At 69.8% G+C, this 106632-nt stretch carries 131 protein-coding genes and 34 tRNA genes (1 of these 165 only partly in view); 113 read left to right on the top strand and 52 right to left on the bottom strand.

The window, feature by feature from the left end; translation table 11 throughout:
* The 10 genes from dcm to ACQVFL_RS02895 form a co-directional block, all read left to right on the top strand.
* Window positions 1–28 carry the 3' end of a DNA (cytosine-5-)-methyltransferase gene (dcm, locus tag ACQVFL_RS02940; protein ID WP_431728596.1) on the top strand. The gene continues 1505 nt to the left of window position 1, outside the view, so 28 of the gene's 1533 nt are visible here — the last part of the coding sequence; its start codon lies off the left edge, out of view; the stop codon is at window positions 26–28.
* Window positions 25–771, top strand: coding sequence for a methyltransferase domain-containing protein (locus ACQVFL_RS02935; RefSeq protein WP_431728595.1), 747 nt, complete (start codon window positions 25–27; stop codon window positions 769–771). Before dcm ends, ACQVFL_RS02935 begins: the two co-directional genes overlap by 4 nt.
* Window positions 772–786: 15 nt before the next feature.
* Window positions 787–1242, top strand: a complete 456-nt coding sequence (locus tag ACQVFL_RS02930; protein WP_431728594.1) for a hypothetical protein — start codon at window positions 787–789, stop codon at window positions 1240–1242.
* On the top strand, window positions 1193–2863 hold the full coding sequence (gene terL, locus ACQVFL_RS02925; protein ID WP_431728593.1) for a phage terminase large subunit: 1671 nt from the start codon (window positions 1193–1195) through the stop codon (window positions 2861–2863). The genes ACQVFL_RS02930 and terL overlap by 50 nt, the downstream gene beginning before the upstream one ends.
* Window positions 2864–2885: 22 nt before the next feature.
* Entirely contained in the window at window positions 2886–5006 is a 2121-nt protein-coding gene (locus tag ACQVFL_RS02920; protein ID WP_431728592.1) for a phage portal protein family protein, read from the top strand.
* Window positions 5007–5036: 30 nt separating this feature from the next.
* A complete protein-coding gene (locus ACQVFL_RS02915) occupies window positions 5037–5282 on the top strand; it encodes a hypothetical protein (protein ID WP_431728591.1) in 246 nt (81 codons plus the stop codon).
* Entirely contained in the window at window positions 5272–7545 is a 2274-nt protein-coding gene (locus tag ACQVFL_RS02910; protein WP_431729765.1) for a 2'-5' RNA ligase family protein, read from the top strand. The genes ACQVFL_RS02915 and ACQVFL_RS02910 overlap by 11 nt, the downstream gene beginning before the upstream one ends.
* Window positions 7546–7547: 2 nt before the next feature.
* A complete protein-coding gene (locus tag ACQVFL_RS02905; protein ID WP_431728590.1) occupies window positions 7548–7907 on the top strand; it encodes a capsid cement protein in 360 nt (119 codons plus the stop codon).
* A gap of 159 nt (window positions 7908–8066) precedes the next feature.
* Window positions 8067–9005, top strand: coding sequence for a hypothetical protein (locus ACQVFL_RS02900; protein ID WP_431728589.1), 939 nt, complete (start codon window positions 8067–8069; stop codon window positions 9003–9005).
* A 40-nt stretch (window positions 9006–9045) separates the two neighbouring features.
* Window positions 9046–9558 (top strand): hypothetical protein, encoded by a 513-nt coding sequence (locus ACQVFL_RS02895; protein ID WP_431728588.1) that lies wholly within the window; start codon window positions 9046–9048, stop codon window positions 9556–9558.
* On the opposite strand, the gene ACQVFL_RS02890 is transcribed toward ACQVFL_RS02895, so the two are convergent.
* Window positions 9492–10958, bottom strand: a complete 1467-nt coding sequence (locus ACQVFL_RS02890; RefSeq protein ID WP_431728587.1) for a hypothetical protein — start codon at window positions 10956–10958, stop codon at window positions 9492–9494. The two genes, ACQVFL_RS02895 and ACQVFL_RS02890, sit on opposite strands and share 67 nt — an antisense overlap.
* A gap of 106 nt (window positions 10959–11064) precedes the next feature.
* Between ACQVFL_RS02890 and ACQVFL_RS02885 the strand changes: the two genes are divergently transcribed.
* The 19 genes from ACQVFL_RS02885 to ACQVFL_RS02795 all read left to right on the top strand — a co-directional run bounded on the left by ACQVFL_RS02885 (window position 11065) and on the right by ACQVFL_RS02795 (window position 27986).
* Window positions 11065–11343: a hypothetical protein gene (locus ACQVFL_RS02885; protein WP_431728586.1), complete on the top strand. Its 279-nt coding sequence runs from the start codon at window positions 11065–11067 to the stop codon at window positions 11341–11343.
* Between the two features lie 2 nt (window positions 11344–11345).
* Window positions 11346–11897, top strand: coding sequence for a hypothetical protein (locus ACQVFL_RS02880; protein ID WP_431728585.1), 552 nt, complete (start codon window positions 11346–11348; stop codon window positions 11895–11897).
* 125 nt (window positions 11898–12022) lie between these two features.
* Window positions 12023–14479: a glycosyl hydrolase family 28-related protein gene (locus ACQVFL_RS02875; RefSeq protein ID WP_431728584.1), complete on the top strand. Its 2457-nt coding sequence runs from the start codon at window positions 12023–12025 to the stop codon at window positions 14477–14479.
* A gap of 15 nt (window positions 14480–14494) precedes the next feature.
* A complete protein-coding gene (locus tag ACQVFL_RS02870) occupies window positions 14495–14983 on the top strand; it encodes a hypothetical protein (protein ID WP_431728583.1) in 489 nt (162 codons plus the stop codon).
* A gap of 21 nt (window positions 14984–15004) precedes the next feature.
* Window positions 15005–15391, top strand: coding sequence for a hypothetical protein (locus ACQVFL_RS02865; RefSeq protein WP_431728582.1), 387 nt, complete (start codon window positions 15005–15007; stop codon window positions 15389–15391).
* Window positions 15388–15783 (top strand): hypothetical protein, encoded by a 396-nt coding sequence (locus ACQVFL_RS02860; protein WP_431728581.1) that lies wholly within the window; start codon window positions 15388–15390, stop codon window positions 15781–15783. The genes ACQVFL_RS02865 and ACQVFL_RS02860 overlap by 4 nt, the downstream gene beginning before the upstream one ends.
* A gap of 70 nt (window positions 15784–15853) precedes the next feature.
* Window positions 15854–16180, top strand: coding sequence for a hypothetical protein (locus tag ACQVFL_RS02855; RefSeq protein WP_431728580.1), 327 nt, complete (start codon window positions 15854–15856; stop codon window positions 16178–16180).
* Between the two features lie 102 nt (window positions 16181–16282).
* Window positions 16283–17272, top strand: coding sequence for an HNH endonuclease (locus tag ACQVFL_RS02850; protein ID WP_431728579.1), 990 nt, complete (start codon window positions 16283–16285; stop codon window positions 17270–17272).
* Window positions 17273–17387: 115 nt separating this feature from the next.
* Entirely contained in the window at window positions 17388–17954 is a 567-nt protein-coding gene (locus tag ACQVFL_RS02845; RefSeq protein ID WP_431728578.1) for a hypothetical protein, read from the top strand.
* 101 nt (window positions 17955–18055) lie between these two features.
* Window positions 18056–18466 (top strand): hypothetical protein, encoded by a 411-nt coding sequence (locus ACQVFL_RS02840; protein ID WP_431728577.1) that lies wholly within the window; start codon window positions 18056–18058, stop codon window positions 18464–18466.
* Window positions 18459–18923 (top strand): hypothetical protein, encoded by a 465-nt coding sequence (locus ACQVFL_RS02835; RefSeq protein ID WP_431728576.1) that lies wholly within the window; start codon window positions 18459–18461, stop codon window positions 18921–18923. Before ACQVFL_RS02840 ends, ACQVFL_RS02835 begins: the two co-directional genes overlap by 8 nt.
* A 53-nt stretch (window positions 18924–18976) precedes the next feature.
* Complete coding sequence (locus tag ACQVFL_RS02830; RefSeq protein WP_431728575.1) at window positions 18977–19216, top strand: hypothetical protein; 240 nt, start codon at window positions 18977–18979, stop codon at window positions 19214–19216.
* A gap of 15 nt (window positions 19217–19231) precedes the next feature.
* Complete coding sequence (locus ACQVFL_RS02825) at window positions 19232–22630, top strand: phage tail protein (protein ID WP_431728574.1); 3399 nt, start codon at window positions 19232–19234, stop codon at window positions 22628–22630.
* Window positions 22631–22633: 3 nt separating this feature from the next.
* Window positions 22634–25393 carry a hypothetical protein gene (locus ACQVFL_RS02820; protein WP_431728573.1) on the top strand — a complete coding sequence of 920 codons (2760 nt, stop codon included), beginning with the start codon at window positions 22634–22636 and terminating at the stop codon, window positions 25391–25393.
* Between the two features lie 13 nt (window positions 25394–25406).
* A complete protein-coding gene (locus tag ACQVFL_RS02815) occupies window positions 25407–25862 on the top strand; it encodes a hypothetical protein (RefSeq protein WP_431728572.1) in 456 nt (151 codons plus the stop codon).
* Between the two features lie 12 nt (window positions 25863–25874).
* Window positions 25875–26138 (top strand): hypothetical protein, encoded by a 264-nt coding sequence (locus ACQVFL_RS02810; protein WP_431728571.1) that lies wholly within the window; start codon window positions 25875–25877, stop codon window positions 26136–26138.
* Entirely contained in the window at window positions 26135–27052 is a 918-nt protein-coding gene (locus tag ACQVFL_RS02805) for a hypothetical protein (protein WP_431728570.1), read from the top strand. The genes ACQVFL_RS02810 and ACQVFL_RS02805 overlap by 4 nt, the downstream gene beginning before the upstream one ends.
* 44 nt (window positions 27053–27096) lie before the next feature.
* On the top strand, window positions 27097–27525 hold the full coding sequence (locus tag ACQVFL_RS02800; RefSeq protein ID WP_431728569.1) for a hypothetical protein: 429 nt from the start codon (window positions 27097–27099) through the stop codon (window positions 27523–27525).
* The gene (locus tag ACQVFL_RS02795; protein ID WP_431728568.1) at window positions 27522–27986 is read left to right on the top strand and encodes a hypothetical protein; all 465 of its coding nucleotides are present in this window, start codon (window positions 27522–27524) and stop codon (window positions 27984–27986) included. The genes ACQVFL_RS02800 and ACQVFL_RS02795 overlap by 4 nt, the downstream gene beginning before the upstream one ends.
* Here the strand turns inward: ACQVFL_RS02795 and ACQVFL_RS02790 are convergent.
* On the bottom strand, window positions 27983–28249 hold the full coding sequence (locus ACQVFL_RS02790) for a hypothetical protein (RefSeq protein ID WP_431728567.1): 267 nt from the start codon (window positions 28247–28249) through the stop codon (window positions 27983–27985). The two genes, ACQVFL_RS02795 and ACQVFL_RS02790, sit on opposite strands and share 4 nt — an antisense overlap.
* A gap of 100 nt (window positions 28250–28349) precedes the next feature.
* Between ACQVFL_RS02790 and ACQVFL_RS02785 the strand changes: the two genes are divergently transcribed.
* The 3 genes from ACQVFL_RS02785 to ACQVFL_RS02775 all read left to right on the top strand — a co-directional run bounded on the left by ACQVFL_RS02785 (window position 28350) and on the right by ACQVFL_RS02775 (window position 29580).
* On the top strand, window positions 28350–28571 hold the full coding sequence (locus ACQVFL_RS02785) for a hypothetical protein (RefSeq protein WP_431728566.1): 222 nt from the start codon (window positions 28350–28352) through the stop codon (window positions 28569–28571).
* Window positions 28571–28933 (top strand): hypothetical protein, encoded by a 363-nt coding sequence (locus ACQVFL_RS02780; protein WP_431728565.1) that lies wholly within the window; start codon window positions 28571–28573, stop codon window positions 28931–28933. The genes ACQVFL_RS02785 and ACQVFL_RS02780 overlap by 1 nt, the downstream gene beginning before the upstream one ends.
* Before the next feature lie 143 nt (window positions 28934–29076).
* A complete protein-coding gene (locus ACQVFL_RS02775) occupies window positions 29077–29580 on the top strand; it encodes a hypothetical protein (protein WP_431728564.1) in 504 nt (167 codons plus the stop codon).
* Window positions 29581–29724: 144 nt separating this feature from the next.
* Here the strand turns inward: ACQVFL_RS02775 and ACQVFL_RS02770 are convergent, their stop codons facing one another.
* The 21 genes from ACQVFL_RS02770 to ACQVFL_RS02670 all read right to left on the bottom strand — a co-directional run bounded on the left by ACQVFL_RS02770 (window position 29725) and on the right by ACQVFL_RS02670 (window position 45003).
* On the bottom strand, window positions 29725–30144 hold the full coding sequence (locus ACQVFL_RS02770; protein ID WP_431728563.1) for a helix-turn-helix domain-containing protein: 420 nt from the start codon (window positions 30142–30144) through the stop codon (window positions 29725–29727).
* A complete protein-coding gene (locus ACQVFL_RS02765; RefSeq protein ID WP_431728562.1) occupies window positions 30137–30631 on the bottom strand; it encodes a hypothetical protein in 495 nt (164 codons plus the stop codon). Before ACQVFL_RS02765 ends, ACQVFL_RS02770 begins: the two co-directional genes overlap by 8 nt.
* A complete protein-coding gene (locus ACQVFL_RS02760; protein ID WP_431728561.1) occupies window positions 30628–30909 on the bottom strand; it encodes a hypothetical protein in 282 nt (93 codons plus the stop codon). Before ACQVFL_RS02760 ends, ACQVFL_RS02765 begins: the two co-directional genes overlap by 4 nt.
* 357 nt (window positions 30910–31266) lie before the next feature.
* Window positions 31267–32451 (bottom strand): helix-turn-helix transcriptional regulator, encoded by a 1185-nt coding sequence (locus tag ACQVFL_RS02755; RefSeq protein ID WP_431728560.1) that lies wholly within the window; start codon window positions 32449–32451, stop codon window positions 31267–31269.
* A 173-nt stretch (window positions 32452–32624) separates the two neighbouring features.
* The gene (gene cas7c, locus ACQVFL_RS02750) at window positions 32625–33473 is read right to left on the bottom strand and encodes a type I-C CRISPR-associated protein Cas7/Csd2 (RefSeq protein ID WP_431728559.1); all 849 of its coding nucleotides are present in this window, start codon (window positions 33471–33473) and stop codon (window positions 32625–32627) included.
* The gene (locus ACQVFL_RS02745) at window positions 33470–33805 is read right to left on the bottom strand and encodes a hypothetical protein (protein ID WP_431728558.1); all 336 of its coding nucleotides are present in this window, start codon (window positions 33803–33805) and stop codon (window positions 33470–33472) included. Before ACQVFL_RS02745 ends, cas7c begins: the two co-directional genes overlap by 4 nt.
* Window positions 33802–34209 (bottom strand): hypothetical protein, encoded by a 408-nt coding sequence (locus ACQVFL_RS02740; protein WP_431728557.1) that lies wholly within the window; start codon window positions 34207–34209, stop codon window positions 33802–33804. The genes ACQVFL_RS02745 and ACQVFL_RS02740 overlap by 4 nt, the downstream gene beginning before the upstream one ends.
* Entirely contained in the window at window positions 34209–34640 is a 432-nt protein-coding gene (locus tag ACQVFL_RS02735; RefSeq protein ID WP_431728556.1) for a hypothetical protein, read from the bottom strand. Before ACQVFL_RS02735 ends, ACQVFL_RS02740 begins: the two co-directional genes overlap by 1 nt.
* Before the next feature lie 58 nt (window positions 34641–34698).
* Entirely contained in the window at window positions 34699–35178 is a 480-nt protein-coding gene (locus tag ACQVFL_RS02730; protein ID WP_431728555.1) for a hypothetical protein, read from the bottom strand.
* Window positions 35178–35882 carry a hypothetical protein gene (locus ACQVFL_RS02725; protein WP_431728554.1) on the bottom strand — a complete coding sequence of 235 codons (705 nt, stop codon included), beginning with the start codon at window positions 35880–35882 and terminating at the stop codon, window positions 35178–35180. The genes ACQVFL_RS02730 and ACQVFL_RS02725 overlap by 1 nt, the downstream gene beginning before the upstream one ends.
* A 5-nt stretch (window positions 35883–35887) precedes the next feature.
* A complete protein-coding gene (locus ACQVFL_RS02720; protein WP_431728553.1) occupies window positions 35888–36265 on the bottom strand; it encodes a hypothetical protein in 378 nt (125 codons plus the stop codon).
* A gap of 9 nt (window positions 36266–36274) precedes the next feature.
* Window positions 36275–36535: a hypothetical protein gene (locus ACQVFL_RS02715; protein ID WP_431728552.1), complete on the bottom strand. Its 261-nt coding sequence runs from the start codon at window positions 36533–36535 to the stop codon at window positions 36275–36277.
* Window positions 36536–36648: 113 nt separating this feature from the next.
* Window positions 36649–37380: a metal-dependent hydrolase gene (locus ACQVFL_RS02710; protein WP_431728551.1), complete on the bottom strand. Its 732-nt coding sequence runs from the start codon at window positions 37378–37380 to the stop codon at window positions 36649–36651.
* The gene (locus ACQVFL_RS02705; RefSeq protein ID WP_431728550.1) at window positions 37380–39776 is read right to left on the bottom strand and encodes a hypothetical protein; all 2397 of its coding nucleotides are present in this window, start codon (window positions 39774–39776) and stop codon (window positions 37380–37382) included. The genes ACQVFL_RS02710 and ACQVFL_RS02705 overlap by 1 nt, the downstream gene beginning before the upstream one ends.
* A gap of 148 nt (window positions 39777–39924) precedes the next feature.
* Entirely contained in the window at window positions 39925–41724 is a 1800-nt protein-coding gene (locus tag ACQVFL_RS02700; RefSeq protein WP_431728549.1) for a hypothetical protein, read from the bottom strand.
* 3 nt (window positions 41725–41727) lie between these two features.
* Window positions 41728–42105 carry a hypothetical protein gene (locus ACQVFL_RS02695; protein ID WP_431728548.1) on the bottom strand — a complete coding sequence of 126 codons (378 nt, stop codon included), beginning with the start codon at window positions 42103–42105 and terminating at the stop codon, window positions 41728–41730.
* A gap of 15 nt (window positions 42106–42120) precedes the next feature.
* Window positions 42121–42573 carry a hypothetical protein gene (locus tag ACQVFL_RS02690; protein WP_431728547.1) on the bottom strand — a complete coding sequence of 151 codons (453 nt, stop codon included), beginning with the start codon at window positions 42571–42573 and terminating at the stop codon, window positions 42121–42123.
* Window positions 42570–42782 (bottom strand): hypothetical protein, encoded by a 213-nt coding sequence (locus ACQVFL_RS02685; RefSeq protein ID WP_431728546.1) that lies wholly within the window; start codon window positions 42780–42782, stop codon window positions 42570–42572. Before ACQVFL_RS02685 ends, ACQVFL_RS02690 begins: the two co-directional genes overlap by 4 nt.
* A gap of 1 nt (window position 42783) precedes the next feature.
* The gene (locus tag ACQVFL_RS02680; protein ID WP_431728545.1) at window positions 42784–43041 is read right to left on the bottom strand and encodes a hypothetical protein; all 258 of its coding nucleotides are present in this window, start codon (window positions 43039–43041) and stop codon (window positions 42784–42786) included.
* Between the two features lie 29 nt (window positions 43042–43070).
* On the bottom strand, window positions 43071–43256 hold the full coding sequence (locus ACQVFL_RS02675) for a hypothetical protein (protein ID WP_431728544.1): 186 nt from the start codon (window positions 43254–43256) through the stop codon (window positions 43071–43073).
* Between the two features lie 13 nt (window positions 43257–43269).
* Window positions 43270–45003 carry a hypothetical protein gene (locus ACQVFL_RS02670; RefSeq protein WP_431728543.1) on the bottom strand — a complete coding sequence of 578 codons (1734 nt, stop codon included), beginning with the start codon at window positions 45001–45003 and terminating at the stop codon, window positions 43270–43272.
* Window positions 45004–45201: 198 nt separating this feature from the next.
* Here ACQVFL_RS02670 and ACQVFL_RS02665 point away from each other — a divergent pair, with 198 nt between their 5' ends.
* Together ACQVFL_RS02665 and ACQVFL_RS02660 are read left to right on the top strand one after the other, a co-directional pair.
* The gene (locus tag ACQVFL_RS02665) at window positions 45202–45450 is read left to right on the top strand and encodes a hypothetical protein (RefSeq protein ID WP_431728542.1); all 249 of its coding nucleotides are present in this window, start codon (window positions 45202–45204) and stop codon (window positions 45448–45450) included.
* Between the two features lie 62 nt (window positions 45451–45512).
* Window positions 45513–45962 (top strand): hypothetical protein, encoded by a 450-nt coding sequence (locus ACQVFL_RS02660; RefSeq protein ID WP_431728541.1) that lies wholly within the window; start codon window positions 45513–45515, stop codon window positions 45960–45962.
* 62 nt (window positions 45963–46024) lie between these two features.
* Here ACQVFL_RS02660 and ACQVFL_RS02655 read toward each other — a convergent pair whose 3' ends face one another.
* The 13 genes from ACQVFL_RS02655 to ACQVFL_RS02595 form a co-directional block, all read right to left on the bottom strand.
* The gene (locus ACQVFL_RS02655; RefSeq protein WP_431728540.1) at window positions 46025–46633 is read right to left on the bottom strand and encodes a hypothetical protein; all 609 of its coding nucleotides are present in this window, start codon (window positions 46631–46633) and stop codon (window positions 46025–46027) included.
* On the bottom strand, window positions 46630–47046 hold the full coding sequence (locus ACQVFL_RS02650; RefSeq protein WP_431728539.1) for a hypothetical protein: 417 nt from the start codon (window positions 47044–47046) through the stop codon (window positions 46630–46632). Before ACQVFL_RS02650 ends, ACQVFL_RS02655 begins: the two co-directional genes overlap by 4 nt.
* 37 nt (window positions 47047–47083) lie before the next feature.
* Window positions 47084–47551, bottom strand: coding sequence for a RapZ C-terminal domain-containing protein (locus tag ACQVFL_RS02645; protein ID WP_431729764.1), 468 nt, complete (start codon window positions 47549–47551; stop codon window positions 47084–47086).
* Between the two features lie 5 nt (window positions 47552–47556).
* Window positions 47557–47757 carry a hypothetical protein gene (locus ACQVFL_RS02640; protein ID WP_431728538.1) on the bottom strand — a complete coding sequence of 67 codons (201 nt, stop codon included), beginning with the start codon at window positions 47755–47757 and terminating at the stop codon, window positions 47557–47559.
* A gap of 10 nt (window positions 47758–47767) precedes the next feature.
* A complete protein-coding gene (locus ACQVFL_RS02635) occupies window positions 47768–47932 on the bottom strand; it encodes a hypothetical protein (RefSeq protein WP_431728537.1) in 165 nt (54 codons plus the stop codon).
* A 114-nt stretch (window positions 47933–48046) separates the two neighbouring features.
* A complete protein-coding gene (locus ACQVFL_RS02630) occupies window positions 48047–48412 on the bottom strand; it encodes a hypothetical protein (RefSeq protein ID WP_431728536.1) in 366 nt (121 codons plus the stop codon).
* Window positions 48413–48517: 105 nt separating this feature from the next.
* Entirely contained in the window at window positions 48518–49057 is a 540-nt protein-coding gene (locus ACQVFL_RS02625; RefSeq protein ID WP_431728535.1) for a hypothetical protein, read from the bottom strand.
* A gap of 220 nt (window positions 49058–49277) precedes the next feature.
* A complete protein-coding gene (locus tag ACQVFL_RS02620) occupies window positions 49278–50030 on the bottom strand; it encodes a hypothetical protein (RefSeq protein WP_431728534.1) in 753 nt (250 codons plus the stop codon).
* A 36-nt stretch (window positions 50031–50066) separates the two neighbouring features.
* Window positions 50067–51896 (bottom strand): UvrD-helicase domain-containing protein, encoded by a 1830-nt coding sequence (locus ACQVFL_RS02615; protein WP_431728533.1) that lies wholly within the window; start codon window positions 51894–51896, stop codon window positions 50067–50069.
* A 91-nt stretch (window positions 51897–51987) separates the two neighbouring features.
* Window positions 51988–52371, bottom strand: coding sequence for a hypothetical protein (locus ACQVFL_RS02610; protein ID WP_431728532.1), 384 nt, complete (start codon window positions 52369–52371; stop codon window positions 51988–51990).
* Between the two features lie 17 nt (window positions 52372–52388).
* Window positions 52389–53030 (bottom strand): hypothetical protein, encoded by a 642-nt coding sequence (locus tag ACQVFL_RS02605; RefSeq protein ID WP_431728531.1) that lies wholly within the window; start codon window positions 53028–53030, stop codon window positions 52389–52391.
* Between the two features lie 134 nt (window positions 53031–53164).
* The gene (locus ACQVFL_RS02600; protein ID WP_431728530.1) at window positions 53165–53452 is read right to left on the bottom strand and encodes a hypothetical protein; all 288 of its coding nucleotides are present in this window, start codon (window positions 53450–53452) and stop codon (window positions 53165–53167) included.
* Window positions 53452–54192 (bottom strand): hypothetical protein, encoded by a 741-nt coding sequence (locus ACQVFL_RS02595; RefSeq protein WP_431728529.1) that lies wholly within the window; start codon window positions 54190–54192, stop codon window positions 53452–53454. Before ACQVFL_RS02595 ends, ACQVFL_RS02600 begins: the two co-directional genes overlap by 1 nt.
* 317 nt (window positions 54193–54509) lie before the next feature.
* On the opposite strand from ACQVFL_RS02595, the gene ACQVFL_RS02590 reads away from it, so the two are divergent.
* The 52 genes from ACQVFL_RS02590 to ACQVFL_RS02335 all read left to right on the top strand — a co-directional run bounded on the left by ACQVFL_RS02590 (window position 54510) and on the right by ACQVFL_RS02335 (window position 70334).
* The gene (locus ACQVFL_RS02590) at window positions 54510–54944 is read left to right on the top strand and encodes a hypothetical protein (RefSeq protein WP_431728528.1); all 435 of its coding nucleotides are present in this window, start codon (window positions 54510–54512) and stop codon (window positions 54942–54944) included.
* Window positions 54945–55053: 109 nt separating this feature from the next.
* A complete protein-coding gene (locus ACQVFL_RS02585; RefSeq protein WP_431728527.1) occupies window positions 55054–55251 on the top strand; it encodes a hypothetical protein in 198 nt (65 codons plus the stop codon).
* Window positions 55242–55733, top strand: a complete 492-nt coding sequence (locus ACQVFL_RS02580; protein ID WP_431728526.1) for a hypothetical protein — start codon at window positions 55242–55244, stop codon at window positions 55731–55733. The genes ACQVFL_RS02585 and ACQVFL_RS02580 overlap by 10 nt, the downstream gene beginning before the upstream one ends.
* 496 nt (window positions 55734–56229) lie before the next feature.
* A complete protein-coding gene (locus tag ACQVFL_RS02575) occupies window positions 56230–56526 on the top strand; it encodes a hypothetical protein (protein WP_431728525.1) in 297 nt (98 codons plus the stop codon).
* A gap of 169 nt (window positions 56527–56695) precedes the next feature.
* A complete protein-coding gene (locus ACQVFL_RS02570) occupies window positions 56696–56905 on the top strand; it encodes a hypothetical protein (RefSeq protein WP_431728524.1) in 210 nt (69 codons plus the stop codon).
* A 35-nt stretch (window positions 56906–56940) separates the two neighbouring features.
* Window positions 56941–57153: a hypothetical protein gene (locus tag ACQVFL_RS02565; protein WP_431728523.1), complete on the top strand. Its 213-nt coding sequence runs from the start codon at window positions 56941–56943 to the stop codon at window positions 57151–57153.
* Between the two features lie 92 nt (window positions 57154–57245).
* Complete coding sequence (locus tag ACQVFL_RS02560; RefSeq protein WP_431728522.1) at window positions 57246–57539, top strand: hypothetical protein; 294 nt, start codon at window positions 57246–57248, stop codon at window positions 57537–57539.
* Window positions 57540–57564: 25 nt separating this feature from the next.
* The gene (locus tag ACQVFL_RS02555; RefSeq protein ID WP_431728521.1) at window positions 57565–58050 is read left to right on the top strand and encodes a hypothetical protein; all 486 of its coding nucleotides are present in this window, start codon (window positions 57565–57567) and stop codon (window positions 58048–58050) included.
* Window positions 58051–58175: 125 nt separating this feature from the next.
* Window positions 58176–58676: a hypothetical protein gene (locus ACQVFL_RS02550; protein WP_431728520.1), complete on the top strand. Its 501-nt coding sequence runs from the start codon at window positions 58176–58178 to the stop codon at window positions 58674–58676.
* 32 nt (window positions 58677–58708) lie between these two features.
* Window positions 58709–59029 (top strand): hypothetical protein, encoded by a 321-nt coding sequence (locus ACQVFL_RS02545; protein WP_431728519.1) that lies wholly within the window; start codon window positions 58709–58711, stop codon window positions 59027–59029.
* Window positions 59030–59053: 24 nt separating this feature from the next.
* The gene (locus ACQVFL_RS02540) at window positions 59054–59542 is read left to right on the top strand and encodes an SAV_6107 family HEPN domain-containing protein (protein WP_431728518.1); all 489 of its coding nucleotides are present in this window, start codon (window positions 59054–59056) and stop codon (window positions 59540–59542) included.
* Window positions 59539–59994 carry an HD domain-containing protein gene (locus ACQVFL_RS02535; RefSeq protein ID WP_431728517.1) on the top strand — a complete coding sequence of 152 codons (456 nt, stop codon included), beginning with the start codon at window positions 59539–59541 and terminating at the stop codon, window positions 59992–59994. The genes ACQVFL_RS02540 and ACQVFL_RS02535 overlap by 4 nt, the downstream gene beginning before the upstream one ends.
* Window positions 59991–60185 (top strand): hypothetical protein, encoded by a 195-nt coding sequence (locus ACQVFL_RS02530; RefSeq protein ID WP_431728516.1) that lies wholly within the window; start codon window positions 59991–59993, stop codon window positions 60183–60185. The genes ACQVFL_RS02535 and ACQVFL_RS02530 overlap by 4 nt, the downstream gene beginning before the upstream one ends.
* 13 nt (window positions 60186–60198) lie before the next feature.
* Entirely contained in the window at window positions 60199–60438 is a 240-nt protein-coding gene (locus ACQVFL_RS02525; RefSeq protein WP_431728515.1) for a hypothetical protein, read from the top strand.
* Between the two features lie 119 nt (window positions 60439–60557).
* Entirely contained in the window at window positions 60558–61016 is a 459-nt protein-coding gene (locus tag ACQVFL_RS02520; RefSeq protein WP_431728514.1) for a hypothetical protein, read from the top strand.
* 124 nt (window positions 61017–61140) lie between these two features.
* Window positions 61141–61779, top strand: coding sequence for a helix-turn-helix transcriptional regulator (locus ACQVFL_RS02515; RefSeq protein WP_431728513.1), 639 nt, complete (start codon window positions 61141–61143; stop codon window positions 61777–61779).
* Between the two features lie 339 nt (window positions 61780–62118).
* A tRNA-Trp gene (locus tag ACQVFL_RS02510) sits at window positions 62119–62191 on the top strand.
* A 124-nt stretch (window positions 62192–62315) separates the two neighbouring features.
* Window positions 62316–62388 (top strand) — tRNA-Ala (locus ACQVFL_RS02505).
* Window positions 62389–62397: 9 nt separating this feature from the next.
* Window positions 62398–62470, top strand: a tRNA-Phe gene (locus ACQVFL_RS02500).
* Window positions 62471–62522: 52 nt separating this feature from the next.
* Window positions 62523–62597, top strand: a tRNA-Glu gene (locus tag ACQVFL_RS02495).
* Window positions 62598–62608: 11 nt separating this feature from the next.
* Window positions 62609–62682: transfer RNA gene (locus ACQVFL_RS02490), tRNA-Gly, on the top strand.
* Between the two features lie 6 nt (window positions 62683–62688).
* Window positions 62689–62764: transfer RNA gene (locus ACQVFL_RS02485), tRNA-Gln, on the top strand.
* A 192-nt stretch (window positions 62765–62956) separates the two neighbouring features.
* A tRNA-Thr gene (locus tag ACQVFL_RS02480) sits at window positions 62957–63029 on the top strand.
* Between the two features lie 85 nt (window positions 63030–63114).
* Window positions 63115–63188 (top strand) — tRNA-Gly (locus tag ACQVFL_RS02475).
* Window positions 63189–63243: 55 nt separating this feature from the next.
* On the top strand, window positions 63244–63687 hold the full coding sequence (locus ACQVFL_RS02470; RefSeq protein ID WP_431728512.1) for an HNH endonuclease: 444 nt from the start codon (window positions 63244–63246) through the stop codon (window positions 63685–63687).
* Window positions 63688–63725: 38 nt separating this feature from the next.
* Window positions 63726–63798, top strand: a tRNA-Gln gene (locus ACQVFL_RS02465).
* A gap of 351 nt (window positions 63799–64149) precedes the next feature.
* Window positions 64150–64224 (top strand) — tRNA-Thr (locus ACQVFL_RS02460).
* 7 nt (window positions 64225–64231) lie between these two features.
* Window positions 64232–64304 (top strand) — tRNA-Thr (locus ACQVFL_RS02455).
* A 5-nt stretch (window positions 64305–64309) separates the two neighbouring features.
* Window positions 64310–64383: transfer RNA gene (locus tag ACQVFL_RS02450), tRNA-Met, on the top strand.
* Between the two features lie 13 nt (window positions 64384–64396).
* Window positions 64397–64471: transfer RNA gene (locus ACQVFL_RS02445), tRNA-Leu, on the top strand.
* 5 nt (window positions 64472–64476) lie between these two features.
* Window positions 64477–64552 (top strand) — tRNA-Ala (locus tag ACQVFL_RS02440).
* Between the two features lies 1 nt (window position 64553).
* Window positions 64554–64625 (top strand) — tRNA-Asp (locus ACQVFL_RS02435).
* A 39-nt stretch (window positions 64626–64664) separates the two neighbouring features.
* Complete coding sequence (locus tag ACQVFL_RS02430; protein ID WP_431728511.1) at window positions 64665–65864, top strand: RtcB family protein; 1200 nt, start codon at window positions 64665–64667, stop codon at window positions 65862–65864.
* A gap of 32 nt (window positions 65865–65896) precedes the next feature.
* A tRNA-Ser gene (locus ACQVFL_RS02425) sits at window positions 65897–65986 on the top strand.
* Between the two features lies 1 nt (window position 65987).
* Window positions 65988–66062: transfer RNA gene (locus ACQVFL_RS02420), tRNA-Ile, on the top strand.
* Between the two features lie 15 nt (window positions 66063–66077).
* Window positions 66078–66150 (top strand) — tRNA-Arg (locus ACQVFL_RS02415).
* A gap of 164 nt (window positions 66151–66314) precedes the next feature.
* Window positions 66315–66386, top strand: a tRNA-Pro gene (locus ACQVFL_RS02410).
* A gap of 5 nt (window positions 66387–66391) precedes the next feature.
* Window positions 66392–66465 (top strand) — tRNA-Pro (locus ACQVFL_RS02405).
* A gap of 5 nt (window positions 66466–66470) precedes the next feature.
* Window positions 66471–66558: transfer RNA gene (locus tag ACQVFL_RS02400), tRNA-OTHER, on the top strand.
* A gap of 1 nt (window position 66559) precedes the next feature.
* A tRNA-Lys gene (locus ACQVFL_RS02395) sits at window positions 66560–66635 on the top strand.
* A 4-nt stretch (window positions 66636–66639) separates the two neighbouring features.
* Window positions 66640–66713 (top strand) — tRNA-Arg (locus tag ACQVFL_RS02390).
* Window positions 66714–66718: 5 nt separating this feature from the next.
* Window positions 66719–66792: transfer RNA gene (locus tag ACQVFL_RS02385), tRNA-Lys, on the top strand.
* 2 nt (window positions 66793–66794) lie between these two features.
* A tRNA-Met gene (locus ACQVFL_RS02380) sits at window positions 66795–66873 on the top strand.
* A 1-nt stretch (window position 66874) separates the two neighbouring features.
* Window positions 66875–66949 (top strand) — tRNA-Val (locus ACQVFL_RS02375).
* A gap of 1 nt (window position 66950) precedes the next feature.
* A tRNA-Glu gene (locus ACQVFL_RS02370) sits at window positions 66951–67023 on the top strand.
* 5 nt (window positions 67024–67028) lie between these two features.
* Window positions 67029–67118, top strand: a tRNA-Asn gene (locus tag ACQVFL_RS02365).
* Between the two features lies 1 nt (window position 67119).
* A tRNA-Val gene (locus tag ACQVFL_RS02360) sits at window positions 67120–67191 on the top strand.
* Window positions 67192–67211: 20 nt separating this feature from the next.
* Window positions 67212–67283, top strand: a tRNA-His gene (locus ACQVFL_RS02355).
* Between the two features lie 4 nt (window positions 67284–67287).
* Window positions 67288–67374 (top strand) — tRNA-Tyr (locus ACQVFL_RS02350).
* A gap of 1 nt (window position 67375) precedes the next feature.
* A tRNA-Arg gene (locus ACQVFL_RS02345) sits at window positions 67376–67448 on the top strand.
* 6 nt (window positions 67449–67454) lie between these two features.
* Window positions 67455–67528, top strand: a tRNA-Cys gene (locus ACQVFL_RS02340).
* 205 nt (window positions 67529–67733) lie between these two features.
* A complete protein-coding gene (locus ACQVFL_RS02335; RefSeq protein WP_431728510.1) occupies window positions 67734–70334 on the top strand; it encodes an MXAN_6230/SCO0854 family RING domain-containing protein in 2601 nt (866 codons plus the stop codon).
* 480 nt (window positions 70335–70814) lie between these two features.
* Here the strand turns inward: ACQVFL_RS02335 and ACQVFL_RS02330 are convergent, their stop codons facing one another.
* A complete protein-coding gene (locus tag ACQVFL_RS02330; protein WP_431728509.1) occupies window positions 70815–71060 on the bottom strand; it encodes a hypothetical protein in 246 nt (81 codons plus the stop codon).
* Between the two features lie 149 nt (window positions 71061–71209).
* Between ACQVFL_RS02330 and ACQVFL_RS02325 the strand changes: the two genes are divergently transcribed.
* The 10 genes from ACQVFL_RS02325 to ACQVFL_RS02280 all read left to right on the top strand — a co-directional run bounded on the left by ACQVFL_RS02325 (window position 71210) and on the right by ACQVFL_RS02280 (window position 76600).
* A complete protein-coding gene (locus tag ACQVFL_RS02325) occupies window positions 71210–71383 on the top strand; it encodes a hypothetical protein (RefSeq protein ID WP_431728508.1) in 174 nt (57 codons plus the stop codon).
* Window positions 71383–71724: a hypothetical protein gene (locus ACQVFL_RS02320; RefSeq protein WP_431728507.1), complete on the top strand. Its 342-nt coding sequence runs from the start codon at window positions 71383–71385 to the stop codon at window positions 71722–71724. Before ACQVFL_RS02325 ends, ACQVFL_RS02320 begins: the two co-directional genes overlap by 1 nt.
* A 38-nt stretch (window positions 71725–71762) precedes the next feature.
* Window positions 71763–72848, top strand: coding sequence for a DUF6884 domain-containing protein (locus ACQVFL_RS02315; RefSeq protein ID WP_431728506.1), 1086 nt, complete (start codon window positions 71763–71765; stop codon window positions 72846–72848).
* An 11-nt stretch (window positions 72849–72859) separates the two neighbouring features.
* Window positions 72860–73243, top strand: a complete 384-nt coding sequence (locus ACQVFL_RS02310; RefSeq protein ID WP_431728505.1) for a hypothetical protein — start codon at window positions 72860–72862, stop codon at window positions 73241–73243.
* Window positions 73240–73755 (top strand): AAA family ATPase, encoded by a 516-nt coding sequence (locus ACQVFL_RS02305; protein WP_431728504.1) that lies wholly within the window; start codon window positions 73240–73242, stop codon window positions 73753–73755. Before ACQVFL_RS02310 ends, ACQVFL_RS02305 begins: the two co-directional genes overlap by 4 nt.
* Window positions 73755–74162, top strand: a complete 408-nt coding sequence (locus ACQVFL_RS02300) for a DUF6283 family protein (RefSeq protein ID WP_431728503.1) — start codon at window positions 73755–73757, stop codon at window positions 74160–74162. Before ACQVFL_RS02305 ends, ACQVFL_RS02300 begins: the two co-directional genes overlap by 1 nt.
* Window positions 74159–74575, top strand: coding sequence for a hypothetical protein (locus ACQVFL_RS02295; RefSeq protein ID WP_431728502.1), 417 nt, complete (start codon window positions 74159–74161; stop codon window positions 74573–74575). Before ACQVFL_RS02300 ends, ACQVFL_RS02295 begins: the two co-directional genes overlap by 4 nt.
* A complete protein-coding gene (locus ACQVFL_RS02290) occupies window positions 74572–74937 on the top strand; it encodes a hypothetical protein (protein ID WP_431728501.1) in 366 nt (121 codons plus the stop codon). The genes ACQVFL_RS02295 and ACQVFL_RS02290 overlap by 4 nt, the downstream gene beginning before the upstream one ends.
* A gap of 67 nt (window positions 74938–75004) precedes the next feature.
* The gene (locus ACQVFL_RS02285) at window positions 75005–75415 is read left to right on the top strand and encodes a winged helix-turn-helix domain-containing protein (RefSeq protein WP_431728500.1); all 411 of its coding nucleotides are present in this window, start codon (window positions 75005–75007) and stop codon (window positions 75413–75415) included.
* Between the two features lie 243 nt (window positions 75416–75658).
* Entirely contained in the window at window positions 75659–76600 is a 942-nt protein-coding gene (locus tag ACQVFL_RS02280; RefSeq protein WP_431728499.1) for a hypothetical protein, read from the top strand.
* Between the two features lie 59 nt (window positions 76601–76659).
* Here ACQVFL_RS02280 and ACQVFL_RS02275 read toward each other — a convergent pair.
* The 9 genes from ACQVFL_RS02275 to ACQVFL_RS02235 all read right to left on the bottom strand — a co-directional run bounded on the left by ACQVFL_RS02275 (window position 76660) and on the right by ACQVFL_RS02235 (window position 83488).
* Window positions 76660–76732 (bottom strand) — tRNA-Arg (locus ACQVFL_RS02275).
* A 348-nt stretch (window positions 76733–77080) separates the two neighbouring features.
* A complete protein-coding gene (locus ACQVFL_RS02270; protein ID WP_431729763.1) occupies window positions 77081–78064 on the bottom strand; it encodes an FAD-dependent oxidoreductase in 984 nt (327 codons plus the stop codon).
* Window positions 78045–78710, bottom strand: a complete 666-nt coding sequence (locus tag ACQVFL_RS02265) for a hypothetical protein (RefSeq protein ID WP_431728498.1) — start codon at window positions 78708–78710, stop codon at window positions 78045–78047. Before ACQVFL_RS02265 ends, ACQVFL_RS02270 begins: the two co-directional genes overlap by 20 nt.
* Window positions 78707–79903, bottom strand: a complete 1197-nt coding sequence (locus ACQVFL_RS02260) for an NUDIX domain-containing protein (RefSeq protein ID WP_431728497.1) — start codon at window positions 79901–79903, stop codon at window positions 78707–78709. The genes ACQVFL_RS02265 and ACQVFL_RS02260 overlap by 4 nt, the downstream gene beginning before the upstream one ends.
* Window positions 79904–80038: 135 nt before the next feature.
* Window positions 80039–80482 carry a SitI3 family protein gene (locus ACQVFL_RS02255; RefSeq protein WP_431728496.1) on the bottom strand — a complete coding sequence of 148 codons (444 nt, stop codon included), beginning with the start codon at window positions 80480–80482 and terminating at the stop codon, window positions 80039–80041.
* A 15-nt stretch (window positions 80483–80497) separates the two neighbouring features.
* Window positions 80498–80896 carry a hypothetical protein gene (locus tag ACQVFL_RS02250; RefSeq protein WP_431728495.1) on the bottom strand — a complete coding sequence of 133 codons (399 nt, stop codon included), beginning with the start codon at window positions 80894–80896 and terminating at the stop codon, window positions 80498–80500.
* Window positions 80897–81087: 191 nt separating this feature from the next.
* The gene (locus ACQVFL_RS02245; protein WP_431728494.1) at window positions 81088–81615 is read right to left on the bottom strand and encodes a DUF6244 family protein; all 528 of its coding nucleotides are present in this window, start codon (window positions 81613–81615) and stop codon (window positions 81088–81090) included.
* A 279-nt stretch (window positions 81616–81894) separates the two neighbouring features.
* On the bottom strand, window positions 81895–82590 hold the full coding sequence (locus ACQVFL_RS02240) for a RibD family protein (protein ID WP_431728493.1): 696 nt from the start codon (window positions 82588–82590) through the stop codon (window positions 81895–81897).
* Entirely contained in the window at window positions 82583–83488 is a 906-nt protein-coding gene (locus ACQVFL_RS02235) for a hypothetical protein (protein WP_431728492.1), read from the bottom strand. Before ACQVFL_RS02235 ends, ACQVFL_RS02240 begins: the two co-directional genes overlap by 8 nt.
* A 227-nt stretch (window positions 83489–83715) precedes the next feature.
* Between ACQVFL_RS02235 and ACQVFL_RS02230 the strand changes: the two genes are divergently transcribed.
* From ACQVFL_RS02230 to ACQVFL_RS02200, 7 genes are read left to right on the top strand one after another with little or no spacing between them, the layout of a single operon-like run.
* The gene (locus ACQVFL_RS02230) at window positions 83716–84720 is read left to right on the top strand and encodes an NAD-dependent epimerase/dehydratase family protein (protein ID WP_431728491.1); all 1005 of its coding nucleotides are present in this window, start codon (window positions 83716–83718) and stop codon (window positions 84718–84720) included.
* On the top strand, window positions 84717–85715 hold the full coding sequence (locus ACQVFL_RS02225; protein WP_431728490.1) for a hypothetical protein: 999 nt from the start codon (window positions 84717–84719) through the stop codon (window positions 85713–85715). The genes ACQVFL_RS02230 and ACQVFL_RS02225 overlap by 4 nt, the downstream gene beginning before the upstream one ends.
* The gene (locus ACQVFL_RS02220) at window positions 85712–86653 is read left to right on the top strand and encodes a glycosyltransferase family 2 protein (protein WP_431728489.1); all 942 of its coding nucleotides are present in this window, start codon (window positions 85712–85714) and stop codon (window positions 86651–86653) included. The genes ACQVFL_RS02225 and ACQVFL_RS02220 overlap by 4 nt, the downstream gene beginning before the upstream one ends.
* Entirely contained in the window at window positions 86634–87536 is a 903-nt protein-coding gene (locus ACQVFL_RS02215) for a phosphotransferase family protein (RefSeq protein WP_431728488.1), read from the top strand. Before ACQVFL_RS02220 ends, ACQVFL_RS02215 begins: the two co-directional genes overlap by 20 nt.
* Window positions 87533–88660, top strand: a complete 1128-nt coding sequence (locus tag ACQVFL_RS02210; protein WP_431728487.1) for a glycosyltransferase family 4 protein — start codon at window positions 87533–87535, stop codon at window positions 88658–88660. The genes ACQVFL_RS02215 and ACQVFL_RS02210 overlap by 4 nt, the downstream gene beginning before the upstream one ends.
* Before the next feature lie 3 nt (window positions 88661–88663).
* The gene (locus ACQVFL_RS02205) at window positions 88664–89776 is read left to right on the top strand and encodes a glycosyltransferase family 4 protein (RefSeq protein ID WP_431728486.1); all 1113 of its coding nucleotides are present in this window, start codon (window positions 88664–88666) and stop codon (window positions 89774–89776) included.
* Between the two features lie 16 nt (window positions 89777–89792).
* The gene (locus ACQVFL_RS02200; protein ID WP_431728485.1) at window positions 89793–90461 is read left to right on the top strand and encodes a histidine phosphatase family protein; all 669 of its coding nucleotides are present in this window, start codon (window positions 89793–89795) and stop codon (window positions 90459–90461) included.
* A 119-nt stretch (window positions 90462–90580) separates the two neighbouring features.
* Here ACQVFL_RS02200 and ACQVFL_RS02195 read toward each other — a convergent pair whose 3' ends face one another.
* The gene (locus ACQVFL_RS02195; protein ID WP_431728484.1) at window positions 90581–90790 is read right to left on the bottom strand and encodes a DUF397 domain-containing protein; all 210 of its coding nucleotides are present in this window, start codon (window positions 90788–90790) and stop codon (window positions 90581–90583) included.
* On the bottom strand, window positions 90783–91685 hold the full coding sequence (locus ACQVFL_RS02190; RefSeq protein WP_117231286.1) for a helix-turn-helix domain-containing protein: 903 nt from the start codon (window positions 91683–91685) through the stop codon (window positions 90783–90785). Before ACQVFL_RS02190 ends, ACQVFL_RS02195 begins: the two co-directional genes overlap by 8 nt.
* A 681-nt stretch (window positions 91686–92366) precedes the next feature.
* Here ACQVFL_RS02190 and ACQVFL_RS02185 point away from each other — a divergent pair.
* On the top strand, window positions 92367–92642 hold the full coding sequence (locus ACQVFL_RS02185; RefSeq protein WP_117229474.1) for a hypothetical protein: 276 nt from the start codon (window positions 92367–92369) through the stop codon (window positions 92640–92642).
* A gap of 31 nt (window positions 92643–92673) precedes the next feature.
* Here the strand turns inward: ACQVFL_RS02185 and ACQVFL_RS02180 are convergent, their stop codons facing one another.
* Window positions 92674–92886 (bottom strand): hypothetical protein, encoded by a 213-nt coding sequence (locus tag ACQVFL_RS02180; RefSeq protein ID WP_431728483.1) that lies wholly within the window; start codon window positions 92884–92886, stop codon window positions 92674–92676.
* 104 nt (window positions 92887–92990) lie between these two features.
* On the opposite strand from ACQVFL_RS02180, the gene ACQVFL_RS02175 reads away from it, so the two are divergent.
* The 5 genes from ACQVFL_RS02175 to ACQVFL_RS02155 all read left to right on the top strand — a co-directional run bounded on the left by ACQVFL_RS02175 (window position 92991) and on the right by ACQVFL_RS02155 (window position 97546).
* Window positions 92991–93620 carry a GOLPH3/VPS74 family protein gene (locus ACQVFL_RS02175; protein ID WP_431728482.1) on the top strand — a complete coding sequence of 210 codons (630 nt, stop codon included), beginning with the start codon at window positions 92991–92993 and terminating at the stop codon, window positions 93618–93620.
* Window positions 93621–93719: 99 nt separating this feature from the next.
* Window positions 93720–95213: an APC family permease gene (locus tag ACQVFL_RS02170; protein WP_431728481.1), complete on the top strand. Its 1494-nt coding sequence runs from the start codon at window positions 93720–93722 to the stop codon at window positions 95211–95213.
* Between the two features lie 14 nt (window positions 95214–95227).
* Window positions 95228–95881, top strand: coding sequence for a GNAT family N-acetyltransferase (locus tag ACQVFL_RS02165; RefSeq protein ID WP_431728480.1), 654 nt, complete (start codon window positions 95228–95230; stop codon window positions 95879–95881).
* Window positions 95878–96639 carry a class I SAM-dependent methyltransferase gene (locus ACQVFL_RS02160; protein WP_431728479.1) on the top strand — a complete coding sequence of 254 codons (762 nt, stop codon included), beginning with the start codon at window positions 95878–95880 and terminating at the stop codon, window positions 96637–96639. The genes ACQVFL_RS02165 and ACQVFL_RS02160 overlap by 4 nt, the downstream gene beginning before the upstream one ends.
* Window positions 96640–96652: 13 nt before the next feature.
* Window positions 96653–97546, top strand: a complete 894-nt coding sequence (locus ACQVFL_RS02155; RefSeq protein ID WP_431728478.1) for a hypothetical protein — start codon at window positions 96653–96655, stop codon at window positions 97544–97546.
* A gap of 441 nt (window positions 97547–97987) precedes the next feature.
* On the opposite strand, the gene ACQVFL_RS02150 is transcribed toward ACQVFL_RS02155, so the two are convergent.
* The 3 genes from ACQVFL_RS02150 to ACQVFL_RS02140 are packed head-to-tail and all read right to left on the bottom strand — an operon-like array spanning window position 97988 to window position 100289.
* Window positions 97988–99100, bottom strand: coding sequence for a helix-turn-helix domain-containing protein (locus tag ACQVFL_RS02150; RefSeq protein WP_431728477.1), 1113 nt, complete (start codon window positions 99098–99100; stop codon window positions 97988–97990).
* A complete protein-coding gene (locus ACQVFL_RS02145) occupies window positions 99097–99798 on the bottom strand; it encodes a hypothetical protein (protein WP_431728476.1) in 702 nt (233 codons plus the stop codon). The genes ACQVFL_RS02150 and ACQVFL_RS02145 overlap by 4 nt, the downstream gene beginning before the upstream one ends.
* Before the next feature lie 41 nt (window positions 99799–99839).
* Entirely contained in the window at window positions 99840–100289 is a 450-nt protein-coding gene (locus ACQVFL_RS02140) for a hypothetical protein (protein ID WP_431728475.1), read from the bottom strand.
* Window positions 100290–101916: 1627 nt separating this feature from the next.
* Between ACQVFL_RS02140 and ACQVFL_RS02135 the strand changes: the two genes are divergently transcribed.
* The 4 genes from ACQVFL_RS02135 (at window position 101917) to ACQVFL_RS02120 (ending at window position 106550) form a co-directional block, all read left to right on the top strand.
* On the top strand, window positions 101917–102825 hold the full coding sequence (locus ACQVFL_RS02135; protein WP_431728474.1) for a replication-relaxation family protein: 909 nt from the start codon (window positions 101917–101919) through the stop codon (window positions 102823–102825).
* An 86-nt stretch (window positions 102826–102911) separates the two neighbouring features.
* Window positions 102912–103292: a helix-turn-helix transcriptional regulator gene (locus ACQVFL_RS02130; protein ID WP_431728473.1), complete on the top strand. Its 381-nt coding sequence runs from the start codon at window positions 102912–102914 to the stop codon at window positions 103290–103292.
* Between the two features lie 642 nt (window positions 103293–103934).
* Window positions 103935–105476 (top strand): tyrosine-type recombinase/integrase, encoded by a 1542-nt coding sequence (locus tag ACQVFL_RS02125; RefSeq protein ID WP_431728472.1) that lies wholly within the window; start codon window positions 103935–103937, stop codon window positions 105474–105476.
* Window positions 105477–105818: 342 nt separating this feature from the next.
* Window positions 105819–106550, top strand: a complete 732-nt coding sequence (locus ACQVFL_RS02120; protein ID WP_431728471.1) for a hypothetical protein — start codon at window positions 105819–105821, stop codon at window positions 106548–106550.
* The last annotated feature ends 82 nt before the right edge of the window (window positions 106551–106632 follow it).

Genomic DNA, 106632 nt, shown 5'->3' with positions numbered 1-106632 from the left:
CATCCGGAAGGGAGCAGCGACGGCATGACCAGCGACGTCGCCGAGCAGTTCGACGCCGGCAAGTGGGAGTTCACCCCCGAGGTGACAGAGGTGTTCGACGAGCACGTCCGCGCGTCGGTGCCGTTCTACGACGCGATCCAGGATCTCGTCGCCGAGGCTGCGGACTGGCTGTGCCCTGCCGGGTCGCTCATCGCTGACCTGGGCGCGTCGACCGGCACCACCGTGGGGCGAATCCTCGACCGCCACCCCGACCGGCAGATCCGCGCCGTCTTGTACGACGAGCAGCCAGCGATGCTCGGCAAGGCCACAGCCCGACTGGTTGACCCGGTCGCGGCCGGGCGGGTCAACGTCCACGCCCGCCGGTTGCAGGACGGCCCGTTCGTGCACGACGAAGCGGACCTCACCCTGAGCCTGTTCACGCTGCAGTTCCTGCCCTGGCGGGACCGCAGCACAGTCCTGGCCGCCGCCCACAAGGCATCGGCCTCGACAGGTGCTCTGCTCGTCGCGGAGAAGGTCCGCCCGGTTGACCCCCGCTGGGCTGAGATCGCAGCCGAGGTGTCGCACGACTGGAAGGCCACGCACGGCATCACCGCTGACGCGATCCGCGCCAAGGCTCGCGCACTGCGCGGGGTTCTGGCTCCCGCGCCGCTGGATGCCCTCACCGCGGCGGTGCGTGACGCTGGCTGGCACCAGCCGGAGGTGCTGTTCCGCTGGCATCAGTGGGTGCTGATCGGCGCGTACGCGACGCCGCCTGACGGCATCAGCCGGTAGGCGGAGTCGCGGACCATGCCCGCATCCCGCGCCCAACGCGCCGCCACCGCCGACCGCCGATCCAAGGCCATCGCCATGCGGCTGGCCGGCCTCGACTACCCGACCATCGCTGACCGCCTCGGCTACGCCGACCGCGCCGCCGCCCACAAGGACATCACCCGGGCGATGGAGGCCGCAGTACAGGAGATGAGCCGCAACGCGGACGTCCTGCTCCAACTTGAGCTGACCCGCCTCGACCGCCTCCAAGCCGGCGTCTGGGCCGCAGCCGCTGCCGGTGACATCAGGGCAGGTCACCTGGCCCTCGCCATCATCGACAGGCGGTGCAAGCTGCTCAAGCTCGACCCGGCGATCCGCCACGAGGTGGTGACCCTCGGTGCCATCGAGCAGGAAATCGAGCGCCTCAGCCAAGAACTCGCCGAGCTTGACAGCGGTCAAGCTGACGAGGCTGCTGGAGCTGCGTCGTCTACGTGAGCTGAAGGTCGCCCGCGAAGCCGAGTTGCAGGCACGCCGTGACGCCGAGGCCCGAGAGCGCCGGGAAGCCGAGGCGCGGGAGCGTCGGAAGGCACTGCGGGAGCGGTGGCCGTCACCGCTGGACATGGGCGAGGAACTGGACCCGCCGCGCGTCGACGAGAACGACGAGCGCATCGGGGTGTGGCGCACGCCCGCCCTGGAACTGATCAACGCGTCGCTGGTCGACCTGGCCGAAGGGCACGAACGGAAGATCGCGACGTTCATGCCCCCGCAAGAGGGCAAGTCCACCATCACCTCGTACTGGTTCGTCCTGTGGCTGCTGGTGTGCGTCAACCCTGACCTACGAATCCTGATCGTGTCCTACAACGACTCGATGGCTCGCCGGTGGGGATCGGACCTCAAGAACGCGCTGGAGCGCTGGTCCGGCGCGGACGGCTACGTGGACCTCGGCCTGCGGCTCCGCAAGGACTCAAGGGCTGCGGGTCGCTGGAACATCGCCGGGTACCGAGGGCAGGTCTACTGCGCCGGCCTCTCCGGCGGCGGCATCACCGGCAAACCGGGTGACGTCATCATCGTCGATGACCCGCTGAAGAACATGAAGGAAGCCCAGTCGGAGAAGATCCGCGAGACGGCGTTGAGCGCCTACCAGTCGGTGATCGTGCCCCGCATGGGCAGCCCGAACGCCAAGCTCGCCTGGATCCAAACCCTCTGGCACGAAGCCGAACCCATCCAAAAGATCATCGCCAACGAAGGCGACCAGACCACCGGCGGCCGGTGGAAGGTCACCCGCATTCCCGCCGTAGCCGAAGAGGACAACGACATCCTCGGCCGGCGGCGCGGCGAAGGCATGATCTCCGCCCGTGGCGACAAGGACTGGGCGCAGGTCCGCAAGGACGTCGGCGAGTACGTGTTCGGCGCCCTCTACCAGCAGAGGCCGAGCCCCGCCGAAGGCAACCTGTTCAAGCGCATCTGGTGGCGGTACTGGTCGCCCGGAGCTGGCACCCGCATCAACCTCGGACCCCGCACCTACGACCTGCGGGACTGCTGGCGGTTCGCCACCGTCGACCTCGCGGCGTCCACGAAAACCTCGGCCGACTGGACGGTCATCTCCGCTTGGGCGCGCACCATCAACGGCGACCTGGTCCTACTCGACCGGGTCCGTGCGCGCATCGGCGAAGCCGAGCACTTCACCCACGCCCGTTCACTCGTGGAGCGGTGGAAGCTCGACACCGTCTTTGTGGAGGCCACCCAGCACGGCCTGACGCTGGTCCGGGAGGCCACGAACGCCGGCATCCCCATCACCCCACTGGAAGCCGAAACCGACAAGGTCACCCGAGCGCTACCCGCCTCGGCGTGGTGCTCGAACGGCCGCATCTGGCTTCCCGCAGGCGCGTGGTGGACCAGGCTGTGGGTCGACGAGCACGCCGCCTTCCCAACCGGCCGTAACGACGACCAGGTGGACACCCTGTCCTATGCCGTCCGCGTCTCGGTCACACGCCCAGCCCCTGCGCTGACGCCCACCGCCACCGTCACGGACGTCCGCCAACCCGGAACCGGTATAGGCGGCCGCCCAGACGACGGTGAGGAATGGATCGACTGGGAGACCTCCAACCCGCTGTGACCCGGTGAGGAGGTGGCAGTAGATGACCGCCCCCGCCTCCCTGGTCGGCATGGTGTCCGACACTCAGTACGGGACGCTCGTCACAGACGCATACGAGCACCTGCCGGAGCTGCTGTACCCGCAGTCGGTGCAGGTGTACGCGCGGATGCGCCGCGACGCCCGACTCACCGCGATCCTCGACGGCTACGGGTTGCAGCTCCGGCGGGCACAGTGGCAGTTGGACGGCACCGGCTGCCGACCCGAGGTCGTGCAGCTCGTCTCCGACAGCCTCGGCCTCAACGTGGCCGGCCAGGACGCCGGAACCGGCGCGAAGCTGCGCGGGGTCAGTTGGAACGATCACCTGCGGGCGGCACTGCTGTCCCAGGTGTGGGGCCACTACGGCTTCGAGATGGCCGTCGACATCGGGGACGACGGGAAGGCCCGCCTGTCGGTGCTCGCCGAGCGGCCCCCCGTCACCGTCACCGCGATCCATGCCGACCCGAAGTCGGGTGCGCTGCTCGGCGTCGACCAGTTCCTCACGGATGCCCGGCAGCAGGGGCCGCAGCTCAAGGCGAACCGGCTCGTCTGGTACTCGCGGAATCGTGAGGGCGCGGCGTGGCAGGGCAACAGCCTGCTGCGGGCGGCGTTCGGACCGTGGCTCATCAAACGCGAGATGATCACCGTGTCGGGGATCTCGAACCGCCGTTGGGCCGCAGGTGTGCCGGTGGCCGAAGCGGTCGCCGGCACGAATCCGTCGCCGGAGCAGATGACGGCGGCGCAGCGCGTCGCGTCGGCCGCGCGGGCAGGCGACCGGGCCGGGCTGGCGATGCCACCCAACTTCGTCTTGAAGATCATCGGCCTGTCGGGTTCCGTTCCCGACACCCTCGGGTTCATCCGGTTCCTCAACCAGGAAATGGCCGGCAGCGTGCTGATGCCCCACCTGGACCTCGGCACCGGCGAATCCGGCAGCAGGGCGCTCGGCACCGCGTTCATCGATAGCTGGACTCTGGCCCTTGAGTCTGAGGGCGAGTTCATCGCCGACACCATCACCCGCCAGTGCGTCGCCCGCCTGGTCGACTGGAACTGGGGACCAGACGAGCTGTGCCCCAAGGTCGTCGTGTCCGGCGTCGGCTCCCGACGCGAGGTCACCGCCGAGAGCTTGCAGCAGCTCATCTCCTCCGGCGCGCTCGACGCCGACCCCGTCCTCAAGGCGTGGATCCGCCGCGAGTACCGGCTACCCGCGCCCGGCCCGGACGAGCCGCAGCCACTACCGGCCGGACCACCGGCCCGCCTTCCCAAGCAGCCCGGCACCGAGGAAGACACCGGCACCACCGAGGAAGAAGCCCCGGGGGGCGGCGACGGCGTGCGGGTCGCCGCCGCCGCCCCACCGGCCAACGTCGACGTACAGGCCATGGACGACGCCTACCAGCAGGCCGTCACCGGCATGACGCAGGCGTGGCAGCAGCAGTCCGGTCCGCTCATCGCCGCGCTCGCCACCGCCGTGGCGGCGGCTGCGGCCGGTGGCGCGCTCGGCAACCTCACCAGCGTTGCCATCCCCGGCACCGCCACGGCACCGCTCGTGCGGCTGGTCGCCGACGGGATGCTCAGCCTCGCCCGGCAGGCCGCCGAGCAGGCCGCCGCCGAGGTCGTGTCCATCCGCCGTGTCCGCACAACCCTCCCGACCGCGCTCCAGGCACGTATCCGGGCGACAGCCGCCGCGGTGACGGACCTGATCGTCGCCGGCTACCGGTCGGCGGCGGCCCGGGTCGCGCTCACGCAGTCCGCCGCCGTCACGTCGGCCGAGCAGGTGCGTCAGGCGGTCTCGGCCGCGCTCGCTGACCTGTCGATGGCGAAGGAGTCCGGGCTGGTCGCCGGGAACCTCGCTGGTGCGGCCAACGTGGCGCAGGGCCTCGGCCGGGAGCGGGTGTTCCGGGAGCTGCCGGACGGTGTGACGTGGGTGGCGAACGAAACGCTCGACCGCAACACCTGCGGCGCCTGCCGCCGTGCGGACGGGACACGCTACCGGTCGCTGGACGACGCCCTGGCCGACTATCCGACGGTGCTCGGGTATCGGGCGTGCGATGGCCGCTGGCGCTGCCGGGGCTTCATCTACGCCGACCTGGACGACATCGACCCGGCGGTCGCGGAGCCCACGCTGTCCTGACCCGGCCCCCGGCCCGAAAGGGGGGTCGGGTTGGCGCGCGTCGAGATCACCACCGCCGGTCACAGCGTCGTCGTGGACTGCGACGGCCTGCTGGACGAGGTCTCCGGGAAGGCCCTCTACCTGTGGGAGCGGACCCGCGATCCCCGCCTGGACCACGCCTACCCGCCCGGCTTCACGCCGGTCCTTGACCGCGCTGACGGGCCGACCTACACCACGCCGTTCGGCGTCGACCTGCACCACCCGACCAGGAAGGCGGGTGGTGACGATGCCCGTTGAGCTGGCCCGCCGTCCCGGCGTCGAACTCGTCCGGACCGGCACGTGGGACATCTCCACCGGCCGGTGGAAGGCCGCCCGCGAGGATCTGGCCGCCGCCGTGGCCGCCCTGTCGTGCCCGGCCATCGGCAAACCCATCATCAAGATCGGCCACCGTGACACGCGGTTCACCCCGGGCGACGGCGAGCCGGCGATCGGCTGGTACGACAACCTGCGGCTCACCGACGGCGGCCACACCCTCGTCGGCGATCAGGTGGCCCCGGCCTGGCTGACCAGCGTGCAGGCCGCCGCCTGGCCGAACCGTTCGGTGGAGGGCGAGTACCGGTACCGGTGCGGGCTGGGGCACACCCACCCGTTTGTGTTGACCGCTGTGGCGCTGCTCGGCGTCACCCCGCCTGGGGTGGCGACCCTGTCCAGCCTCAACGACGTGCAGCAACTCTTCGGCGTCGCCGCAGGGTTGCATGGCCCGGTCGGTGGCGGGGTCAAGATCGCCGCATCGGTGTCGACGCCGATGGTCGAGGCCGCCGCCGAGGTGCACACCGGGGCGATGGTCGCGCTCATCCCCACCGCCGACGACGCCGCCCGCCTCGCCGTGGACGGTGGTGAGCCGGCCGAGGAGCTGCACGTCACCCTGGCCTACCTCGGTGCCGCCGCCGACCTGTCGGCCGAGGCGCGGCAGGACATCATCGACGCCGTCTCCGCCGCCATCAACGGCGCCCCGGAGGTCCAGGCCGAGGCGTTCGCCCTGTCCGTCTTCAATCCACCCGGGGTCAGCAAGACGGACGGCCGGGACCGGGACGCCTGCATCGTCCTCGGCCTCTCCGGCGACCTCCTCGACGCCATCCACACCCTCGTCAATGACGCCCTCAACTACGCCGACGTACCGATGCCGCAGCAGCACGCACCGTGGCACGCCCACCTGACGCTCACCTACACCGACGACCTCGATCGGCTCCGCGAGCTGGTGGACCGCATCGGCCCGGTGCGCTTCGACCGGCTCCGGATCGCGTTGGGCGGCCAGCACATCGACATCCCGCTCATCGGCGAGCCGGAGCCCGACGAGCCCGACGACGCCGAGCAAGTCGCCGCAGCAGCCCGCGACGAGAACAGCCTCCGCACGTACTTCACGCGCGACCCGGAAGGGCTCAAGCGGTGGGCGAAGAAACGCCACCCCTGGACATCCCTCTACCGCATCGTCCGCAAGCACGTCGGATCAGAACGCGCCAAGCGCATCGCCACGTCCTGGTTCTTCCGGGTCTTCGGCTACTACCCGGGCGACCGCCGCCACCGCAACCGAAAGGTGGCAGCCACCGGCGCGGCCACCCCAACTCATGGAGGTGAAACCACCGTGCCCAACCCTGACCCGAGCCTGGCGGAGCGCATCCACCAGGCGTGGAACGCATCGTCCCCGCCCGAGCAGCAGTGGATCGTGGAGGCCGGCGACGACGAGGTCATCGTCATCGACAACAGCGACCGCAGCCTCAGCCGCATCGCGGTGACGGTCGACGGCGACGCGATCAGCTTCGGACAGCCGACCAAGGTTCGGCCCGCCTACGTGCCGGTCGCCGATCCCGCCCCCGCCGACCGGCTGGTGTTCGCCTCCGCCGACGAGTCCCGTCCACTCGCCCCGCCCGCCGACCCGGCCGCACCCGAGCCCACGCAGCAGCCGGGCGGCCCGGCGACCGAGGACAAGCCCGCACCCACCGACCCCGGAGGCCCCACCCCCACGGGTGCGCCGCCGGCCCCCAAGACCCCGGCCGCCGAGCCGGAGCCCAACACCGAGAAGGGAGAGGACCCCGTGTCCACTCTGAGCACTGAACTGCTCACCCGGCTCGGCCTCGCCGAAGGCGCCGACGAGAAGGCGGCCCTGGCCGCGATCGACGTCCTCAAGACGCAGGCCGAGCAGGCACCCGTGCAGGTCGCCGCCGCAGCGGCAGCCACCGACGAGATGAAGGGCGAGATCGGGCGGCTGTCCGGCGAGCTGGCCGAGATCCGCGCCAGCGCCGCCGCCAGCGCCAAGACCGCCCTGTTCGAGCGGGTCACCCGTGAGGGCCGGATCAAGCCCGCCGACCGCAAGTCGTGGGAGAACCGGTACGACAAGCACCCCGAGGTCATCACCGAGATCCTGGCCTCCATCGCCCCGCAGGCCGCCGTCCCGACCGCCCTCACCGGCCAGGCCGGCAGCGGCGACGAGATCGGCGACGTGGACTCCGAGTACGAGGCCATGTGCGCCGCGATCGACGGCCCGACCGGCAAGGGGGTCTGACCATGGGCGCATACGAGCCGGAGTACCTGTACTCCGACGTGGTCACCGCCACGTTCTCGGCGAACACGACCGGCAAGCAGCTCCTCGTGGTGACCGGCAACGGCACCGTCGGCCCGTCGTCCGCGTCGTCCGCCGCAGTGGTCGGCGTCGCCGCGCACGACGTCGCCGCGAACGCGGACGGCAGCTACTACCCGCGCGGCAAGGTCCACCGCTCGACAGCCGCTGGCGCCATCACCGCCGGAGCCCGCGTCGAGTCCGCCGCAGCGGGTGCCGTCGCCTCCGCGTCCGCCGGAGTCAACAACGTCGGAATCGCCCTGACCACGGCGGCGGACACCGCCGAGGTTCTGTGGATGGAGATCTGACCCCTCACCTGCTCGTGATGCCCGCCGGCACTGGATGACCGGCGGGCATCACCGCATCCGCTTCCTCTAACCCGCACCCCACAGGCCCCACGCGACCGCGTGCCGGGCCTCTTCGTCGTGCCCGCCAGCAGGCCGGGCCGCCTTTTGGAAGGAGCCGGAATGCCCGGCGCTTACCCTCCGGCCAACCCCACGCTGGCCAACGAACTCCTGACCATCCACCGGCTGCTCAAGACGCCGACGTACCTGCGTCGCCGGCTGCGCGGCATCCCCGATCTGCGGTTCGTCGCGGACAAGATCCTCGTCGGCCGGTACCGCTCCAGCGGCGGCGCGGTGATGTTCGAGCAGGGCGAACCGATCATGAACCCCCGGCCCGTCAAGGCCGTGTCGCCCGGCGCCGAGTACCCGCGCGACGTCACCCCCGAAGGCGTCGCCGCGCTCGCGGCCGTCTCGAAGTGGGGCCAGGCCGTCAGCCTCACCGACGAGAAGCTCAAGCGGTCCGTCTACATGGGCGAGGAGCTGAACCGCGCCCTCATCAAGACCGCCAACACCGTCATCAACAAGGTCGACAAGCTCACCACCGCCACCGTGGGCGCGGCCGTGACGCAGAAGGTCGACGCCGCAGCGGCGTGGACCGCCGCCTCGCCGATGCTGTACCGCGACGTGGAGCGGGCCGCCGCGAAGATCGTGGACCGCAACGAGGGCTTCAACCCGGACAGCGTGCTCATGTCGACGGCCAAGTACGCGCTCATGATCTCGGACCCGGCAATCGCGACCCTGCGCAGGCGCGAGACGAGCGACAACCCGATCTACGGCGGGGACATCGAGCGCATCGGCAAGTACAAGGTCCACTACACGTCGCTGTCGAACCTGCCCGCCGACCACGTCTGGGTGTACGACTCCACCCAGCTCGGCGGCATGGCCGACGAGACCGAGGTGGACCCCGGCTACGCCACCATGGACAACGGGCTCCAGTACCAGACCAAGCGGATCGCCGAGCGCGACGCCTGGGACATCTGGGCCCGCCGCATCACCGTCCCGATCGTCCGGGAGCCGTTCGCCGCCTGCTACATCGACGGCACCGGATCGAGCGCGCTGTGACCACGCCGTCCCACATCACCGCCAGCGGCGAGGAGTGACCATGACCTACCAGCTCACAGGCGAAGCCGCCTACATCACCACCACCACGGCCTTCGGCAAGGCCAAGATCTTCACCCACCGGGGCGCACTCATCGCCGACGACGCACCGGAACTGCCGCACCTGCTCAAGATGGGCATGGCCGCGAAGGTCGACGACGAGGTCACCGGCGGTCTCAACGCCGACGGTGACCCGGACGCGGTCGCCGACGGCACGGTGGTCCCGGACCCGTCCGGCACCCAAGCCTTCGTGCCGGCCGAGCAGGCGGAGACGAGCACCGGCCACGGCCAGTCCGTCAGCCTCACCAACGGTGAGGAGTCGGGCGACGGCGACACCGCAGCACGCCGGGAGGCGGCCCGCGAGAAGCTGGCCAAGCTCGGCGGCAAGGCTCCCGACGGCAGGCACAGCGAGGACGTCCTGATCGAGTACCTGGTGGGCCAGGGCTCCAGCTACGACGACCTGGTGAACACCGGCAAGTCGGATCTGCTGGAGCTGGTCAAGTCCCGCCAGCCCTGATCGGCCCGGTGGCCCGGTCGCTGTCGAACAGTGACCGGGCCACCGGTGGCGTGTGCCTCCGCGCGGGCCGCTCTGCGCTGGTGGAGCCACGCCAGGACCGCCAGGGCGACGGTGAGCGCCAAGGCCACACGCAACGCGGTCATGATCGATTGTGGGCCTGCCCCGTACAGCAACGCGCACTGCGCGAGGCCCACGGCGAACACGGCGCGGGCCGTGCCGCGCGACCGCAGCGCCCACCGTTCGGCGGCACCCAAGGCCGCGCCGAGCAGCAACGCGATGAGCAGCATCCCCGCCGGGCCGTAGTAGGCGATGACCGTGCCGAGGATCGTGGGCAGCCAGTCGACGCGCTGACTGAGGCCGTGATCGCGGGCCAGGTACGCCTCCTCCGAACGCTCCTCCAAGCTGCGGCCTGCGACCTTGCCGGGCGCGATGATGCTCGGCACCATCATCGCGAGGTTGTTGCGGACCGTCACCGTCCCGGAGGTCGGTCCGGATCCGCGCAGGCTGGACAGGAGCTGGGCGCCCCACGTGTTGCCGTCGAAGCGGTACACGACATCGTCGAGCAGCACGTCGCGGGTGTCGGGCTTGTGTAGGGCGGCGGCCCCGTCGATCAGCGCCTCCACCCGGGCCCCGCTGCCCTGGTCGGCGTGGAACACCTCCCTGCCCGCGACGGCCCGGGTGGACGAGATCACGGCGATCGTGACGGCGACGAGCGCGGTCAACGCGGCCACCTGCCGCCTGCTCGGCCGTAGGCCGTGCACGGCCGCGCCGACGAGCGTCAGGATCGCCGCGAACACGATCATCGAGCGGGTGCCGGCGAGTACCAGCACCAGCGCCTGGACCGCCAGCGCCGGCAACAGCCACCGCATCCCCCACCGCACCAGCACCACCACCGCAGTGATCGCGATGAGCGGCACCACGAAGCCGCCGGCCAAGCCCACCATGAGGCCCTGCGCCTCGGGTGCCTCTTCGGCGGCGAGCGGCGACAGCGGCTGCAACGCGCCTTTGCCCTGCCAGGTTGCGACCAGCAGCGGCAGCAGCAGCGCGAGCAGCCACGGTAGCGGCACCCCCGCCAGCCCGAGACCTGGGGCGGCGTGCGCGGGCGTCCTGCGGCGCTGCGGCTGCATCACGACGAAGACGTAACTGATCGCGTAACAGGCGATACCGCCGGAGACGAGCAGCACCCAGTCGTCCAGCGCTGCGGCGTCGGCGAAGTAGCCGCGAAAGAAGTTCCGGCCTGGCCAGATCGTCTGCACGACCTCGGTGACGCCGTGGAACGCGACCGCCGCCACCAGCATGAGCGCTGCCGGCCGACGTAGCCACTCGCCTCGGATGGCCCAGTGGACTCCGGCGAGGGCCGCGGCCTGGATCAGCAGTCCCGTGATCACGGACACCGTCATCGGGTGCGCTCCGTCCAGGGCTGCCCAGCGGCAAGCGAGCGGGCAGATCAGCCCCCACGCGCTGCCCACTCCCCTGCCCAACGCCTCACACGCGAGGAGGTCACCCGTGGCCGCGAGCCCGCAGCACGTCACCCTGGTCGCCAATGTGGAACGAATCCTGACATTCGATATCAATGCGGGCAGGGTGGAGATCACCAACCTGGACGGTGTTGGCGAGGTCTACTTCACTGTCGACAACACCCCCGTGACCGTCGGCGCTGACGGCTGTCACGTGCTACCCGCGGCCATCTGCTCCCTGGAGCTGGCCGACGGCACCTCCGGGGCCAACAGCATCGTGCGGCTGCGTTCGGCCGGCACCCCCCGCGTGTCCGTGAGGGTGTGGTGACCGTGGGCCGCAGCTTCTGGGCCCCCGGCCAGCCGACCGTCCGGCCGCTCGCGTCCGGGCAGTGGCGGTCCGTACACGGGGCACCCGTCACGGCGTCCGCCGCCGTCAACGTGGAGCGGTGCCTGCTGCTGTGGCTGCCTCCCCGGCTCCAGCTCCAGGCCATGGCCTGCTACGTGGGCACCTCCGCAGCGTCAACAGACCTGCGTATGGGTGTCCGCGCCGACAGCAACGGTTTGCCGGGCAGCCTGCTCGTGGACGCGGGCACCACGGCCGCCACCGGCGGCACCCGCTCCCTCCCGATCAACATCATCGTCCCCGACGGGCCAGCCTCCGGCGTGCCGATCTGGCTGACGGTCACCGCACAGGGCACCAATGCCGTCACCATGATCGGCACCCACCCGACGACCGAATACCGCGACTGGGCGACAGTCGGCCAAGCCGCACTCAACGCCGGTGTCGCCACCCAGAACGGCGTCACCGGCGCCTTGCCGGCCGGATTCACGATGGCCAGCGTCACCGGCCCTCAGCCCGCGCTCGCCGTTCAAGCCGCCTGACCGCGCACCCTCTCCTTCCGCCTCCCCCGGCGGCCCCGTGACTTCCTCCGAGGCCGCCGCACCGGCGTGCCGCGACCCTGAAAAGGTAGGTGACAACCATGCCGGTTCCCGCAGGCGCTGGCTCGATGTCCGACACCCGTCTCCTCGGCCCCGACGAGGCGTACCGCACGGTCTACCTGCCCGACGGGCGGGCCAAGGCGCGCGGCTACCCGTGCCCGATCTTCGCCGACGTGCAGGGGTCGATCCCGGCCGACATCCAAACCCCGTCCGGTGACGACATCGCCGAGTCCACGCTGATCGTGGACGTCCACAGCAGGATCCCCCTGTTCCTGTTCCCGGCCGGTGCGGACACGGTCTACACGTCCGTCAACGGCGGACCGATCGTGCCCCTCTACGCCCGGGTCGATTCCCGCCTGGACGACCTGGACACGCGGCTGCAAGCCGTGGAGACCAACGTCGGCGAGGGTATGCAGGAGGCGATCGATCAGCTCGAAGAGGCAGTCGCCGGCAAGCAGGCTGCGCTGCCGACCGGCGGCGCGCAGGAGTTCCTGCGGGGCTCGGACAAGACGTTCGTGGCCATCACCTCCGGTGACGTCGGACTGGGCAGTGTCGATGACACGTCCGACGCCGACAAGCCGCTGTCGACGGCAGCCGTCGCCGCGCTCGCCGCGAAGGCGCCGCTGAGCAGCCCGTCGTTCACCGGCACCGTCTCCGGCGTCACCAAGGCGATGGTGGGCCTGGGCAGCGTCGACAACACGTCCGACCTGGCCAAGCCGCTGTCTACCGCCGCGACGATTGCTCTGGCCGGGAAGGTCAATGCGGGCGACCTCACGGTGAACGTGAAGGACTTCGGGGCGCTGGGGAACAACACTGGCGACGACGGCCCCGCCATCCAGGCCGCGATCAACTCTCTGCCGACCTCCGGCAACAACATCGGTGGCTGCGTCTACTTCCCCATCGGCACGTATCGAATCGCCACGCCGATCACGCTCAGGTCCGCGATCCGGCTGGTCGGCGCGGGCCGCAGGTCGTCCCGACTGAACGTGCCGACCGCCGGCAACGGGCTGTTCGTGTGGACGGCGAACCTGTCGCACCTCGTGATCCAGCACCTCTACTTGAGCGGCTCGAAGGGGCACCTGTTCACGCCGTCCGGCGGCGACTACGGCTTCCACACGAGCGTGATCGAGGACTGCGTCATCGTCCAGCAGGACCCGGCCAGCTCGATCCTGCGGCACGTGTCGACCAGCGACTACGACAACGTCACCTGGCGGCAGTGCGACATGACCCGCATCGCGGGCTCCACCGTGCCTGGCTTCCACGTCGTCAACGACGGCGGGGCGGCCAACCAGAACCGTTGGGAGGACTGCTGGGCGCACAGCCAGAACAGCAACGCAGCGCCGTTTTTCTGGCTGGAGTCGACGTCCGGCGTGAACTACGCCTACGACAACGTGTTCCGCAACATCACCGGCGAGCAGAACGCCGGTGGTCTGATCCGGGCGCTGAGCACGTACAACCTTGTGGTCGACAACGTCACCGACTACGACACCACCGTGCCGTACACGGCGTCGGTCATCCACGTCGGCCGGTCGTCGGCCGTGGGCGGGCTACCGAGCGTTTACCCGCTGATCCGCTCGTCGGGGCGGCGGGACAACTCCAGCCTGCCGACCGGCATGTTCGACGTGAACCTGCCGTCGGGCGAGGTGCAGCGGGCACTCATCCAGTCGCCCAACCACTCCTCGTCCACCTTGAAGGTCAACTTCGGTACGGGCAACGTCGTCACCGTCCACAACGCCTACCCCGGGTCCTGGCCGACCGCCCCCGACGGCGCGATGCACTACTACTCCCACCCCCCGCACATGGCTCGCGGCCTGTTCGTCGGCAGCAGCCGGATCTCCTCCGGCACCGGCTCACCGGAGGGAGTCGTCACCGGCGCGGTCGGTGACCAGTACATCCGGTCCGACGGCGGGCGGGGACTCTGCCTGTACGTCAAGGAAACCGGGCCCGGCAACACCGGCTGGGCACCGTACGGATGGGCGAGCCCACGGGCGTCCGTCGTCGGCGGCCGGCGACTGCTCAGCGGCTGGCCGTCCCCGATGGTCGTCGGCACGGTGACCCTGGCGAAGGACACCTGGCGGTACATGCCGCTGAGCCTCACCCGGCCCCTGACGCTGACTCACCTCGGGGTGCTGGCGTCGACCGCGGCGACCGGCGGCACCGCCGCGATGATTTTCGGTCTGTTCGCGGTCGACGCCGCTGGCAAACCCGCCTCCCGGGTCGCCGACTACTCGACGTACGGGTCGATCGACCTGTCCATCGGGGCCGGAGCCGAAGCGATGCTCGCCACCTCCGGTCTGACCATCCCCGCCGGGGACTGGATGATCGGGTGCGCGTGGACCGGCACAGCCAGCGCATCGCCCGTGCTCTACTCCACATCCGGTGCACACCCGGCCGTGGCCGGAACCTCGATCTCACAGCAGGCCAACGCCTACCAGCAGGCAGCCACCGGGGCCGCCGTCCCGGATCCGGCCACTCCGGCGGGCGGAGCCACCTCCGGCATCGCCATCTACGGCGCCACCGCGTGATGGGCAGGTGAGTCGATGCCGGTACCCGCCGGTGGACCGGCACTGCCGATCCCCGACGACCCGCCGTACTGGACACCCGCACGGCATCGGGTCGCCGACTACGTCCCGCACCGCACGCTGGTCCGGAAGCCGTCCGCCACCACGGACAGCGCCGACCAGTACGCCATGACGTTCGGCCCGGCCACGAGACCCAACGGGGACACCGTGGACCGGCTCATCGCCGACGGCGTCTCCTACGTCCTGAGCCGCGTACCCGACGTCGACCTGTCGCTACAGGGCATGGCCGCGCTGGTGGCCACCCTGTACGCGGCGGTCGCCGTCGAACGATCTTGGCCGCACGACGACCAGTCGTTGCAGCGGGCCACCGACATGGAGCGGCGCATGGACACGCTGCTCGCCGAGCTGGTGGCGGCCAGCGACAAGCTCGGCGGTACCCAAGAGCAGCCGCTGATGCCGATCGGCTGTTTCCCGCCGCCGGTGCCGTGGGGCGACTCGTACCTGTAGCAGCCGGAGGGGAGGCCCCTCGTGACGGTCCGCGCCCGGGTCCGACCGGACCACGCCGGTATCGCCCGCATGGTCCATCAGGAGTACATCTACGACCACCTGGAGGCCCGCGCGGACCGGGTCATCATCCGGGCGAAGGTCACCGCGCCGGCCCGCTCGTACGAGTACAGGTCGCGGATCGGGCGGGAGCGGTTCGCCACGGCACGCCGCGCCGGGGTGCGCGTCGTGGCCCGAGCCCCGCACTCGCTCATCGTCGAGCGCGGCAGCCGGCCGCACGTCATCGAGCCCAGGCGCAAGCAGGCGCTGGCGTGGCCGGGCGCGGCGTACCCGGTGGCCAGGGTGCATCACCCCGGTACGCCGGCCATGCACATCCTCCGCAACGCCCTGCGTGCGGCAGGTGACCGGTGAGCGGCTACGGCGACCCGGAGTTGCTGATCGCCGAGTGGCTGCACGAGCGCCTTGACCTCACGGTGTGGGCCGATCCGCGTCTGCCGTCGGACTGGCCTTTTGATGCGGCGTTGGGGCATCTGCAACGCGCGCCGGGTGAGGGTGAGATCGCGCTGAGTCTGGACGCGGCGCTCCTCGACCTCGACTGGTTCGCGAAGCGCGCCGACCACGCCCGCGCTGCCGCCCAACGTGCCCGCACCGCCCTGCTGAGGGATCTGCCGGGCTACACGTGGCCGTCCGGCCTCACCGTCTCCGGCGTCACCAACCCCACGCCGCCGTTCTGGGCACCCGACCCGGAGTTCAAACGGTCGGCCACCTACCGGGTCGTCCTGCACGGCGTCACCGCCGACTGACCCACCCATCGTTTCCAGGCCGCACCCGCACGGGGTTCGGCCTCCTCGCCATGCCCGAAGGAGCCCACCGATGGCCCGTGTCACCGTCCCCGTCACCACGATCACCCGGGCCGGTGTCGCACCGGCCGCCGAGGTGACCGGCAACGCCACCGACAACCACCAGATGGCCAACGGGGGTCAAACGGTGCTGCTCGTCCGCAACAACGGCGCGTCGACCCGCACCCTCACCGTGATCATCAAGGGTGCCATCGACGGGTTCGCTCCGGCACCGCGCACCTACTCCATCGCGGCCAGCCAGTCCCGCTACATCGGCCCGTTCGACGTGGTGGCCTACGGCCAGCTCATGGACATCAACGTCGACCACGCGGACTTGCGGCTGTCGGCGTACACGTTCTGACCTGGGCAAACGCGATAGAATCGGACGCAGAGACAGAGACGCCCCGGACGGTGCTGTAACACCGCCGGGGCCGCCGATCACCCGACTAGACCGGGAACCGACATGGCTGAACGTACCATCAGCGTTACCTGCCGCGACTGCGGCACAACCTTCGATCACACCACGCGCAGCAACAGGCCCCGGCTGCTGTGCGTGGACTGCGCACTAGAAGCCCGACGTCGAGCAACCCGCGAGCACAAGCGCCGCATCCGTGCAGCAGCGAAGGTTCGGCATGCGAACTGTCCGCACTGCGGAGTCGCGTACAGCATCCCGCGCGCCCGCCTGGGCCGCTGCGACGACTGCCGCAAGGCCTATATGCGTGACTACCTGCGGCGGTACCACGCAGCCAACGCCGGTCCTGCCCGCAGGTTCTTCTGCGTCACCTGCGATGCAGAGATCGAGCGAGTAGGCAAGAGCGGCAGGCCCTCGTACTGCCCGCCGTGCGCTGCGGCAGCAAGACGGGCGACGGCTACACGGGCCGAGGCTAAGCGCACGGAGAAGCGCGGCGCGGTCAAGTCGACGCACTGTCACTACTGCGCCGACGAACTGGCCGTCCCCTACTACTCGGGCAAGCACCCAGCCCGGTGCGGGAAGTGCAAGCGAGCCCGGCACTACGCCTACACCAAGGCGCGGACGGATCGGTCGATTGCAAACGCAAGGTGCGTTGACTGCGGACAGTCAGTGGCACTCAAGCGCAAGGGTCCTCGACGTATCCGGTGCAGGCACTGCGTGGTACTGCGCCAGCGGCAGCGTTGGCGGACGTACGCCGGGACCCACGGTCACATGCGCCGAGCCCGGCTGCGTGGCAGTCAGGCGGAGAAATTCACCAAGGCGTCGATCTTCGTCCGTGACGGCTGGCGCTGCGGCATCTGCGGCCGGAAGATCCGCCGCAGCCTTGAACATCCACATCCGCTGAGCGCGTCGCTCGACCACATCGTGCCGCTGTCGCGCGGTGGCAGGCATTCCAGAGACAACGTCCGCGCGACGCATCTGCGCTGCAACTTGAAGAAGAACGCTCGGATCGAGAACGAGCAACTACTGCTGTTCGGCTGAGGACAGCAGCGACAGAAGGGCCCGGCTTCGGCCGGGCCCTTTGCGTTTCCGGACCCGCACAGTCCGCACCCGGCGACCGCCGGGCCCTCACCATGCCTACGACAAGGAGTGACCCATGGCGGTCAATGTTGCGGCCATCCGGGCATACCAAAATGGACTGGTCGCCGTCAGTGGATACGGCGTCAGTTCGCCGACGTTGCCGACCAACGGCACATCCCCGCTCAACGCCGAGATCTACAACGAAATCGGTGCGATCACCTCGGACGGCATCACCGAGGCCACCAGCCAGGACACCAACGACATCTTCATGTGGCAGGGCAACGCCCTCGCTGCATCGCTGCCGGGCGATTTCACCAAGACGTTCAGTTTTGCGGCCATGGAGACGACCATCACCACGCTCGGGTTGCAGTTCCCGGGTTCCACGATTACTCAGACCGCCGAAGGGGTCACGGTCGCCGAGAAGCCGCCCGTGCGTGACCTGCGGACCTGGATCCTCCACGGCGTTGACGGCACCAAGGGGCAGCGAATCGTCGTGCCCTTGGGGCAGATCTCCGAACGCGGTGAAGTTGTCTGGTCCAGCCAGGACGTGACTGTGTACCAGTGGGTAGTCAAGGCGTTCCTTGACCCGAGCGGCAATATCGCTTACCGCCATTTTGTCGACAGCGCCCTGGCTCTGCCCTGATCGGGCACCTGATCTGGTGCTGGCGGGTCCATCGTGCGGGTCGCCCGCCAGCACCACCCCACCGTCCGAGACCCGCACACGGCCCGCACAGGAGGACCCGCATGTCCGCAACACCCGCAGGGGTCGTCGTCTCCATCGTCGAGCGACGCGCCCCCGCACCACCGACCGGCGACAAGGCGGAGGCGGTCGACAAGCTCACCGGCCTCGGCTTCATCGACGGCCCGCCGACCTTCGGTGAGGTGGTCGGCTACGACGTGGTCGTGGCCGGCAGCCCGGTCGCCGTTCCCTGCATGCACTACGAGGTGACGCCGGCCGAGACGGGCGGGCAGCTCGTCACGATCACCCTGCCCGCCGACTCGGTCGCCGTGTCCGTCGACCAGCCCAGCCCGACCGGCGCGAAGCTCGCGACGGTCCCGGCGGTGGGCCGGCGCACGCCGTGGGAGCCGTCGCGGGTCGACCCGCGTGCCGCCATCCCCGGCTGGGAGCCGGAGGAGGTGCCCGACCGTGGCTGAGCAGACCACGCCCGCGCCGGTGGTCGACGAGTTCGACACCGCCGACGGGTTCGACCTGGACGCCGCGTACGCCGCCGAGCAGCGCGACCTGTTCCGGTTCCGCTGGCGGGGCGAGTGGTGGACGGTGCCGCACCTCGGCGACATCACCGACTGGCGTCTCATCGCCAAGGCCGACAGCATGGACATGGAGGCCATGCGGACGCTGCTGACCAAGGGCCTGGGTGACCAGGCTGAGCGGTTCGGTGCGGTCGACCAGTACGCGCCCGCCATGATGAAGCTGTTCGACCGGTGGCTGCTGCACTCCGGTATGGCACCGGGGGAAGCGCCGGGCTCCGACGACTCCTCGCCGGAGCCCACGGAGGAGCCATCGCCGCCGACCTCCACGCCATCCACGACATCAGCCTCCGCAAAGCCCTCTTCGGGCCGCCGGAAGACCGCATCCCGGTCCGGGAGCTGATCTGCTACATCGAGCACCTGGCTCACCGGCCCGGCTCGGCGTACCGGCGGGCGGTGCTGGGCCCGACCGCTGACCTGGCCGTCTCTGACTACCTGCTGCGCAGGATCGAGCTGCGGTTGGCGGGGGCGAACTGGCAGCGGGGCGGCGGCAAGGGCAAACGGCCCGAGCCGGTGCCGCTGCCGGGCGAGCAGCCCAAGGGTGCGTCGCGTCCGCAGCCGGTCGACGGCGACGACGTGGCGCAGCGGCTCCGCAACCTCGGTCTGATTCCTCCCGGCGGCGACGCCAAGCAGTAGCGGGGGAGGTCGACCATGACCTCCCCCGTTACCGTCGGCCACGTCGCCGTCGAGATCACGGCGTCTGCGAAAGGGTTCGCGCAGCGGCTCCGTCGTGCCGTCATCGCCGAGTTCAAGTCGTCCGGGCTCGACAAGGCGCTGGCGCAGGCCATCGGCGACAAGCCCATCAAGGTGCGGGTGCAGGCGGAGTTCGACCGCCGGTCCCTGCCCCGCACCCTGCCCGGCACCATCCCGGCCCCGCGTACCACCCGCGAGGACCGCACCGCCCCGGACACCGACCTGCTGATGCGGGCGTTCCGCGACGACGTGCAGCGGCAGATCCGTGCCCTGTCCCGCCTCGCCATCAAGATCCCCGTCACGGCGGAGACCGACGAGCTGCGCTCCGACATCGGCCGCCGCATCGGCGAGGTGCAGCGCAAGCTCACCATCACCATCCCCACCCAGCCGGCACCGCGCCGCGAGTACGAGCGGAACCTGCGGGACCAGCTCGCCGACGTGACCGCCCGGGTGCAGGGCGCGGTGCCGCCGGTGAAGGTGCCCGTGAAGCCGGACCCGGTCACGCGGGCGTTCCAGGCCGACATCCAGCGGCAGATCAACGCGCTGGCGAAGACCACCGCCGTCAAGATCCCGGTCAACGCCGACACCTCCACCGTGCACGCGGAGATCGCCGCGCAGATCGCCGCGGTGGAGCGGACGTTGAAGGCCGAAATCCCGACCGAGCCCGGCTCGTGGCTGCTCTACCAGGCTCGGGTACGGGCGATGCTCGCCGCCACCGAGCGGACGGTCAAGCTCAACATCCCCGTCGACATCGACCGCAACCGGTTCCAGCAGGCCGTCGCGGGCCTGTCGGCGCGGCTCCCCACGGCGCTCGGTGCTGCTCTCCAGCGCATCGGCGACCAGGCGTCGGCGGCCGGTACCGCCATCGGCAACGCCATGAGCGCGGCAGCGAACTCGCTGCTCGCGGTCGTGCAGCCGGCGACCCTGGTCGCGGGTGCGGTCGGTGTGGCGCTGATCGCGTTCCTGACGATCGGTCCGGTAGCGGCTGCGGCAGCTACCACCATCGGTGTTCTCGCGGGCGCTCTGGCTGCTCTACCTGCCCTGACGGTCGGTGTCGGTGCCAGCATCGCCGCGATCGTGATGGGTGTCCGTGGGCTCGGCGAGGCGTTCAAGTCCAGCGGTCGGGCCATGGGCGGTGGGGGTGCGTCGGCGGCGTCGTCGGCACGGCAGATCGCCGCCGCCGAGCGGTCCATCAGTGCTGCTCACCGCAACCTGGCGGCGGCCGAGCGTACCTACCGGTCGGCTCTGGCGGAGTCGCTGCGGGCCACCCGGGCGATCGACGATGCCCGCAAGGCCGCCACCCGCCGCATCGAGGATCTCGGCCGGGCTGCCCGTGGTGCCGCCCTGGACGAGCGCGACGCCGCGCTGCGGATCAAGGAAGCCGAGAAGGCGCTGTCGGAGGCGTTCCGCTCCCGGAACCCGCTGGAGATCGAGCGGGCTGTCCTGGAGCTGGAGCAGGCCCAGTTCGCCTACGAGGGCGCCATTCAGGCGGGCCGGGACGCGGCCGACGCGAAGGTGGAGGCCGACCGGAAGGGTGTCGAGAGCAGCGACGAGGTAGTGGCTGCCCTGGAGCGGCAGCAGGCCGCGAATGATCGGCTGCTGTCGGCGGCTGACGGGCTCCAATCCGCCCAAGATTCATTGACGGCGGCTAATGAACAGTTGGCGGCTGCTCAGGAGAAGTCAGGCGGCAGCGCGGGCGGCCTCGCCAAGCAGATGACCAAACTCGCCCCCTCGGCGGAACGCTTCGTCGCGGCCGTGAAGGCGCTCGGTCCCGCCTTCGGCGACCTGCGCCTTGAGGTGCAGCAGCGACTGTTCGAGGGGCTGGACCGCACCGTCACCCGGGTCGGCACCGCGTGGCTGCCGCAGCTCCGCAAGACCCTCGGCGACTACGCCGGCACCTTGAACGGCTTCTTCCGCGACCTGGGCAACAACATCTCGAAGCCCGACTTCATCAAGAACATCGCCGCCGGGGCGGAGTCCGTCCGGGGCATGATCGAGAAGATCGGCAAGGCCGTGTCGGGGCCACTGGTCGACGCATTCGGTCGCCTCGCCGAGAAGGCACAGCCGTTCATCGACACGCTCGGCGACAAGCTCGCCGGACTGGTCGATCGGTTCTCCGAGTGGATCATCTCGGCCGACAAGTCCGGCAAGCTGGAGGAGTTCTTCCACACCGCCAGCGGCTTCCTGCAAGACGTGTCGCGGTTCGGCAAGGACACCGCTCGGATCCTCAAGGGCATCACCGCGATCCTGTTCGGCGCCGACAACGACGGCAAGGGGACCGGCTTCCTCGACGCCATGGATCGGCTGGCGGACTGGCTCAACGACCCGGAGAACCAGCGCCAGGCCAAGGACTGGCTGAACACGATGAAGGAGATCGGCCGCGTCCTATGGGACTACGTCGTCGTCCCCCTCACCACGCTCGCTGGCTGGGCGTCCACCACCTCCGGCATCTACAACTGGTTCGCCCTCGACATGCCCGGCGCGTTCGGTGCCGCCAAGGGGGCGGTGGGCGACTGGTACGACACAACCGCAGAGAAGCTGGGCCTCTTCGTCGACGACGTCAGTGACGGAATATCGACGTTCGCCGAGTCCTTTGGTCCCGGGATCGACGAGGCGCTGCGGCGGGCCGCAGAGTTCACCGACGAGCGGCTGACGGTGATGACGCGCCGTTGGCGGCAGCTCAAATCGGATGTCGTCACCGCGCTCGCCGACTTCGGTGAGCGCGTCAGCAGGCCGATCCGAGAAGGCATCAACCGCGCTATCGAGTGGCTGCGGGACCTACCCGAACGGGGGGCACGGGCAGTGTCCGGGTTGCCCGGACGGATCCGCTCCGCCCTGTCCGGGCTGCGCGCCGACATGCACCGAATCGGGCGCGACGTCGTGTTCGGGTTGATCGACGGCATCACCAGCCTGGGGAGCTGGCTTAGTGGCCGGATCCGCAGCTTCGCGTGGGGCGTGATCCGGGACTTCCAGAGCGGTTTCCAAATCGGCTCGCCGTCGAAGCTCATGTCGAAGGAAGTCGGCCGGTGGTTGCCGCCGGGCCTCGCCGCAGGCATGGACGGTGCGATCGGCGTGGTCCGGGAAGCACGGGACCGGCTCATCGCCGCGGCGATCCCCGAGGTCGACGACGCGTACCGGTTCGACATCACACCGGTCGCTGACACCGCGTCTCTCACCTCGACGGTCGCCCTGGCAGCACCCGCCGGCCAGGTCGTCGACGTGGCGCTGCGGTTCGAGGGCGACGCGCCGGACAGCTTCTTCGGCTGGGTCGCGGACAACGTGCGGATCCGTTACGGCGGCGACGCGAATCGCGCGTTCGGGCGCGCGTCAACGCCGGAGCTTGCGGGAGCGAGGTGACGTATGCCGTGGCCTGATGACGGGCAACTTCCGGTCGAGGTGTGGGCGGCGTTCGGCGCCGACCTGTCCGCCGACCCGGACGGCTGGTCGTGGACGGACCTCACGGGACGGCTGCTGGCCACACCGATCAGCAGCCAGACCGGACAGAACGGGTCGGGTGGCCTGTCGCCGGGCACCTGCGCGGTGACGCTCCTCAACGACGACGGCCACCTCACCCCGCTGCACCCGATGTCGCCGTGGTGGCCGCACGTCGACCTGGGGACACCATTCCGGGTCCGGCTACGCCGGGCCTGGGACGCCTTCGACCGGACGGTGACCGGCGGGTGGGGGCCGTCGCCGTCCGGGCAGGCGTGGTCGGTCACGCAAGGGCCTGCCGGTGACGCATCGGTGGCGGCCGGGATCGCCAGGCACTCCCACAGCAGCATCGGCTCGTCCCGGCGGACCACCCTGGCGTCGGCGCTGCGCCGCTGCGAGCAGGTCATGGACGTGTCGGTGCCTGCCGCCGTCACCGGTGCCGCAGTGGCGGCCGGGCCGGTGTTCCGGCACAGCAACGGCGGCCAGGACTACTACTGGGCGCGAGTGGAGTTCTCGCCCAGTGGTGGCGTCAGCGTCCGCATTACCCGGTCGGTCGGTGGTGTCGTCACCCATCCGGGGGCCCTCACTGCCGTTCCCGGCCTCACCTACACGCCGGGCGGCTGGCTGCGGGTCCGTGCCGTCGTGGACGGCCCCAACGTACGTGTGAGGGTGTGGCCTGCGGCCGGTGTGGAACCTGCGGTGTGGCACCTGACCGTCACCGACACCGCCATCACGGCGGCCGGCGCGGCGGGTGTGCAGTCGCTGGTGATGGCCGGCAACACCAACGCGTTGCCGTTCGCGGTGGCGTTCCGCGACTACGCGCTGCGGGTGGACCGGGCGAGCGGGTACGCCGACCAGTGGGAGTTGACGTACGCGCCGGCCACCGGTGGGCAGATGCACTCAGCGGTCCGCGTGACGTTCAGTGGGATCACGCGACGGCTCCAGCAGGGCAAACAGCCGGTGTCGTCGCCGGTACGCCGGACCATCGCCGCGTCCCGGCCGGTGGCGTACTGGACCGCCGAGGACGGCGCGGCAGCGAGCCAACTCGGTTCGCCGGTGCCGGACGTGCCGCCAGCCCGGATCGTCGGCCCGTACGAGTTCGTGGATGTCGAGCCGGATGTCTCGCCGTCGTGGACGCGCCACTATGGCGTGGCCACCATGGTGGACCTGGCGCGCGGCGCCACCGTCACCGGCCAGGTGCCCGCCCACACCGCCGGCCCCGGGTGGGCAGTGTGGTGCATGGTCGACGTGGACCCGACCACCATGCAGGATGACGTGGTCGTCGCACGGTGGACCACCCCCGGCGGCACGCACAGCCACTGGGAGATCCGGGCCGTCAAGACAGGGCTCCGGACGCAACTCCTGGCGTACCCGGCATCCGGCGGTGCCGCAATCACCGTCGTGAACGAGGCCGGAGTCACGTCGGGGCTCACGAACTGGTGTGCCACGGCCGAGCAGGTCGGTACGAGCATCCGACTCACCTTCGGAAATTTCTTGGGCCCCTTCTCGATCCCGGGCACCCTCGGCAAGGTCGCCCAAGCCAGCCTCAACGCCCTCGGCACCACGCAGCTCGTGGCGATGCCCGCAGGGCACCTCGCCGTGTGGGCCACCCCGACCTACCCGGACGGCATCAAAGTTCCCCTCACCGGCAACATCCTCAGCGCCACCTACGGCTACCGGCGCGAGGACCCGGAGGTGCGGCTGGCGCGGCTGCTGCGGGAGGACGCCATCCCGTTCGTCTCCGCTGACCCGTCTGCGCTTACCGGGTTCGCGATGGGCCGGCAACTGCCGGCCGACCGCGACACCTTGTACCGGGAGTGCGTCGAGGTCGGCGGCGGGCTGCTGTACGAGCACGGCTTCGGGTACGGGTACGTACCGCTGCGAACCCGCTATCGGCCGCAGGTGGCCATGACCATCGACATGGCCACCTATCAGGTGCGCAAGGGCGCCGGGTCGCGTGTGCTGCGGCCCGCGCTCGACGATCGCAGCATCCGCAACGAGTGGACCGCGTCCCGCCCGGACGGCAGTTCGGCGGTGGCCGCCGACAAGGTGTCGACCGCCACGCACGGCGTCTACAGCGACGAAATCGAACTCAACCTCGCTGAGGATGACCGGCTGGGTGACCACGCGTCGTGGCGGGAGCACCTCCACTCGACGCGCCGTCTCGAAGAGGCCACCATCCCGATCGACCTGGCCGCCAACCCGTCACTGATCGACGCCTGGCTGTCGTGTGACATCGGCGCGTTGATCCGCCGCAACAACCTGCCCGCCCAACATCACCCCCGGGCCGTCGATGTCCTCGCCATGGGCTGGCAGGAGCAGATGGGCCCGAACGGGTGGGAGGTGCAGGTCACTCCGGCCGCCGCCGAGCCGTGGGATGTGGCCGTGGCCGGTGGCCCGTACAAGGCGGTCGCCGAAGCCACGACCCTCGCCGGAGGTGGCCTGAACGCCACGGCGCTGACGTTCGCGCTGACCACCGCGACCGGTTTCTGGCGGTGGACGACCAACCCGGCGGACTTCCCGCTCGACGTGTTCGTGGGCGGCGAGCAGATGACGTTGTCCGGCATCACCGGCACCAGCAACAACCAGACCGCCACCGTCGCGGCTCGGGGCGTCAACGGCATCCAGCGGGCGTGGCCCGCCGGTACGCCGTTGACGGTCGCCCGGCGTGCCGTGGCAGCACTGTGAGAGGAGGCAAGTCGTGCCGATCTACGCCGGGCAGGATCTGGGCCCCGGCAACCTGAACACGCTGGCGGCCAGGGCGTCCCGCAGCACCACCCAGTCCGCCGCGTCGGGTGCCCTCACCGCCGTCAACTTCAACATCGAGGACTACGACAACGCGAACATGTTCGCGCCCACCTCCACGAATATGACGCTGCCCGTCGCCGGGCTGTGGGCCTTCGCCGGCTACGCGGCGGTGGCCACGAACGCCACCGGCTACCGGCGGCTCCTGATCGAGGTCGGAGTCACCGGCACCTACGTGACGATCGACCAGCGGCCAGCGGTTGCCGGCGACAACACACACATGAGCATTGCGGGCACCTACCTGGCCAACGCCGGGGACCAACTGCGGCTGATCGTGCAGCAGAACTCGGGGGCGGCGCTGAACATCACTGCGGGCGCGTCGCTGTCCGCCTGGCTGATCATCTCGTCGTAAAGGGGCTGCGTCGTGTGGAGTGAAGTCGAAACCAACCGGTGGACGTGGACCGCCGATACGGACATGCACCTGCTGCTGCGCGCCGACGGGACGATGTGGGAGCTGCACGTCTCAGACGTCGCGTACCTGCACCGGTACGCCCCTGCGGGAGAGCCGGGCGAGCAGCCGTTGGACGGGGCGACCTGGCGCGACACCCGCGAGCTGCCGGACCTGCCTGCCACCGAGAGCGCGGGCTGGGAGGCACTCACTGAGGCCGCCACAGGGGGGATCGGATGACGCGCGCACCCGCGAACCTGCTCGCCGTTCGATCCCTGCTGCTGAAACATCTCAACGCCGATCCCGCCAAGGCGCGGGACGAGGATCTGGAGCCCGCCGAGGTCGGTATCGTCGGCGACGCCAACCACCGCGGCGGATACCACACCGGCTCGGACCGGGTGGTTGCCAACGACTACTCGGTGATCGAGTCGCCCCGGGACCGCAACGGTCTGACCCTGGACGCGGCAGCCCTGGACGTGGGCATGTTCCGGGTCCGCAGCGGCGGCCGAACCCACGACCTGTCCACGTTCTCGACCTGGTGTGTGGTCCAGTGCGAGGAGGACACGGCGGACTCCCGCGACATCCGCGAGATCATCTATTCGCCGGACGGCAAGGTGGTGCGCCGCTACGACCGGCTCCGGCGGCGCAGCAGCGGCGACCGCTCCCACCTGTGGCACACCCACTTCTCGTTCTTCCGTGACTCGATCAAGGCCGGGCGTGACCAGACGCCGCTGTTCCGCCGCTACCTCACCACCATCGGGCTCATCGTGCCGCCCGTCGTGGCCGTGCCCGCCCCGCCCAAGGAGGCCCAGATGACTCCCGAAGACCGCACCATGCTCAAGGGCATCCACACGATGCTGTCGCGTCTCGACGGCCGCGAGCCGATCGGCCAGGCGTACCTGCGCATCGCCGAGGGCAAGGACCACGCCACCGGAGCCAAGGCGGTGAGCCACCCGACGCTGACGTCCATCGGCGCGCAGCTCACCGCCATTCAGCAGGCGCTCGCCCACCTGACGGCCCGCGACGACGTTGACGAGCAGGCCATCATCAGCGGCGTCCTCGCGGGCCTCAGCCCCGAGCGCATCGCCGCCGCCATTCCGCCGGCCGTCGCCGAGCAGGTGGTGGCCGAACTCGCCCGCCGCCTGGCCGGGTGATGTCACCCCACCGCCCCCTGATGATCACATCGGGGCGGCACCCCATGGCAGTCGCGGTGCTCGTCGCGGCGGTCCTCGCCGGCACGGCGCTCGTGGCCACCGACCACCGGCCCGCCTCCGTCGCTGCCGCCATGCACCCGCTCGTTCAGGCGCTGTGGGAGGTTGGGCTGGTCGTCGCCGGCATCGTCGGTCTCGCCGGACTGGCCTGGCCCGGCAGCCTGTCCGTCCGCCTCGGCGTCGAGGCAGTCGGCATGGTGCTGCTCGGCACCACCACCACGATGTACGGCATCGCCCTGTACGTCGTGTCCGGGACCGCCGCCATCGCCGCCGGGGCGTTCATCGCCGCCGTCGCGGTCGCCTCATGGATCCGGGCCGCTCAAACCCTGCGTGACCTGCACCGCGTCGGTGCCGCCGCCCAGCGCGGCCGGACCGCCAACATCCCCCTGCTCGTAGACGAGGACTCCCCACCGTGACCGCCGCCGCCCTCGCCTGGCTGATCAGTGCGCAAGCCCCGGCGGACGGCCCGTCGTGGGTGCAGACCCTCCTGTCCATCCTCGGCCTGGTCGGTGGTGCCGGTGGCATCGCCGCCGTGGCCACCACCCTCATCCAGCGACGCAAGGTCCGCGCGGACGCCGCCGACGTCCTCACCGACACGGCACTGGTGCTGGTGACGCCGCTGCGCGAACGTGTCGCCGAGCTGGAGGCGGAGGCGGCCGGCGCCCGCCGTGAAGTCACCTCCACCCGGACGGAGATCGCGCAGGCGCACTCCGAGGTCGGGGATCTGCGGGCCGCTGTGCGGGAGCTGACCGGTCTCCTCGCAACGTGGCGTGACGCGGTGCTGTCCACGGCGGGCACCCCGGACCCGGAGGGGGCGCTGCTGCGGCTGCGGCTGATGGTGTCAGACGGCCCGCGCAGCAACGGCCGCCCCGGCTAGTAGCTGGTCCGCCACTCGCCGACGACCCCGTGCTGGTCGCGGTAGAGAGCGGCGATCTCGTCTCGGCGGCGTGCCGCCTCCGCTCGCGCTGACTGCTCGTCGGGCCGCTCGACCTGTTCCGTCGGGTTGCCTGCCGGGTGGTTGACGAGGACGTCCCACATCCCGGAGCCGTCCATCCGCTCACCGACGCGTACGAGCGCGTACGGGATGTTGTCGCCCAGGTACAGCCATAGGGCTTCTCGGAGCTGCGGCTGACCAGGCATGACGTTCAAGGTACGCGGCGACATCCCTGAATCTCGGCGGCCCGGACTCAGGGTTCGGGCCGCTTCCCTGAATCCCAAGATCACCTCATGGAGGGGCCGCGTGGTCACCGCAAAGATCTACTGCCAGAGCAAGGCCGAGTCCGGCGAAGGCGACGAACGACAAGCCGTCGTCACCTTCGCGCCCGACTACGCCGACGGACGCAACAAGGAATGGGCGCTGCACACACCCGGCTTGTCGCTGACCATGGGCCTCAAGGGGCCGGTCGCGGACCGCTTCGAGCCGGGCAAGGCGTACACCCTCACGTTCGCAGAGGATGAGTAATGGACCCCGTCATCCTGCCCGAACTACCGACCTACCAGTTCACCCCGTCGATCCCGGGTGCGCTGTCGCTGTTCCTCACGGTCGGCCTACCGATCCTCGCCGCCCTGGTAATGCGGCAGTCCTGGTCGGGCCCACGTAAGGGGCTCGTGCTGCTGGCGCTGGCCGCCAGTAAGAGCTTCGTCGAGGCGTGGCTGCTCGCCGCACTCGCCGACGTCCGGTTCGACTTCGCGAACACCGCCTACGCCACCGGCGTCACGTTCTTCATCGCGGTCATGATGTACGTCGGCCTGCTCAAGGGCACACCGCTACAGCGGGCCGCGATCCGTGGCGGCCTGCTCAAGGACCCGCCTCCGGTGCGCTGACCCCTGCTGCCACCTGGGAGCCCTTCCCGACGCCCCCGTCTCCGGTCGATCCGGAGGCGGGGGCGTTTCGTCGTGCCCGGATGTCGCCGACGCGACAGCGACAGTGACCCCACCGGCACGCATAGGCGTGCATCATCGGCCGAATGCGTACCCGACACATCCTCGCCGCCGTCGCCACGCTCGCCCTCCTCGTCGGCTGCGACCAAGGCACCACGAGCAGCAGCGCACCCGACCCGGCACCTACGACGGCAGCCGCGAAGCCTCTCGACGCCCGCAAGGTGCTGACGAAACTCAAGGCCGCCGACGTCGGCCTGTCCGGCGGCACCGTCCAGAACGAGGACACCGACCCCAACAACCTGCTCGGCCGACCCAGCGGCTACACCTCCCGCGCGTCAGCCGATCTGCCGGGCGGAAACCGAGACGACGACGTGCACAGCATCAACCGTGGCCTCGTCATCGAGGCATTCGCGTCGGTGGAGGACGCCGACCGCAGGGCACAGTACATCCAGGGGATCTTGAAGGGGGCTCCGCTGCTCGGGTCCGAGTACCACTACCGGGCCGATGGTGGGCGGGTCCTGGTGCGGGTGTCCGGGCTCGTCAAGCCGTCACGCGCGGCCAAGGTGGAGGCCGCAGTCGCCGACCTGTGACACGGTCAGCTCTCGGTCGGCGCGCTGCCGGTAGTCGCACGGGTACGGCACGGACCAGCACTCCCGGCAGCGTCGCGGCTCGTCGTCGGCGCGGCCGTGGCGCTGCGCGAGGGTCCGCCAGTGCTCACGGTCCATCGGGGCAAACTACCCCGTAACGGTGCGAGTCGAACCCCTGCGGGGGCCGATGCGGTAGCCGGCGCGGGACTCCGCGACCAGGCGCGTCACCGTCGGCTCGTCGGCGCCGTACAGCCGGGCCAGGTGCCGCATGTCGGTGACGCTCACTCCGACTTGGCCCTGCTCGATGCGGTACACCTTTGACACGCACCAGCCCATCTCCGTCGCCACCTGTTCCCCCATCAGGTCGGCCGCGAGCCGCATCTTCTTGAGTTCGTGCCGGTACTCGCGTAGCTCTTGGCCTGGCACTGCCCGGGACGCTTTCCGTGCCCGCTCGACCAGCGCGGTCACCTCCTCGCGGATCCGCACGCCGGCAGCGGGCGGATCCGCGATGAGCCGGAGCAGGGCGTCCACGATGTCGTCGACCGTGTCCCTGGTGGGCTCAGGCACGCTTGGTCCTGCCGCCCGTCCTCGTCGCGCGGCGCACTGGCGCTGCCGCCGGAACGCCGGTCGTCGCTGGCGCTCGCCCCTGCCGTACCCGGCACGCCTCCTGCGGGCACACGCAGCGGTACCGCAGGTCGTCGGTGGGTAGCGCCGTGCCGACGCAGTCGTGGGTGGGCAGGGGGTGGCAGCCGCCGCAGATGGCATCTTGGACCGGCTGGGCACGCCGCACCCACCCGATGATCCGCATGTGCAGGCCCCGTGCTGCGTCGGCGGGCATGTCCTCAAGGGCATCGTGGTAGTGGCCGCCGAGGTACTGGGACAGGTTCGTGACGTCGGGGCCGTAGGCGGCCAGCAGGCGGGCGCGTGCCGTCTCGCACGGCCACGGCTCCCCGCAGGCGGTGCAGTCCCAGCTCGGCCGGACCGGGATGTGGTGCTGCGTGTACCGGCTCTCCATGTCCTGTGCCTTGCGGCCCGGGTCGTAGACGTCGGTCACCGGACGCCCGCCAGGTGGGCGCGGATGGCAGCGGGCCGGACACGCGCCTCCCAGCAGTGGTGCCGGTCGCAGTCGGGGTAGCGGCGACGGCACACGTGACCTTGCACGAGCACCCAGTCACCGCGGTGGGCGTACCGGCCGACGGCGACGACGGTCACGACCGGGCTGCCGCTGGCGTGCTCACCATCGGTGGGTAGCCAGTCGCCCGGCAGGAGCCGCAGTTCCGTGCCCTCGGGCACGTCGAGATCGATGCGGCGCGTCGGCGCGGGGGCGGTCACCGAGGGCCGTCCATCGGCGGGTTCTCTGGCTGGCCGGCAGCGGCTCGGGCCAGGGCGAGGATTCGCTGCCGTGCCTCCTCGGCCTCGGCGTCCTGGCGCATCTGGCCGGGGGTGCGTTCGGGTGGCGTCGTATCGGGGTTGGGTTGGCTGGACGATCGCGGCACCGGGCACCTCCCGCAGGTGAGGACGGGGGGTGGCGGCGGTGTCGAGTACACCGCGTTGTGAATGGGATGTCACCGCCGCCACCGGGCCGCCCGGCTCAGGGGGACTGCTCCGGACGGCTTGCGCTCACCGTATGGCCGTGGTCACGCAGCGTGCGCCCCGAGCTGGGCGACTACCCCACTGCGGGGCACCTCGTCAGATGACGCCGACCCGCTCCGCGAGCAGCCGCACGTCCGCCCGGGTCGTCGGGGTCTCCCGCGCCAGCAGCTCCCGCACCGTCCCCCGCATCAGCAGGTTCATCTTGGAGTCCTCGGGTGACTCCCGGTCAGCGCGTAGAAGCATGTGGATCGCCGCGTAGTCCTGCCGTTTTGTGGTGTACGCCCGCGCCATGTGCAGCAGGTGGGAGTGCCGCCGCTCGATGCTCGGGGACAGGCCCGCGTCGACCATCTCCCCGATCCGCAGGGCCTCCCCCGGCCTGGACAGCTCCAGCGCCACGGCGGCCCGGTGCACGCCGACGTTCAGCGGCCCGAAGAAGATGAACCTGTGCTGCGTCTCGCCTGTCCGTGCGGCGATCTCGTCGGCGCGGTCCAGGGCGGCCGTCGCCCGGTGCACGTCGCGCATCCGCGCGTACTGGATGGCGGCGAGCAGGTGCAGGCCGCCGAGCGCGGCGAGCCTGACCGGCTCGCCGTCGGCTGTCCGTTCCAGGTCGGCGGCGGCCTCGCGGCACACCTCCACGGCCTCCTCCGTGTGCCCCCGGTTGGACAGCACCTGACCGAGGTTCCAGGCGGCGGCTGCCGTGTACGCGGGGTCGTCGGCCTCGTAGGAGGCCGTCATCGCCCGATCTGCGGCGACGGCAGCCAGGTCGTGTGCGCCGACCCGCTTCGAGTAGGAGCGGATCAGCAGGTACAGGTCGGAGGTCGCGCGCTGCGCTACCCGCCGGTCTGCGCCGTCGAGGGCGGCGACAGCGGCGCGGGCGGCGTGCACGAGGCCGGGCAGCACCGGGCCGGTGAACGTGTACCGCTGCTGCGACTGGTGCCAGGTCGTCCATGCCAGCTTCACCGAGGCCGCCAGTTCGGTGGCGTCGGGAATCCGGTCTACCGCCGGCCGGTATGCGGTCATCGCGACGCGCAGCGGCCCGACGGATTCGTGTTCGGCCGGGTCGTCGGGCAGCACGCCGAGGGGCAGGCCGGTGAGGGCTCCCAGGTCACGCACGTTGAGCACTCGGGCGATCTCCAGCCAGTCCGCGAGCGATGAGGGTGTCCGTTCACCGCGTTCCCATTTGCGCCAGCAGCCGACGCTCTTGCCGACGAGTTGGGCACACGCTTCTTGGGTGAGTCCTCGTCGCGTCCGGTAGAGCTTGATCCGCTCGTGGGGCGGCATGGGGTCAATCGTCGGGTCCACGGGGTGCCTCCCTGCACGAAGGTTTCCGTCCATGTCCGACGGTACTCCCGCTGACGCCTTTGGGTACGATGTTGTGGTCGCCACAACGATGGGGGGCGTCGGGACTGCACTCCCGACGCCCCTCCGCTGTCACTGCCTGGTGCGGCTGCGGCTCAGTCGGCCCACCCGTCGACGAGCGCCGTGAAGACCACCCCGCCCGGCAGGTCGTCGGTGCGTAGATCCTGCCGGTAGTCGGTGTGCGAACGCGGAGGACCCTCGCTGCGCCGCTCGTGGCGGACTCGGTCAGTGATGGCACCTGCCGGGGCGACGCCCAGGGCGTCGGGGTGGCTGAACACGTAGAGGCCCCGCAGCTCCATCACGCCGCGCGACGCGGCCCGGTCCTGCTCGAACATCAGCATGATCGACCGCCAGAGCAGCGCCAGGTCGTCGCTGTCCACGCCGGTCTTCGTGGCGCGGAGGGCGGAGTAGTGCAGGCGCTGCCGGTAGAGGCCGTACGGGACGGTCCACTTGGAGCCGATCTCCGTGCGTTCCCCCTTGTCGATGTCCTCCTGTCGGGTCTGAGTGACCCGGGTGATGGTGTGGCCGGTGGGCAGGACCGGGTCGAGGCTGCGGGCGAACCCGAGCTGCACCGGCCCCCTGAGGCCGATGCTTCCCGAGCCCTTGCCGCCCGTCAGAACCTGCCCGAACATACGGACGTCGTAGTAGGCGGCGCAGACGGCCGCGACGGGATCGGCGGCGGCGTCGTGGGACCGCCAGCGGGTGCTCAGGGCATGGCCAGCTTCGACGAAGATCCCGTAACCGGGGTCGTCGCCGCGCAGCAGCGCCACGGTGTCGCGGATCTTGCGCTTGATCGCGACGTCGGTGACCAGGCCGTGGCCGGTCTCGTCGTCGGTGCGTGGCTGGTTCTGTGCGTCCGGGTCGCCGTTGGGGTTGCCGTCGGTGACGTCGAACAGCAGCACGACGTCGTGCCTGCGGCCAGGGTCGAGGTGCGCGTCTGTCATCGCGGCCGTCCGGTGAGGTCGACGGCGATCGGGTCACGCCGACCGGCGGCCTGCATGATCTGGGAGACGCGCGGCTGAGTTGCCAGGCCGGTTGGCCCAAGCAGATCGGCCTGCTTCATGCCGCTGTCGCGAAGCGCCGCGCCGCGTTCGGCGGCCAGGGCAGTGACGATGCGACGCCCGGCGGACTCCCACAGCCGCTGGACGCGGGTCAGTTCGTGGTAGCGGGCGATCGGGTCGGTGAGTTCGGCAGCCGCGCCGAGGATGTCGGCCAGGACGGCGCGTACGGCGGCGTCGACCTCGTGGAGTTCGGCCTCGTAGCCGGTGGTGGTCATCGGTTCTCTCGCTTCCTCAGCTCAGACCAGGTCATGGTTTCGATCACGCGGGTTGGGACGGCCAGCGTTTCGCCGTCGGAACCGGCACCTACCTGGCGGCCCTCGAAGACGATGACGCTGTCGTCGTCGCTGGGCTCGCCGCGGTGCGCGAAGTAGGCGATCAGGTCGGTCGGGTTGGTGTAGCAGGAGTAGCCACGTTCGGCGTCGGTGACCTTGTCGCCGTCGCACTCGGCGCACGGGTCTCCGTACTTGGTGCCGTCGGCGGTTCCCGTGCCGCCGCAGGCGATGCACTCGATCCGTGATCCGTCGGGGGTGACGCGCGTTGCGCCCCACAGGGCCGACCAGGCGTGTTCCGCGCTGAACGGGAGGCAGTCCGCCCAGTGGACGCGGTAGAACGTCTCCATCAGAGCCCTCCGGCGTCGATGAGCCAGAGCTGGCCGCCGTTGGCGTGGACGTTGCCGTGGGGGTTGAGGTCGGCGGCGCCTTCCAGCAGCGGGTACGGGCCGGGGACGCTGCCGTCGTCGGGGAGGTACGGCATGGCCACGACGGTGATCTCCTGGTCGCCGTCGTAGGGGTCGTGCACGGTGACGACGTGCAGGGCGGCGTCGGGGGCGTGCTTCACGCCCCGGTCGCGCAGGTCGGTGAGGGTCCGGACTTCCTGCCGGTTCGCGCTGTCGTCGCCGATCTTGTAGACGGTGCCGGTGGTGTGGTCGACGTAGACGGTGCGCTGCGACCCGGCGCCGATCTGTTCGCATCCGTCGGGCTCCCAGTCGGTGAGTCCGTGGTGGTGCTGGGCGATCAGCTCGGCGGTGGCTGCGCTTCCGATCTGCGTCATGACCACAGCATATAACCCCCGCCCTTATATCGGGAGGGGTTGCAGCAATCTCGGCGTGTCAGACGCTCGGCTCGCGCCGCAACTCCCACCAGGCGTGCGACGGAATCCCCGGCTCACTGGACGTCCCGGACACGCCCGTTCGGCGCCAGCCGTCCGCCTCGTGCAGCGGGACCGGCTGGGCGAACAGGTACGTCACCGCAGGCCGTCGACACGGGAGAACCACCGCCCGGTGCCGCTCCCGGTACGCATCGCGGTACAGCCCTCGCTCGCGCCCAGCGCCGGGCACCTCGTAGCTGGCGAAGCACTTGAGCATGTCGCCGTCCACCCGGGCCGCCGCCCACGCGGCGAGCGCACCCCACCGGCTGCCGTCACGCAGCACCACCACCGACCACATCGTGCCGGGCACGTCCAGTTCGTCCGGGGTGCCCTCCGCGTCGGCCCAAAACTGCTCGACCAGCGCCGTGTCCGCCCGCAGCCCGGCCAGCAGCACCGCGAAACGCACGGTGCCGTGGGCTGCGGTGAACACGTCGACGTCCATCAGCTCAGCCAGTTGTCGAGGGTCGGCCGGGAGATGCCCGCCAGGGTGGCGAGTCGCGTCTTCGGCACGACACGCGCTGCGGCAACGCCCCGCACCGCGGTCCGCAGAGCCTCCCGCGTCTGCGCCGTCTCGCCCCGTGGTCTCCCCCCGGCCGGTCCGGCGTCAGGCAGACCATCGGTCAGCACGTCGAGCAGGTCAGGGCCGTGCACGGCGTACCAGGCGGGCCCCGACCATCGCCGGTACAGGTCGGCGCGGGTGAGGACATGCACGGCCAGGTGTCCGGCGGGGGCGTCGGCGTCTGCGTCGGCGTTCGGGAACAGCCAGCCCGCGAGTGTCCGGCCCGCCTCGGCGTCCGGGTCGCCTGCCGGGCCCCGGCTGATGGCACGGCGGATCGCCATCGCAGTCACGGCCCGCCGGTCACGGTCATCGACCGGGTCGGCGTTGATGGCGTCGCTCGCGTCGGCGGCCTCGTACGCCCACAGCGGCGGGTCTTCGTCACGGTCGCGCAGGTCGGCGGCGTGCAGGCGGATGGTGTGGGCGGCGATCCGTCCGGCGGCGTCGAGCCAGCCGAGCTGCTTGCGGCGGTAGGCGTCACGCCACGGCTGGTCGGCGGTGTCGCCGAGGTGGCGCACGTCCTGGGTTGCGGCGTTGAACGCGGCGAGGACGAGGGAGCGCGCATCGTCGAGGTACAGGCCGGGAGGCATCCGGGTCACCTGTTCTGTTCGCCGCGAACGGTGATGATCTCGCGGGTTGGGTCGGTCGGGTCGGGGATGCGGACCACGTCGGCCGGGTCCATGATCTCGCCCAGGTCGGCCATCTGCCGGATGCGCTCGGCGACCAGGGCGTCACGTCCTCCGGCGGCCTGCTCGGCGTGTGCCTCCAACTCGGCGGCGGTGGCCGGGGTGACACCGGATGCGATGAGGGGCGCGGCCTCGTCGGGCAGGTAGCCGAGGTTGGCCCAGGCGGCGGCCTGCTCCGCGGGGACGTCCTGCTCCATCCACTCCCGGGCAGTCCGGGAGGTGCAGTGCTGGGTGGCGGTCGCGCTGTAGACGGTCCAGTAGCGACGCAGTTCGGTGAGCCTGTTCATCGGCGCCCCTCAGATGCAGTTGGAGCAGACGCGGGCGGTGGAGCCGGTCATCTGGGCGATGTTGCCGCAGGCGCAGCGGGGGCTGGCGAGGGTGCGGTGGGCGTGGTCAATGGCCTGCTCGGGGGTGGGGTAGCCGACCTCACCGGCGGTGTCGAGTTCGGGCGCGTACCAGGACCAGCGGACGCCGGTGTTGCCCTTACTGCGGCAGAGGCGGATGGTGGTGCCGTCGATGTCGAGTTCGTCGCCGGGCGCGTGGGTGATCGTCTGCATGGTTGCCGCCTTGGTCGCGTGGGCTGCCCTTACACCCAAAACCTTACATGCTCCGAGTGCAGATGTAAGGTTTTTGGTGGGGTGTTTCTGTCACCTGCCCGACACCGCCGGGCTCAGCCGAACACCAGGTACGCGCCACTCCCCACCCCGACCACCGCGAGCACCCACCACACCACCCGCTCCGCCGGCCCGCCCGTCCTGAACCGCAGCCACCGCGGCGACCCCACCGGCGACCACCGGCAGCCCCGAATCCGCACCGGCCACCACAGCGGGCAAGCGGACAAGGTCAACGAGTCGCCCAAGCAGTGGCAGAGCATCCCCCAGCCGACGGGCAGCCCAAGCCACCACCAGCCCGGACCACCCTCCACCACCACAGCGCACACGGCGACAGCGACCAGCAGCACCCCGTAGCCGCCCCGCCGCGACCTGCGCGACAGCAAACCCCGCGCGGCCAGCGCCGCCGACACCGCCACCACCGGGATACCGGCGGCGGCACCCCACGCCCACCCGGCCAAGCCGAAGAGTGCGCCGATCATCACGGCGAACAGAGCGGTGTGGGTGAGGCTGCGGTGCCCGTCGGCGTCCCCGTCACAGCACGAGCAGGTCACCCGCGACACGAAGCGACTCAGCCCGGCGGTCAGCCACGACAACACGCCGGTGACCGGGCCGAGGCTGATCGACGCCGTCGACCTCGGATGGTCGAGATCCGGGACGAGTGCCCACCCGGCGGACACGACCGCACCCGACACCACCACGTAGCCCGGGACCGGATGCCCGGCGAACTCGACACCCGCACAACCAGCGAGCCAGCCCACCGCGCCCGAGAGCGCGTGCGATCGGCCCATCACTGGTCGCGGCCCTCGCCGGACTCGGCGAGCTGGGACAGCAGATCTTCTTGGACATGCTCGCAGATCTGGTAGAAGCCGTGCTTCGGCTTGAGCGCGACCTTGTCCTTCTCCACCAGGTCGCGCAGCACCTTCCGGGCCATTGATACCGAGCACCGCAGGCCGCGTGCCCGCAGCGGCTTCAACGCCTCGTCGATGGCCTCAATGTCCATCGGCTCACCGCTGGCGGCCAGGATCGACACCACCGCGTCCTTCGCGCCCGTCACGTCACCGTCGCCCACGGATGACGTCTGCGCCGCGTCGGCGGTCGCGCCGGACGCCCACTGTCCGGCGGGGCGTCCACCCGTCTGCTTGCCGGCCTCAGCCCACGCCATCCACTCGGGGCCGAACGCCTCAAGGGTCTCTGGCGGCAACACGGCGGGGTAGCCGATCGGGTTGTTGTCGTCGTCGAACAGCAGGTCGTACACGTTGACGGCTGCGTCTTCGTCGGCCGGAATGTACGACTGGCGGGCGTGCATCGTCTGCTGCTCGCCGTCCGCGACAAGGCACATGCCTGGCAGCTTCGGCAGTTGCCGGGGATCGGCGGTCAGGGTGCCGCCGGTGACGACGGAGGTGAGGCTGTCGGTGGTGCGGCCCAGCAGGGCGTAACCGCCGGCCAGCATGTCCCGAAGGCCACGCGAGCCTGTGTCGCCGAGGGTGCCCATGTGGGTGCCGATCACGATCCGGATGCCGCAGGCGCGCATCTTGCGGGCCAACAGCTCCAGTGGGCCGATGAATGCGGGGTCCTTGGCGATTTCGTGGAACTCGTCGATCGTCCACGACAGGATCGGCCCGTGGATGCGCGGATCCCACTTGATGCCGCCCTCGCGGGCGCGACCTTTCCGGTCTACCCACCGGTGGGAGGCCAGCATGTTGTAGCGGCGTTCCATCTCCCGGATCAGCGCGTCCCGCATGATGTAGGCGTCTTCGACGGTGGATCCTGCTGCGTGGACGGCAGACCGGAACTCTCCGTACGACTCGAACTGCTTGAAGTCGTGAAGGAACGACGCGTACAGGCCCCGCTTCGCGCCCGTCTTCGGGTCGTCGTAGGCGAAGTAGCGCTCGATGACGAGCTGCTTCCGCAGGTTCTCCGACTTGCCCGAACCGGTGGTTCCGGTCACGATCTTCGACGGTGCGCCCCACCCGTACCGGTAGAACGGCTCCCACATCTCCGACCCGTCGATGAAGTAACCCGTCAGGGCGATGCCACGCACCACGTCGATCGACCCCGGGCCCGCCCACACCTTCGCCTGCGCGAGCGGCGGGTTCGGCTGCACCAACATGAGCACTTCGTTCGGGTCGTCCTGCTCCACGAAGTTGAAGTACTTGCGGTGCACACCGAACGTTCCGGCGATCACCCGTAGGCGTCCCTTCGCGGACTGGTCGGTGAGCATGTCGATGGCGACCGCGCCGGGTCGAGTCGCGCGGATGACGATGCCCCAGCCGCCGACCACCTCTCGGTGCGACTCCGGCAGCAGGACCGTGTTCGGCACGGCACCGTTCGGCTCGTCGGCCACCCACTGGCGTGCGGCGCTCACCCCCGGTGGAGTGCGATCGATTACACGGACTTCCTGCGCGGGTGCGACCGGTTCGATGGGCACAGGGGTGGCGGTGCGTGCCGAGTCGACATGCGTGAGGTAGGGGCGGGAGCACACGATCCCGACGGCGGCGAGCGCGGCACCGAAAGCGACCGCCCGGCCGGGGCTACCGGTCCAGTTCGCCAGGTCGGCGACCCGCTCCCAACCGGCAGCGGTCGCCGCAGCGTAAGCAGCGGACCGGGCGCGCCGCGCCACTAGCCGACGGCGGCGCTTGCCCGCAACCTCATCGTCGGGGTCGAGACGGCCGTGTTTCACGTCGGTGCGTAGCAGCCACCAGTGGGCCGCCCGGTAGGTGGCCCACACGAGGCCGCCCGGCAGCAGCGTCCACTCGGCCAGCTCACCCCACCACGGCAGGTCGACGCGGTCGTTGACTGCGCCGGCCACGCCGACAGCGGCAGTCGCCCCCGCCACCCGCAGCCGCTCATCGACGGCACGCCACATCCGGCGCCACGGCAGCGAGCCCTGCGGCGACTCGCCACGCTCGGCTGTCATCTCGCAGCCGTGGTCGGGGCAGAACCCGGCCGGTGCGCCGGGCAAGAACCACGCGAACCGGTCGCACGGCACAGTCTGCATGGTGGGAGGCTGGCCGTCCTCCTTGTCGACCAGCGTTTCGATGAGGCCCCGCGCGCACCGGTAGCGGACGTGAGGGGTGCGCCGGTTGTCGCGGTCCACCGGGACGGGGTAGGGGGATTGGCGAGGCACGCCGTCGGCGTCGAGCCACACCCGCGCCCAGCCCGACGCGCCCTCGGGCGGCGGCACACGCCGACCAACCGGCCGTGGCGGCAGCGGAACCGGCCTCACCTCAGTCTTCAACATCGGCAGTCACATCCTTTCGATCACGGCCGGATTCCGGCGGTCACGGCACGGGCCGGGGCTGCCCCCGGCCCGCACCGATGGCGCCGGACGTTCAGCGGTCCTCCAGCGCCCGCACGTCGATGCCGGTCTCCTGCACACCGGCGGCCAGTTCGCCGTACTGCGCCTTGATGTGCTGCAACGACGCCTGCACGCCCTCGGCCGACGTCGACAGCTCGGCCTGCCACTGCCGGTTACGGTCGCGGGCGGCCTCGATGTACTCCTGCACCTCGGCGATAGTGCCGGCGGTCAGGGTGGTGGTGGCCTCCGCCGCACCCTGGGTGGCGTCGGCCCCGAACCGGGAGGCTTCCATTCCCTCGGCGAGCGGCGCGAGGGCGTTGGTGACGTCGGACCGGTTGCCGTCCATGGCTTCGACGGCGGCGGCGACCGCGGTGATGTGCTGCTCGAACGCGGCAGCCTCGGCCTGCTGTGCACGCAGCTTGGTCAGGGCGTTCTCGTGTTCGGCGACGGCCTGGTTGTAGGAGACGAGATCGATGGTGTCCATGGCGGTTCCTCCGTTGCTGGTTTCGGTAGTGCCGTTCTTGTCGGCGATGGCGTTCTTGCGGGCAAGGTCGGTGCGGTTCCGCTGGACGCGCCAGGCGGCGTTCACCTCCGACTGGATCTCCTCGGGTGTCCAGCCGGAGCCGTTGTTTTGCACCAGTTCGCACACGGCGAGGTTGTAGCGGTCGTCGTAGCAGCCGTCGGGGGCGATCTGGAACCAGGCGGCCCCGACCGCGTTGGACAGCGACCGGAGTGCCTCCTTGCAGTGGTCGCAGTGCTTGGCGTTGGCCTGCACGCGGCTGCGGCAGCGAACGCACTCACCGGGCCGCCCGTCAACGGCGTTGCGGTGGGGGGAGTCGGCTGCGACTGCGACGAGTTCGGTGATTGCCTCGGGGTGGATGCGGGGGAACTGCCGACGCACCTGCGCCTCCACGGCGGCGATGTCGCGTGGCTGCCACCGCCCCTCCGGGTTGATGTTGTTGAGTGCGGTGCGAGCGGCTTGGGTGATCTCGGCGTGCTGGGGCATCCACCCTTCGGGCGGCGCCGGCTGCTGGGTGGCGTCGGCGGCGGCCTGCTCGTACACGTGCGGCGGGTACTGGTCACCGAACATGCCGTGCAGGTCCCGGGCGGTCTGCGTCTCGCCGAGGGCACCACTGCGACCCTCGGCCCGGTTGTGGCGGTACAGGTCACCTGCGGCGAGCTTCACCCGCCACGGCACCGAGTAGCCGCCGTCCGGCCGCCGGGCGGCGAGGCAGGTCGACTCGGGCGGGTGCGTCCACGACCCGTCGCGTTCGGTCAGGGTGTCGCCGCACACGGGGCAGGCGGTGCGGGGTGCATCCGCCACCGGTTCGTTGACCGCGACGGGCGAGCCGGGCGGCGGCAGCAAGCCCTCCCCCACCGGGTCGATGAGGGCGTGCCACGCCCGACCGGCCAGGCCGGTCTTCTGGCGCCGCGCCTGCACCTTCCGCTCCACCGCCGCGTCCAGGCGGTCCACGGTGGGCCTGCGCCCGTCCGGGCCGTACGGGTCGCGGGCGTTGCGCTTGGCGTGCCGCTTCTCCAGTTGGTCTTCCCACAGGCCGTGGTAGACGTCCGACAGGTACGCGCCCAGGCCCGGCCGGTACGTGCCGTCGCCGCCGGCCTGCTTGTTGCGGCGCGCCCGGGTGGCCTGCCACGCCTTCGACACCGCCTCACGCCGTGCCTTGGACTTGGCGTCCTTGCGGTCGCGCTGCTTGTCGATCAGCCCCCACTCGCCGGCCTTGGCTGCCCGCAGCGTGGTCACGGCATCGGCGACGACACCGGGGATGGTCATGGCCCACAGGGACACGACCATCGCGCCCAACATCAGCTCGATCATCGGCTACCGGCCCATCCGCGACGACGGGTCCGTGCGGGTCGACACGATGAACGACAGGGCGACCGCCGCGAGCGCCAGACCAACCGTGGTGGTGCCCACCCAGTCGCCCGCGTGCTCCGATGCCCAGCCCCACAGATCCTGGGACTTGTCGTTCAGCCAGTCGGGGAACGCTCCGCCGATCGACACGAGCAGCGACGGCAGGACGAACGCGCCGATGTAGGCGTGCTGGTCCGGCTTGCGGTCCTTGGCGATGTCGAGAGCGACGATGGTGAACGCGCCGAGCACGGCGATGACCATCACCGCAGCGGCCAGGCCGACACCGACGAGGCCGACGCCGCCGATGACCGCGACAATGAAACCGATCCAAGCGAGTGCCTTCATGATCCCTCCTTCGGGTTAGTGGATGACGGCGGCGATGCCGACGCAGGTAGCGATGGACAGAGGGCCGCGCACCGGATGCACGAGCAGCCACTTCACGCTGTCGAGGACGACGGTGGCCGCGACAGCCGGATACCGGTAGGCGCGGCACCACCGGCGGAACGGGGCGAAGTCGCCCGGGGCGGCAGCGGCGTAGTCGGTCGACCACACCTGCCGGATGGTTTGGGATCGCTCGCGGACGATCCACGAATCGGCGGCGTCGAGGTACATGACGCGGCCCGTCGCACGTGCCCAGCCGGCCGCCCGAACGCCGAGGCGACGGGCGGCGTCGACCTGACGGGCGTTCCGCCGCACGGACTTCTGGTCACGGTGGGTTACACTCTGGTTGACTCTCGCGCGCGCAGACGCGCGCGGGTGCTCCACCCCACCGATCGCACTGACATTTGGCACTGTCACAACACGGTCGGTCACGGTCGGCTCCTTTCGTTCAGCGTGCGGGCGACCCGCGTGATCTCATCCACGACGCCGGGCACGTCGGTTTTCGGTCGGGCTCGGACCTCCGCCATCACCCACTCCAGGGCGTGCCGCAGCCGCTCGTACGGGGAGACGGCACCGGCGATCCGGCCGCTGTGCCACGACGCCCGGTTGTCGGCCGTGGACTGCTGGGACCTGATCGACATGTCACGCCTCCACCGGCAGGCCGAACTGGAAGAACACGTCTCGGCTGGCGCGGTCGCCCCGGACCTCGTGGACATCCACGTGGTACAGGTGGGCGTCTCGGCGTCGGGCGCCGTCTCGTTCGGCGATCGCCAGCAGATGCCGCCTGAGGAGGTCGTTCACGCTCTCCGGGTTGTCGAGGTCCAGGGCGACGAGCAGTCGCCCGGCGATGCGGACCTGCCGCGTGCCGTTGAAGGCCCGCAGTTCGTAGAGCTTCTGCATCTGCTGGCTCCTTTCTGCTGTCGTGGGTGTCAGGGGAGGTGGTGCAGGGCGATGCCGGCGAGTGCGGCGATCGCGTTTCCGGCGGCGATGACCGCGAGGACGCGGCCGAGGCTGGTGTCCCCGCTGGACGGGCGGTAGGCGCGGCGACCACGGGCTGCGGTCTGCTGCTGCGGTGCTGCCGCGTTCCTTGCGGCTGGCAGGGTGTCGACGGTCATCTGGTTCTCCTGTTCAGGCGTGTACGGGTTTGCTGCCGTTGACGGCAGTCGTCGCGGGCGGGGCGATCGGAAGCGTCGGCACCGCCTGCGCCTGCTTGGCGCGGTTGGCGAACCAGAGCCGGATGGTGCTCACGGTCTCGCCCAGCTCGGCGGACAACGCCGTCCACGTCCACCGCTTCGGGTCGCTGTCGCGCAGGTCGAACGCGCGCTGCTGCGTCGGATGCCACGGTGCTGCTGTCGGCCACTTCGCGGCAGCCTTGCCGTTGCTGCTGCCGTTCTGCTGCCGTGGGGCTGCGGTCCGCTGCTGCGGCATCTGCTGCTCCATCTGTCGGGCAGCAGCAGCGGCTGTTGCTGCCGTGAGCTGCTGCCGCAGATCGGCGGCCTCGGCGGCAGCCTGCTCGGCAGCAGCAGTTGTTGCTGCCGTCTGCTGCCGGAGCTGGCCGATGAGTTCGCGGGCCGAGCTGAGGTCGGCTGCGGCCCGATCGGCGTGGCCGGCGGTGAGGGCGGCGGTCTGCTCGGCGGTCGCGATGGCGCGGGCCGCGTCGAGGCGGGCATGCTCGGCGTGGGTCTCGGCGGTGCGGCGGGCGGCGTCGGCGTCGGTGGCGCGCTGCTCGGCGGTGGCGGCTCGGGTCTCGGCGGCCTGCGTCTCGGCCGAGGCCACGTTGAGCAGTTCGGTCAGTTCGGCGACCTGGGCACGCAGCGCGGCGGCGGTGGCCTCGGCAGCGGCCCGCTCGGCGGCGGCCTGCTCGACCACGCGGGCGAGGTTGGCGGCGGCGTCAGCGCGGGTCGCGGCCAGCTCGGCGGCGGCCGACTGCCGGAGGTCGGCGAGCGCGGCCGACAGCTCCCGGACCCGCAGGATCGGGTTCCACCGTGCCCAGCCGACGGCCGGGACGCCACCGGCGAACCGGTCGACCTCGTAGGCGTGGATGCGCTTGGCGCGGCGCACGGTGTTGAGGTGCCGCACGGCGTGTCCCACGGACCCGTGCCAGGCGATTTGCTCGTCCGACGCGCCAGCGGGCAGCGGCTTGGGCGGGTGGTTCTGCCACGCGAACCAGGCGGCGGCCGTGTTCGTCGGCCACGTCACCCAGCGGAACCCGAACACCGGGTTGACCCGGGCGACCTTCACGCCACTGTGGGAGCGGAACATGTCGAGGAGTTCGTGGAGGATGGCCATCGCGCCGAGTGCGAGGAGCCCGAGGTATCCGGCGGCAGCCAGCGAGGCGGCGGTGCCGTCGTACTCGTGGGAGAACCCGATCGTGGCTGAGGTGATCGTGGCTCCCCACACCACGCGGTAGGCGCGGCCAGTCGGGCGGCCGACCTTCACGGCGACGAACATCAGCAGCGCGAAGGCAATCGCGACACCGTCGAGTGTCCAGGGGACGAGCCAGTCCCAGCCGTCGCGCCAGTTGAGGGTGTCGCGCGCCCAGCCGATGAGGTTCTTGCCGGATCCGACGAGGACACCGGCCCAGAGGAGACCGGCGAAGGCAACGGCGACTGCGAACAACGCGCCCAGCTTCTTCGGCTTATCGCCGGTCTTCGGGACAGCGAAGCGGTGTGCCTTGTCGATACGGCGACGCATCACGAGCAGGGCGATGAACAGAGCGGTGGCGAGCGCGAGCCACAGCCAGCCGGGCACGGTGTCGAGCGCTGCGCCGACGGCCTCGAATGCTCGCTGCCACCAGGCCGGGCCGTTGTCGACGGCCGGGGCGTGGTCGACGCCCGGGAGCGGTTCGCGCTGCAACTCCACCGGCTGTCCTCCTCCATGTCCTGTGTTCACGCTGTGGCTTCGGTCCGGTACAGTCTGCCACGAGTGCAACCAGTGCAACAAGCGCAACGAGGGGGTGAGGGTTTGGGCGCGTCGGATCTATGTCTGTCGGCTCGGCGTACGGGTGCGCTGGCTGCACTGGGGGCTAAGATCACCGCAACCGACGCGAGGGAAGGTCGCATGGGCGAACACGACCCGGTCGACGTGGAACGTCGACTGCGGGCGGGAGCCTGGGTCACCATCCCGGCGCTCGCCAGCGTGTTCGAGCGTGACCGCACCACCGTCTACCGGTGGGTGGTAAAGCGAAAGCTGATCAAATCCCGAATGTCGCCCGGCGGCGGAGAAGTCGAAGTAGACCCCGAAGACGCCCTCCGCGTACTCGAAGACTGGCGAGCCGGCCGCCCCATCACCAAAGCGGCCGACGCATAGGCATCGGACGCCACGCCTGCATTACTCGGCCCCGCCGACACGCTCCACTACCGTCAGTCCCCATGACGACACGATCCGTCTCCGAGCAGGCCGCCTACTACCGGCGGCTGGGTCGCATCCTCGCCCGCGTCATCGCTGCGTCATCGGTCGTGGCTACCGCCGTCGTCACCGCCTACTGGGCGCCGCTCGGCGAGCCCGGCGCGTGGCACGCCGTCGTGACCTTGGTCCTGAGGGTCCTCGTGATCCCCGGCGGGCTGCTCGTCCTGCTGGAGTCGGCCAAGGGGCTCGACCGGCGCGCTTACCGCGTGATGGCGGCGATTCTGTGGGTGATGATCGGCGCGCTTCTGCTGCCGTGGGCCTGGCATGTTGCCGGGTGGGCGGGCGCGGCCGATCCGTGGGCGCTGCGGCTCGGCGTGTGGTGCACGCCGATGGTGGGGCTCGTGGCGTGGTGGCTGCGGCTGCGGGACCGGCGACGGGAGCTGCTGCGGAAGCCGGGCGTCCAGGGAGGGTGACGCCCCCAATGTAGGAGCGGCCGGTCACCTGGGAAGGGTGACCGGCCGCATCGCTTCCGGGGTCAGCGGTAGTGCTGTCTCACCTTGCTCACGAGGTGCCAGGCGACCGCGATGGTGAAGGCCGTCCCGATGGCGGCCCTGACGGGCAGGGCGACGCCCAGGGTCTTGGCGGTGATGCCCATGGCCAGCAGCAGAAGCGCGAGCACCAGCCCTCCGCCTTTCAGCCACCACGTCCAGTGCTGCGGCTGCTTGCGGGGCTGCGGCTGACACGAGGCTGCGGCGAACGGCTGCCACGCGCCGTGCAGCACCCGACGGGACACCACCTGCTGCGTCGGATCGCCCGGCTCGGTGCGCCACCGCCCGGACGATTCGGCGTCCTCACGGCTGCGGCGCGGCTCGACCTCGCTGCGGCCGTCCGGCCACGTGTACTGCACACCGAACTCGTCGCCGCCCAGGTCGTCCGTCCACGGCCAGGTCTCCACGTCGCGGTACTGGATTCGGGCGGTGCCGGGCTGTTCCTGGTTGATGATTCGGGCCTTGGTGATGGCCTGGGTGAGGCTGTCGCAGGCGACGAGGTCGTGGCGGCCGTCGGGCAGGTCCACCCACACGGTCCATTCGATGGAGAGCGTGGTCAGGCCGGGGTGCAGCTCGGGTTCGCTGGTTGTGGTCATCGGTTCTGGTCCTCCTGGTCATGTGTCGGGTCGTGGCGATACTCGGGGTCGAAGTCGCGCATCCACTGGTCGCCGCCGACGTGGCGGAACCGGATGCAGCAAATGCCCTTGCCGTGCCCGTGCGGGTAGGCGAAGGTGCCGACTGGCACGGCCATGTCCTCACCGGCCTGCTCTCGCAGGGCACGCAACTCGTGGAGCGCGTCGATGATGTCGGCGTCGCCGTGGTAGGTGATGCGCTGTTCGGACAGGCGGTAGTGCTCCTCGACCGACCGGTCCTGTTGGAAGTAGTTCGCTGCGGCGACGGTGCATTTGTAGGTGGTGCCGGTGCCGCCGCCGATGCTGCTCGGGCTCATGTCGGCGCCACACACCCGGCACGGGTCGGGGCGCTTGGGCTGGTGGCGGCCGATCAGCATGGACAGCTCAACGGCCGTCAGCCGGGATCCTGGCTGGCTAGTCACGTTGGCAGGCGGAGCGCTCGACGACGGGCCGGTCGATGTGCTCGTGGACCACGTCGACCCCGATGTTTTGCCTGCGCAGCCACGCGGCCACGCTCTCCGCCACCACCACCGACCGGTGCCGGCCGCCCTGGCAGCCAATCCACACCTGCACGATCAGGCTTCGCTGGTTCGCGTACCCGTCCAGCAGCGCCACCACCTGATCGGCGATGTCTCGGACCGTGTCGAGCGCCGACGGGTGCATCAGCACGGCGATCTCCCGGCCATGGTCGGTGAGTCGCAGCGATCCCTCGCTGGTGGAGCTGGTCGCCATGAGGCCGGTGGTGATGAGCGCGGCGGCGGCCTTGCGGACGGGGACGCCCAGCGACCTGTCGATGTAGACGCTGCCGCGAACGTGGGGGTTGTCGACTGCGGTGAGCAGCAGGTCGACCTGCGGCCCGTTGAGGTGGACGGTGATGGTCATGGCGCTCACGCCCCTTCCTGCTCGGTGTGAAACCACTGCACGTACGCCCACGCCTCGGCGAGGGTGGGACGGGATACGTCGGGAGTGCGCTCGCCCGGGAAGGTGATGAACCACTCCCGTCCGATCCGGTCGATCACGTGGCCCCGGTCGGATTCGTAGTGGCCCGCACTGAGCCTGATGCGCTTGATGGCAGCCGTGGCGGTCATGGCTCGGTCCTCACTGGTGGTCGCGGATGGCGGCGGTACGGGCGGTGGCGCGGGTGCGCTGGCGGCGGGGCCGGTTGTCGTGGCGTCCGGCGGCGGCGGAGCGGCGGCGTTCCTGGTCGGCGCGCACGTAGGCCGGGTTCGGGCCGATCGGCTGTGGGACGCGGGCACCTCTCATCGCCTCCCACCTCCAACTCAGTCGTAGTAGCTACTATCAAGCTAGCTCATGCGGGCTGGCGTTGGCCAGGATTTCGGCGAAACTCCCGACGCCGCGTCGAGGCCCGGTGCCTGGTCAGCGGTACTGGCGGACGATGGAGTCCATGGCGAGCAGGCCAAGGTAGGTGAGCTGGTACCAGCCGGGCCGACCCTCGACGGGCTCGATCAGCTTCTGGGTGCGGAGCCAGCCGCGTGTGCGGGAGTCTGCGATCCTGCCGATGGAGCAATCCCAGAGGCGGACGAGGATGCCCGCGCGGAGTTCGGTGAGTCGGGGCATGTCGACGATGGTGGCGCTGGTGGCGCGGCAGGTGATCCGGTTGCCCCACGGGTCGCGAAGTTCGAGTCGGCCGCCGCGGTTGCCGACGACGCGCCACATGCCGTGCCAGCGGGTGAGGGTGCCGTGGTACTGGACGACCGGCGTGGCGTTCATGTAGCGGGCCATGACCCGACTCCTTACTCGATAGCGGCTTCTACTATCAAGTTAGCAAGTCAGGGCCGGGGGGTGTGGTGATTAGCGAAACGCGACCGACCAATCCAGCCGATCAGGTCAGAGCGTGATCCCCGCGTGCGACAGCCACCGCGCCACCCGCGCGTACGTCGTCGCCTCATCCCGCGACAACCCGCGCTCCCGCACCAGCGCCGCCGCGACCTTGGCCTTGCGTCCCCCGTACACGGGACGCAGCCGCAACGCCTCCGCCAGCGCGGCAGCGTTCAGGTGCAGCTCGTCGCCGTCGGCCTTCACCACGACCTCGTCGCCGGAGCGGTCGACCACCAGCCGTGCCGGCAGGTCAGCGGCGGCGGCCTTCTCCACCTGCTCTACCCGGCGGGCAGCCTGTCGGGCCTGGGCGTCAGCGCGGCGCACGGGGCCGCCGATGCCGTCGCCCTTCTGTCGGCGCGGGTGCCGCTTGAACCACTCCTCGACTTCCTGGGCGCGGTGGACGTGCCACCACGGCATGGTGCCCGCGTAGCCGTCGGGCGGCGGGAACGGGTCGTCGGCGTACTTACCGCGCCGGGTGCCGCCGGTGGCTCGGACGGGGATTTCCTCACGGGACTCGAACATGTTCCGCTGAATCGCGGTGATCTTCATGGACTCGACGCCCGCGAGGCGGGCACCGATCGCAGCAAGATCAGCGGTCGTCAGAAACGGATGGTTCGGCATCTCGTCGCAGTCCCCCACAGCACCTTGATTGTTGGGGGCACCATACGTCAGTACGTCCGTCATCGGCGACGTACCGTCCTCTCTACTACGGCGCGCCGCGCCCCGCAGCCGGTCGACAGCGGGCACGCGACACGCGCTCAACATACGGTCAGGTGGCCTGGTCCGATGCCGCACCGGCGGCACCGATCGGCACGGCCGCCGCCGCCTCGGCGGCGGCCCGCTCGGCGTACTCCCGCCGGGCGGAAGCCGCCTTGTCCAGAGCCTTCGCGGCGGCCGTCACCTCGCCTCCGGCCCGCGCGGCAGCCTCACACGCCCGCTCGTACCGTGCCCGAGCGGCCGTCTCGTCGGCGATCAGCTTCTGCGCCTCCGACACCGGCTCGGCCGCCGCCGCCAACGCCGCACGAGTGTCCTGGCAGTCCCGCAGCGCGTGGCGCTCCGTCCGGCCGCAGACGGTCGCGGCCAAGGCCGCGTCACGCTCTTCGACGGTGGTCGCGGGCTCGTGCCACACCCTCCACCCGCCGGTGCGCTGCTCGGCGTCACCGCAGCGGCCCGTCTCATCCCACTCGCTCCCCCGCCACCAGTTGCCCACCCGGCCCGCGACCCGGAAGTACAGGTAAATGTAGTGGCCGCAGTGCCGGCAGATCCCGACCTGCGTGCCCTGGCCATCAGCGATGAACGTGTGGGTGCCCTCGGCAATCTGCACGGTCTGCGGCGAGTGGGCGGCGGTCAGCTCCCGGTAGTAGTCGGTGTGCTCGCCGCAGACCGCCTTGTCCTGCTGGCTGCCGGGCGGCGTCCAGGTCACGACGGTCGTGGCCCGCTGGTAGCAGAAGGACTTGCCGCAGCCGACGGTGACGAGGCGGGTGCCTCGTTGACCGCTGGCGGATGCGTCGGTGTTGGCCATGTTTTCCTCCAAGGTCTTGTGCGGGTAGGTGAGTGGTCAGCAGGCGGCGTCGAGTAGCGCCAGGGCGTCGGCGTGGCCAGCGCTGCGCAGCGCGGCGATCCGGCGGGCGATCTCCTCGCGGGCCACCGCGGCTTCGGGCTGACCGGCCCGGTTGGCGATCACGTCGACCAGCTCCAGGAGCGGCGGCGTGGCCGTGCAGCCCGCCTCGGCGGTGCCGACGAGATCAGCGAGGGTGCCGCCCATCTCGCTGAAGCAGAAGTCGGCGGGGCTGGCGTGGCCGTTGCAGGCGTACTCCCCGCAGTCGTTGACCACGGGCAGTGGCGGGGCAGGCTCGACCACGTTGAGGGCCAGCGGCGGTGCGTCGGCCCGGTCGGGCAGCGGCGTGTCCTCGACGGCGTTGAGAACGGCGGGGGTGCGGGGGGTGCCGGCGTAGTCGTCGACCCAGGCGAGCCCGAACCGGTCGAGGATCTTCCGGCCCCGGGTGACGGCGACGTAGGCCAGGCGCAGCTCGTCGGCGACGAACACCGCCGCCCCGGTCTTCGGGTCCTCGCGCGGCTCCCGGAAGTCGCCGTTGATTCGCACGGTGTCCCACTCGCGGCCCTTGCTCTTGTGGGCCGTCGACACGATCACGTCGGCGCGGTCCTCCCCCACCAGACCGCCGACGATCTCAAGGATCTTCTCGGGGCCGTGCTCGTCGACGAGCTTCACGAGCACCTGGAGGCTGCCGGCCGCCTGGTCCTGCTCGGCGTGCTCCCGCACCTGGTCCCAGTCCTGGAACGCCACCAACTCCGGGTGGCTGGTGCCCTTGCCGTCCATGAGCTCCTGGGCGGCCTCGGCGAGTCGGCGGATCTCGTCGCCGCCGCCGACGAGGGCGGCCCGCTTGTCGGCGGCGACAGCCTTCATGACGGCGGCGATGGCTCCGGCGTTGGAGCGGCACAGGACCGCGTTGGGTGCGTCGAGCGGTGCCAGGCGGGAATCGATCGACGGGAGGCCCTTCAACCGCAGGGGGGCATCGAGCAGGTCGAGCCATTTGTTGGCCTCGTCGGCGACGCGCGGCCCGAAGCGGAAGCTCTGGGAGAGGGTGAGTCGGCGGTCGGCGTGGAACTTCGCCATCGCGTCGATCGCGCCCCGGAAGCTGTAGATGGCCTGCGCCGAGTCCCCGACCATGATCCGCTGCGCGTGGGTCTGGAAGTGGAAGAGGCTCGCCATCACGGGCGACAGGTCTTGTGCCTCGTCCAGCAGGACGTAGTCGACGGGGATGCGCGGGCGGGTGAGCTGGTAGAGCTTGAGGTACACGTCGTGGGTCACCTTGAGGTATCCGCCCCGCTGGAGTTGCAGGTCCTCCCACGCCTTGCGCATGTACGGCACGAGCCAGGCAGCGAGATCGCGGTTCTGCTGCCAGGTGTAGCCGTCGACTCGGCCGACGTGCTGTACGTCCGGCTCCTGGTCGGCGCTGTTGAGGAACTTCCCGACGGCCTCCATCGCCATTCGCGCGAGGGTGTTGGGGACCAGCGGCGCGAGGTCATCGGCCATCAGCAGTGGGGTGTGGAGGCCGAGGATCTGCGCGACGCGGTGCGCGGGCACCCGGGGTCCCTTGAGGCGCGCGGCGTAGTGCCGTCCGACCGGCCCGAAGGCCAAGGAGTGGGCGGTGCGGCAGTCGACGGCGGCCGGGAAGTCGGCGCGGGCCTCGACGGCGAGGGCCTTGCTGAACGTCACGTACAGGCCGCGCCGGTTGGGTGCCTGCTTCGCGGCCATCTTGAGGGTGGAGGACTTGCCGCAACCAGCCCCGGCCTGAACGACGATCGTCGGCCGGTCGGCGGAGGTGAAGGCGTCGATCACCTCCTGCTGCTCGCCCGTCGGACGCATCCCATACCCCTTAGCTCGGTCGCACCTTCTACTATCAAGATAGGGCATCGGGCCGGGCTCGTCCACGACTCTCACCAAACCCGACGGCGTGTTATCCGGCCAGGTCCCTGGCCCGTGCGACTGTCCGCGCCATGTACTCGGTGGCCTCGGCGAGCGCGGAGGAGATCGTGTTGGTCAGCAAGTGACCCCACGGGGAACCCTCGGGGCCGAACAGGCACCAGAAGCGGCCGTCGTAGCCGTACTCGACTGACCAGCAGCCCCCATCCGCGTCGCGGTGATTCCAGCGGGTGGCGTACCGGTTTCCCCATTCCTTCGGGTCTTCCCGGTGCCAGATGGCCGCAAGCTTGACCTCGTCGCCTTTCGTGGTGAGGTGCGCGGAGGCGGCGGCGGTGGAGCGGTCCCGTGCGATGCGAACCGAGCAGGTCGCGGTCCATTCGCGCTCGGTGACGCGACGGACCGTACCGTCCGCTGCCATGATGCTGTGGATCCTCGTCACCGCGTCACCGCGGCAAGCAGTCGAGCCCGCTCCGGGCAGTCGACCGGCCCCCCGCACACGCACCGGCCGTCCAGCTCGAAGTGCTGCGTTGGGCGGGTGCGGTGCACCGTCACGCCGTAGTGGCGCGGGTACCCGACGGCGGGAGCGTGCATCTCCACGAGGTGCTGGACGATCGCCTCGGCGGCGTCCATGCGGCGGTCGCCGTAGTCGATCGGGTTGCTGACGAGCGAGTTGTTGGGGTCGCCGTTGTAGAGGCGGTACTGGACGGTGTCGAGCAGTTCGCCCTCGTTGTCCGGGCCGTCGCCCCTGAACGCGTTGCTGGTGACGTGGGCGGACCACCGGCCGCCGTGCTCACCCGAAGTGACCTTGTCCGTCCAGCCGAGGAGGCGGCCGTTGTCGGCGCGGACGATGCTCCACCCGCCCCACTGGCGGCGCTTGAAACGCACCAACACCACGATGTGCGTGGCGGGGCGGCGTCGGTGGTCGCTACCGACGAGAGCGATGACGCCAGCCGGCATGGGCGGCGGGGGTGTGCCGTGTGGGCACAGGCTGTCGTAGTAGCAGTACACGTCGGCGTGCTCGGCGTTGAGCTGGTCCTGTAGCGCGCGGATCGCGGGCTTGTGGGTGTAGCGGGTCATGGTGTTCCCCTTGGGCTTCTTCGGCTGGTCAGGAGTTGCGTTCGTGGGTGGCGCACTCGCGGCACAGCCAGCCGCCGATGCGGCCGATCCAGCGGCACACCCGTTCGATCCGGCACCGATCGCACTCGCGGCGCTCACTTCTCCTCGGCACCGTTCGCCTCCTCGGCGTAGGCGATGGTCTTGATGACGGTGAGGGGGAACGCGATGACCCGGCCGTCGTCGGTGACGACGACCAGGACGTGCGTGCCGGTGGGGCTCCACGTCGGTGCCAGCGCGACGGCGTGGCCCGTGAACGTCTCACGGAGGTCGCGGCAGTTGCCCCAGTCGGCGTTCAGGGTGACCCGGTGGTCGACGTACGGGAGGACAGCGGCGGGCCGCTCGCTGGCACGGAGGCTGCCGATGCTGCGTGTCGTGTCGGCCATCACGCCTTCGCCTCCACCTTCACCGCCGCCTTGTGGGCGCGGACCGTGCCGTTGGAGTTGACCTGCTGCCGGTCGTTGCACTCGGTGCACTGGCCGTACCAGCGCATCCCCTGCCGCTTCGTGGTGTCCTTCACCGGGGCCCGGCCGCCGCCCGCGCACCGGTCGGTACGTGCCTCCCGGACGGTCCACTCCACCGGGGCGTCCGGGAAGCAGACGGTGCACAGGACGTGGGCGCGGCGCTCGAACCGGGCGATGGCCTCGTCCATGCTCAGGCCGGACAGCTCCGGGTTCCACGCGAAGGACGTGCGCTGCCCGCCTCGGTTGCAGGTCTGACAGCTCGTCGACGAGTGGATGTGACCGCTGTTCTGCTGAACGGTGAAGAACCGCGACCAGCCGCCGCGTCGTGCGAACTCGGCGTCGAGCGGCGCCGCTTCGGCGGCGGCGGCGGCCAGGTCGGCGACGGCGATCTGCCACCGGCCGACCAAGTCGGCGAAGGTGTAGCCGCCGGCCGAGCGCGGGACGCGCTCGTCGCCTCGGTCGCGGGCGGCGTCGATGGCCTGCTCGTCGGTGGTGGGCCACGCCTTGTGGCCCTTGCGGTTGAGGTAGGTCGGTCGCTCGCCGATGGCGTAGTGGATGGTGACGGCGGCTGCGGCGATTCGCTGTTCGACCTGGCTGGCGCGTCGGTCGATTTCGGCAAGCCGAGTGTCGATTTCGGCGGGTGTGGCGGTGGTGACGTCCATCTTCGCGCGCCTCCAAGGCTTGATAGTAGCTGCTACAAGCAAGCTAGCTCGTAGGTCCGACCTCTGTCCACGACTTCGCCGAATCCATGCCGGACCGGTTCGCCACCATGGCCACCAGCACCGACGCGTGCCACTCACCCCTGAAAGTCCTGTAAAACAGGGCCAACGCGTGGCGCGACACGAATTTCGGCATGTTGGCGAATTGGCTTGACCGATCGGGACGTGTGCCCTAGCTTGATAGTAGATACAGCAATCAAGCCTTCCGGGTCGGTGCTACCAACACCAGCCGGAAAGCCCGATCGGGAGAGGCCCCCGACATGAACAGCACCACGCTCGCCAGCGTCATCACTGAGCCCGGCGTCCAGGACCCCCGCACCTACGGTGCCTACCGGGTCACCCTGAGCCTGCCGGTCGACGGCGGCTTCGCGATCCGCGTCTCCGCCGACGCCAGCCCCCACCAGTACGACGAGCTGACGTTCACCACCCCCGATGTCGACGCCGCGAACCTCATCCACCGGGTCATCCGCTACGGCGCCGAGCAGGGGGCCTCCCCGGCGACCATCCGCGACGCCGTCGACGGTGCCCTGCGCGCCGAGCTGCACATGGCGATGAGCCGCCGCGACACGCCGTCGCGCCGCCGGGTGGAGCACCTGAACGCGCTGCTCGACCAGATGGAGTCGCCCGCCGACGAGGCCGCGATTGCCGAACTGGTCGCCTCGATGCGCAACGGCATCCCGGCCCGCGAGTTCTGACCGCAACACCGGGCGGCGCGTCGCCCCGGCTCGCCGCCCGAGCACCAACCTTCCGCCGGACTCTCCGGCACCCAACCCAAGCACCGCCTTGTCTCAGGAGGAGACCGCCATGTCCGCGTCCATCCAGCACACCGCCCGCCGCACCGCCCGCATCCGCACGCGTGCCAACCGGCCCGCGCCGCGTACCAAGGTCACCGACGCCGATGGCAACACCCGCACCATCCGGGAGCCGTACCGTCGCCCGTCCCGGGGTGCGACCGTGGCCGCCGCCATCGCGGAGTCGCGCCTGGAAGGGGCGTGGGCGTGATGGGGCACGGGAAGACCGTCGCCATCGCCCCGATCCTGCGGCAGGCGGCCATCGAACAAGCCAAAACCGGGACCATCGCGCCCGCCCTGGAAGAGTTCCTGGTCGCGGCCAGAGACGGGCGGGTCACCCTGATGGGCGCGCAGTGGGTCATCGCCGCCAACCACGAAGCCCGCGTTGCGATCGACGCCGGCTTGGTGGCGAAGGTCGGCGACCACGACCAGGCACGCCTCAAGCCCACCAAGGCCGGGCGGCAGGCACTCGGGCGCATCTTCTGGGATCGCATCTCCGAGAGGATGCAGGTGGTCCAGAAGGCGTATCGGCGCGGCTGGGGCGACGCTACCAGGGCGAGCCGCCCCCGCAGCCGTCCGCTCTGGCGTCGGGTCCTGTCGTTCGTGAGCGGCGTGTTGTTGCCGCCGTTCTTCTTCCTGCTGGGCGGGGCCGTGGTCTACGTGGCCATGGCGCAGATCGGCAGCGGCCAGTGACCGCGCTCGCCGCAGTGTTCGTGGCCCTCTACGTCGGCCACCAGCTCGGTGAGCAGTGACCCCCGCCAGCACATCGAGTCGTACGGCGATCTGTCGCCCGGCAAGGCCATCGAGGCTGCCGCCGCGCACCTGAAACGCCGCATCCCGAAGGGAGGGCGGCGCGCGGGGGCCGCCAGTCCGGAGGACCCAATCCGAACCGAGAAGGAGGACACCTGATGGCCGACAAGAAGATCACCGATCCCCGGTTGGAGGGCAAGTCGTACGGCGACCTGTCCCCGTCCAAGGGCACCCAGGCCGCCGCCGAGAACGGCAACAAGGCCGGCACCAAGAGCTAGCTGTGCGTGGGGGCGGCCTCGGCCCTGAGAAAGCGGGCCGCCCCCCATCCCCATCAAGAGGACCACCCCACGCGGGGCGACGACCCGCCCCGGGGTGAGCCGACCGACCCGAAGGGAAGGCCGACCATGGCCGGAAGCATGACACAGAAGGACGCCCGCCGATGATCGGGCAGAAGGCCCGGCAGCAGCAGGCCACCGCCGCCAGGTACGCCGTGCACGTCGACCGGTACGTCAGCGTCGCCGCACGGCTGCCCCACACCGCCGACGCGGCCCGCCGGTCGCGGCTGATGCTGCACCTGTCCACCGCCACCCACTACCGGGCTGCCCTCCACGACCAGGTGATTGGGGCGCAGGCAGTCGACGGCGGTATCCGCACGATGCGGGAGGCGGTGCTGCCGCTGGTTGGTGAGCGGGCCGCCCACATGGTGTTGGACCTGGCCGGGCTGGTGCAGCGGTGAACGCGGCGGAGGCCAATCGGCGTGCGGCGATGGTGTTCGGGGCGATGGCGGCTGGTGCCGACAGGCGAGGCCGCCGCACCTGCGACACGGAGTCGGGCGAGTGGACTGCGGATCACGGGCGCGACACCCGCGAGCAGGCCGCCGGTCAGCAGCAGGCGGGTGGCCGGTGATGGCCCGGTTCGCGCTGCGGCTGGGTTCCGGTCTGTCGCTGTTGGTGCTGGCGGTGGCGCTGCTCGCGTTGCTGGTGCACCTGGGCACGGCCGGGATCGTGTCGTGGGTGATGCCCCTCGGCACGTGGGAGGTGCCGGTGGCGGTGCCGGCCGCGTTCTTCTCCGCACTGGCCTACGGGCGGTGTGTCGTGGCGCTGCGGCGCCGGTGAGATCGGGCTAGCTGGCTAGCTCAATACTGGTGGCCATGGATGAGCCCGAGGGCCAGGACGCGACCGGCCGCCTGATGGTGGCGCTGGATCTCGCCGACGCGGTGATGGTGGAGCGTGTGGTGGCGTCGGTGGCGGTGGGCGATCCGGAGGTGGTCGACGCGGTTGTGGCCGTGGTGGAGGCGGGCGAGCCGTCGGTGCGTGTTGCGCCGTGGCCTGAGCTGCGGTGGGACGAGTTGCCCGGGGTGTGACGCGTAGGGCCGGTTTTGCCGAAACACTGGCAAGACTGGCCCTACCGCTGTAGCTTGATAGTAGGAAGCACGATCAAGCACAGGGGGCAGTGATGATCACGTACGACGACTTCGGATTCCCGATCGTCACCACCACGGGCATCCGCTGCGGCAACCACCACGACGACAACGCCCGACACGAAACCGTCGACGCCGTCCGCGAGTGCTACCTGCGGTGGCACCAGCTCGACGAGGACGCCAACGCCGACCACGCCGCCGAAATGGCCGCCGAACGCGCCCTCGAAGACCGCGGCTACTGGGACGCCCGCGCCCAAGAGGACTGGGAGGCCGCGAACGGAGTCATTCCGTTCGACGTCGCCTTCCGCGCGGCCCTCGCCCACGCCTGACCGCCGAGAACCAAAGGAGCCCGCCATGTCCGCGTACGTCGTAGGCATCACCCACATCCACGCCCTACTCACCGCTGGCCTGGAGTTGCGGCGCGGCCCCGACGACCCGCTGCGCTGGTGGTATCCCCGGCTGGACCCGAACGCCGGCTACGAGGACCGGTGGCGCAACCTCCGGGAGTTGACCCGCGACAGCGCGGGACGAGTCGGCGCGGTGCTGCTGGCCGAGAACATGCGCAGCGTCAACTTCCGATACCGCGAGGACGAGATTGAGGAGCCGTACGAGTTCGTCAGGCTGCCCGGCAGCCCGAACCCGCTGGTCGTGTTGAAGGCGCTCGACGGCTACGAGTACCAGGCGTGCGAGCACGCGGAGTGGGGCAACAGCGAGGCAGCGGCGTTCTGTGAGGCGCTGCGCCACCGTGCGATCGGCTACCTGCCTGGCTACTCGGCGTCCCCCGGTTGGGAGATCACCGACCCGAACGTGTTCCAGGCACGGAGGGCGCAGCGCTCCTGAGATGGTGCGGCCCGGGACGGTGCTACCAACACCGCGATCCCGGGCCGACTCGCCCAGACAGTAGGCCCTGGGCTGCGCAAGAGAGTAGCAACATCGATACGACTGTCACACCGAGGAGGAACCCGATGGGCACCACGAGCATCCCCGCGCACCTGGTCAAGACGACCACTGACCGGGGCTTCACCCACCTGCCCCCCATCCCGTCCGAGTACGGCGGGCACGTCACAGTGTCCGAATCGTCGGCCGCCGATGGCCCCCACGTCTGGCTGCGCGCCACCTGCCCGGTGGACCTCAACAACCCGCACGGCGACGCCAAGGAAACCGCGATGCACCTCGCCGCCGACAACGCCCTACGGGTCGCCGAGCAGCTACAGCAGACCGTCCGTGAGCACTACCAGGGATGGGGGTACGACGGCGACTACCTCGGCGTCAACGAGCCGATGCGCCGCGCGCTGGAACTGATCGGCACGAAGTGCGAGAACTACACGGAGGGCGCATCGTGCGTGGACGCCCCCACCCGGTCCCCCGATGCTCCGGACAGCGCTGGCCGGTGGTGCTCCTGCTGCATCGCGCGCACCGCGCTCGCTGGCGGCGAGCTGCCCGCGCCGACCGAGACACCGGAATGACTGGTGGCCATCGGAGGGCCCCGGACGAGCTGGTGAACGAGGCCGCCGCCCACTTCGACGCTGACCCAAGCGGCGTCGACGGCATGTTCGAGGCGTTCCGCCGACTCGGCGAGACGATCTCCGCGAAACGTGCCGCAGATCGCCAGGCCAGGAAGGACGCCCGCAACGCCCGCCGCCGCGCCCGCTACCGGGCCAACCCGCCGGCCCGGGGCCGGAAGGCCGCTGCCGTGCTCGTGGACGACGAGGCAGAGCACGAGCCGGGCTGCCGCTGCCACCTGGCACCAAGCCCGCCGTGCTCGTGGTGCGAGGGCGGCGGAGACGAAACCGCCGACCGTGCCGCCGGACGCGGCTGACCCATCCGAGAACCGGAGGACACCATGACCGACCAGACCGCCGTGCCTGCTCACCTGCTGCCGCACCGCACACCCGCGCAGCTCCTCACGATGGCCCGCCAGGGTCTCGCCGAGGCCGCCGCCACCGAGGCCGTGGGCCTGAGGTACGCCGCCGCGCACATGGCCGCCTTACGCGCCGCCGCTGCGGTACTCGCCTCCCGCGCCCGGCCGCCCGCCGTCACGAACCGCCAGGAACGGCGCCGGGTACCGGGCGTGTGGGTGCAGCTCGCCCAGGTCGCGCCCGAGCTGGCCGAGTGGGCGACCCACTTCGCCACCACCGCCAGCACGCGGGCCGCCGCCGAGACCGGTATCCCCGAGGTGGTGACCGGCCAGGACGCCGACGACATGCTGCGCACGGCCGGCGAGTTCGTGGGCCTGGTGGACCGGGAGCTGGGCGGCCTGCCGATCGTGCCGTGGGTCGCGCCGGGGTACCTGATCGGACGCACCGATGCGGGAGAGGCGGTGACGCGGTGAGCGGCCCGACCGTCGCAGACGCCGACCGGCTCGCTGCCGCCGCCCACCTCGGCCAACTCGACAAGGCCGGGCAGCCGTACATCGCGCACCCGCGCGCCGTCGCCGCGATGCTCGCCGAGCAGGGCCACGGCGATCACGTCCTCATGGCCGCGCTGCTGCACGACGTGGTGGAGGACACCGCCGTCACCCTCGACGACCTGCGGGCCGCCAGCTACCCGGCGGAGGTGGTCGATGCCGTCGACGCCGTCACCAAACGCGAGGGCGAAACGTACATGGACGCGGTGTGGCGTGCCGCCGCGCACCCGCTCGGCCTGCTGGTGAAGCTGGCCGACAACGCCCACAACTCGCTACCAGACCGGCTGGCGCTGCTGCCTGACGCCGACGCGGACCGCCTGCGCCGGAAGTACGTCCGGGCCCGCCGCGTGCTGCTCGCTGCCGAGGATGCCTGGTGAGTGGCGGCCCGCTGGACGGCTGGGAGGAGTGCGACGTGCCCGGCTGTCCGTCCTGGGACGACAACGCCGACCCGGACGAGGTCGAAGCATTCGAGGACTCCGGGTGGGCGCACGGTGTGTGGCACATGCATCTGATTGACTTCTACGTAGTCGATGCCCGCGCCAAGCATGGAGCCCGCAATGCCCAGTGACCTAACTGTCCGCGTGCACTCGATCGCCGAAGACGGCTTGCCCGACATGGACAACCTCACCGGTCGGGTCGCTTTTCTCTTCGACGGAAGCATCGTCTCAGGCTGGCCGCTACGCACGAACCCGGACGACCGCAACACCCCGTACAGCGGTTTCTGGGAAGCAGACGGCGACGTGGGCCGCAACGTAAAGTTCGCCAACGTGACGCATTGGGTGGAGTTTCCCGAGCCGGTATGGGAAGTGGAGAAGCGGTGAGCGGCTGACTGTGGCGGTGCTGCTGTTCGCGGCTGCGATGCTGCTCGCCACCTCCTACCGGCTGTCGTCGCGTCGCTGACGCGCCCGCAGCGTTGCGTTGACCTGTCACGATCCCTGTCGTGACTGAGGTCGTGCCTACCGTGATCGCTGTCGTCAGCACCCTCGCCGGTATCGGCCTCGGCGCGGCGATCCAGGGGCGCCAGCAGCGGTCAGCGCGGGTAGACGACGCCCGCCTCACCTTGTATGCCGACGTGTTCACCGAGCTGGCTGCGACCGGGCGGCGGCTCGATGTCCTCACCGGCCAGTCCACCGAGCACGACCCGATCCCGCCGGGTAGCACCGGAGACCTGGCCGGGATCACTGGTCGCGTGCTGCTGCTGTCCTCGGCGAGGACGCGGCGGGCCTGGCAGGAGTACCTCGACGCCCTGCATGATCTGCGCTGGTCCCTCAGCGACCGGGCACCAGGCGATGGTCTGGTCGATCGGGATATGCAGACCCTGGTCCGGGTGCGGGAGGCGATCGAGGACGGGTATGCGGCGATCCGGGCCGAGGCGCGTATCGGCCCTGTCGATGGGTGATCGGCGATTGGACGAGTGGCCCCTGTGTGGCCCGTCCGATCAGACATGACGACGGGGCCGTGAGCAGGCAATCCGCTCCCACCGCCCGACGCCAAAGTTAGATCGACTCAGATACCGTCACGGGATGATCACCGCCAGCACAGGAGGCACACCCCAACACCTCCACCAGCCCGTCCACGCCAACAACGACTTCCCGCAACTCGTCCCCAGCGCCCGCATCTGCCAAGGCTGCTCGTACAGCACAGACGGCGTCCCCCTGACACCTGTCGCCTGGCCCTGCCCGAAACCCGCCGAAGAACAGGCAGCCGCCAAAACCGATGCACTGCGCCAGAACTCCGCAGCGGTCCGCCTCGCCCGCGCAGTCGTCGCCCGCCGCGCCGGACTCGGACTCACGCAGAAGCAGCTCGCCGACCGGGCCGAGGTCGCGCTACGCACCGTCAGCGCCATCGAGACCACCTGCAATCGGCGACCCCACCGGTCCACCCTCGACGCCCTGGACCGTGGCCTACGGTGGCGACCGGGCAGCGCCCAGCGGGTGTGGCGAGGCGGCGGACCGGATGAACGACCGACCGCGTGGGAGGTGCCGCCGGAGCGCGCCCTGATCCTGCGGGCAGGGCTACCGGCCGACGCGGAGGCGGCCCTGGTGGACCATCTGGACGCGCGCCGGCAGGACGCGGAGGCCGCGCTGGAGCAGGAGGCCCGCCTGCTGCTCGGGCAGACGCTGCGCCTGGTGCACCTCGGCGTAGCCGAGTCCGTCGACTGAGGTCCGGTTCTGTCCCGATTCGTCCTGGACACACCCACTGTCGTTACCGTACGGTGATGCGAGCGGCACTCTCCGGAGCCGCCCGGCACGTAAATGCGTTGCCGGTGCGGATCTCCGGGGCCTACCGTCACCAGTAACGCCGATCCGATGAGGAGTGAGCCGGTCATGATGCGCCACGCGACGCCAGCCACGCAGCTTTCGCTGCGCGGTGAGTGGTGCCCGGCCATCGCCGGATACTCCGACAACTCCAAGCCTGGTAGGTGGCGCGGCTAGCCGCAACATCAAGCACGACAGCCGCCCACCCAGCCAACGGGTCGGGCGGCTTTTTCGTACACGCATAGGGGTGTGGCGCAACTGGTAGCGCACCGGCCTCCAAATCCGGCGGTTGCAGGTTCGAGCCCTGTCGCCCCTGCTCAGCACCCCGGCCTTCGGGTCGGATTGGTGATGATCATTGAGAACTCCACAGCGGATGGCATACAGACGACACCCGGCCGGCGGCAGCAACTGCCGTCGCCGGCCGGGGATGTCGACAATGCGGGCTCATGGCGCAGTTGGTAGCGCGTCGCTCTGGCAGGGCGAAGGTCCCCGGTTCGAACCCGGGTGGGTCCACACATTCACGCCCTCCAAGCTCAGGTGGTAGAGCGCCCGATTGAAGATCGGGAGGTTTCCGGTTCGACGCCGGAGGTGGGCACGTTGGCGGGGTGAACCTCCCGGGCGAGGTCCCGGCTCCCCGCCGACTCCATGGGCCAGTGGAGCTGTTGGCAAAGCTCACCGCTCTCTCAAGGCGGAGATCGTCGGTTCGAGCCCGACTTGGCCTACGCAACGTCATGCGGTACTAGCTCAACGGCAGAGCTGCTGACTTCCAATCAGCCGGTCGGGGTTCAATTCCCCGGTACCGCTCCACTTCGTTCCGGGTTGCTCTGCTGGCTGGGCCCCTCGACTTTGGATCGAGAGGACGCAGGTTCGATTCCTGCACCCGGAGCCAAGCCCCGGTAGCCCAACGGTAGAGGCACCGCCTTCAAGTAGCGGTCAGCGCGGGTTCGACCCCCGCCCGGGGTACGCGACGCCTCGATAGGACCACGGGAATCGTGCGGCCGGCAGCCCCGGCACCAGCGGGACCAAATCACCCTCGGGGTGAGAGGCACGTTCCCGCCCGTAGGGAGAGGTAACCCGCCGCGCCGTCGTAGCTCAGTTGGCAGAGTCCGCGCCCGGTAAGCGCGAGGTCGGCGGTTCGATCCCGCCCGACGGCTCAAGACATGGCTTACCCCGGGGGGCTTGAATCAGAGGCCACACCCGGGGTGCACCTGACCAGGATAGCAGTTTTGGCCTGGTCATGCGGTTGTAGCGCAGTCCGGTAGCGCGCCACGTTGCCATCGTGGAGGACGCGGGTTCGAATCCCGCCAGCCGCTCGTAAGTCAACAAGTCCACACCACCCCACGGACCGATCAGGAGAAAGGAGGGGCCGTGGACGCAGTGCTCGTCATCAACGCCGACCTCGGCCCCTTGCACCGGGTCACGGTCGCCCACGCGATCCGGATGCTGTGCCGCCGGGTCGCCGAAATTCACGAAGCCGAACCGGACCGCCTGATCGGTGTCTTCCCGATGCCGAAGGTCGTCCGGCTGGTCCGGTACGTGGTCACACGCTGGCGGTACAGCCACGGCCCCGCCTGGTCCAGGGCCGGAGTCCTGGCCCGCGACGGACGCCGCTGCGGCTACTGCGGCGGCCCGGCCGCCACCGTCGACCACATCCTGCCCCGCTCCCGGGGCGGGAAGAACGCCTGGCTGAACACCGTCAGCGCGTGCGCGCCCTGCAACGGGGCGAAGGACGACCGAACCCCGGCCGAGGCCGGCATGGTGCTGCGCATCAAGCCGACCGTGCCGGCATGGGGGTCGCTGGCGCAGCGCTGACACCGGCCGGCGGATCCTCTGCGGTCCGCCGGCCCCGGTGGGAGCTGGTGCAACTGGCAGCACATCCGGTTCTGGCCCGGAAGGTTGGAGGTTCGAGTCCTCCGCTCCCAGCTCAACGCACGAAACGCTGACCAACGCGGTCGCAATGCCTGTGCACGGGCGAGCGTGAACGGGAAGCACACCAGCTCGCGGCCCGCCAGCGGCTGCAACCTTGGTCTAGACCCCGGATCGGGACCGCTGGCAATGGACCCGCCGCGTCGGTGAGCGTTTCGTGCCGCGGAGTGTCAGGGGCACTCCGTAACATCGCTGGTGGGGCCGCACCCCGAAGATCGCTAGGTGGCTATTTCCCAGGACGGCAGACCGGCTTGACCGGCACTGCGGCAGTCGGGGTGAAGTATCGCGGATGGCCTGAAAGACGCCCCGTCCATCAGGCCCGCAAGGTGCGGCCCCGCCCTTTCCCTTGCCGGTGTAGCGCGGGTGGCCGTGCGGCCGACTTGTAATCGGCAGGTGCGGGTTCGACTCCCGCCGCTGGCTCCACAGCCTTGCCGCTGTAGCTCACCTGGCAGAGCGACGTCCTCGTAAGACGTAGGCACCCGGTTCGAGTCCGGGCGGTGGCTCTCTCGCCGACGTAGCTCAGGTGGCCAGAGCGCTCCGCTCATAACGGAGAGGTCCCCGGTTCGACACCGGGCGTCGGCACGTAGAACCACTCGCCCGGGTGGGCAAATTGGCAAAGTCGCTGCGTTCAGACCGCAGAGTTGTGCGGGTTCGAATCCCGCTCCGGGTACGCATGGGGTCGTAGCTCAGTTGGTAGAGCACCCGTTTTGCAAGCGGGATGTCGTCGGTTCGATTCCGTCCGACTCCACCATGCCGACGTAGCTCAGTGGCAGAGCGCCCGACTGTCGATCGGGTGGCCGCGGGTTCGATCCCCGTCGTTGGCGCAGAGATCGCAGAACAGCCGACCACAGGAGGCGACGATCATGAACTACTCGACACTGCCGGGCACCCGCGCCCCGGTACGGGTCTGGACCGACCCGCACAGCATCGAGCCGCTGGCCGCCCAGCAGCTCCGCAACATCGGGGCGCTGCCGTGGGTGCAGGGCGTCGCGGTGATGCCGGACGTGCACTACGGCAAGGGCGCCACCGTCGGCTCCGTCATCGCCATGCGGCAGGCCGTCTCCCCCGCTGCCGTCGGCGTAGACATCGGCTGCGGCATGTCGGCGGTCCGCACCTCCCTGACCGCCGCCGACCTGCCCGACGACCTCGCCGGGCTGCGCCACGCGATCGAGGACACGATTCCGGTCGGGTTCGCGCAGCGCGATGCCGCGGTGGATCCGCGTCGGGTCCGGGGCCTGGAGCAGGCCGGCTGGGATGCCTTCTGGCGGCGCTTCAATGGCCTCCACGAAGGGGTGGGGCGGCTGGAGGGTCGGGCCCACAGCCAGATGGGCACCCTCGGCGGCGGCAACCACTTCGTGGAGGTGTGCATCGAGCAGGGCGGTGCCGACGCCGGGCGGGTGTGGCTGATGCTGCACTCCGGGTCGCGGAACATCGGCAAGGAGCTGGCGGAGCGGCACATGGCCGTGGCCCGGACCTTGGCGCACAACGCGGACCTGCCCGACCGGGACCTGGCGGTGTTCCTGTCCGGCACGCCGGAGATGAACGCATACCGGCGGGACCTGTGGTGGGCGCAGGAGTACGCGCGCCGCAACCGGGCGGTCATGCTGGCGCTGCTGATGAACGTGGTCCGGGACCGGTTCCCGCACGTCGGCTACGACGAGCCGATCAGTTGCCACCACAACTACGTCGCCGAGGAGACGTACGACGGCGTGGAGGTGCTGGTGACCCGCAAGGGCGCGATCCGGGCAGGTGCCGGTGACCTGGGCATCATCCCCGGCTCGATGGGCACCGGCTCGTACATCGTGCGCGGCAGGGGCAACGCCGACGCGTACTGCTCGGCCTCGCACGGTGCTGGCCGCCGGATGTCACGCGGGCAGGCGAAGAGGACGTTCAGCACGGCCGACCTGGCGGCCCAGACCGCCGGGGTGGAGTGCCGTAAGGACGCCGGGGTGGTGGACGAGATTCCCGGCGCGTACAAGGACATCACCGCCGTGATGGCGCAGCAGACCGATCTGGTCGAGGTGGTCGCACACCTCAAGCAGGTCGTGTGCGTGAAGGGCTAGACCGGTGCGCCCGGCGGGGCGTCGACCACCGTGAAGGGTTGGCCGAGTCTGGTCGATGGCGCCGCGTTGCTAGCGCGGAGCGGGTCCGCCCGCCGGGAGTTCGAATCTCTCACCCTTCGCCAAGCCGTCGTAGCTCAGCCCGGTTAGAGCACCGCCCTGATAAGGCGGGGGCCGCTGGTTCAAATCCAGCCGTCGGCACGCAAGAGCAGTCTTGCCCCTGTAGCTCAGTGGATAGAGCGCGACGCTACGAACGTCGAAGTCGCAGGTTCGATTCCTGTCGGGGGCTCGTTCGGAAGACGCCCGTCGTGGGTAGCCGGTGGCTCCGGTGAGAGGCGACGGGAAACGCGGGCCGGGAGCGTAGCTCCTCATGTGAGACGACCTTTGCCCGCCGTCCGGCAGTCGTTGGGGTGGTAGCCGCCACCCGCCGGCTGCCGGGCGTCGGTCGGACATCGGGACGTGGCGCAGGGGTAGCGCACCGGTTCGGGGAACCGGAGGCCGGGAGTTCGAGACTCCCCGTCCCGACTCAACGGGTACTAGCTCAATTTGGTGGAGCGCTGCCTTCGGGAGGCAGAGGATGGGCGTTCGAATCGCCCGTACCCGACGCATGGAGGGTAGTGCGGAACAGGTCCGCAACCGGTCTCGAAAACCGGCACCGGGTGAGAGCCCGAGGGTTCAACTCCTTTACCTTCCGCCACGCGCCGCTAGCTCATGGGGTAGAGCTGCCGACTCTTAATCGGTAAGTGCAGGGTTCGAGTCCCTGGCGGCGTACCAACTTCCCCCGGTAGCTCAGCGGATAGAGCGCTGGTTTCCTAAACCGGGTCGTCGCAGGTTCGAGTCCTGCCCGGGGGACGCGCGGGCCGCTAGCTCAATGGCGTAGAGCTGCCGACTTTTAATCGGTAGGTTCGGGGTTCGAGTCCCCGGCGGCCCACTTGCGGGATGGCGCAGTCATGGAAGCGCGCTGGGCTCATAACCCAGAGGTTCCCGGGTTCGACTCCCGGTCCCGCCACCAAGCTCGGTTAGCTCAGCAGCAGAGCGCCGCCGTGACATGGCGGAGGTGGGAGGGGCGGTACCTCCACCGAGCACCATGGAGCCGTCGACTAACTGGCAGGTCCCCGGGCTTTCAATCCGGTGTGTGCGGGTTCAAATCCCGTCGGCTCCACTCATTCCGACGTAAACCGTAATTGGTATCGGGGCGGACTGTTAATCCGTTCAGGTGGAAGCCTGGTGCTGGTTCGAGTCCAGCCGTCGGAGCCAAGCCCGTGTAGCTCAGTGGCAGAGCACCGGTCCCACACACCGGGTTGCCCTGGTTCGAGTCCAGGCATGGGCACTGGCCTTCGGGCCGAAGATGTGGCTGTAGCTCAGTGGTAGAGCGCCCGGATGTGGCCCGGGAGGTCGCGGGTTCGAGGCCCGCCAGTCACCCCGAGGGAGTGCGCCACCGATGGTGAGGTGGGCCCGGCTGTAACCCGGGTGCGTTCGCGCTCAGGGAGTTCGAACCTCTCCGCTCCCACCATGCCCCCGTAGCGCAGGGGATAGCGCGCGGCGTTCCGGACGCTGAGGTCGCAGGTTCGAATCCTGCCGGGGGCGCGTCAAGGTCGGGTGCCCGAGTGGTTAGGGAGCGGTCTGCAACACCGCGTACGCCGGTTCGATCCCGGTCCCGGCCTCCAACCTGTGTGCCATCCGCTGTGGAGACACGAGCAAGCGGATTGGTCGCACGATCTACGATCGAGCTGCTATGGTGAGACCTGCGGGGCCGGCTCCCGGGTGTGCTTCCTTCTAACCCTTTCAAATGGCTGAGAACTAGCGCATCCAATCACCGGCCCCGCACGCATGTCCGCACCCGCCCACACCCCGGAAGCAGAGGTGATCGTCGTGGCGTCCACTACCCGCACCGAGACCGTACGGGCCCGGCCCGCGACCCTCGTCCGGGTCCTGCTGCGCCGCCGTGGCGTCGTCTACCCCGGCCCCGGTGCCGACCGGTTCAACCCCGACGCCCACGCTGGCGTGACCGTCCTCGAAGCCGACCTCGCTGACCGGGGCTGGCTGCTCTCCCCCGCTCTCCGTGACGCCCTGCTGCGGCTCGACACCGCCGACCTCGTCGGCGTCGGCACCCGGCTCCTGGCCGACTGTGACGAGCTGGTCGGTGCCGCCCGCACCTACCAGCCGCTGTTCCGGCGCTTCCCCGACGACGTCCCCGCGAACACCCTGGGCCTCTACATCGGCCGAATCCTGGCGCGGCTGTTCCAGGTGCCGGAGCAGCCGTGTGTGCTGTGCTCGACCGTGGGCACGGTGCAGCCGGTCAACCCGTGCGCCCACCTCGTGTGCACGTCGTGTTTCGACCCGGCGGTGTTCTCCGGCTGCCCGATCTGTCACCGGCACATCGACCCCGCCGACCCGTACCTGGCGGTCCGGGACGAGGCGGTGCCGCAGCAGCGGCGGCCGGTGGATGCGCCCGGCCCGACGCGGCTGCGGGTGCTGCACCTCGGCGGGCCGCTGCGTGACGACGTGCGCGCCGAGCTGCTGGGGCTGCTGGCCCGCCCGTCGGCGCTGTCGCCGGCCGACAACGACGACCTGGCGCTGCTGCTCGCCGCCGAGGACCGTGGCGACGTGTCGTGGCTGCCGGAGACGGTGCCGGGGCGGGAGACGAAGGCACGCCTGCTGGCGTGGCTGCTCACCGCCCCCATCGACCTGGCCGCCGTCGAGGCGCACGTGATGGCGCTGGTCGGTACGGCCACTGATGTGCTGCGGCTGTTGGTGGCGCTGTCCGGCGGTGAGTCGCTGATCGGCCGTCCGCGTCTCGCGCCGGTGTCCCGGCCCGTGCGGCGTGCCCTGCTGGCCGCCCTGGACCGCATCGGGCCGGTGCAGTTGGTGGAGGACATGCGCCGTCACCGGCGGGCGTGGATCGCTGTCGGGGAGCGGCTGCACCCGGGCGAGTACGCCCACCGGTGGCCGTCGGTCGCGGTCGCGTTCGCGGCGCTGCGCGGCACCAGCCTGGATCGGCACCCGGCAGGCGAGACCATCACCGCGCTGGTCGACGGGCGACCGCGAGGGTTGTGGATCGAGGGTGGCCGGTTGCGTGTCGACACCCACGGCCGGTACGTCGAGGAGTCCTTGGCCAGCGGCGATACGGGTCTGCTGCTGACGCGGCTCGTCAACCGGCCCGGGGAGATGCTGCGCCGCGCCGACCACCTGCTGCGTACCGCGCCCGTGCCCCACCTCGCCGACCAGGCGGTCGACGCGTTGGGCTTCGCTGCCCGCAAGGCCGCTCCGGCGGTGGTCCTGTCGGCCCTCGGCGCGATCCGTACCCGCAGCGAGCAGCGGTTCTCGCGGGTGTTCTGGCCCGCCGGTCGCAGCGGGCGAGCCCACGTCATCCCGGACAACCGGGCACCGCTGCCCGGCCGCGTCGTCCAGGGTGTCGAGGCGGCGTTGACGGGTGCCCTGATCGAGCGGGCCGCCGCGTTGCCCGCCGTCGACCGGGCGGTGGTGGACACCGCACTGGACGGTGTGGTCGCGCCGTTCGCGGAGCGGACCGCGTCCCGGTCGCTGGTGACCCTGGCGCGCGGTTCGGTGCTGCCGATCCCGCAGGGGCAGGTGCTGCGGCTGTTCACGCACTGGATGGAGACACCCGAGCAGCGCGTCGACCTGGACCTGTCGGTCGCCATCTACGACGAGCGGCGGGGGCGCATCGGACAGTGCGACTACACCAACCTGCGCTGGATGGACGGTGCCGTGCACTCGGGTGACTGGACGTCCGCCCCGGCGCCGCACGGCTCGGCCGAGTTCGTCGACCTCGACATGGAGGCGATGCGCCGGCAGGGTGCCCGCTGGGCGGTCATGTCGCTGTTCAGCTTCAACAACGTGCGGTTCACGGACATGGCGGAGGCGTTCGCCGGTTTCATGCTCCGCGACAGCCTCGGCAAGCGTAGGGACGTGTTCGAGGCCCGTGCCGTCGAGCAGCGGTTCGACCTGACCGGGCCGGGCACGGTCACGATCCCGCTGGTCGTGGACCTGGAGCAGCGGACAATGCGGTGGCTCGACGTGGAGGCCCACGTCACCGGCACCTACCACTCGGTGGCGCGGCACGGCGACCGGATCGCCGAGATCGTCGGGGCGTTGGATGCGTCGTTCGCGGCCGGTGGCCGGGTCACCCTGGGCGAGTTGGGCCGGTGGATCGCCGCCGCCCGCGCCCGTGAGGTGATCGTGCGCGGCCCGGACGGTATGGGGCTGTTCCGGCGGGGCGAGCAGGAGTCGGTGGCGGCGTTCGCGGAGCGGCTGCGGGGCGGCAGCGGGGCGGAGCAGGCGTCGCCGGAGGACGCGGCGACCGCCGAGTTGCAGCTCTTGCTGCGGGGGGATCTGCCGGTGCCGGATGGCGCGGAGGTGTTCGCGCTGCACCCGGCGGGGCTGGACGCGGGTCGGGTGCGGCTGCTGGCCGCCTCGGACGTGCCGGCGATGCTGGCCGCGCCTGCCGTGTAGCGCAAGGCTCGACGGAGCCCCCTGGCCTGCGGGTCGGGGGCTCCGTCGTGTTCGTGCAGGAGCTAGTCAGCCTGAGGATCCAGACCCGGGCTCTGGCTTACTCGTAAGCCTTGCTCTGGTCTTCGAGGTTGCCGCCAACCTAAGGGCGACAACAGGAAAGGACGAGTCGGCAGCCACCGAACTCGTCCTTTTGGTCGAGTCGGCTGCAACCGAACTCGTCCTTTTGGTCCTGCTGCTAGTTCTCGTCTTGAGCTGCGACCGCCACTGACGAGCTAGCTGAATGCGCGGGGAGGAATCCCTAAGGATGACCTCCCGCCCTTCTGCTCCACCTCGCTAGAGGAAGAAGCTTCCACGGAGCTTACACGACCGAACACGGTGAGTGCACCACCATGCGGACCTGTCCCCGCGCCGGTTCGGCCGGTGGGGGCGCGCCGGATCGGCATGGCCGCCGCCCATCCACACCATGGATGCGACTCGCCGTCACGTCTCCTGGGTCGTGTGCTCGGCGCGTTCTGCCGCCTTGCGACGTAGGAACTCGGCGGTCTGCTCGGGCCAGTCGAAGCGGACCTCGCTACGGTCCGAGGCGACGGCGGCGGGCACGATGAGGCTGGTTTCGCGGGCGCGCTGCGCCACCTCGGCGGGCAGCGGGGATGTGTCGGTGTGCGCGGCGAACAGGGCGCGGTCGGTGTTGGTGAGGGCGGCCCACCAGGCGTCGAGGTTGATCACGGTTCCACGGTATCCAGCGGATCGCCGTGTCGAACGGACACCCGGGCTGGCCTGCGGGTTCTCCGTCTGGGCGGGTTCGGCCGATTCACTACCAAGCCCCGCCCTGATGCTCTATCTTGATAGTAGAAGCAACCATCAAGGGGGAGAACATGGCGCGCAGTAGGGGCGTGATCCTGCGCAGCCGGGGCGCCGGTCTGCATCGCTGGCGCGACGAGGCCACCGGAGACGGCGGGAAGCGTCACCTCCGCAAGCGTGCCAAGCGGCGCGAGAAGCGGCAGTGGCGGCGCGAGAACGGGCTGGCCTCCGGACGGGGCGCCGCCTGATGGCCGCCACAACCGCCGCCCCAACCGGACTTGCCCTGAACCTCAGCGAGTCCAGGCACGAGGCGGCCGTGATGGCCCGGCCACTACTCGCACACAAGGATGCGCTTGCTCGTCGCCGGGAGGGATACGCGGCCAAGTTCGCCGCAGAGACCGTCAGCGCCGAGCCGCCGAGGTACGTCGCACCGACCGACGCCGCGTTCGCCGCCACGTTTGCCCACTGCGTGGGGGTGCCGGCCACTGGCGAGTACCCGGCGATCCGGGAGGCGTTCGAGCGCCTGTTCGCTGTGGGCGGCGAGACGGTCGAGCTGCCGCCGGCCGCCACCCTGCGACGGCCGGGGTGAGCCGCCGCCGTCGGCAGGGCCGCGACCGGACAGCGGAAATGGATCAGCTCTACGCCGAGCTGCCCGAGATCGACTGCAAGGGCCTGTGCCACGAGTCGTGCAACGCCATCGCCATGACCCCGTTGGAGCGCGAGCGGATCCAGCAGCGGGGCATCGACATCAGCCCGTTGCACATGCCCTGCCCGGCGTTGACGCCGGCGGCTGCTGGCCCGCGCTGCCGCGATCGGTGGCCGTCCGTGACCGCCTACGACGGCATCACGTACGTCATCCCGTGCGGCGGCCGGAAGCTCGGCCAGCCAGCAGCGGCCCGAGACCTCTACACCGGCAGCATGTTCCGCCACACCCTCGACAACGCCAAGCGCTCCGCCCGCCTCGACACGGAGGCGACCGGCCGCCCGGCCCGGGTGCTGATCCTGTCCGCGCTGCACGGCCTGGTCGAGCTGGACACCGTCCTCGCCCCCTACGACCTGCGGATGGACTCCCCCGGCTCGGTCACCGCGGCTCGTCTCGCCGAGCAGGCGACCGCCCTCGGTATCGAGTGGGGTGCCGAGGTGTACGCCCTGCTGCCCCGCCCGTACCTGGCCCGTCTGGACGACGCGCTGCGCAGCCTCAACGTGTGGGTGCAGGACGTCTACGAGGCATGCGCGGGCATCGGGCAGCAGAAGCGCACCAACGCGCACATCGGCCGAGGCCCGGTGCCAGTGTTCGTAGAACCGGAGGGGCCGGGGCCGACCGTCGAGGGCGAGCAGGCACGCCGCACGGCCGTCCACGACCGAGTCCTCCACCGCCGCGCCTGGGAGATCGACGCCGCCCAAGGCGACGACCCCCGCTGGACGCCGCAGCCGTGGGACGGTGCCCGGATCGCCGCCGGCCCCGGCAGTGGCCGCCAAGGGTTCATCATCCGCCGCTGCACGGACGGCTGCGAGCAGGTCGACGGGCAGCCCCGCTGGGAGCTGTTGCTGGCCGGTGGCGGACCCATCTGGACGTGCCTGACCCGGCAGCACCTACGGCCCGCACCGACCGTCCGCCGTGAAGGGTTCGGCCGCGCCGCCTGCGACTACGACTGCCGGTGCTGCGTCCGCCGCCGCCAACCGACCACCGCCGGCACGCCGGCCAGCCGCTGAGGAGCCCCGCCATGTTCGACGGACCGACCGAGGACGACTTCACTCGCTGGAACGAGCACAACGCCCACGCCGCCGACTACGACCCCCGCGAGGACGAGGACGGCCCCGACCTCATCGGGCCGCTAACCGCCGAGGAGTGGTGCGCCTTCCGGTTGCGCAACGACGGCGATCTGTTGCAGTGCTGCGGCGTGACCTCGGCCTTCCGCGACGCTCTGTTCAACCTGCTGCGGATGGGTGGCGAGCGGCACGACGCCGCCTGGATCCTGCGGGACGAGTGGCAGGCCATGGAGGAGCACGGAATGCCGCAGGGCACGGAGGTGACACCGCTGCTCGACAAGCTCCGCGCCTTCTACATCGACCAGCCGGAGCAGGCGACGACTGGGGGTGCGTCGTGATCGTGCCCGAGCTGGTGGTCACCCGAGGGCTCCCAGCGAGCGGTAAATCGACGTGGGCAGCCCGGTGGGTGGCCGCAGCCTCAGCCGACCGGGCGTGCGTCGACCGGGACTCGGTGCGGGTGATGATGCACGGCCGCTGGATCGGCACCCCCGAGCAGGAGCAGCAGACCAGCATCGTGTGCCACGGCGCCGTCCTGGGGCTGCTCCGCGCCGGGATCTCGGTCGTGGCAGGTGACACCAACCTGGACGAGGCACCCGACGGGCACCTGACCGCGCTGTGGGACATCGCCGACCGGACCCGCTCGTCGTTCCGGGTCGTGGACTTCACCGCCGTGCCGCTGGAGGTGTGCATCGAGCGGGACGCGGCGCGTACCGGTCCCGACCGGGTCGGCGCGGACAAGATCCGCGACATGTGGGAGCAGCACCTGCAAGGACGTCCGTCGCCGCTGCCGCTGCCGCCGCTCGTACGCGGCATCGTCGAGGTACCCGCCGAGCTGCTGACGCTGGGCTGATGCTCAGACCCGCCAGCCACCCGTGCGGCACCTGCCCGTACCGGCTGGACGTGCCGTCCGGGGTGTGGGCGTCCGAGGAGTACGCCAAGCTGCCGCTCTACGACCGCCCCACCTGGGACCAGCCGACCGGAGTGTTCGCCTGCCACCAGCAGGACGGGCGGGTGTGCGCGGGCTGGGCCGGCTGCCACGACACGGCCGAGCTTCTCGCCTTGCGCCTGGCCGCCAACTTCGGCGTCCTGGACCCCGACGAGCTGGACGCCACCATCGACTACGTGTCGCCGGTGCCCCTGCATCCGACCGGGCAGGCCGCAGCCGATCACGGCATGGCCGACGTTGACAGTCCAGGGCCGCGCGCACGCCGCGCCATCGACCGCCTGCTAGCCAAGACCGAACGGAGATCAGCATGACCGACGCTGCAACCAACCTCGGCGGACCGGCCGGGACCGCCCCGGACGCCGCCCTCGCCGCGCTCCCGCCGGAGGAGACGGCCGAGATAGCTCGACTGCGCGCCGAACTGGCCCAGTGCCAGTACGTCGAGATCCCGGACCACCGCGGACTACGGCCCGGCGCCCGCGTCTACCACTCCGGCCACCAGTGGCCGGGCGCGGCACTCGACGGCAGCGGCGTGGTGGCCGCCGTCTTCGAGCGTCCGGGCTCGTCGTGGTCGCGCACCTACAACGCCCCGGACGTGGAGATCATTGTGCTGTGGGATCGACCGGCGTTCGGTTCGTCTTCGCGGCTGTCGACGTCGGCCAGCTACCGCATCTACCTCGCCGCTGTCCAGCAGGTCACCGACGCCGGATCGGACACCACGCGATGACCTTCGGCTACCTGCTCGGCCTGGTGACCATTCCGGCGCTGATCGGCGGCGGCTGGCTGCTCTGGCAGCTTCTGCGCCTACTCAACCGTGCCGGTGACGCGTTGGCGAAGCGCCTGCCGGTGGGTCGCGCCGATGAGCGGGCCGGGTTCGCCGCGTTCGCCGCTTCGACCCGCCGCGCCCACGTCTTCGTGTTCGGTGGCGTCGGCATCGCCGTGTTCGCCGGCTACGACGGCAGCAACGCCCGGAAGGTGTACGACGCCGTGTACGGGGTGCTCGCGCAGCCCGCCAGGGTCGGCCGCCGGTGGCGCGCCCGCACACATGACGATCCGGGTGCCGCCGCCAACCCCGAGCGCATCCCATAACGTCCTCAAAATTGGGCTAGCTGGCTACCCTGGTCGTCTCGCATGACGCTGGCCCTAGCGTGCGGGCGTGGTCTTCCCGCAGCAGCCCGCCGTCGGCTACGTCGAGGTGGCCGACTTGCTGCGGGAGCGGATCGCGTCCGGGCAGCTCAGGCCAGGTGCCCGCCTGCCTTCCGAGCGGGACCTGGCGCAGACCTTCGGGGTGGCTCTCAAAACGGCCCGCGCCGCGTTGGGGCTACTACGCCAGGAGGGCTTGGCCACGGCGATACGCGGCTACGGGATCGTGGTGCGTGAGCAGGTAGAGCCGGAACGCATCGTCCTCTCGCCGGGTGACGAGCTGACGGCCCGGCAGCCGACTCCGGCGGAGCGGGACCGCTATGCCATGCCGGAGGGTGTGCCGCTGCTCGTGGTCATCCACCCGGAGGGCCCGCCGAGCGAATACCCCGCTCACCGGTTCCGCTTGGCCGTTCCGGCAGCCTGAGTCGCGTACTGTCTATCTCCTCAGTCAACCCTTACCGTCTGGTCGGTCCAGCCGTCCGCGCCGATCGGTGGAACTTCTGCGGTCTGCAAGTTGCAGCGGGCGCGATTTGCGGCGCGGATGGTTGCGGAGCTGCAAGCTTCGCTCCACAGTGATCTCTTAAGAACCCTTTGCGACATCGCGCGTTAACACTCGCACACCCCAGCTTGGACGGGTCCCGTCCGCCGGACCCGCAGGGGAGGGACGATGCACCCACGCCACCAGATCGACGGGCCCACCGCCGAAATCACCCCTCAGCAACGCCGACACCCACGGGATCGGCCCCGCGACAGCCACACCGGCGTTCCCGACCACCGATACACCGCCCTCACCTGCGCCATCGGTGGCCTCGCCGCCGTCGACTGGGTCGTCCGCTTCGCCCACGCATCCGCGTTCTCCACGCCCGCCAGCCTCGGCACCTACGTAGACGATCACGCATCCGTCGGGCGTGTACTCGTCACCGCGGCCGTCGCCCTGATCGGCGTCTGGGCCGTGTGGACCGGCATCGCCCAGGCCCGCCTCCGTGGCCAGGCACGTCCCGCACCAGGCCGCCGCCGGGCCCGATCCCGCAACCAGGCCGAGGGCCGCTACGGCACATACCCGCCGAGCCGGCCCGCCCCGGGCCAGCGCACTTGGAACGCCCGCCCGCCGACACCGGCGCGGCGCGTCACCGCCGGCAACCCGGATATGGCCGAGCTGGACGAGCACATCGCCGCAGGGACCGCCCGACTCACCGAAGTGCGCCAGCCTCCGCGCCGCTTCACCGCCGCCGCTGTCGCCGCTGTTGCCGCCGCCAAGGCCGCGTGGGTGGGGTTCGGGGTTCACGCCTCGTTCGTCCTCGGCGGCGGCGCTACCGCTGGCCTGGTCGTATTCGCCGTTATCGCCATCATCGCCACCATGTGCGGACTTACCGTTGCCGCGCTGTGGCTGTCGTGGTGGCACGCCGCCCGGCAGAGTGCCGTCCGCGACCAGCTCGCCGCCGACCGGTACGACCGGGCGATGGCCGAGATCAGCCAGTTCCGGGCGGAGATCCTGCACGAAGGTGACGTGCTCGCGGAAGCGGCATTGGATCGGGCTCAGCGGCTTCTCGACACGCCCGGGAAGGCCAATGTGACGGAGTTCCCGGGACGGGGTTCGCGGGGTCGGTGACCCCACGGTGACCCCACGCCCCAAAAACGCCTAGATCAAACAGGCGCGTTTTGCCTGCGTGCCCCCGGCAGGATTCGAACCTGCGACACACGGTTTAGGAAACCGATGCTCTATCCCCTGAGCTACGAGGGCCGGACGTATCAACGCCGCTCGGCGGCGGCTGTCAGCGTACCGCAGGAAGCTCCCGGGGTGATCAGCGCTGGCACCGCCACCAGCGGATCACACACCGACCGCACGTCGCCGGGCCTGGCCGGGCCGGCCGTCACCGGCGGCCACGGTCGCGCGACGCCGTTCACCTGCGGTCACCGACTGCGGAGCACACATCGCGCACATCACCAAAGATCATCTACCGGTTGGTGGTCTGCCGCTCGCGGCTGATCTTCGCGGGCAGTCGTGCCATCGGGCTCGCCGCTGGAGGCATGCCCACATCTCGGTTGCGACCTGATCGTGGCCGGCTGGGAGGCGCCGAACATCTGTTCGTCAGCCATCCGCATGTCGGCCTCTTCGCGGGCGCACCGCTCGTGCCGCCGCCTCTGAAGCGCAGCCCCAGGACAGCGTGAGTCCTGCCCCGCCGTGGCCGTAGTTGTGGATCACACGGATGCCGTCGAGTCGTTCCTGCTCGACACGGACGCACGGCCGTGTGGGGCGCAGACCGACCCGGTGGGCGATGACCCGGGCGTCCCGAAGACGTGGCTCGATCTCGGCACAGCGGGTGATGATCGCCGCAGCGGTGTCCGGATCGGGTTCTCTGCTCCACTCGCCCGGCAGCGCGGTCCCGCCGACGACGACTGTCTCGCAGTGGGGGTAGAAGTGCGTCAGGTCCGGTGAGAGCCCCGTGTCCTCGGAGAAGAACTCGGTGATGCCGGGGTTCTCCACCACGACGAGCTGCCCGCGTATCGGAATCAGCTCAGGATCGGGTACGAGGTGCCGAGCGCCCAGGCCGGCGCAGTTGATGACAACAGGAGCGACACCAGCGGCCTGGTCGAAGGCGTCGATACGCCGAATCTCGACCACGCCGTCAGCCGCCTCGAATCGCTGTCGCAGGTAGCCGAGATAGACCGGCATGTCGACCAGCGGCGCGATGTATCGCCACCCGGAGACGAAGCCGTCCGGAAGCTCGCCCGCCCCGCACACCCGGAACCCGTCGAGCTGGTCGCCCCACTCCGGCGGATCGACCCACTCGCGAGACGCCTCGACACCGGCGACGAGCCGCACCCCCGTCGACGGGTCCACGGCCAGATCCCGCAAGACATCGAGAGTCTCAGCGCTCCACGCCCGCACCCGGTCGACCGGTTCCACGAGGTACGGACCCCACATCGCCCCGGCCGCGTACGAGGTGGTCCGCTCGGGCGGGTCCGCCGCCCACACCTCGACCCGCATACCGGCCTCGACAAGGCAGACCGCAGTCGTCAGCCCGGACACGCCAGCACCGACTACAAGAGCGTCAAGATCGTCGCGGCTCACGACCCTGACCATAGGACTCATCCTTGCTTGACGCCCTGCCAAGGGCTTCGACAGTCGCCCGACAGTTCTGGTCGACTGGAGCGGACGGGCTCAATCGGTGTGCTGGTAGGTCTGGCCAGTCTGACTCGGCATCCATCTCCTCAGAGAATGCGTGTAGGTAACGCAGGTATCGTGGCGTCACGGCCTGAGCCAACTCGATGCGTGGTAGGGCGACATCGAGTGCCGCGCCGGTGCTGAGTTCTACCGCCACGCATGGCTGGGAGTCCTGAAGCGCTCGGACAGCCTCGGCGAGAAGCGCTCGGACGGGTGCGAGTTTGTCCCGTTGCTGTTTGGCGTGCGCGCGGGCAGAGGCGTAGACGGTCTTCGGCCCTCGATCAACGAGAAGTACGTGAGGTTGCTGTGGGTCACGTCCCCGGAGGTCGTCGACCCGGCGGGCCATAGCGGTCATGAGTGCCTCGGCAACGTCCAGTCCACCGCTGCTCGTTACCCACCCGCCGAACTGTTCGGGTGCGGTGATGGCATCGAGGTACCGCCAGAGCGGCTCAGCGGTGTACGCCGACGTGCCTCCGCGAGTAATTGCGTCGCGGAGGCGCCGGATGAGCGTCGTCTTACCACTGCCGTCGATCCCGTCAACGAAGAGGATCATGGCAGCATGGAGCCGTCTTCAACGAGCCGTAGTGCAGCCGTGAGAGCGCTCGGTACACGCCCGGCGAGTCGTTCTGCCTGCTCGATTCCGCCGGCGCCAGCACGGCGGTAGGCGTCGTAGTCGTACAGCAGCATGCTGAGTTGATCGTCAGGCCAGTCACGCAGGGCTTCCGCCACGTCGGGAAGCCGTAGGGACGCGTACGGATCCCGGTGCGTGACGATCAGTCGGGCGGCGCTGGAGAGCGCGGACAGAACTCGGCGCGCGGTGTCTCTGCGTCCGATGGTGGTGTCGCGGTTCGAGGCGAGACGGGCGAGTGTGAAGTCACGGAGCGCGGCGATGTCGTTGGCAAGGTCAACGGCTTCTGCGGTGACGGTGGGGGCGGGGGCGACACCTGCGATCACTGCGGTGTCGAGCCCGACTCGGCGTAGCACCGTTCGCATCTTCATGTCGTACAGGTCGCCGAGGCGGCGGGCGTCGCGTCCGTGGGCGTCGGCGAGGTGTAGCGACGTTCGTGGGCCGTAGCGGCGCGAGGCCTTGGCGATGGCCTGATCGAGCTTGGCCGCCGCTGGTGATGTCGCGGGCACGTTCCAGGCGACGAAGTCGACGTCGCTCCAACCGTCGACGAAGTCACCGCGTGCGGCGGATCCGCACAGTCCCAGCCCGGCTTCCGGATGTTCGGTGAGGGCGGCCTGAGCGTCTGCCCCCACCTGGGAGACCAGTTCGCTGAGATCCTGGCTGAACGGCGAGGGCTTGGTGGCGCGCCACGCGATGACGGCGAGGGCACGATCCAGTAGTTGTTGGAACTGGGCGTGACTGGCGGCCTGGCGGGCGGCGGCGGCATCGAGCCAGCGGGCTTCGACGAAGCCCTCGTCCTGGGCCGGGGTGATGGCGGTGGTCGTAGCCGTGAAGAGGAACCAGTCGACGGTCTTCGCCGCAGGTACGCCGTCGTTGTCGGTGAAGGTGTACGCCTCCTGCCCGAGGTAGGCGCTGTAGTGCGTGTCGCTCAGGCCGGCTTCCTCAGCCACTTCCCGCCGGGCTGCCCGAAGTGGTGCCTCACCTGGTTCAAGGCGACCCTTCGGAGCAACGGTCTGTCGCTCGCCGGTCCTACGGACCTGATCGAGCAACAGGAAGTCCGGCTTCCGCAGATCGCCGGCGGTGACGACGGCACCAGCAGAGGCGTATTGACGGTTCATGGCTGGGTGCCTCCCGCAGTCTCCGAAGAAGGATTCGGTGCCCCCGTCCGGGGTCGTCGACCATGACAAGTTGCCCGTCATCGGACTCATCTCGAAATCGGGTCTGAGGTGCCGCTCGAGCGTGGTCTTGAGCGTTCAGATGCCGGTGATGCCGTAGTTGTCCCACCACGCGCGGCGGTGTGTGCGGAGAGTTCCGGCGAGTCGAGTCAACAGGAGCGAGTTGCCGTTCAGTACCAACGCGGCGTCCTCGGGTTGGCTGGCGAGCACGCGGGCTACGGCCGTGACCATGTGTGGTGTCGCGGTGCGCAGGGCGTCGTCCTTGGGCATGTGGAAGACGATGTTGACGTAGGTGTCGGGTTCCCACTCCCACTGGGAGCCGTCTTCGTCTTCGGCGTCGAAGTAGCCGTTGCTGCCTCCGTAGATGCTGAGGCTGTACCCGGACGTGTCCGCCAAGTCCGCGCTCAGCAGGCGGGGATAGCCGGGTCGGAGCGACTCCTCGACGCCTTCTGGGGCGGCGAGTTCGGCCACCTGTTCCAGCGGGATGGCGCCTGCCAGTGTCAGTCGGTACTCGATAGCCACGTGCTGCCTGCCTTCTCAGTCTCGCCGGACGAGTTGAATGATCTCACCACTGCGGGTCACCGCCGTGAGTTCCTTGAGCTGGTGAATCGGCCAGTCGTCGAACTGCTTCTGCAGTGCGCCGAGGTCACCGCGCCAGTCCCGTAGGTGCAGCACCACACGTTGGGTCTGCTGGCTGGATACCTTTCCCGACACCTCCGTCCAAACCCCACGCACCGCCTTGCCTGGGGTCGGTGAGTAGCAGTCGAAGACGAGCCCCTCGATCAGGTAGTCCGGTTCCTTGTCCGGCTTCCCGGCATCGCCGGTGCTCTCCCGCGCCTCGGCGATCTCCCGCCTCGTCGGGTTCTGGTGAACCCGGTAGCCCTGGCCGGCGACCGTGTCGGCGCAACCGTTCTCCAACTCCAGCGATCGCCGCACTTCTGCGTCCTCCCGGGGTGGGATCCGAGTTCGGGGGCCAGTCGGTGATCCGCCGAGGACACCCGTTGGTTGACGGGTCCACGGGGCGCCATGCTCATTGGAAGTGCCGCCGCCACGAGCGGGAAACTGAGGGCTCAAGGCACGTGTGGCGGAAAGGATCGGGCTGGCCAGTACGTCACCGCCAGCCCGGGTCAGTTTCCCGAGGACCCGAGCTGGCGCGCTTCGGCGATCGCCGCTTGCACATACTGCCGGGCGGTGCCGGTGCGCTGGACCACAATCACCAGGACCTGCTTGATGCTCTCCAACGCCTGCAGCAACGGCCCTGGCTGCCCACCCTGCAAGACCATGTTGACGAGTTGCTGTGCCTCGCCGACCTGCCTAATGACCCCGGCCGCCGCATCACGGGCACTGTCCGTCGCCGCCTCTACGGGTGTCAGCCCGGAGATCGTCTCCTGCGGGGTGGCTTGCTGCGGAACGGCTGCAGTGGCCTTCGTCGTCTCACCGATCGAACCGGCCAAGACTCCCAGGCCACCCTGGATCGCCGTGACTGCGCCACGCACCCGGGTCAAGCCAGCCGCCACCGCAGCGAATCCGGATCCCACAGCACGCAACGACACCTCCTGCACCTGCCTGTCGGCCGCGGCCGCCAGCCCCTGCGCACGCTCGACGCCCGCCACAAGCGCACGCAGCTCACCGGTGATCTTGTCGACGTGCGACATCTGAGCCGCCTTTCAGTTGAGGACAGCCAAAGGTGCTCGGTCACTGAAACTACCGCTCTCATCGCGGCCGCCACGGGTCTCGATCGCAGGCCCCAGCCCCTAACTGTCGCGGGGTTGGGAGATTGAGCCTCGGGGAACATCAGGACTTGGTCTGACGCCGCGTCTGCGCAGGGAGCGTTGTCGGCTTTTCGCGCATCGCCTCAAGGTCGGCCGGCCACGCAACCAACGACACTCGGTCAGCCGACTCAACGGAGGCGAGTCCGAATCGAGAGATAGCGTTCAGTCAATCGGGGCGAAGCGGTCGGAAAGGGCGTAGCGCTGGAACAGAACGTCCCCGACCTGTCGTACCTCGGCAAGGCGCGCCCGGCTCGTTGATGTCCATGAGAATGCCCCCGGGTTCACGAACCGGGGAGCGTCGGCCTCGCCGACGAAAAAGGGCGCCACGACAAGGTGCAACTCGTCGGCAAGATCCGCCGTCAGCAGTGCGGTGTGTACGCTGCTGCCACCCTCGACCAGGAGCCGACCGATGCCGCGCCCGGCGAGGTCGGCCAGTACGCGCGGGAATGAGAGCGGTTCACCGCCGTCGACGACCGTCGCCACCGACCCGAGGTTCTCCCGTTGCTTATCAATCGCGCTCGTCTCGCAGTACACGATCTTCTCGACGTTGCCGGTGGTGAAGAACGCCGCGGTGGGATCGAGGTCACCTCCACGGCTCACCGTGACCTTGACCGGCGTGACCGAGAGTCCGGCGGCAGTCCGGGCTTCGCGGCGGGCTTCGGACCGCACCATCAGCCTGGGGTTGTCTCGGCGGATGGTGTTGGCTCCGACGAGGATCGCGTCGCAGGCGGCCCGCACCGCATCGACCCGGTCGAGGTCCTGCTCGTTGGAGAGGATGAGTCGCGTCGGGCCGGCCGTGTCGATGTAGCCATCGAGGGACATGGCGCACTTGAGCAGGACGTACGGTCTGTCACTCACGGATGTCACTCCTACGGTCGGTGGTGATGATCCGCTCGATGAGTTCCATGAACTCGTCAGCGATGGCGCATGAGTCCAGCGAGTCGAACAGGTCCTGCGTGATCCACTCGCGCAATCGTAGATTGGTCCGCATTCGGTTGAGCGCGCTGCGGGCCGCTCCGCCCGTGGCGCCGCAAGGGATGATCTTCTTGTCCATGGAGATGGCAAGGTCGATCTCGTCCAGCGTGCCCTGGCCGCCACCGAACACGAGGACGTAGTCGGCGTTACGGACGACGTTCGGATGGCCGAAGACGCCGACGGCCGCACCGAGGCTGGGTGGCCGGTAGTGATTGGCGATGTAGGTCATGATCTCGATGCCGACGCCTCGCGGTCCATGGTCGACGTCGAAGTGGTGATTCATAAGCCACCGACTCACGGCGATGATGCAGCCGTCGATCGCCTTGTCGTCCGCGTCTGGCGATCGGCTCCCGCAGATCGAGATGCGTGGTGGTTGTTCGGATCGGGTGGGTCGGAACCACCCGGATGTCACTGCGGCTTTGTCGCCAACCGGGGCCTCGCGCTGCTTCGGTGCGGTGAACGCTGAGATGGCCACATCGGCCGGAGCGAGGCCAAGCATCACGCGGGATTCGTCGGGCATCAGGAGCCCATCGGCGACGCGGGCCAGCACGTCGATGTCAGTGACGCGCGGGCCACGGGTTCCTCGGATGAAGTTCGATACGTCGGACCGGTCGTGGCTGGTCAGGAGCGCGAGTTGGGTCTGCGTACAGTCCGGGTGTACTTCGAGGTAGATCTTGAAGAGGGTCCCGATCTCGCGACGGGCCAGTGCGAGCCGCACGTCATCGCGCCGCCAGAACGGGAGCGATACGCCGGTGACATCGAACGTCTTGCGCCGAGCCACCCCGCCCCCAACTGGTCGTCGATCTGCGATGACCAGAGGGTAGTGGATTTCGACGGAAGTTCGCGTGGCCCGGTCCCACCGCTCTGTTGTCCGACGCACGTGGATTCGGACCACGGGTCGCGTCAATTTCCCGATGTCGTCGACAAGCCCAAACTCACCACGTGACCGACCACTTCTGACCTGCCGGGGGTCGAGGTGACGCGAACCGAAGAAGTTGAGGTGGGCATATGGTTGATCCGGTTCTGCGGCTTGGCGCAGATGGTGGGCTGAACGAGTCGACGATCGTCGTAACCGGTGGCGCCGGCTTCATCGGCAGCCACGTGGTCGCCCGGTTGCTCGCTGAGGGCGCGCGCGTCAAGATCATCGACGATCTTTCGACGGGCCGGCTCGAGAACCTGCACGACAGCCTTGGCGCCGGCCTGGCCGATGCGGACATTCGGATCTATGACGTGCGGTCGACCGATGCCGCCGACGCTATACGGCAGTGGCGGCCGGAGATCGTCGTCCATCTCGCAGCGCAGTCGAACCTGCCAGCCTCGACACGGTCGCCGCTCGTCGACGCGGACATCAACATCCGGGGAACGATGAACGTCCTGGATTCGTGCGCCGAGGCAGAGACCAGGCTCGTGGTGTACGCGGCCACCAGCGCGATCTACGGCACGGTGGAAGGCGACGCCGTGCCTGTTGCGGAGATCGCGCCGATCGCGCCGACCAGTCCGTACGGGCTGAGCAAAGCGACGGCTCTGAAGTACCTCGCCTGGTACCGACATCACCGGAGCGTCGACTACACGGCTCTCGTGTTGGGCAACGTCTACGGGCCGCGCCAAATTGGCCCGATGTGCGGCGTCGTCGGCCTGATGGCACAGGCCGCGATGGCGGGCGGGCCTTTGGCAATCTTTGGCGACGGTCACCAGACGCGAGACTTCGTGTTCGTCGCCGACGTCGCCGAGGCTGTGACCGCCGCCTGCACCACTGGCGGCCTCGGGCTGGTCAACATCGCTTCGGGCGCCGAAACGACCATCGCCGAGATCGCTGGGTTGGTATCTCGGGCAGTTGGCACCGGAACGCCGCGGCATGCCGATCCGCTGCCTGGTGAGGTGCGGCGCATGGCGCTGGACATCTCGCGGGCGAGGGACTTGCTCGGCTGGCACCCCACGACCCCGCTCGCGGAAGGCGTCCGGATCACCGTCCGGGCCGCACGGCGGCGCGATTCGATCAAGGAGGCGTCATGATGCACCCGCGTCGATTCGCGGTCGGACCGGTCGAGGTGCAGGTGACCTCGAATGAAGAATCGGTCCTCGACTATCTTGGCGAGTTCTACACCTCGACGGCTGCCGCCTTGCCGGGCCACGGCTGGACGGTCGACGCCCAGGTTGGCTTGCCAGAACCCGATGCGAACACCAACCAGTGGGGCGTCTCCTGGCGGATAGACCGCTCTGACCACACGGTCCGTCTGCGTGCCCAGGCCGCCGAAAGCCTCTCGATCACTGCCCGGAAGTGCGTCCGGGAAGTCCTGGTCGACCACTGCGAGCAGCGGCGGTACACGATGTTACATGCCTCCGCGGTCGTTGATGAGGCCCGCAGGATCGTTGTTGTCGGAGACAAGGGAAGCGGCAAGACCACCCTCGCTCTGAAGGCCGCTCTCCGGCACGGGATGAGGTATATGTCCAACGACCACCTGATCATGTACGAGCCTGATGGCGCGGGCACTCTCACGTTGACATCGCTTCCCACGCTGATTCCGCTCAAGATCGGCACGTTTCTTGACCTCGAAGGCGCATTGCCGGAGCCGTGGGATCGTGACGGGCTCGATGTCGAGGCATATCGCGGGTCGTCGAGATCCGAGGTCTACTCGCTCGATCGGCGCGTGCTCTACACCTACCGCCGTTTGGGTCACGACAATCCGATCACGGTAGACCTCCCCCGCCGCTCCCCGGCTACGACGTTGATCGTGTTGGCGAGCTACTCGTCGGGCGACGCGGGTGAACCCGAACCCGTCGCGGATCCCGTAACGGAGCTTCTCACTCACGTGCGTACCGATTGGATGTTCGATCCGACGCTGAACCAGCGGTACCTTCCGCGGACCGAGCGGGGGCGGGATGAGTACCTCGCTGACGCCCGCCGCCTCCTCACCGCCCTGGCCGAGCGGTCGACACTTGTTCGCTGGACTCACCGCGGCGATCCGGCCCCAATCCTGGCATTCGCCGCCAATCGGAGACTGGCATGAAACCCCTCGTCACCGTCGTGATCCCCACGTACAACCGACCGAGCCCTCTGCGGCATGCCCTGGCCAGCGTCGCCGCCCAGTACGCCGTACCCGGCTCCGTCGAGGTAGTGGTCGTCAATGACGGCGGCTGCGACGTGAGCACGGTCGCGAACGCAGCCCGCGAGCAGGGCCTCGTCGTCCGCCTCATCGATCTGAACCAGAACGGTGGTCTCCCTTCAGCGCGCAACGTCGGCATTCAGGTCGCACGAGGTGATTACCTCGCCTTCCTCGACGACGACGACATCTTCCTGCCCAGCCACCTCGGCACAGCCCTCGCAGCGCTGAGCACAGGGGATGCCGACCTCGCGTACACGGTGTGCGTCGTCCAGGAAGCGCGCGTCGACCCCGCGAACCCGCCGGCATTCAGTACCACTGCGACGTTCCCGTTCGATCCGGACCTGCTGTCGGTGGCCAACTTCATGCCGGTCCACACCGCGGTGCTTCGGCGCCCACCGGAGGCGGCCCGGTTCGACCCTTACCTTCCCGCGCTGGAGGACTGGGACATGTGGCTGCGTCTGGCCCGCGATCATCGTTATCGGTTCGTGCACATCCCGGAGCCCACCGTCGTCTACCACCGCATCGCGAGCGAGGCCAGCATGGTCGGCGCGACCGTCGGCGATGGGCATGCCCTCGCCCACTTCGGGACCCTCACCGAACAGATGTGGTGTCGCTGGCCCGCCCGCACGCCCAAGACGCAGCACTTCCGGCTGTACATCGCCGTCATGTACTGGCACTCGTTGGCGCGCCTGGCAGGCGGTCATGCGCTCAGCGACCAGTACTTTCAACGCTGCGTCGCAGAGATCACCGCGGTCTGGCACGGGGAGCGCTCCGAGACCGGCCTTCGCCAACGGATCATCGACTCGATCAAGGAGACCGCCGATGTCGCACACGCCGACTGATCTGCCTGGCTCCGCAGCCACGATCGGGCTGACTATCGACACGGTGCTACGCCGCACGGACAAGACCCTGCTGGCGCGAGGCTCGTTCCGCGGCGAACCGGCAGCGGTGAAGTATCTGATTGACCCAGATCCGTTCTGGGCAGCCAAGTGGCGACACGAGCTGGACGTCTACGAGGTCTTCGGTGACACCACCCCGCCTGTCCGCGTTCCTCGTCTGCTCCACACCGACCATGACCGGCTGCTGGTCCTGGAATGGGTCGACGCATCGCCCCTCGCGGCCGAACGCTACCCCCAGCGGGAGCTCGAGACCCGGGAGGTCGATGCCGTCCTGGACTGCATCACCGCGTTGAATCAGTGGACCCACCCCGCCGTCCGGTTCTCGCCCACCTTCGACTACTCCGAGCGCGTGGCTCGGTACCAGGCCAAGGGGTACCTCACTGAGGTCCAGCGAGAGGCTCTGGACAGTCTGCTGGCTCGATGCGACGCGCCGGCACAGCTCAATCACGGCGACCCACTGGCCAGCAACATCCTCCTCGATGCCAGCCGTTCCGACAGTGACGACGAGGCCGAGACCACGGCGGTTCTACTCGACTGGGAGTTCACCGGGCTGTTCCTTCCTGGCTTCGACCTTGCGATGCTTCACACCCAGGTCGGCGCACGAACGCCAGTGATCCGCGAGCGCATTGAGGCGATCGTGAGTGAGACGGGCATCGAGGCCGCATTCGTGCTCAACCTCGCTGTGGTTTTGACCCGCGAGCTACGCCTGCACCACGAACTGCCCGAGGACGACCCCGTCCGGACGCGGTGTCTGCCGATCATCGAGGTTGCCTGGAACTCGGCCAGCACCCGCCTCCAACGGCTCGCCACGGCGAGGCCAGCATGATCCACGTAGCCCTGGTCCACCGCGATCTTCACGAAGTGAGCCGCGGCGGCATCTGCACGCTCTACCGCTCCCTGGCCCGGCATCTCGCCAACCTGGGCGCATCGGTAACCATGATCACGCAGGAGTCACCCCACCCATTACAGGGAAGGGATGTCACCGTCGTCTCGCTTCCCCGCACCGAAGACTTGGTTCAACACCGCGAGGCCGTCGCCGACGCCCTCGACGCGGTCAGGCCCGATGTCGTCGACTGCTCCACCTGGGAGGCAGAGACCCTGCGGTATCTCGCCAAACCTCGCGAAGACCGAGCCCCGGTCCTCGTACGCGGCGAGTTCAGTGCCGTCCGCCTCGACGCGGGCGGCCTTGCTCGCGACGAACACCAACTCGTCCAGGCCGCCGACCAGGTCATCGCCGTCAGCCAGTACGCGGCCCAGGATCTCACGACGGAGTACGGCATTCCTCTGCCACTCGCGGTGGCCAACGGAGTCGACCGCGAACGGTTCCACCCTGGGAGGCCAACCACGCCCGCCAGCGGCTTCCACATCGACCTCGGGGCCGACGGCCACGTCGCGGGCCGCAGACCGATACCCGACCTCCTCGCGGCCGGAGAAACAGTCTCGCCATGGTCGCCTGATCCGGCGGGACGCCTCCGGCTCGTATGGGTCGGAAAGATCACGCCGATGAAGGGCTGGGACGTCCTCGAGACCGCCACGACCCGGCTTCGGGATATCGCGTCTGTTTCCGTGCTGCTCGGTCACTCACCAACGTTCGCGCCGGTCACATCAGCCAGCAGTGAACTCACCGTCCTTCAAGATCTGGACGACACCGACCTTCCGGGCCTCTACCGCGCGGCGGACTGGCTGCTGTCCACGTCGCGCTGGGAAGGCTTCGGCCTCGCCATCGCCGAGGCGCTCGCCTGCGGCACCCCGGTCCTGCTGCCAGAGCACCTCGGCACCGCACCAGAGCTGCTCGCCGCCAGTGGCGGCTACACGTACCGCGACCTCGATCACCTCGTGGACATCCTGACCCATGCCGAACGCCTGACCGGCCGCCTTCCCGACCACTTCAACTGGGCAGTCAACGCGGCCGAAAGCCTCCGGCTCTACCGAGCACTCCTCGGCAGGTGACCCGTGCGAATCTTGCTGATCGGCCCACACCACACCGGCGGAAGCATCCCGCCCTACCTCGACGTCTTCACCGCCGCGCTGCGATTCCTGGGCGTGCAGGTCGAGCGCCTCGGCTCATCGGGCGTGCCCTACGACAAGGAGCAGGACCGGTTCTGGACGGCCGAGCGCGTCCGCCAGGAGGCCGAGGGCCTGCTTGCCGACGTTGACGTGAACGCGTACGACCTGATTTCTGTCCACTTCGGAAATCTCGACGTCGAACAACTGCTACCCCATCTGTGGCCGGCCCGACGACCTCCGGCCGTCTACCACGTACACAGCCTCGACTGGGCCCTGTTCACCGACCACGTCCCCGAGCCGGACCTGCGCGAGGCGGTGAACAGGGGAGTCGCCGGAATGGACGCCTTCGTATGCTTCGGCGCCTACGGAGCCGAGCGCCTCGAAACCGTCGCTGGGCCCGACGCACCACGCCTTGTCTCCTGGCTGCCGACCACCATCCCATCGGGCACCTTGCCGAGATACCCGAAGGGTATTGCCGCAGACCTGGAACCTTCGGCCCGTCGGCCGCTTGGCAGCCTCTACGGCTACGCCGCCCCTTGGAAAGACACCGAGAACCTCATCGCCGCGTGTAAGCGGACGAAGGAACCCGGCCGCATCATCGTCGCGGGTCCGTTCTGGGACGACCCATCACAGGCAGGAATGGACCTCGCCGCCGAGGTCAGGGGCACCACGCATGGATCAACACAGCTGCGTGTCGAACCGACGTACCTCGATGCTGCCGCGCGGTTGGCGCTCGTCACGGCGACGGACTTCGCGATCTTCCCGTACCGCGCCCAGCCGACCTTCCAGGGCAGCGGTGCCATCGCCGACTACCTCGCCCACGGTGTGCCCGTCCTCGCAACGGACGTCGCCAACATGGCCGAACTGATCGGCGATGCGGGAGTGATCATGGAGCCTGCGAATCCCCAGTCGTTGGCCGACGCAGTCGATCGCTTCATCCGCGATGTTCAACACCGTAAAGCCCTGGCCAGCGCTGCCCGATACCGCGCCCGCCGCTTCAGCGCCGTCCACCACGCCGCCCGGTGCCTTCAGTTCTACGACTCCCTCATCAGACGCTGAGATGGGACCAGCGACCATGACACTCCCCGCTGAACTAATCATCGCGCGCCACGGCGAGGCTCACTGCAACCGCGAACAGATCGTCGGAGGCTCACAAGGGTGTAGAGGACTGACCGACCGGGGCCGACGCCAGATCGAACGGCTAGCCCAACGACTCGGTCAAGAGCACCACGAGCGCCCGATTCACGCCATCTACACCACGCCGCTGCGCAGAGCCCAGGAAAGCGCCGCGATCATCGGTGCATACCTCAGCATGGACGCCGTAATCGTCGCCGACCTCGCCGAGCAGGATTACGGCGCTGCCGACGGCCGGCCGTGGACCGACGTCGTCGCTGAGTACGGCGACATCCCTGCCCTCGATGCGGACCGTCCGCTCGCAGCCGGTGGCGAGACCTGGCGGGAATACCTACATCGGGCCACCATCGCCATCGGCGAGATCACAACCCGGCATGCAGGTGAGCGCGTCCTCCTCGTCGGTCACGGCGAAACCATCGACGCCGCCTTCCAACATTTCCTAGCCGTGCCTATCGACGTTCGGGCCACCGCAGCCGTCGCTGCGTACCACGCGAGCGTCACTGCCTGGGTGCAGCAACCGCTTTCGTGGACCCGCCCCTCAGCCGGTTGGCGATGGACCCTGACCAGCCACAACGACACCCGGCATCTGTTCGCAGACGCAGAGACGTGAACCGCCCCAGATCTGAACCGCGAGCCGAGGCCCCGCCCGGCGATAGCAGACCAGCGCTACGTCCGCTACGGGGCTGGCGCCTGGGAGCGCGGCGCTCCCAGGCAGCCTTTGCCGTTCGGTTACAGGCTGAGAGCGCCGTCTCGCACGGCGTCGGTGAAGGTCGTCCAACTCTTTGCCGTGACGGCGAGGTGGCCACCGTGTGGGTTCTTGCTGTCGCGCACAAGGACCGCGTCTTCGCGGTCCAGTAGGTTCGTCGCCACCTCGACGCAGTTTCCTCCGTTTCCGCTGCGGGTGCTCTTGCGCCAGATCGCGCCAGCCGAGTCAGCCACTGGTGTATCCCTTCTGTGCTTCCACGATCAGTCGTTTTGACGCCGTCTGGTTGAGGGCGCGTTTCTCCAGATCAGCCCACGCCAGCCGGTAGGCGGTGACCTCGTCGGGCTTGTTCAGGTACATCGCACCAGTCAGTGTCTCGGCGTACGCGAGCGGGGGTTCGAGCGGATCTCCGAACTCATTCGTGGGGAAGTCCAGGATGGTGAATGGCCCGCAGGCGGCCATGCCGCTGTGCACGCCCGCAGAGAACGGCACGATGCGCACGGTCACGTTCGCCTTGACCATCAGCTCCAGCAGGTGGGCCATCTGATCGGCCATGGCTCTCGGGCCGCCGACGGGTCGGTGGAGCACCGCCTGGTTGAGAATGACCCGGAGGTGCGGCGCGCGGGGGCGGGTGAGAAGCGACTGTCGCTCGACTCGTACCTGGACGCGGCGGATGATCTCGTCCTCTCCGAGGTAACCCGGTGGCACACGCGCGACCTGTTCGGCGTAGGTGGGGGTCTGGAGGAGGCCAGGGACCAGCTCTGACTCGTACTGGAGGATCGTCTCGGCGCTGTCCTCCAACGTGACGTACAGGCCGAACCAGGCCGGCAGCGCCGTCTCCGTGTAGTCATGCCACCAGCTCTTGCGCCGGCCGTTGCGGGTTTCGGCGGTCAGGGCTAGCAGGACTTTGGTGTCGTGCTCTCCCGCCCCGTAGATCTCTAGCAGCGCCTTGACGTCAATGTCGCGAAAGCGGACGTTCTCGTGGCCTTCTTCCCACCGGGCGATGGTCGTGCGGCCCTTCTGGAGTTGCTCGGCTGCCTGCTCTTGCGACAGCCCTGCGTGCTTCCGTAGCGCCTCCAGGCGACGCCCGATGTGGCGGCGTAGCAACGCCGAGCCCACTGCCTCAGACACCTAGCCCACCCTTTCGCTCACTTTGGGCGCGTGCTGCGCCCAATTAAAGCACGCATTTGGAGCGTGACCCTGAGGGGCGCACCCTCCATGACCTGCCCTTTTGCGGCTCAAAACAGAAGCGTCTCTCAAAACAGATACTCCTTGATGAGTAGTTGATTTCTGGGCATGCCCAAAGTGTAATGAGTTACAGAAGGGAGCTGACAGCCGCCGGATGGGTCATCACCTCAAGGCTGATCACGTCTGTCGGATCAAGCGGAACGCCACGAGCCGCAGGCTTCTTCGACCAGCTCAACGCCGAGTACGTGCGGGAAACGGTCCCGTCCGTGAGCCCAGATGCAGGGTCCGTCGCGCTTCCGAACAGGATGCCGCCTGCGTCCGCTGATCGGCTTGTGCGGTCGATGTCGGGGAGTGCCCGACCGCGTATCTCACACAGGAAGAGGTGATGGCAGTGCGCGTCAAGTGGTTCGTCTCCGCTGACGATGATCATTCGTTTAAGCCCTTCGGCATCGACAGCGCTGGCCCCGCCATGCTCTTCGGCCCCGAAAGTGGGGCCACGCACCCCGACGGCACTTCCGTGCCCGCCGATGTCGCCGGACACGATCACATGCACCGGCCGAGCCCCAGCCGACCGGCTTTGGCGCGCGACTGTGGTCCGCAGCCGGTCCGCCGAGGGGCACAGCCGTGAACCGCAGCCCGCAGCCTCTCCCCGACATCACGCCGGGCACCTTGCTCCTACTCGAAGCAAATGACTGGTCCTACGGGCGTGACCTGACCCCCGGTACTTCCGTAGCCATCGCTGTCACAGGGATCCGCGACCTCCTGTACCGCAGCGACGAGTGGATCTGGGTGCTCGGTCACCGGCCGGAGTGCGAGTACCCGAACGTGGACCGGCATTCGCCGTGCATGGAGGTGCGGGCCAAGATCGCCGCGCTGCACCGCCAAGTCGCCGCGTCATGACCAGCACCGACGACAGCGATCGGCCCGTCGATCACTTCGAGTCAGCGCGGAACACTGCGCTGCGCTCCAGCACTGCAACGGCGGTACCTGTTTCCACTGCCGGCAGGGCCGGTGTGGGCAGCACGCCTGGGCGATCGAGGAGCTTGGTCGTCATGCCGGCGGGCGGAAGCTCCTTCGGCAGCTCGGGTTTCCCCTTTCCTGTGACGATTCGATTGAGGAAGGTCAGCCGCGGTGAACGCCACACCTTTCGTCGCTCCGGACAGCTACCCGGAGTATCTGCGTGGGTATTCCGAGTCGGTGGGGCCGTCTCGGCCGGTGCGTGCGGTCGGTAGTGCCGCCGCTCCACCGATGCGTCTGGCGGATGAGTTCTTCTATTTGGCGCACGATGATCAGACGGGTCGGTCGCGTCTGTTCGAGTCCGCGACGGCGCATGGCCTGGCTGCGGCGTTGTTGGCGGAGTTGGGTTGGGAGGGGCGGATCACGGTCGTGGGCCGGCATGTGCGGGTGATCGACCCGTCGCCGCCGTCGGACTGGCTGCAGCATCTTGTCCTCGATCGTCTGCTGGCGGAGCCGCAGCACACGGCGACGCGGACGTGGTTGGCGTTCTTGGGCACCACCGCCTATGAGCAGGTGGCGACCCGGATGTGGCAGCTCGGGCTGCTGCGCCGGCACCAGGTGGGTCGGTGGTGGCGGCAGCGCACCGTCTACGTGCCGACGGACATGAACACCGCCGCCTGGTCGTGGGCCCGCCTGTCCTACCGGTTGCGTCACCACGAACGGTTGAACGCGTTCGACGTGACCCTCGGCGGGCTGGCGATGTCCACCCAGCTCGATCCGATCCTGCTCGACGACGCGCCCCCGCTCGCCCGCGTGCTCCTGCGCCGGCAGGTCGACCAGGCGTCCCTGCCGCTGCGGGAGCTTCTTGCTGATCTCGGTGCCGTCGTCGGTGGTGCCGTGCTGAGCCACCGCACCACCTGAACGCCACCACACCCACCCGCACCGCACCACCACCACTACTGGCTCGGCGTTGCCGCGCCGGCCGCTTGCTGACCCATTGAACCTTTGGAGAGAGAACTGATGTCTCACACGAGACCTGACACCGTGTCCGCTGTCCTGGCCAGGGGACGGCTCGGTATCCCGTCGGTGGTGTTCTTCGTGATCGCCGCCGCCGCACCCCTGACCGTCGTCGCGGGTGGCGCGACCACGGGGTATGCGGTCACCGGCGTCACCGGTATCCCGGTGTCGTATCTGGTGGTGGCGGCGGTGTTGGCGTTGTTCGCGGTCGGCTACGTGGCCATGTCCCGCCGGATCGTCAACGCGGGCGCCTTCTACACCTACGTCACCCGAGGGCTCGGCCGCCCGGCCGGTGTCGGCGCCGCCGTGGTCGCGCTGGTCGCCTATAACGCGATGCAGATCGGTCTGTACGGCGGGGCGGGCGCGGTGACCGCGCAGTTCCTCAACGACCGGTACGGCTGGCACCTGACCTGGTGGATCTGTGCTCTCGCCGTGTGGGCGGTCGTGGCCGGGTTGGGGGTGGCGCGGATCGACCTCAACGGCCGGGTCCTCGCCGTCGTCCTGGTCGCCGAATGCGTCGTCGCGTTGACGTTCGACGCGATCATGGTCGCCCACCCCGCCGGCGGGACGGTCAGCTTCGCCGCCCTCGCCCCGTCGCATGTGTTCGCTGCCGGGATCGGCGCGGCGTTGGTCACCGCCATCACCGGGTTCGTGGGCTTCGAGGGCACGGTGGTGTTCTCGGAGGAGACGAAGGATCCGCGTCGCACGATCGCCCGTGCCACCTACATCGCCGTCGCCGTGACCGGTCTGCTGTATGGGCTGTCGGCGTGGGCGATGTCGGTGGCCACCGGCCCCGACCGCATCGTGGAGGCGGCCCGCGCCGATGGCACGGATCTGATCTTCAATCTGGTGTCGCCGTACCTGGCCGACAGTGTCATCACCGTCGCCCGGGTCCTGTTCATCACCAGCCTGTTCGCCGCCCTGCTCTCCTTCCACCACACCGTGGCCCGGTACCTGTTCGCGCTCGGCCGGGAACGGGTCCTGCCCGCCGTGTTCGGTCGCACCAGCCGCCGTACCGGCGCGCCGAAAGTCGGCTCCCTCGTGCAGAGCGGCCTCGCGTTCGCGGTGCTGGTCGGCTATGCGGTCGCGGGGGCGGACCCGATCGTGCACCTGTTCTTCTGGATCACCGTCACCGGCGGCCTCGGCGTCCTGATCCTGATGACCGTCACCTCCGCCGCCGTCATCGGCTTCTTCGCCCGCATCACCCACACCGAAGGACCCTGGCGAACGGCGGTCGCACCCGGGGCCGCGACGGTCGTGCTCGCCGGGATCCTCACCGTCACCCTGCGGGAATTCGCCACCCTCCTCGGCGTGGCACCGGACTCGCCGCTGCGGTGGGCGTTCCCCACCGCCTACGCCGCCGCCGCACTACTCGGCATCGCCTGGGCGTTGACCCTGCGCACCACCCGTCCGGACGTCTACGCGGCGGTCGGCCTCGGCGCGGACAGCGCCACCGGCCCCCACCGCGCCCCCGACACCGTCCACCAACCCGCCTGACCAAGAGAGAAGCCGTGACCCGCACCAACAACAGACCACTCGTCCGCGCCGCCACGAAGGCCGACGCCGGGCCGCTGATCGCCGTCCTCGCCGAAGCGTTCCACCACGGACCCCTCGCCGACTGGCTCATCCCCGACCCCGACGAGCGACGCACCGTCTACTACCGCTACTTCCGCGATGCCCTGCACCACGGACTGGAACACGGGCAGGTCCACACCACCTCCGATCAGACCGCCGTCGCGATCTGGTACCCCCGCCCCGAACCCACCCCCACCGACCATCACCTACGGGTCGAAGTGCTGGAGCGCATCGCCGGCGTCTACGCGCCGAAGTTCGTGCTGCTGGAAGAGATGTTCGACGCCGTACACCCCGACACACCACACCACTACCTGGCCTACCTCGCCGTCGACCCCACCCGCCACAACCAGGGCATCGGCGCCGCACTGCTCACCGACCACCACCGCCACCTCGACCACCTCGGCCTGCCGGCGTATCTGGAGGCCAGCAACATGCACAACCGGCGGCTCTACCTGCGCCACGGCTACACCGCCGGACCCACCATCACCCTGCCCACCCACGGACCCACCATCTGGCGCATGTGGCGCGGCACCCCCACCACCAACGGCGGCCGGACCCCGTTCCCGCACACCACGCGGAGGAACCCATGACCACACCGCTGTCGACGCGTCCGGGGCCGATGCACCGACTCCTCGACCCGGCCATCCGCACAATCCTGGACCGACTCGACATCCAACCCCACCACGCCGTGTTGGAGATCGGCGCCGGCGGCGGAGAGATCACCGCCCGCCTGGCGCAGCTCGTCGGCCGCTACGGGCTGGTCACCGCCGTCGACACCGACACCAGCCGACTCATCCCGACCACCGTCATCGACGTACAGCGGCGGGACCTGGACCGAGAGATCCTGCCCGGCACCACCGACGCCTACGACCACATCATCGCCCGCTGGACCACCGGCCCACTCCGCGACCCCGTCGACGTGCTGGAACAGATGATCGCCCGGCTACGCCCCGGCGGCTGGCTCATCCTCGCCGACATCGCGCCCACCACGCCGAAGGTCTACCGGGCACCCGACGCCGACGACGACCCTTTGATCACCGCCGTCATGAACCGGGCCCGACACACCCTCTCCGGCGGCGACGACGCGAGCACGTGGACCGGCGACATCGAGACCCTGCTGGTCAACCGCGGCATGACGCAGCACTGCATCCACCTCGGCACCGAAACCTGGATCGGTAACCGGCCCGGTTGCCGACTCTTCGCCGACATCGTCACCCACCTACGCCCGCAACTGCTGACCCAGTTCAGCGACGACGAACTCGGCCGGTTCGCTGCCCTCATGGCCGACCCGCGCGTGCTCCTGACCTCCTACACGCACCGCCTCATCCACGCCCGCAAGAACGACTGAAAACGCGAACACCATGACGAAGCACACCCACCCAGCCCGCCGTCTCCTCCTGACCATGCTCCTCGGCAGCGGCGTTCTTCTCCTGCCCGCCTGCCAGCCCAGCACCACCGAAGCCCCTCGACCGGACACGACCGGCACACCCACCGCCGCAACGCGGTCAGCCAGCCCACCCACCAGGGCAGCGACCGACGACGGACTCACCGCAGGGCAGCGACTGGAGGTCCTCGCCGACACCCTCGGCACCACACCGGCCGACACCACCACCAACCTGCCCAAAACCTATCTGCACCTGCAAACCTGGACACGCGCGACGAACAGGATCGTCCGCAGCGACATCCGACGGTGGCGGCACGCGGACGGCTCCGGCCGCGAGGTCACCCGACGGGCACCGGACCTGGCGGGAGTGGACCACCGACCCCGACCCGACGAGCGGCGCCTGTTCGACCACGCCACTCCCACCACGCACCGACACCCGCCGGGAAGTCTGCACCCGTACCTCCCCGAGCCGGTCCCGGCCGACCCGGCACAGCTCGCCAAGCTGTTGGCACCAGCCGAACTGGCCGGCGAGCCCGCCTACCCCAGACTGCTCGCAGGCGGTGTCATCGGCCTGGCCACCAGCCAACACCTCAACCACCCCCAGCGGGCCACCGCATTACGTGTACTCGCGCGGATCCCCGGCATCACCTACCGGGGCACGACGACCGACATCGCCGGACGCACCGGCCTGGCATTCCACGTCACCGCCGACGGGTCCACCACCGTGCTGATCATCGACCCGACCACAGGGGAGCTACTCGCCGCACACGAACGCATCAGCGGCAGCATCAAGCCGGGCCTGTTCTCCTACGTCCTCATCCTGGCCCGAGGCCACACCACCGACGCCGTCACACCACCCACCGACAGGTGACCGGGTGACGACCTGACCAGCCGCCCCACCTGGACCCGAGCAGCAGGAGACGGCTGGTCTCCCGGCCGACGGCAGCGGACCACCCACGGGTTCCCTGCCGCCGGCCACCCCGCCGCCAGACAAAACTCCCGGCCGTCCGGCCACCGGACATGATCACCACCGTGGCCCGGGTGCTGGCGAGCCCAGCCGCACCGAGGACTCCCCATTGGTGCAGGACGGCAGCTGGCTGTTGTTGACGCGCGTCGTAGGACGCCTCCAGAAGCACAACGTGGCCCTGGTACGAGGAGGCGTTCGACAGCATTCTTCCCCGCGAGTGATTCCCCAGCGTCAGCGCGGACTGTCTGCCCCTACCGCCGAGCAGCGGTATCGGGCAGGCGTTCCGGGCACTTCACGGTGATCACTGTCCGCATTGCTGGCCGCCGCATGGGCAAAAGTCGAAGCTCACCCGAGGGTGAGGTGTAGTTCGGGTTGGTGTTCGGTGGCGGCGTTGATCACTGTGTGGACGAGTGTTGGGGGGAGGCCGGCTGTCGCGGCCAGGCTGTCGGCGGTGGTGTGTTCACGGTCGAGGAGTTGGGTGGCTTTGCCGAGTAGCGAGGGTTGTTCGCGGGGGCCGAGGTCGCCGGGTTCGGGGTAGCCCCACTGGGCGAGCAGGCTCATGCCGCGCCGGTAGGTGTGGTCGCGGTAGATGCCGAGGTCGTGGCCCCGGTAGACGAGGGCTTTGAGGCTGATGCCCCAGCGGCGTTTGAGTTCGTGGAGTCGTTCGAAGTCGAGGCGGGGTGGTAGTTCGTCGGCCAGGAGTGTGCTGGGGGCGAGGAACTCGGAGGCGAACGCGGTGGCCTCGCGTTCCAGGATCTGGCTGCCGGGCTCGGCGTCGTGGTGCAGGAGCAGGTGTCCGAGTTCGTGTGCGGCGTCCATCCGGGAGCGGGCCTTGTCGTTCTTGGCGGGGTTGAGGAAGACGAAGGGTCGTTGGCCGTACCAGTGGGAGAAGGCGTCGACGCGTTCGGAGACCTCGGGTAGGGCGAGCACGATCACCCCGTGCGCCTCGAGGAGCCGCACGACGTGCGGTACCGGGTCTGCGGCGAGGCCGAACGCCTCCCGTGCTGCGGCTGCGGCGGCGCGTACGTCCTCGGGTGTGGTCGGGTCGGGCAGGTCGAGGTGCGGCAGCCGCAGCGCGGGCAGCCGTAGCCGGCGGCCGATCACCTCGACCACCCGCCAGGCGACCTCCCCGAACGCTTCCGCCTGGTCCCGCTCGGCCTGGCTGGTCGTCCGGAGGCTACGGAAGTGCGCGTGGCCCGGGGTCGTGGGCGCCGGGAAGCCGGAGGCGAAGAACTCGACCGGCATCGACAGCGCCAGCGCCAGCCGGGCCAGCACCGACGCCGACGGGCGGGCCTGTCCCAGCTCGTACTGGCTGACCGCCGCCGCGGTGACACCGACCTGCCGGGCCAGTTCGTTCTTGCGCATCCGCCGCCACCGCCGGGCCAGGCCGAGCGCGTGCGGTTCGAACGCCGCCACCGCGGCGGCGGCGGGCACCGGCGGCCTCGCTGCGCCGGTCACGCCCATCGACCAACAGACCCACCAGCGGTACGGCCACCGGCCGGGGAGGGCGGCAGCGACTCGATCGACAGCTCGGGGATCACCAGTTCGTCGTGCCGCTGCCCCGGCACACCCGCCGGGTCGCCGACCGCCGGCAGCGGTGTACCGACGGTGGTGGCGTCGCCGAACCAGAGCATCACCTCGAACCACGGCGAGCCGCCGTCGCGGTTGTCGCGAGGCAGCCCGAGGTACGCGGTGGCCTCGCCGGTCGTGATGTCTCCGGTGTGCGCGACCCGCACATGGCGCTTCGGTGGCACGACACCGGAGAAGACGCCGGGGAACTGTTCCTCGTCGTCGAAGGCCAACTGCCGGTCGCGGCTGTTCTCCACCGCGCCGCCGAGCCGGGCCTCGCTGCCTTCCCAGCGGATCGACTCGATCCCAGCCTGCAGGGAGTACAGCCGCACCACATAGCCGGCGCAGAGAATCTCCAGCGAGTTGTCCTCCACCCGGACCCGCACACCGTCGATCCCGTCGAAGGTGGCCTTGCCCAGGTTGGTCAGGTTGCGCCACACGGTCGTGCCGAAACTCATCGCGTCGTCACCGAGTTCGGGCTCGTGACGGTCGGCGGCACGCCGGTACACCTGCCGGACCAACCCGCCCAGCGGCTCCAGCACGCCTCGCTCGTCCAGCACCGCCACCGCGTCGCCCAGCAACCCCATGCCGGAAAACCTAGCCCATCCCCCTGATGATGTTGCCGAAATCAAGCGGCCGACACGCCACCGGCCCGAGCCGGACCCGCCAACACGGTCGACGGCACCCGACCGATCACCGTCGTCGCCGAGTGTCCGATCGCCCGTGCCGGGTTGATCGCGGCCCGGACAGCGGTGTGCCAGTCGGCGAACCGCCGGCGTGGCGGGCTGCCATTCGACCAACCGACGACCGCCGCCACCCCACGAGGTGCCAGCGCCGCACGTGCTCCGGACACCGCCGGTACGCGTCGGCGGCTGAGCTGCTGGGCGCGGTGGGCGGCGCGTACCGGTGGGCAAGGGTAGTGCTCCCCGGCGCAGAGCAGGCTCACACAGCGGGTCGGCCGGCCAGGCTGGGGCTGGTGAGCGGCGATGACCCTGGCGGCCGTCCGCCACAGCAGCACGTCCGTGACGTCCTCCGGGAGGTCACGATGGGGATGGCGGGTGCTGTTCACGGCGGTCATGGTCGGTCTCCTCGCGTCGACGGCGCAGCGTGGCCGCCGCCGATGACCGCACCGATGCGGCTGCGGCCAGGTCCGGCGTCGACCGGGACCATCGACGCTCACCTCTCGCAGGAGGTCAAGTCGCCCGGAACGGCCGGCCCGACGCCGTCGCCCTCACTCTCCAATCGAGGTCTGTCAGACCTGGCGAACACTTCCCGATCTGACACCGCTCTGACAGCACCCTCCGCGACGGGCGCCACGACCGCCGTTCCGCTCGAATCCCGCAGGACGGCCCTGTAGCACAACGCTCTCACAGAAAGTCGATCTACGTATTCGATGATCGGCAATGGAGTCGCCCAACTGAGCTGCTCTGTCAGTTCGTATGGCGGTCTGTGTTGCCATCCCGTCGGGCGTCACGTCGGCTCTGACAGACGCTCACCATGCTCTGACAGCCACTGGTGGACCGCCTCGCACTCGCGGCGCGCCACCGCCGGGTGCCGCCTCGGGGCTGTGACAGACGCGCACCGCGTCTGTCACAGGTTGTCCAAGGCCGCAAGGTCTGGCACAGGACCGCTGACACCGCTGACACCGCGATGACGCAGGCGCAGCGTCGGAGCGTCACGGCGGCCGGCGGAAGAGTCCGTCCTCTGCCACGTTGGCACGGGTCACCCGGGGTCGTGACGTACCACCGGGCGAAGCCGATAGCGGCTGCCTGTCGTCGCGGCCACTCGTGGCCGGACGCTTCTTCCCGTGACGGCGTCGCGGATTGCCGCCCTGCGGCTGGCCGGCGCTGGCGCGCCCTCCGGCGATGTGTGTCATCAGTCAACGCCGACTGGCGTGGCCCACCGGCCTGCGACACGTGGCCGGCGCCGGCCTGGCTACGTGCCGCCGCGGTGAGTGGCCGACACCGTCGAGTTGGCCACCGCCACGGTGGCCACGACGCAGCCCAAGACGGCCACGGCAGCCGCGGCAGCCATCGCGATGACATGGCCACTATGGCAGTGGAGATGGCCAGCACCGGCCCGACCACCGTGACCACGGGCACGCGACCAGACACGGTCACCGTGGAGACAGCGGTCTTCGGCAGGCGGCCTGTGAGGCTCTGTGAGTCCGGGAAGTGTTCGCCTGGGCTCACAAACGACGGTTTGGATACGAGGGAAGGCCAGGCCCTCGCCGACGGCGTTGGCCTCTCCCCCCGGCGAGAGGCGAGTCCAGGGCCCGAGCTCGGTCCTGACCGGCCGGTGCTGTCGAGGCCAGTGCGAGTCCCCGCGCGACGGTTGGACTGAAACGCCGGCGGCTCGGCCGAGGTCGTCCGCAACGCCGCTCTGTGGTGGCGGACCATGCCGGTTCAACTCCGAGATGCCCCAGCATTGCCGCGACCCGTGCGTCTCCTCCGGCGAAGCCCGATTGGCGTAGGGCCAAACCACGTCTGTCACTACGGCGGGTCGTGATCCCCGGATCCGGTGTCGCGGTCCGTGTCCGGGGCGGTTCCCGCCCACGTTCCCGGGTCGCTTTTGAACCTGACCCCGAACCGGACGCCGTCGACGCCTGTCGTGGCGGCACACCGCCCTGGTGACAGAACCCGCTCCAGCTCAGAGAGACCGTCCGGTCTCTCCCCCTACCCGTATCCACAGGAAAGAGAGAAACAGTGTCTGACCAGCTTCTCCGTGTGCAATCCATGCTGACCCTCCGCGACCGTGTGCTCCTCGACTGGCTGGCCGACCACGGCGTACTGACGACTCCTCAGATCGCCCACGGGCTGTTCCCGTCGCTGGACTTCGCCCAACGGCGGCTGCGCCGGCTACGGGCCGTGCGGGTCGTCGGCTGGTTCCGGCCGTTCAAGACCGACGGCGGCAGCCACCCGTACCACTACGTCCTCGACCAGCTCGGCGCCGAGGTCGTCGCAGCGCAGCGCGACGAGGCGCCGCCGCGTCCCAGCCAGACGAAGACCCGACGCCGCCGGTGGACGGTAGCCCGCGTGCTGGAACACCGGCTCGGGGTCAACCAGTTCTTCACAGACCTCGCCGGCCACGCCCGCACCCGCGGCGGGCACGACCTGCAACGGTGGTGGCCGGAGTCGCGGTGCCGCGAGCCCGGTGCCTTCGCCGGCCCCGACGCCCGGGTCGAACTTCTCGGCTATCCCGCACCGGTCCGCCCCGACGGGCACGGCGTGTGGCGGGCCGGCGACCTTCGGGTGCCGTTCTTCCTCGAACACGACACCGGCACCGAGCCGCTGACCGAACTCGTCCGCAAGGTCGCCGGCTACCACCGGCTGGTCGAGTACGGCGGCCCGCAGTGGCCGGTCCTCTTCTGGCTGCACTCCGCCCACCGCGCCCGCCACCTCCACCAACGGTTGGCCGAGGAAACCCTGGGCGTGCCCGTGGCCACGGCGAGCCGTGACCACGCCACACAGGCGACGCTGAGCCCCGCGGGACCGCTGTGGCGGCTCCACGGCCACCACAGTCCCATCCCCCTGGCCGACCTCGCCGTCGCCCTGCCGTACCTGGCCGACCCGGCGCACGGCCCCGACAGCGTCGGCGAGCAAGCGCGCACCTGACACCCACCCCGCTACGGGGCTGGGCCCGACCGCGACAGCCGCCAGCGGCTGTAGCCCAAACCCGGAGAAAGGACCTGCCACCCCAGATGACCGCCGCGCACCCACCCATCAACCACCTGGAGCTACCCGTGACCACCCACCGACGAACCCGTACCCGTCAGCCCTCTGACAGTGGCGACGGCGGCCAGGTGTGGAACGCCGAGGCGGTCCTTGCCCTCGGCGTCAGCACCGACCTGGCAACCGCCGCCCAGATCTTCAAAATCTCCCTGTCCACCGCCTACCGGCTGGTCAAACGCGACGAGTTCCCCGTCCCGGTCGTCCGCGCCGGCATCCACTACCGGGTACCCGTCGCGCCGATCCTCACCATCCTCGGCCTTTCCCCGGCGATCTCGAACACGACCACCGAGACAGCCCTGCCGTCTCCGCAGACGACGGGCATCCGCCCGTCCGGCGACGACACCGACTGACAGTCCCAGCAGCCCGTCAACCCGCCTCCGCCGCCCGCGCTCCCGCCGGGCGGCGGAGGCGTTTCTCCGCCCGCCGCCCGGCAGGAAGCCGTTAGGCGGGCGCCACCCATCCGCCGCCCGAGTTGGCGGCACGTCACAGGAGGTACCGGCCCGCCGGACGGCGGCCGAAAGGCGGCCCAGCGAACCGGCCGCACGGCACCCGCCTGTACAGGACGGACGCCAAGGCGGTGCCGTACGTACGTCCGGCTTTCTCGCCAAACCTGCACCCGTACCGGCTCGACACCGGTCCCCCGCAGCCAACTGGACGACCCTGCCGCCACCTTCCTTCGGGAAGGCGTCCGGTAGAGGCGGCACTTTCCAGTCCCGCCGGGGGCGCAGCTCGCACACCACGACCTGGCACCGACGACCGTCCTACCGGCCCTGGCCGCACTCGTGAGCCCGGCGCACGCTCCGGAGATAACGCCGCCCCGGCTACGCCTCCACCGGCCCGCCCTCACCGCACGCCACGGGCGTCGGTCTCTGCTCGTGAACCGTGATCTCACGCCCCGGCTCCGACACCCTCCCGACGCTGCGCGGCCTCGTCAGACGGCAACGCCGCCCACGCCCGGGGACGACTTGATCGCACCCCGAAGGCACGCGTCCATGTCCGTCGACCAAAAACCGCTGCTCACCCCGAGCACCACGACCAGCAACCCCTTCACCAAGGAGCTCTCCGATCCCATGCCTGACGGCTCGATCTTCAAACGATGCGGCTGCCGCGACACCCACACCGGCAAACCGCTCGGCAACCACTGCCCCAAACTCCGCCGCGCCAACCGCGCCTGGAGTTCCGACCACGGCCACTGGCACTACCAACTCGAACTACCCCTGACCCCCGAGGGCCGCCGCCGCCAACTCCGCCGAGGCGGCTTCGACACCCGCGCCAACGCCGCCACCGAACTCGACCAGGCCCGCGCCCTCCTAGCCCTCGCCAAACGCGACCGCAACCGCCGCGTCGACATCGGCGACATGCTCCAACACGTCGCCCGCACCCGCCGCCCCCTACCCGACCCCGACGACATCCGCCACCGCCTCCGCGCCGGCGGCCCACTCACCGACGCCCCCACCGTCGCCCAACACCTCACCACCTGGCTCACCGGCCTCCAGATCGACGAGAACACCACCCGCGGCTACGAATCCCACGTCCACAAGCACCTCATCCCCCACCTCGGCGACATCCCCCTCGACAAACTCCGCCCCCGCCACATCAAAGACATGTTCGCCGCCATCGAAGCCCGCAACACCGAAATCGAAACCGCCAGAACCAGCCCCGACCCCGCCATCCGCGCCACCGTCCGAGGAATCCGACCCTGCGGCCCCGCCACCCGCCAACGCATCCGCGGCACCCTCCGCAAAGCCATCAACGACGCCCTCGCCGAAGAGATCATCGCCGGCGTCACCAACCCCGCCACCCTCGTCAAAACCCCCGGCGACCGCCCCCACCCCATCATCTGGGAACCCGAACGCGTCGACCACTGGAAGACCACCAGCCAGATCCCCGGCCCCGTCATGGTCTGGACCGACGAACTCCTCGCCCGATTCCTCGACCACGCCGCCGAACACGACCCCGACCTCCACCCCCTCTACCACTTCATGGCCTACCGAGGAGCCCGCCGCGGCGAAGCATGCGGACTCCGCGACTCCGAAGTCCGACTCACCAAACAGGAAGTCACCATCAACAACCAGATCGCCGTCCACGGCCACACCACCCGCCAGAAAGCCCCGAAAAGCAAAGCCGGCAACCGCGACCTCACCCTCGACGCCGACACCACCGCCATCCTCACCACCTACCGCGCCCGCCGCGCCGCCCAACGACTTCAAGCAGGAACCGCCTGGCCCGACACCGGACTCTTCTTCGTCCGCCCCAACGGACACCCCTGGCACCCCAACCTCGTCACCAACCGCTTCCGAAAACTCATCCACCGCGCCGAACTACCACCCATCCGCCTCCACGACCTCCGCCACGGCGCCGCCACCATCGCCCTCGACGCCGGCATCGACATCAAAGTCGTATCCGAACAACTCGGACACACCACCACCACACTCACCCGCGACACCTACCAAAGCGTCACCAAAGAACTCCACCACAACGCCGCCGACGCAGTCGCCGAACGAATCAAGAAAAAGCGCCACAAAAGCGCCTAACAATCCGACGTCACCTGGTGCACGATCCTGATCGACGACTCGCCGTCCGCTGGGCGGTTACGATCCGGGGAATGAGTTACGTCGCATATGGAGCTGCGAGGTGGGCCGCCGGGCAAGGCCGCCCCCTTCCCAGCTGTCCGACACCCGGAAACATCGGGCTGTTCGGGGTTCCTCGCCGACTCGCGTTGGCGCATCCCCGACCTCGTCGGCTGGTCATGCAGCCCTCTACCGCAACCCGGGGCGGAGTTTCCGTATGACCGGCGCATCGCGCTCTGCGGCACCCTGCCCGTCACCGCCCGAGCGGATGCTGCCAGCGACCGCGTCCAGCCCAATGCGGACGCCATGAGAATCGACCCCTCCCGCTTCGTCCCCGGCGACGAGTGGGCGTACCGGGCGCGCGACAACGCCCCCTCCGAGCGTGTCCAGATCCTGGTGGCCACGCCAACGAAGACCGGTGCGCGCGTCGAGGTCCGCTTCCTTGACGACCTCGACGGGCGGACCGAGGACGTACCCGGATCGCGGCTGCGGGTCCCGTGGAGCGACGTCGCGTCGTTGGACGCGATGATGGCGAACTGGCAGCGAATCAATGACCTTGAACTCGACGACACGGAGCAGGCCTGCGTCGAAGAGGTCTTCCAGCTGCTGATCCCCAACGAGGTCGCGGAGATCGAGTGGTCTCCAGTCACCTGCGCCACCCGAGTCCGCGACATGGACCGGCTGAGCGATCTCATCCGCATCCCGATGGACGAGATCCTCGCCGCAGCAGAGTGGTTCGAGCTTGACGACGCCTGGGCGACACAATCCTCGCCACCCACTACGCGGAAGAACACGACCAGGAGCGCATCACACCCGCCACCATCCGCCCCGTCGTCGACCGACCGCTACACCCCTCCGAGATTCCGGTACGCGAGATCCGCGTCCACCGCCGCTGGGGCTACTGAACCTTCGTGCTGCCCAGGGCTCGACCACTCGGAGGTAGGAGACGGGTCTTACCCTCGACGAAACTCGACGGTTACCACCGCAGTGTTGCCGACCGGCTCGTACCCCCAAAGACTGAGCCAGCCACCCTGCTGAGCACGTACGACCGCTGCGAACACATCCCAGCCCATCCAGTGCCGCCCCTGCTACCCCACCCCACCCGGCAAGCAACCGGAAA

The organism is Verrucosispora sp. TAA-831 (assembly GCF_050780145.1).
In the GTDB taxonomy this organism is placed as follows: Bacteria; Actinomycetota; Actinomycetes; order Mycobacteriales; family Micromonosporaceae; genus Micromonospora.
The sequence above is the reverse complement of the archived record's forward strand: the minus strand, read 5'-3'. Positions and strand labels throughout refer to the sequence as shown.

Coding starts and splice junctions, on each gene's coding strand:
- ACQVFL_RS02740 (WP_431728557.1), bottom strand. CDS start 34,209: ATGGAGACGTTCTACCGCGTCCACTGGGCGGACTGCCTCCCGTTCAGC.
- ACQVFL_RS02665 (WP_431728542.1), top strand. CDS start 45,202: ATGGGCGAACACGACCCGGTCGACGTGGAACGTCGACTGCGGGCGGGA.
- ACQVFL_RS02605 (WP_431728531.1), bottom strand. CDS start 53,030: ATGACCCGCTACACCCACAAGCCCGCGATCCGCGCGCTACAGGACCAG.
- ACQVFL_RS02730 (WP_431728555.1), bottom strand. CDS start 35,178: ATGGACGTCGACGTGTTCACCGCAGCCCACGGCACCGTGCGTTTCGCG.
- ACQVFL_RS02575 (WP_431728525.1), top strand. CDS start 56,230: ATGATCGGGCAGAAGGCCCGGCAGCAGCAGGCCACCGCCGCCAGGTAC.
- ACQVFL_RS02320 (WP_431728507.1), top strand. CDS start 71,383: ATGGCCGCCACAACCGCCGCCCCAACCGGACTTGCCCTGAACCTCAGC.
- ACQVFL_RS02280 (WP_431728499.1), top strand. CDS start 75,659: ATGCACCCACGCCACCAGATCGACGGGCCCACCGCCGAAATCACCCCT.
- ACQVFL_RS02900 (WP_431728589.1), top strand. CDS start 8,067: ATGCCCGGCGCTTACCCTCCGGCCAACCCCACGCTGGCCAACGAACTC.
- ACQVFL_RS02600 (WP_431728530.1), bottom strand. CDS start 53,452: ATGGCCGACACGACACGCAGCATCGGCAGCCTCCGTGCCAGCGAGCGG.
- ACQVFL_RS02155 (WP_431728478.1), top strand. CDS start 96,653: ATGACGAAGCACACCCACCCAGCCCGCCGTCTCCTCCTGACCATGCTC.
- ACQVFL_RS02170 (WP_431728481.1), top strand. CDS start 93,720: ATGTCTCACACGAGACCTGACACCGTGTCCGCTGTCCTGGCCAGGGGA.
- ACQVFL_RS02725 (WP_431728554.1), bottom strand. CDS start 35,882: ATGCCTCCCGGCCTGTACCTCGACGATGCGCGCTCCCTCGTCCTCGCC.
- ACQVFL_RS02840 (WP_431728577.1), top strand. CDS start 18,056: ATGTCCGCAACACCCGCAGGGGTCGTCGTCTCCATCGTCGAGCGACGC.
- ACQVFL_RS02700 (WP_431728549.1), bottom strand. CDS start 41,724: ATGATCGAGCTGATGTTGGGCGCGATGGTCGTGTCCCTGTGGGCCATG.
- ACQVFL_RS02780 (WP_431728565.1), top strand. CDS start 28,571: ATGGACCCCGTCATCCTGCCCGAACTACCGACCTACCAGTTCACCCCG.
- ACQVFL_RS02555 (WP_431728521.1), top strand. CDS start 57,565: ATGTCCGCGTACGTCGTAGGCATCACCCACATCCACGCCCTACTCACC.
- ACQVFL_RS02855 (WP_431728580.1), top strand. CDS start 15,854: ATGGCCCGTGTCACCGTCCCCGTCACCACGATCACCCGGGCCGGTGTC.
- ACQVFL_RS02430 (WP_431728511.1), top strand. CDS start 64,665: ATGAACTACTCGACACTGCCGGGCACCCGCGCCCCGGTACGGGTCTGG.
- ACQVFL_RS02220 (WP_431728489.1), top strand. CDS start 85,712: ATGAAACCCCTCGTCACCGTCGTGATCCCCACGTACAACCGACCGAGC.
- ACQVFL_RS02130 (WP_431728473.1), top strand. CDS start 102,912: ATGACCGCCGCGCACCCACCCATCAACCACCTGGAGCTACCCGTGACC.
- ACQVFL_RS02565 (WP_431728523.1), top strand. CDS start 56,941: ATGGATGAGCCCGAGGGCCAGGACGCGACCGGCCGCCTGATGGTGGCG.
- ACQVFL_RS02910 (WP_431729765.1), top strand. CDS start 5,272: ATGCCCGTTGAGCTGGCCCGCCGTCCCGGCGTCGAACTCGTCCGGACC.
- ACQVFL_RS02935 (WP_431728595.1), top strand. CDS start 25: ATGACCAGCGACGTCGCCGAGCAGTTCGACGCCGGCAAGTGGGAGTTC.
- ACQVFL_RS02640 (WP_431728538.1), bottom strand. CDS start 47,757: ATGACCGCCACGGCTGCCATCAAGCGCATCAGGCTCAGTGCGGGCCAC.
- ACQVFL_RS02820 (WP_431728573.1), top strand. CDS start 22,634: ATGCCGTGGCCTGATGACGGGCAACTTCCGGTCGAGGTGTGGGCGGCG.
- ACQVFL_RS02805 (WP_431728570.1), top strand. CDS start 26,135: ATGACGCGCGCACCCGCGAACCTGCTCGCCGTTCGATCCCTGCTGCTG.
- ACQVFL_RS02315 (WP_431728506.1), top strand. CDS start 71,763: ATGGATCAGCTCTACGCCGAGCTGCCCGAGATCGACTGCAAGGGCCTG.
- ACQVFL_RS02870 (WP_431728583.1), top strand. CDS start 14,495: ATGCCGGTACCCGCCGGTGGACCGGCACTGCCGATCCCCGACGACCCG.
- ACQVFL_RS02685 (WP_431728546.1), bottom strand. CDS start 42,782: ATGTCGATCAGGTCCCAGCAGTCCACGGCCGACAACCGGGCGTCGTGG.
- ACQVFL_RS02650 (WP_431728539.1), bottom strand. CDS start 47,046: ATGCTGATCGGCCGCCACCAGCCCAAGCGCCCCGACCCGTGCCGGGTG.
- cas7c (WP_431728559.1), bottom strand. CDS start 33,473: ATGACAGACGCGCACCTCGACCCTGGCCGCAGGCACGACGTCGTGCTG.
- ACQVFL_RS02755 (WP_431728560.1), bottom strand. CDS start 32,451: ATGCCGCCCCACGAGCGGATCAAGCTCTACCGGACGCGACGAGGACTC.
- ACQVFL_RS02695 (WP_431728548.1), bottom strand. CDS start 42,105: ATGAAGGCACTCGCTTGGATCGGTTTCATTGTCGCGGTCATCGGCGGC.
- ACQVFL_RS02120 (WP_431728471.1), top strand. CDS start 105,819: ATGAGAATCGACCCCTCCCGCTTCGTCCCCGGCGACGAGTGGGCGTAC.
- ACQVFL_RS02200 (WP_431728485.1), top strand. CDS start 89,793: ATGACACTCCCCGCTGAACTAATCATCGCGCGCCACGGCGAGGCTCAC.
- ACQVFL_RS02615 (WP_431728533.1), bottom strand. CDS start 51,896: ATGCGTCCGACGGGCGAGCAGCAGGAGGTGATCGACGCCTTCACCTCC.
- ACQVFL_RS02680 (WP_431728545.1), bottom strand. CDS start 43,041: ATGCAGAAGCTCTACGAACTGCGGGCCTTCAACGGCACGCGGCAGGTC.
- ACQVFL_RS02325 (WP_431728508.1), top strand. CDS start 71,210: ATGGCGCGCAGTAGGGGCGTGATCCTGCGCAGCCGGGGCGCCGGTCTG.
- ACQVFL_RS02720 (WP_431728553.1), bottom strand. CDS start 36,265: ATGAACAGGCTCACCGAACTGCGTCGCTACTGGACCGTCTACAGCGCG.
- ACQVFL_RS02290 (WP_431728501.1), top strand. CDS start 74,572: ATGACCTTCGGCTACCTGCTCGGCCTGGTGACCATTCCGGCGCTGATC.
- ACQVFL_RS02215 (WP_431728488.1), top strand. CDS start 86,634: ATGTCGCACACGCCGACTGATCTGCCTGGCTCCGCAGCCACGATCGGG.
- ACQVFL_RS02655 (WP_431728540.1), bottom strand. CDS start 46,633: ATGACCACAACCAGCGAACCCGAGCTGCACCCCGGCCTGACCACGCTC.
- ACQVFL_RS02630 (WP_431728536.1), bottom strand. CDS start 48,412: ATGGCCCGCTACATGAACGCCACGCCGGTCGTCCAGTACCACGGCACC.
- ACQVFL_RS02125 (WP_431728472.1), top strand. CDS start 103,935: ATGTCCGTCGACCAAAAACCGCTGCTCACCCCGAGCACCACGACCAGC.
- ACQVFL_RS02675 (WP_431728544.1), bottom strand. CDS start 43,256: ATGACCGTCGACACCCTGCCAGCCGCAAGGAACGCGGCAGCACCGCAG.
- ACQVFL_RS02895 (WP_431728588.1), top strand. CDS start 9,046: ATGACCTACCAGCTCACAGGCGAAGCCGCCTACATCACCACCACCACG.
- ACQVFL_RS02570 (WP_431728524.1), top strand. CDS start 56,696: ATGGCCCGGTTCGCGCTGCGGCTGGGTTCCGGTCTGTCGCTGTTGGTG.
- ACQVFL_RS02245 (WP_431728494.1), bottom strand. CDS start 81,615: ATGTCGCACGTCGACAAGATCACCGGTGAGCTGCGTGCGCTTGTGGCG.
- ACQVFL_RS02845 (WP_431728578.1), top strand. CDS start 17,388: ATGGCGGTCAATGTTGCGGCCATCCGGGCATACCAAAATGGACTGGTC.
- ACQVFL_RS02300 (WP_431728503.1), top strand. CDS start 73,755: ATGCTCAGACCCGCCAGCCACCCGTGCGGCACCTGCCCGTACCGGCTG.
- ACQVFL_RS02660 (WP_431728541.1), top strand. CDS start 45,513: ATGACGACACGATCCGTCTCCGAGCAGGCCGCCTACTACCGGCGGCTG.
- ACQVFL_RS02850 (WP_431728579.1), top strand. CDS start 16,283: ATGGCTGAACGTACCATCAGCGTTACCTGCCGCGACTGCGGCACAACC.
- ACQVFL_RS02735 (WP_431728556.1), bottom strand. CDS start 34,640: ATGACGCAGATCGGAAGCGCAGCCACCGCCGAGCTGATCGCCCAGCAC.
- ACQVFL_RS02140 (WP_431728475.1), bottom strand. CDS start 100,289: ATGACCGCCGTGAACAGCACCCGCCATCCCCATCGTGACCTCCCGGAG.
- ACQVFL_RS02230 (WP_431728491.1), top strand. CDS start 83,716: ATGGTTGATCCGGTTCTGCGGCTTGGCGCAGATGGTGGGCTGAACGAG.
- ACQVFL_RS02595 (WP_431728529.1), bottom strand. CDS start 54,192: ATGGACGTCACCACCGCCACACCCGCCGAAATCGACACTCGGCTTGCC.
- ACQVFL_RS02310 (WP_431728505.1), top strand. CDS start 72,860: ATGTTCGACGGACCGACCGAGGACGACTTCACTCGCTGGAACGAGCAC.
- ACQVFL_RS02800 (WP_431728569.1), top strand. CDS start 27,097: ATGGCAGTCGCGGTGCTCGTCGCGGCGGTCCTCGCCGGCACGGCGCTC.
- ACQVFL_RS02145 (WP_431728476.1), bottom strand. CDS start 99,798: ATGGGGTTGCTGGGCGACGCGGTGGCGGTGCTGGACGAGCGAGGCGTG.
- ACQVFL_RS02645 (WP_431729764.1), bottom strand. CDS start 47,551: ATGACCATCACCGTCCACCTCAACGGGCCGCAGGTCGACCTGCTGCTC.
- ACQVFL_RS02890 (WP_431728587.1), bottom strand. CDS start 10,958: ATGACGGTGTCCGTGATCACGGGACTGCTGATCCAGGCCGCGGCCCTC.
- ACQVFL_RS02295 (WP_431728502.1), top strand. CDS start 74,159: ATGACCGACGCTGCAACCAACCTCGGCGGACCGGCCGGGACCGCCCCG.
- ACQVFL_RS02175 (WP_431728482.1), top strand. CDS start 92,991: ATGCGTCTGGCGGATGAGTTCTTCTATTTGGCGCACGATGATCAGACG.
- ACQVFL_RS02160 (WP_431728479.1), top strand. CDS start 95,878: ATGACCACACCGCTGTCGACGCGTCCGGGGCCGATGCACCGACTCCTC.
- ACQVFL_RS02930 (WP_431728594.1), top strand. CDS start 787: ATGCCCGCATCCCGCGCCCAACGCGCCGCCACCGCCGACCGCCGATCC.
- ACQVFL_RS02790 (WP_431728567.1), bottom strand. CDS start 28,249: ATGCCTGGTCAGCCGCAGCTCCGAGAAGCCCTATGGCTGTACCTGGGC.
- ACQVFL_RS02875 (WP_431728584.1), top strand. CDS start 12,023: ATGTCCGACACCCGTCTCCTCGGCCCCGACGAGGCGTACCGCACGGTC.
- ACQVFL_RS02745 (WP_431728558.1), bottom strand. CDS start 33,805: ATGACCACCACCGGCTACGAGGCCGAACTCCACGAGGTCGACGCCGCC.
- ACQVFL_RS02920 (WP_431728592.1), top strand. CDS start 2,886: ATGACCGCCCCCGCCTCCCTGGTCGGCATGGTGTCCGACACTCAGTAC.
- ACQVFL_RS02560 (WP_431728522.1), top strand. CDS start 57,246: ATGATCACGTACGACGACTTCGGATTCCCGATCGTCACCACCACGGGC.
- ACQVFL_RS02550 (WP_431728520.1), top strand. CDS start 58,176: ATGGGCACCACGAGCATCCCCGCGCACCTGGTCAAGACGACCACTGAC.
- ACQVFL_RS02825 (WP_431728574.1), top strand. CDS start 19,232: ATGACCTCCCCCGTTACCGTCGGCCACGTCGCCGTCGAGATCACGGCG.
- ACQVFL_RS02540 (WP_431728518.1), top strand. CDS start 59,054: ATGACCGACCAGACCGCCGTGCCTGCTCACCTGCTGCCGCACCGCACA.
- ACQVFL_RS02265 (WP_431728498.1), bottom strand. CDS start 78,710: ATGATCCTCTTCGTTGACGGGATCGACGGCAGTGGTAAGACGACGCTC.
- ACQVFL_RS02775 (WP_431728564.1), top strand. CDS start 29,077: ATGCGTACCCGACACATCCTCGCCGCCGTCGCCACGCTCGCCCTCCTC.
- ACQVFL_RS02710 (WP_431728551.1), bottom strand. CDS start 37,380: ATGGGCCGATCGCACGCGCTCTCGGGCGCGGTGGGCTGGCTCGCTGGT.
- ACQVFL_RS02225 (WP_431728490.1), top strand. CDS start 84,717: ATGATGCACCCGCGTCGATTCGCGGTCGGACCGGTCGAGGTGCAGGTG.
- ACQVFL_RS02610 (WP_431728532.1), bottom strand. CDS start 52,371: ATGGCAGCGGACGGTACGGTCCGTCGCGTCACCGAGCGCGAATGGACC.
- ACQVFL_RS02625 (WP_431728535.1), bottom strand. CDS start 49,057: ATGAAGATCACCGCGATTCAGCGGAACATGTTCGAGTCCCGTGAGGAA.
- ACQVFL_RS02260 (WP_431728497.1), bottom strand. CDS start 79,903: ATGAACCGTCAATACGCCTCTGCTGGTGCCGTCGTCACCGCCGGCGAT.
- ACQVFL_RS02585 (WP_431728527.1), top strand. CDS start 55,054: ATGTCCGCGTCCATCCAGCACACCGCCCGCCGCACCGCCCGCATCCGC.
- ACQVFL_RS02635 (WP_431728537.1), bottom strand. CDS start 47,932: ATGAGAGGTGCCCGCGTCCCACAGCCGATCGGCCCGAACCCGGCCTAC.
- ACQVFL_RS02620 (WP_431728534.1), bottom strand. CDS start 50,030: ATGGCCAACACCGACGCATCCGCCAGCGGTCAACGAGGCACCCGCCTC.
- ACQVFL_RS02905 (WP_431728590.1), top strand. CDS start 7,548: ATGGGCGCATACGAGCCGGAGTACCTGTACTCCGACGTGGTCACCGCC.
- ACQVFL_RS02210 (WP_431728487.1), top strand. CDS start 87,533: ATGATCCACGTAGCCCTGGTCCACCGCGATCTTCACGAAGTGAGCCGC.
- ACQVFL_RS02590 (WP_431728528.1), top strand. CDS start 54,510: ATGAACAGCACCACGCTCGCCAGCGTCATCACTGAGCCCGGCGTCCAG.
- ACQVFL_RS02715 (WP_431728552.1), bottom strand. CDS start 36,535: ATGCAGACGATCACCCACGCGCCCGGCGACGAACTCGACATCGACGGC.
- ACQVFL_RS02515 (WP_431728513.1), top strand. CDS start 61,141: ATGATCACCGCCAGCACAGGAGGCACACCCCAACACCTCCACCAGCCC.